Source organism: Paracoccus marinaquae (genome assembly GCF_018860165.1).
GTDB lineage: Bacteria > Pseudomonadota > Alphaproteobacteria > Rhodobacterales > Rhodobacteraceae > Paracoccus > Paracoccus marinaquae.
Genome location: NZ_JAHKNG010000001.1, coordinates 1 through 110,719, shown reverse-complemented (window position 1 = coordinate 110,719; position 110,719 = coordinate 1). Strand labels below are relative to the sequence as shown.

The 110,719-nt window shown below is 67.9% G+C and carries 111 protein-coding genes, 2 tRNA genes and 1 pseudogene (1 of these 114 cut by a window edge); 57 read left to right on the top strand and 57 right to left on the bottom strand.

The annotated features are described in order from the left end of the window. Nucleotides 1-194: the start of an Lrp/AsnC family transcriptional regulator gene (locus KNW02_RS00565; RefSeq protein WP_216031303.1), read on the bottom strand. It extends 322 nt beyond the left edge of the window; 194 of the gene's 516 nt are visible here — the first part of the coding sequence; its start codon is at nt 192-194; its stop codon lies beyond the left edge, outside the window. A gap of 99 nt (nt 195-293) precedes the next feature. On the opposite strand from KNW02_RS00565, the gene KNW02_RS00560 reads away from it, so the two are divergent. The 6 genes from KNW02_RS00560 (at nt 294) to KNW02_RS00535 (ending at nt 6,366) form a co-directional block, all read left to right on the top strand. After that, nucleotides 294-602, top strand: a complete 309-nt coding sequence (locus tag KNW02_RS00560; RefSeq protein WP_216031302.1) for a DUF2849 domain-containing protein — start codon at nt 294-296, stop codon at nt 600-602. Next, nucleotides 595-2,253: a nitrite/sulfite reductase gene (locus tag KNW02_RS00555; protein WP_216031301.1), complete on the top strand. Its 1,659-nt coding sequence runs from the start codon at nt 595-597 to the stop codon at nt 2,251-2,253. Before KNW02_RS00560 ends, KNW02_RS00555 begins: the two co-directional genes overlap by 8 nt. Beyond that, entirely contained in the window at nt 2,246-2,977 is a 732-nt protein-coding gene (locus KNW02_RS00550; protein ID WP_216031300.1) for a phosphoadenylyl-sulfate reductase, read from the top strand. Before KNW02_RS00555 ends, KNW02_RS00550 begins: the two co-directional genes overlap by 8 nt. Then, the gene (locus KNW02_RS00545) at nt 2,974-3,345 is read left to right on the top strand and encodes a DUF934 domain-containing protein (RefSeq protein WP_216031299.1); all 372 of its coding nucleotides are present in this window, start codon (nt 2,974-2,976) and stop codon (nt 3,343-3,345) included. The genes KNW02_RS00550 and KNW02_RS00545 overlap by 4 nt, the downstream gene beginning before the upstream one ends. Nucleotides 3,346-3,397: 52 nt before the next feature. Next, a complete protein-coding gene (locus KNW02_RS00540) occupies nt 3,398-4,240 on the top strand; it encodes a ferredoxin--NADP reductase (RefSeq protein WP_216031298.1) in 843 nt (280 codons plus the stop codon). 194 nt (nt 4,241-4,434) lie between these two features. Further along, nucleotides 4,435-6,366 carry an OmpA family protein gene (locus KNW02_RS00535; RefSeq protein ID WP_216031297.1) on the top strand — a complete coding sequence of 644 codons (1,932 nt, stop codon included), beginning with the start codon at nt 4,435-4,437 and terminating at the stop codon, nt 6,364-6,366. Between the two features lie 180 nt (nt 6,367-6,546). Here KNW02_RS00535 and KNW02_RS00530 read toward each other — a convergent pair. From KNW02_RS00530 to KNW02_RS00515, 4 genes are all read right to left on the bottom strand, one after another. Then, a tRNA-Thr gene (locus tag KNW02_RS00530) sits at nt 6,547-6,622 on the bottom strand. Between the two features lie 85 nt (nt 6,623-6,707). Further along, nucleotides 6,708-8,393 carry a heme biosynthesis protein HemY gene (locus KNW02_RS00525; protein WP_216031296.1) on the bottom strand — a complete coding sequence of 562 codons (1,686 nt, stop codon included), beginning with the start codon at nt 8,391-8,393 and terminating at the stop codon, nt 6,708-6,710. Nucleotides 8,394-8,404: 11 nt separating this feature from the next. After that, nucleotides 8,405-9,754 (bottom strand): COG4223 family protein, encoded by a 1,350-nt coding sequence (locus KNW02_RS00520; RefSeq protein WP_216031295.1) that lies wholly within the window; start codon nt 9,752-9,754, stop codon nt 8,405-8,407. 260 nt (nt 9,755-10,014) lie between these two features. Next, nucleotides 10,015-10,680, bottom strand: coding sequence for a uroporphyrinogen-III synthase (locus KNW02_RS00515; protein ID WP_216031294.1), 666 nt, complete (start codon nt 10,678-10,680; stop codon nt 10,015-10,017). A 64-nt stretch (nt 10,681-10,744) separates the two neighbouring features. Here KNW02_RS00515 and tsaD point away from each other — a divergent pair, with 64 nt between their 5' ends. The 9 genes from tsaD to truA all read left to right on the top strand — a co-directional run bounded on the left by tsaD (nt 10,745) and on the right by truA (nt 18,099). Next, nucleotides 10,745-11,812 carry a tRNA (adenosine(37)-N6)-threonylcarbamoyltransferase complex transferase subunit TsaD gene (gene tsaD / locus KNW02_RS00510; RefSeq protein ID WP_216031293.1) on the top strand — a complete coding sequence of 356 codons (1,068 nt, stop codon included), beginning with the start codon at nt 10,745-10,747 and terminating at the stop codon, nt 11,810-11,812. Further along, nucleotides 11,809-12,750, top strand: a complete 942-nt coding sequence (locus tag KNW02_RS00505; protein WP_216031292.1) for an NAD(P)H-dependent glycerol-3-phosphate dehydrogenase — start codon at nt 11,809-11,811, stop codon at nt 12,748-12,750. Before tsaD ends, KNW02_RS00505 begins: the two co-directional genes overlap by 4 nt. Then, a complete protein-coding gene (locus tag KNW02_RS00500; RefSeq protein WP_216031291.1) occupies nt 12,751-13,023 on the top strand; it encodes a YciI family protein in 273 nt (90 codons plus the stop codon). It begins immediately after the preceding gene. After that, on the top strand, nt 13,023-13,436 hold the full coding sequence (locus KNW02_RS00495) for an EVE domain-containing protein (protein ID WP_216031290.1): 414 nt from the start codon (nt 13,023-13,025) through the stop codon (nt 13,434-13,436). Before KNW02_RS00500 ends, KNW02_RS00495 begins: the two co-directional genes overlap by 1 nt. 269 nt (nt 13,437-13,705) lie before the next feature. Further along, nucleotides 13,706-13,951, top strand: coding sequence for a DUF4170 domain-containing protein (locus KNW02_RS00490; protein WP_216031289.1), 246 nt, complete (start codon nt 13,706-13,708; stop codon nt 13,949-13,951). After that, nucleotides 13,951-15,129, top strand: a complete 1,179-nt coding sequence (locus tag KNW02_RS00485) for a 3-deoxy-D-manno-octulosonic acid transferase (RefSeq protein WP_216031288.1) — start codon at nt 13,951-13,953, stop codon at nt 15,127-15,129. Before KNW02_RS00490 ends, KNW02_RS00485 begins: the two co-directional genes overlap by 1 nt. Then, nucleotides 15,126-16,124 carry a tetraacyldisaccharide 4'-kinase gene (gene lpxK, locus KNW02_RS00480; RefSeq protein ID WP_216031287.1) on the top strand — a complete coding sequence of 333 codons (999 nt, stop codon included), beginning with the start codon at nt 15,126-15,128 and terminating at the stop codon, nt 16,122-16,124. Before KNW02_RS00485 ends, lpxK begins: the two co-directional genes overlap by 4 nt. 268 nt (nt 16,125-16,392) lie before the next feature. Next, entirely contained in the window at nt 16,393-17,286 is an 894-nt protein-coding gene (locus KNW02_RS00475) for a 5-bromo-4-chloroindolyl phosphate hydrolysis family protein (RefSeq protein ID WP_348524657.1), read from the top strand. Between the two features lie 6 nt (nt 17,287-17,292). After that, the gene (gene truA / locus KNW02_RS00470) at nt 17,293-18,099 is read left to right on the top strand and encodes a tRNA pseudouridine(38-40) synthase TruA (RefSeq protein WP_216031285.1); all 807 of its coding nucleotides are present in this window, start codon (nt 17,293-17,295) and stop codon (nt 18,097-18,099) included. Here the strand turns inward: truA and KNW02_RS00465 are convergent. Next, complete coding sequence (locus KNW02_RS00465; RefSeq protein ID WP_348524656.1) at nt 18,045-18,833, bottom strand: sugar transferase; 789 nt, start codon at nt 18,831-18,833, stop codon at nt 18,045-18,047. The two genes, truA and KNW02_RS00465, sit on opposite strands and share 55 nt — an antisense overlap. 155 nt (nt 18,834-18,988) lie before the next feature. Between KNW02_RS00465 and KNW02_RS00460 the strand changes: the two genes are divergently transcribed. The 9 genes from KNW02_RS00460 to KNW02_RS00420 all read left to right on the top strand — a co-directional run bounded on the left by KNW02_RS00460 (nt 18,989) and on the right by KNW02_RS00420 (nt 26,659). Further along, entirely contained in the window at nt 18,989-19,444 is a 456-nt protein-coding gene (locus KNW02_RS00460) for a universal stress protein (RefSeq protein ID WP_216031284.1), read from the top strand. 66 nt (nt 19,445-19,510) lie between these two features. Then, nucleotides 19,511-20,071 carry a NifU family protein gene (locus tag KNW02_RS00455; protein ID WP_216031283.1) on the top strand — a complete coding sequence of 187 codons (561 nt, stop codon included), beginning with the start codon at nt 19,511-19,513 and terminating at the stop codon, nt 20,069-20,071. After that, entirely contained in the window at nt 20,064-20,666 is a 603-nt protein-coding gene (tsaB, locus tag KNW02_RS00450; protein ID WP_216031282.1) for a tRNA (adenosine(37)-N6)-threonylcarbamoyltransferase complex dimerization subunit type 1 TsaB, read from the top strand. The genes KNW02_RS00455 and tsaB overlap by 8 nt, the downstream gene beginning before the upstream one ends. 11 nt (nt 20,667-20,677) lie before the next feature. Further along, nucleotides 20,678-21,064, top strand: coding sequence for a GNAT family N-acetyltransferase (locus tag KNW02_RS00445; RefSeq protein ID WP_216031281.1), 387 nt, complete (start codon nt 20,678-20,680; stop codon nt 21,062-21,064). 100 nt (nt 21,065-21,164) lie between these two features. Next, entirely contained in the window at nt 21,165-22,154 is a 990-nt protein-coding gene (locus tag KNW02_RS00440; RefSeq protein WP_216031280.1) for a BMP family lipoprotein, read from the top strand. After that, nucleotides 22,155-23,804: an ABC transporter ATP-binding protein gene (locus KNW02_RS00435; protein ID WP_216031279.1), complete on the top strand. Its 1,650-nt coding sequence runs from the start codon at nt 22,155-22,157 to the stop codon at nt 23,802-23,804. After that, entirely contained in the window at nt 23,804-24,901 is a 1,098-nt protein-coding gene (locus tag KNW02_RS00430; protein ID WP_216031278.1) for an ABC transporter permease, read from the top strand. The genes KNW02_RS00435 and KNW02_RS00430 overlap by 1 nt, the downstream gene beginning before the upstream one ends. After that, entirely contained in the window at nt 24,901-25,866 is a 966-nt protein-coding gene (locus KNW02_RS00425; protein ID WP_216031277.1) for an ABC transporter permease, read from the top strand. Before KNW02_RS00430 ends, KNW02_RS00425 begins: the two co-directional genes overlap by 1 nt. Then, complete coding sequence (locus tag KNW02_RS00420; RefSeq protein WP_216031276.1) at nt 25,850-26,659, top strand: purine-nucleoside phosphorylase; 810 nt, start codon at nt 25,850-25,852, stop codon at nt 26,657-26,659. Before KNW02_RS00425 ends, KNW02_RS00420 begins: the two co-directional genes overlap by 17 nt. Here the strand turns inward: KNW02_RS00420 and yghX are convergent. Both yghX and KNW02_RS00410 read right to left on the bottom strand, forming a co-directional pair. After that, complete coding sequence (gene yghX / locus KNW02_RS00415) at nt 26,647-27,534, bottom strand: YghX family hydrolase (protein WP_216031275.1); 888 nt, start codon at nt 27,532-27,534, stop codon at nt 26,647-26,649. The genes KNW02_RS00420 and yghX overlap by 13 nt on opposite strands. A gap of 135 nt (nt 27,535-27,669) precedes the next feature. Next, nucleotides 27,670-28,233 carry a L,D-transpeptidase gene (locus KNW02_RS00410; RefSeq protein ID WP_216031274.1) on the bottom strand — a complete coding sequence of 188 codons (564 nt, stop codon included), beginning with the start codon at nt 28,231-28,233 and terminating at the stop codon, nt 27,670-27,672. 426 nt (nt 28,234-28,659) lie between these two features. Between KNW02_RS00410 and KNW02_RS00405 the strand changes: the two genes are divergently transcribed. Together KNW02_RS00405 and KNW02_RS00400 are read left to right on the top strand one after the other, a co-directional pair. Further along, entirely contained in the window at nt 28,660-31,083 is a 2,424-nt protein-coding gene (locus KNW02_RS00405) for a heavy metal translocating P-type ATPase (protein WP_216031273.1), read from the top strand. Next, nucleotides 31,080-31,763: an arylesterase gene (locus KNW02_RS00400; protein ID WP_252733314.1), complete on the top strand. Its 684-nt coding sequence runs from the start codon at nt 31,080-31,082 to the stop codon at nt 31,761-31,763. The genes KNW02_RS00405 and KNW02_RS00400 overlap by 4 nt, the downstream gene beginning before the upstream one ends. A gap of 28 nt (nt 31,764-31,791) precedes the next feature. Here KNW02_RS00400 and KNW02_RS00395 read toward each other — a convergent pair whose 3' ends face one another. From KNW02_RS00395 to meaB, 7 genes are all read right to left on the bottom strand, one after another. Beyond that, nucleotides 31,792-32,262, bottom strand: coding sequence for a copper chaperone PCu(A)C (locus KNW02_RS00395; RefSeq protein ID WP_216031272.1), 471 nt, complete (start codon nt 32,260-32,262; stop codon nt 31,792-31,794). A 47-nt stretch (nt 32,263-32,309) separates the two neighbouring features. Beyond that, on the bottom strand, nt 32,310-32,645 hold the full coding sequence (locus KNW02_RS00390) for a hypothetical protein (RefSeq protein WP_216031271.1): 336 nt from the start codon (nt 32,643-32,645) through the stop codon (nt 32,310-32,312). 19 nt (nt 32,646-32,664) lie between these two features. Continuing rightward, nucleotides 32,665-32,970 (bottom strand): divalent-cation tolerance protein CutA, encoded by a 306-nt coding sequence (gene cutA, locus KNW02_RS00385; RefSeq protein ID WP_216031270.1) that lies wholly within the window; start codon nt 32,968-32,970, stop codon nt 32,665-32,667. A gap of 114 nt (nt 32,971-33,084) precedes the next feature. Beyond that, on the bottom strand, nt 33,085-33,384 hold the full coding sequence (gene rpmB, locus KNW02_RS00380; protein WP_216031269.1) for a 50S ribosomal protein L28: 300 nt from the start codon (nt 33,382-33,384) through the stop codon (nt 33,085-33,087). A gap of 128 nt (nt 33,385-33,512) precedes the next feature. Beyond that, entirely contained in the window at nt 33,513-34,262 is a 750-nt protein-coding gene (locus KNW02_RS00375; RefSeq protein ID WP_216031268.1) for an isocitrate lyase/PEP mutase family protein, read from the bottom strand. Further along, on the bottom strand, nt 34,246-35,295 hold the full coding sequence (locus KNW02_RS00370; protein WP_216031267.1) for a bifunctional transcriptional activator/DNA repair enzyme AdaA: 1,050 nt from the start codon (nt 35,293-35,295) through the stop codon (nt 34,246-34,248). Before KNW02_RS00370 ends, KNW02_RS00375 begins: the two co-directional genes overlap by 17 nt. A gap of 80 nt (nt 35,296-35,375) precedes the next feature. Then, nucleotides 35,376-36,344: a methylmalonyl Co-A mutase-associated GTPase MeaB gene (gene meaB / locus KNW02_RS00365; RefSeq protein WP_216031266.1), complete on the bottom strand. Its 969-nt coding sequence runs from the start codon at nt 36,342-36,344 to the stop codon at nt 35,376-35,378. A 179-nt stretch (nt 36,345-36,523) separates the two neighbouring features. On the opposite strand from meaB, the gene KNW02_RS00360 reads away from it, so the two are divergent. The 5 genes from KNW02_RS00360 (at nt 36,524) to KNW02_RS00340 (ending at nt 40,515) form a co-directional block, all read left to right on the top strand. Further along, nucleotides 36,524-36,985, top strand: coding sequence for a SoxS protein (locus KNW02_RS00360; RefSeq protein WP_216031265.1), 462 nt, complete (start codon nt 36,524-36,526; stop codon nt 36,983-36,985). A 92-nt stretch (nt 36,986-37,077) separates the two neighbouring features. Then, nucleotides 37,078-37,359 (top strand): ArsR/SmtB family transcription factor, encoded by a 282-nt coding sequence (locus tag KNW02_RS00355; RefSeq protein WP_252733334.1) that lies wholly within the window; start codon nt 37,078-37,080, stop codon nt 37,357-37,359. A 147-nt stretch (nt 37,360-37,506) separates the two neighbouring features. Further along, the gene (serS, locus tag KNW02_RS00350) at nt 37,507-38,799 is read left to right on the top strand and encodes a serine--tRNA ligase (RefSeq protein WP_216031263.1); all 1,293 of its coding nucleotides are present in this window, start codon (nt 37,507-37,509) and stop codon (nt 38,797-38,799) included. A gap of 80 nt (nt 38,800-38,879) precedes the next feature. Further along, nucleotides 38,880-39,659, top strand: a complete 780-nt coding sequence (locus KNW02_RS00345) for a hypothetical protein (protein ID WP_216031262.1) — start codon at nt 38,880-38,882, stop codon at nt 39,657-39,659. Between the two features lie 151 nt (nt 39,660-39,810). Then, a complete protein-coding gene (locus KNW02_RS00340) occupies nt 39,811-40,515 on the top strand; it encodes an RNase A-like domain-containing protein (protein ID WP_216031261.1) in 705 nt (234 codons plus the stop codon). Nucleotides 40,516-40,535: 20 nt separating this feature from the next. Here the strand turns inward: KNW02_RS00340 and der are convergent, their stop codons facing one another. The 10 genes from der to KNW02_RS00290 form a co-directional block, all read right to left on the bottom strand. After that, nucleotides 40,536-42,020 carry a ribosome biogenesis GTPase Der gene (der, locus tag KNW02_RS00335; protein WP_216031260.1) on the bottom strand — a complete coding sequence of 495 codons (1,485 nt, stop codon included), beginning with the start codon at nt 42,018-42,020 and terminating at the stop codon, nt 40,536-40,538. Beyond that, on the bottom strand, nt 42,017-43,342 hold the full coding sequence (locus tag KNW02_RS00330; protein WP_216031259.1) for an outer membrane protein assembly factor BamB family protein: 1,326 nt from the start codon (nt 43,340-43,342) through the stop codon (nt 42,017-42,019). The genes der and KNW02_RS00330 overlap by 4 nt, the downstream gene beginning before the upstream one ends. Nucleotides 43,343-43,382: 40 nt before the next feature. After that, on the bottom strand, nt 43,383-44,051 hold the full coding sequence (locus KNW02_RS00325) for a hypothetical protein (protein WP_216031258.1): 669 nt from the start codon (nt 44,049-44,051) through the stop codon (nt 43,383-43,385). A 224-nt stretch (nt 44,052-44,275) separates the two neighbouring features. Further along, complete coding sequence (locus KNW02_RS00320) at nt 44,276-44,875, bottom strand: superoxide dismutase (RefSeq protein WP_216031257.1); 600 nt, start codon at nt 44,873-44,875, stop codon at nt 44,276-44,278. Nucleotides 44,876-45,160: 285 nt separating this feature from the next. Beyond that, nucleotides 45,161-45,679, bottom strand: a complete 519-nt coding sequence (locus KNW02_RS00315) for a sarcosine oxidase subunit gamma (protein WP_216031256.1) — start codon at nt 45,677-45,679, stop codon at nt 45,161-45,163. Next, nucleotides 45,672-48,602, bottom strand: a complete 2,931-nt coding sequence (locus tag KNW02_RS00310; RefSeq protein WP_216031255.1) for a sarcosine oxidase subunit alpha family protein — start codon at nt 48,600-48,602, stop codon at nt 45,672-45,674. Before KNW02_RS00310 ends, KNW02_RS00315 begins: the two co-directional genes overlap by 8 nt. Further along, nucleotides 48,599-48,934, bottom strand: coding sequence for a sarcosine oxidase subunit delta (locus KNW02_RS00305; RefSeq protein ID WP_216031254.1), 336 nt, complete (start codon nt 48,932-48,934; stop codon nt 48,599-48,601). Before KNW02_RS00305 ends, KNW02_RS00310 begins: the two co-directional genes overlap by 4 nt. Continuing rightward, a complete protein-coding gene (locus tag KNW02_RS00300) occupies nt 48,935-49,270 on the bottom strand; it encodes a TfoX/Sxy family protein (protein ID WP_216031253.1) in 336 nt (111 codons plus the stop codon). It abuts the gene before it with no gap. A 114-nt stretch (nt 49,271-49,384) separates the two neighbouring features. Beyond that, a complete protein-coding gene (locus KNW02_RS00295; protein WP_216031252.1) occupies nt 49,385-49,630 on the bottom strand; it encodes a hypothetical protein in 246 nt (81 codons plus the stop codon). 91 nt (nt 49,631-49,721) lie between these two features. Further along, nucleotides 49,722-50,987 (bottom strand): sarcosine oxidase subunit beta family protein, encoded by a 1,266-nt coding sequence (locus KNW02_RS00290; protein WP_216031251.1) that lies wholly within the window; start codon nt 50,985-50,987, stop codon nt 49,722-49,724. A 196-nt stretch (nt 50,988-51,183) separates the two neighbouring features. Between KNW02_RS00290 and deoC the strand changes: the two genes are divergently transcribed. Then, on the top strand, nt 51,184-52,149 hold the full coding sequence (deoC, locus tag KNW02_RS00285; RefSeq protein ID WP_216031250.1) for a deoxyribose-phosphate aldolase: 966 nt from the start codon (nt 51,184-51,186) through the stop codon (nt 52,147-52,149). 7 nt (nt 52,150-52,156) lie between these two features. Further along, on the top strand, nt 52,157-54,493 hold the full coding sequence (locus KNW02_RS00280) for an aldehyde dehydrogenase family protein (protein WP_216031249.1): 2,337 nt from the start codon (nt 52,157-52,159) through the stop codon (nt 54,491-54,493). Nucleotides 54,494-54,720: 227 nt separating this feature from the next. On the opposite strand, the gene KNW02_RS00275 is transcribed toward KNW02_RS00280, so the two are convergent. From KNW02_RS00275 to KNW02_RS00265, 3 genes are all read right to left on the bottom strand, one after another. Continuing rightward, on the bottom strand, nt 54,721-56,097 hold the full coding sequence (locus tag KNW02_RS00275) for a hypothetical protein (RefSeq protein ID WP_216031248.1): 1,377 nt from the start codon (nt 56,095-56,097) through the stop codon (nt 54,721-54,723). 330 nt (nt 56,098-56,427) lie between these two features. Next, the gene (locus KNW02_RS00270) at nt 56,428-57,564 is read right to left on the bottom strand and encodes an acetate/propionate family kinase (protein WP_216031247.1); all 1,137 of its coding nucleotides are present in this window, start codon (nt 57,562-57,564) and stop codon (nt 56,428-56,430) included. Next, nucleotides 57,561-58,487 (bottom strand): bifunctional enoyl-CoA hydratase/phosphate acetyltransferase, encoded by a 927-nt coding sequence (locus KNW02_RS00265; RefSeq protein ID WP_216031246.1) that lies wholly within the window; start codon nt 58,485-58,487, stop codon nt 57,561-57,563. The genes KNW02_RS00270 and KNW02_RS00265 overlap by 4 nt, the downstream gene beginning before the upstream one ends. A gap of 465 nt (nt 58,488-58,952) precedes the next feature. Here KNW02_RS00265 and KNW02_RS00260 point away from each other — a divergent pair, with 465 nt between their 5' ends. After that, a complete protein-coding gene (locus KNW02_RS00260) occupies nt 58,953-62,489 on the top strand; it encodes a Calx-beta domain-containing protein (protein WP_216031245.1) in 3,537 nt (1,178 codons plus the stop codon). 96 nt (nt 62,490-62,585) lie between these two features. Next, complete coding sequence (locus KNW02_RS00255; RefSeq protein WP_216031244.1) at nt 62,586-63,407, top strand: DUF6635 family protein; 822 nt, start codon at nt 62,586-62,588, stop codon at nt 63,405-63,407. Between the two features lie 5 nt (nt 63,408-63,412). Here the strand turns inward: KNW02_RS00255 and KNW02_RS00250 are convergent, their stop codons facing one another. The 5 genes from KNW02_RS00250 to KNW02_RS00230 all read right to left on the bottom strand — a co-directional run bounded on the left by KNW02_RS00250 (nt 63,413) and on the right by KNW02_RS00230 (nt 67,277). Next, nucleotides 63,413-63,649 carry a DUF1289 domain-containing protein gene (locus tag KNW02_RS00250; RefSeq protein ID WP_216031243.1) on the bottom strand — a complete coding sequence of 79 codons (237 nt, stop codon included), beginning with the start codon at nt 63,647-63,649 and terminating at the stop codon, nt 63,413-63,415. A 102-nt stretch (nt 63,650-63,751) separates the two neighbouring features. Next, nucleotides 63,752-64,222, bottom strand: coding sequence for a Holliday junction resolvase RuvX (gene ruvX, locus KNW02_RS00245; protein WP_216031242.1), 471 nt, complete (start codon nt 64,220-64,222; stop codon nt 63,752-63,754). Beyond that, nucleotides 64,219-65,451, bottom strand: a complete 1,233-nt coding sequence (gene ccmI / locus KNW02_RS00240; protein ID WP_216031241.1) for a c-type cytochrome biogenesis protein CcmI — start codon at nt 65,449-65,451, stop codon at nt 64,219-64,221. The genes ruvX and ccmI overlap by 4 nt, the downstream gene beginning before the upstream one ends. 165 nt (nt 65,452-65,616) lie before the next feature. Beyond that, on the bottom strand, nt 65,617-66,606 hold the full coding sequence (locus KNW02_RS00235) for an NAD(P)H-quinone oxidoreductase (RefSeq protein ID WP_216031240.1): 990 nt from the start codon (nt 66,604-66,606) through the stop codon (nt 65,617-65,619). 14 nt (nt 66,607-66,620) lie between these two features. Continuing rightward, entirely contained in the window at nt 66,621-67,277 is a 657-nt protein-coding gene (locus KNW02_RS00230) for a COQ9 family protein (protein WP_216031239.1), read from the bottom strand. Nucleotides 67,278-67,370: 93 nt separating this feature from the next. On the opposite strand from KNW02_RS00230, the gene rpsU reads away from it, so the two are divergent. Further along, nucleotides 67,371-67,577: a 30S ribosomal protein S21 gene (rpsU, locus tag KNW02_RS00225; protein WP_022705914.1), complete on the top strand. Its 207-nt coding sequence runs from the start codon at nt 67,371-67,373 to the stop codon at nt 67,575-67,577. A gap of 96 nt (nt 67,578-67,673) precedes the next feature. On the opposite strand, the gene KNW02_RS00220 is transcribed toward rpsU, so the two are convergent. Then, a complete protein-coding gene (locus KNW02_RS00220) occupies nt 67,674-68,873 on the bottom strand; it encodes an alpha/beta hydrolase (protein WP_216031238.1) in 1,200 nt (399 codons plus the stop codon). Nucleotides 68,874-69,173: 300 nt separating this feature from the next. Between KNW02_RS00220 and KNW02_RS00215 the strand changes: the two genes are divergently transcribed. Further along, entirely contained in the window at nt 69,174-69,377 is a 204-nt protein-coding gene (locus KNW02_RS00215; protein ID WP_216031237.1) for a hypothetical protein, read from the top strand. Between the two features lie 39 nt (nt 69,378-69,416). On the opposite strand, the gene KNW02_RS00210 is transcribed toward KNW02_RS00215, so the two are convergent. Beyond that, nucleotides 69,417-69,878: an Lrp/AsnC family transcriptional regulator gene (locus KNW02_RS00210; protein WP_216031236.1), complete on the bottom strand. Its 462-nt coding sequence runs from the start codon at nt 69,876-69,878 to the stop codon at nt 69,417-69,419. 135 nt (nt 69,879-70,013) lie between these two features. Between KNW02_RS00210 and ald the strand changes: the two genes are divergently transcribed. Then, nucleotides 70,014-71,135, top strand: coding sequence for an alanine dehydrogenase (gene ald, locus KNW02_RS00205; protein ID WP_216031235.1), 1,122 nt, complete (start codon nt 70,014-70,016; stop codon nt 71,133-71,135). A gap of 76 nt (nt 71,136-71,211) precedes the next feature. On the opposite strand, the gene mscL is transcribed toward ald, so the two are convergent. The 3 genes from mscL to KNW02_RS00190 form a co-directional block, all read right to left on the bottom strand. After that, nucleotides 71,212-71,646 carry a large conductance mechanosensitive channel protein MscL gene (gene mscL / locus KNW02_RS00200; RefSeq protein WP_216031234.1) on the bottom strand — a complete coding sequence of 145 codons (435 nt, stop codon included), beginning with the start codon at nt 71,644-71,646 and terminating at the stop codon, nt 71,212-71,214. Between the two features lie 157 nt (nt 71,647-71,803). Continuing rightward, complete coding sequence (locus KNW02_RS00195; protein ID WP_216031233.1) at nt 71,804-72,451, bottom strand: DsbA family protein; 648 nt, start codon at nt 72,449-72,451, stop codon at nt 71,804-71,806. After that, nucleotides 72,445-72,987, bottom strand: coding sequence for a DUF721 domain-containing protein (locus tag KNW02_RS00190; protein ID WP_216031232.1), 543 nt, complete (start codon nt 72,985-72,987; stop codon nt 72,445-72,447). The genes KNW02_RS00195 and KNW02_RS00190 overlap by 7 nt, the downstream gene beginning before the upstream one ends. Nucleotides 72,988-73,072: 85 nt before the next feature. Between KNW02_RS00190 and KNW02_RS00185 the strand changes: the two genes are divergently transcribed. Both KNW02_RS00185 and KNW02_RS00180 read left to right on the top strand, forming a co-directional pair. Beyond that, nucleotides 73,073-74,098 carry an A/G-specific adenine glycosylase gene (locus KNW02_RS00185; RefSeq protein ID WP_252733312.1) on the top strand — a complete coding sequence of 342 codons (1,026 nt, stop codon included), beginning with the start codon at nt 73,073-73,075 and terminating at the stop codon, nt 74,096-74,098. 10 nt (nt 74,099-74,108) lie between these two features. Next, nucleotides 74,109-75,245: an alkane 1-monooxygenase gene (locus KNW02_RS00180; RefSeq protein ID WP_216031231.1), complete on the top strand. Its 1,137-nt coding sequence runs from the start codon at nt 74,109-74,111 to the stop codon at nt 75,243-75,245. A gap of 7 nt (nt 75,246-75,252) precedes the next feature. Here KNW02_RS00180 and KNW02_RS00175 read toward each other — a convergent pair whose 3' ends face one another. The 6 genes from KNW02_RS00175 to KNW02_RS00150 form a co-directional block, all read right to left on the bottom strand. Continuing rightward, nucleotides 75,253-76,041, bottom strand: coding sequence for a hypothetical protein (locus tag KNW02_RS00175; protein WP_216031230.1), 789 nt, complete (start codon nt 76,039-76,041; stop codon nt 75,253-75,255). Beyond that, nucleotides 76,038-77,072 carry a GSCFA domain-containing protein gene (locus KNW02_RS00170; RefSeq protein WP_216031229.1) on the bottom strand — a complete coding sequence of 345 codons (1,035 nt, stop codon included), beginning with the start codon at nt 77,070-77,072 and terminating at the stop codon, nt 76,038-76,040. Before KNW02_RS00170 ends, KNW02_RS00175 begins: the two co-directional genes overlap by 4 nt. Nucleotides 77,073-77,191: 119 nt before the next feature. Further along, on the bottom strand, nt 77,192-78,322 hold the full coding sequence (locus KNW02_RS00165; RefSeq protein WP_216031228.1) for a site-specific DNA-methyltransferase: 1,131 nt from the start codon (nt 78,320-78,322) through the stop codon (nt 77,192-77,194). 102 nt (nt 78,323-78,424) lie between these two features. Continuing rightward, nucleotides 78,425-79,042: a ribonuclease HII gene (gene rnhB / locus KNW02_RS00160; protein ID WP_216031227.1), complete on the bottom strand. Its 618-nt coding sequence runs from the start codon at nt 79,040-79,042 to the stop codon at nt 78,425-78,427. Then, nucleotides 79,039-79,518 carry an ureidoglycolate lyase gene (locus KNW02_RS00155; protein WP_216031226.1) on the bottom strand — a complete coding sequence of 160 codons (480 nt, stop codon included), beginning with the start codon at nt 79,516-79,518 and terminating at the stop codon, nt 79,039-79,041. Before KNW02_RS00155 ends, rnhB begins: the two co-directional genes overlap by 4 nt. Nucleotides 79,519-79,625: 107 nt before the next feature. Then, nucleotides 79,626-80,861, bottom strand: a complete 1,236-nt coding sequence (locus KNW02_RS00150; protein WP_431356723.1) for an MFS transporter — start codon at nt 80,859-80,861, stop codon at nt 79,626-79,628. A gap of 287 nt (nt 80,862-81,148) precedes the next feature. Here KNW02_RS00150 and hutC point away from each other — a divergent pair, with 287 nt between their 5' ends. Together hutC and KNW02_RS00140 are read left to right on the top strand one after the other, a co-directional pair. Beyond that, entirely contained in the window at nt 81,149-81,835 is a 687-nt protein-coding gene (hutC, locus tag KNW02_RS00145; protein ID WP_216031225.1) for a histidine utilization transcriptional repressor HutC, read from the top strand. A 96-nt stretch (nt 81,836-81,931) separates the two neighbouring features. After that, on the top strand, nt 81,932-82,264 hold the full coding sequence (locus KNW02_RS00140; protein ID WP_216031460.1) for a DUF2794 domain-containing protein: 333 nt from the start codon (nt 81,932-81,934) through the stop codon (nt 82,262-82,264). Nucleotides 82,265-82,280: 16 nt separating this feature from the next. Here the strand turns inward: KNW02_RS00140 and KNW02_RS00135 are convergent, their stop codons facing one another. Both KNW02_RS00135 and hrpB read right to left on the bottom strand, forming a co-directional pair. Continuing rightward, a complete protein-coding gene (locus tag KNW02_RS00135; RefSeq protein WP_216031224.1) occupies nt 82,281-83,459 on the bottom strand; it encodes a hypothetical protein in 1,179 nt (392 codons plus the stop codon). A gap of 182 nt (nt 83,460-83,641) precedes the next feature. Continuing rightward, on the bottom strand, nt 83,642-86,125 hold the full coding sequence (hrpB, locus tag KNW02_RS00130) for an ATP-dependent helicase HrpB (protein ID WP_216031459.1): 2,484 nt from the start codon (nt 86,123-86,125) through the stop codon (nt 83,642-83,644). A gap of 108 nt (nt 86,126-86,233) precedes the next feature. On the opposite strand from hrpB, the gene KNW02_RS20790 reads away from it, so the two are divergent. Both KNW02_RS20790 and KNW02_RS00125 read left to right on the top strand, forming a co-directional pair. Further along, nucleotides 86,234-87,601 carry a YcjX family GTP-binding protein gene (locus tag KNW02_RS20790; protein WP_252733310.1) on the top strand — a complete coding sequence of 456 codons (1,368 nt, stop codon included), beginning with the start codon at nt 86,234-86,236 and terminating at the stop codon, nt 87,599-87,601. After that, nucleotides 87,598-88,689, top strand: coding sequence for a YcjF family protein (locus KNW02_RS00125; protein ID WP_348524653.1), 1,092 nt, complete (start codon nt 87,598-87,600; stop codon nt 88,687-88,689). Before KNW02_RS20790 ends, KNW02_RS00125 begins: the two co-directional genes overlap by 4 nt. Here KNW02_RS00125 and gltX (KNW02_RS00120) read toward each other — a convergent pair whose 3' ends face one another. Next, nucleotides 88,690-90,012 carry a glutamate--tRNA ligase gene (gene gltX, locus KNW02_RS00120; protein ID WP_216031222.1) on the bottom strand — a complete coding sequence of 441 codons (1,323 nt, stop codon included), beginning with the start codon at nt 90,010-90,012 and terminating at the stop codon, nt 88,690-88,692. Between the two features lie 78 nt (nt 90,013-90,090). Between gltX (KNW02_RS00120) and KNW02_RS00115 the strand changes: the two genes are divergently transcribed. The 7 genes from KNW02_RS00115 (at nt 90,091) to KNW02_RS00085 (ending at nt 95,194) form a co-directional block, all read left to right on the top strand. Continuing rightward, a complete protein-coding gene (locus KNW02_RS00115) occupies nt 90,091-90,498 on the top strand; it encodes a metallopeptidase family protein (RefSeq protein ID WP_216031221.1) in 408 nt (135 codons plus the stop codon). Continuing rightward, nucleotides 90,495-91,448 (top strand): 1-phosphofructokinase family hexose kinase, encoded by a 954-nt coding sequence (locus KNW02_RS00110; protein WP_216031220.1) that lies wholly within the window; start codon nt 90,495-90,497, stop codon nt 91,446-91,448. The genes KNW02_RS00115 and KNW02_RS00110 overlap by 4 nt, the downstream gene beginning before the upstream one ends. Before the next feature lie 220 nt (nt 91,449-91,668). Further along, nucleotides 91,669-92,304: a TetR/AcrR family transcriptional regulator gene (locus tag KNW02_RS00105; RefSeq protein WP_216031219.1), complete on the top strand. Its 636-nt coding sequence runs from the start codon at nt 91,669-91,671 to the stop codon at nt 92,302-92,304. After that, complete coding sequence (locus KNW02_RS00100) at nt 92,301-92,765, top strand: SRPBCC family protein (RefSeq protein WP_216031218.1); 465 nt, start codon at nt 92,301-92,303, stop codon at nt 92,763-92,765. The genes KNW02_RS00105 and KNW02_RS00100 overlap by 4 nt, the downstream gene beginning before the upstream one ends. An 11-nt stretch (nt 92,766-92,776) precedes the next feature. Continuing rightward, nucleotides 92,777-93,199, top strand: a complete 423-nt coding sequence (locus KNW02_RS00095; protein ID WP_216031217.1) for a VOC family protein — start codon at nt 92,777-92,779, stop codon at nt 93,197-93,199. Further along, on the top strand, nt 93,196-93,666 hold the full coding sequence (locus tag KNW02_RS00090; RefSeq protein ID WP_216031216.1) for a VOC family protein: 471 nt from the start codon (nt 93,196-93,198) through the stop codon (nt 93,664-93,666). The genes KNW02_RS00095 and KNW02_RS00090 overlap by 4 nt, the downstream gene beginning before the upstream one ends. Before the next feature lie 163 nt (nt 93,667-93,829). Further along, entirely contained in the window at nt 93,830-95,194 is a 1,365-nt protein-coding gene (locus KNW02_RS00085) for an aminotransferase (RefSeq protein ID WP_216031215.1), read from the top strand. 124 nt (nt 95,195-95,318) lie between these two features. Here the strand turns inward: KNW02_RS00085 and KNW02_RS00080 are convergent, their stop codons facing one another. After that, the gene (locus KNW02_RS00080; protein ID WP_216031214.1) at nt 95,319-97,547 is read right to left on the bottom strand and encodes a ComEC/Rec2 family competence protein; all 2,229 of its coding nucleotides are present in this window, start codon (nt 97,545-97,547) and stop codon (nt 95,319-95,321) included. 116 nt (nt 97,548-97,663) lie between these two features. On the opposite strand from KNW02_RS00080, the gene gltX (KNW02_RS00075) reads away from it, so the two are divergent. The 3 genes from gltX (KNW02_RS00075) (at nt 97,664) to KNW02_RS00065 (ending at nt 101,181) form a co-directional block, all read left to right on the top strand. Then, nucleotides 97,664-99,061: a glutamate--tRNA ligase gene (gene gltX / locus KNW02_RS00075; protein ID WP_216031213.1), complete on the top strand. Its 1,398-nt coding sequence runs from the start codon at nt 97,664-97,666 to the stop codon at nt 99,059-99,061. 77 nt (nt 99,062-99,138) lie between these two features. After that, nucleotides 99,139-100,431, top strand: a complete 1,293-nt coding sequence (gene gltA / locus KNW02_RS00070; RefSeq protein ID WP_216031212.1) for a citrate synthase — start codon at nt 99,139-99,141, stop codon at nt 100,429-100,431. Nucleotides 100,432-100,527: 96 nt separating this feature from the next. Then, nucleotides 100,528-101,181 carry an SDR family NAD(P)-dependent oxidoreductase gene (locus tag KNW02_RS00065; protein WP_216031211.1) on the top strand — a complete coding sequence of 218 codons (654 nt, stop codon included), beginning with the start codon at nt 100,528-100,530 and terminating at the stop codon, nt 101,179-101,181. A gap of 220 nt (nt 101,182-101,401) precedes the next feature. Here the strand turns inward: KNW02_RS00065 and efp are convergent, their stop codons facing one another. Then, nucleotides 101,402-101,965: an elongation factor P gene (gene efp, locus KNW02_RS00060; RefSeq protein WP_216031210.1), complete on the bottom strand. Its 564-nt coding sequence runs from the start codon at nt 101,963-101,965 to the stop codon at nt 101,402-101,404. A 361-nt stretch (nt 101,966-102,326) separates the two neighbouring features. Here efp and KNW02_RS00055 point away from each other — a divergent pair, with 361 nt between their 5' ends. Then, a complete protein-coding gene (locus KNW02_RS00055; RefSeq protein ID WP_216031209.1) occupies nt 102,327-102,650 on the top strand; it encodes a DUF6280 family protein in 324 nt (107 codons plus the stop codon). Between the two features lie 213 nt (nt 102,651-102,863). On the opposite strand, the gene KNW02_RS00050 is transcribed toward KNW02_RS00055, so the two are convergent. Next, entirely contained in the window at nt 102,864-103,718 is an 855-nt protein-coding gene (locus tag KNW02_RS00050; protein ID WP_216031208.1) for a bifunctional allantoicase/(S)-ureidoglycine aminohydrolase, read from the bottom strand. After that, nucleotides 103,715-105,121 (bottom strand): allantoinase PuuE, encoded by a 1,407-nt coding sequence (gene puuE, locus KNW02_RS00045; RefSeq protein ID WP_216031207.1) that lies wholly within the window; start codon nt 105,119-105,121, stop codon nt 103,715-103,717. The genes KNW02_RS00050 and puuE overlap by 4 nt, the downstream gene beginning before the upstream one ends. 225 nt (nt 105,122-105,346) lie before the next feature. On the opposite strand from puuE, the gene KNW02_RS00040 reads away from it, so the two are divergent. Next, complete coding sequence (locus tag KNW02_RS00040; RefSeq protein ID WP_216031206.1) at nt 105,347-106,648, top strand: NCS2 family permease; 1,302 nt, start codon at nt 105,347-105,349, stop codon at nt 106,646-106,648. A gap of 283 nt (nt 106,649-106,931) precedes the next feature. Further along, a tRNA-Leu gene (locus KNW02_RS00035) sits at nt 106,932-107,016 on the top strand. A gap of 147 nt (nt 107,017-107,163) precedes the next feature. Here the strand turns inward: KNW02_RS00035 and KNW02_RS00030 are convergent. The 6 genes and pseudogenes from KNW02_RS00030 to KNW02_RS00005 all read right to left on the bottom strand — a co-directional run. Then, nucleotides 107,164-107,928, bottom strand: a complete 765-nt coding sequence (locus tag KNW02_RS00030) for an enoyl-CoA hydratase/isomerase family protein (protein ID WP_252733308.1) — start codon at nt 107,926-107,928, stop codon at nt 107,164-107,166. A gap of 30 nt (nt 107,929-107,958) precedes the next feature. Then, nucleotides 107,959-108,612, bottom strand: a complete 654-nt coding sequence (locus tag KNW02_RS00025) for an alpha/beta fold hydrolase (RefSeq protein ID WP_216031205.1) — start codon at nt 108,610-108,612, stop codon at nt 107,959-107,961. 9 nt (nt 108,613-108,621) lie between these two features. Next, the gene (locus KNW02_RS00020; RefSeq protein WP_216031204.1) at nt 108,622-108,813 is read right to left on the bottom strand and encodes an alpha/beta fold hydrolase; all 192 of its coding nucleotides are present in this window, start codon (nt 108,811-108,813) and stop codon (nt 108,622-108,624) included. 93 nt (nt 108,814-108,906) lie between these two features. Then, nucleotides 108,907-110,229, bottom strand: a complete 1,323-nt coding sequence (locus KNW02_RS00015) for a TRAP transporter large permease (RefSeq protein ID WP_216031203.1) — start codon at nt 110,227-110,229, stop codon at nt 108,907-108,909. A 3-nt stretch (nt 110,230-110,232) separates the two neighbouring features. After that, complete coding sequence (locus tag KNW02_RS00010) at nt 110,233-110,517, bottom strand: TRAP transporter small permease subunit (RefSeq protein WP_216031202.1); 285 nt, start codon at nt 110,515-110,517, stop codon at nt 110,233-110,235. Between the two features lie 14 nt (nt 110,518-110,531). Further along, nucleotides 110,532-110,719, bottom strand: a pseudogene (locus tag KNW02_RS00005) (IS256 family transposase); the annotation flags it as partial.

Sequence of the window (110,719 nt, the reverse complement as noted above, 5' to 3'; positions counted from 1 at the left end):
CGGATGACGCCGGCCTCGCGCAGCTTGCGGATCCGGTTCCAGACCGGGGTCTTCGAGGCCCCCACCCGGTCGGCGATCTGGTCCAGCGACAAGGTGGCGTCGGCCTGCAGCAACGCAAGGATTTTCCGGTCCACATCGTCCAGACGGACGGATGTTTGTGCTGCACCTGCATCCTGCGAAACCTGTTCCGACATCGCGCCCCTCATTGCCCGTACATCCTTATTTTCCTGACCCTATCGCAAAATGCCAGAACAAAATTCTATATTAAGCGCAGAAACGAAAGGGCCGATTCCATGAGCAAAGCCTTCATCCCGACGCAAGCCAAACCCGGTGTCATCACCGCCAACGATCTGCGCGAAGGCCATAACATCTGGATGTGCGAGGACGGCTGGACCGCCGATCCGCGCAAGGCCACGCTGTTCGAGGATGAGGCCATCGCCGAACTGGCGCTGCTGCGCGCCATCGGCCAGCAGGACCGCATCGTCGGCCCCTACCTGATCGAGGCGAAGCGCGGCCCCGACGGTCCGCTGCCCACCCATTTCCGCGAAACCTTCCGCCAGCACGGCCCCACCAATTATCTCGCAGAGGCTGCCAATGTTTGACGCCCGCACCAGCCAGGACGACTATCTGCCCCACCGGGTCGCCCAGTTCCGTGCACAGGTTGCCCGCCGCCTTGACGGCAGCCTGACCGAAGAGGAATTCCGCCCGCTGCGGCTGATGAACGGCGTCTATCTGCAGCTGCATTCCTACATGCTGCGCGTGGCCATCCCCTACGGCGCGCTGACCCCCGACCAGCTGCGGATGCTGGGCCATGTCGCCGACCGCTGGGATCGCGGCTACGGCCATTTCACTACCCGCACCAATATCCAGTATCACTGGCACAAGCTGGTCGATATTCCCGATGCACTGGAGGCGCTGGCCTCGGTCGGCATCCATTCGATCCAGACCTCGGGCAACACCATCCGCAACATCACCGCCGACGCCTTTGCCGGTGCCGCGCAGGATGAACTGGAGGATCCCCGCCCCTGGGCCGAGCTGATGCGCCGCTGGTCCACCGACCACCCGGAATTCCAGTTCCTGCCGCGCAAGTTCAAGATCGCGGTGTCGGCCGGTACGCAGGACCGGGCGGTGGTCTCGGCCTATGATATCGGGCTGCGCATCGTCGAGCAGGACGGCCAGCGCGGTTTCCAGGTCTGGATCGGCGGCGGGCTTGGCCGGACGCCCTATCTGGGTCAGGTGGTGCGTGACTTCCTGCCCCAGGCCGATCTGCTGCCCTATCTGGAAGCGATCATCTCGACCTACAACCTGACCGGGCGGCGCGACAACAAGTGGAAGGCGCGGATCAAGATCACCGTGGCCGAGCGCGGCCTCGACGTGATGCGGGCCGAGATCGAGGAGGAATTCACCCGCCGCCGGGCCGAGTTCTCGGGCGTCGATCAGGAGGTGCTGCAGGAACTGCGCGCCCGCTTCGCCGCCCCCGCCTTCCGCAATGCGCCGATCGATGCCTATGACGCCGCCCGCGAGGCCAGCCCCGGCTTCCGGTCCTGGACCGACACCAACCTGCATCCGCACCGCATCGACGGCTATGCCAGCGCCATCATCACGCTGAAGGCGCCGGGCGTGACGCCGGGCGACATGACCTCGGACCAGATGCGTCTGGTGGCCGATCTGGCGGAACGTTTCGGCCATGGCGACATCCGCGTGAACCACGACCAGAACCTGGTCCTGCCGCATCTGCACAAGTCTGACCTGCCCGAGATCTATGCCATCCTGCGCGAGGCCGGGCTTGCCACCGCCAATGCCGGCAAGGTGTCGGACATCATCGCCTGCCCGGGCATGGATTACTGCACGCTGGCTACCGCCCGCTCGATCCCGATCGCCAAGGACATTGCCGCGCATTTCCGCGCCGAGGGGCTGGAAGACGCCATCGGCCAGATGAAGATCCGCATCTCGGGATGCATCAACGCCTGCGGCCATCACCATCTGGGCCATATCGGCATCCTCGGGCTGGATCGCGCGGGCGTCGAGAACTACCAGATCACGCTGGGCGGCGACGGCTACGACATCCCCACCCTTGGCCAGCGCGCCGGTGCGGGCTTCCCGGCCGAAGAGGTCGTGCCGGCCATCGACCGGCTGGTGCGCGCCTATCTGGACGTGCGCGAGGACGAGAACGAGCGCTTCATCGACGCCTATCGCCGCCTCGGCCCCGCGCCCTTCAAGGCCGCGCTCTATCCCGAGGTGGCCAATGCTTGATGGCACGCTGGACGGCCGCGCCGGACGGCTGAACGACCGCTACCGGCATCATGCGGCGATCGACGTGCTGCGCCGCGCCGTCAGCGACCCCGACCTGGGTCGGGTGGCGCTGGTGTCAAGCTTCGGCGCCGAATCGGTGGTGCTGCTGCATATGGTCAGCGTGGTGGCGCCCGGGCTGCCGGTGCTGTTCATCGACACGCAGATGCTGTTTCCCGAGACGCTGGCCTACCAGCGCGAGGTTTCGGCCAGGCTGGGACTGACCGATGTGCGGGTGATCCGCGCCGGCGCGGCCGAGGTCGCGCGGCATGATCCCGACGGCACCCTGCACCAGTTCGACACCGATGCCTGCTGCGACTTCCGCAAGACCGTGCCGCTGGAAAACGCGCTGTCCGAATTCGACGCCTGGATCACCGGCCGCAAACGGTTTCAGGGCGGCCAGCGCACCGAACTGGAATTCTTCGAGCCCGAGCCGCCGCTGCGGCTGCGCGTCAATCCGCTGGCCCATTGGCGGGCCGGGGACGTGCAGGACTACCTGGCCGAGAACAACCTGCCCCGGCATCCACTGGTGGCCAGGGGCTATCCCTCGATCGGCTGTGCGCCCTGCACCTCGCCGGTCAGGCCGGGCGAGGATCCGCGCGCCGGACGCTGGCGCGGCAGCGACAAGACCGAATGCGGCATTCACTTCATTGGCGGGCGCATGGTCCGCGGAAAGGTTCCGGCATGAGCGGCGATATCCTGGTTCGTGACGACGGCTTTCACCCGCTGGATGGCGAGGCCGAGGTCACGCTGACCGCCAACACCGCCGTCGGAGAACTGGCCGATCACCTGCAGCGCGGGCTGGTCGCCATCGAGTTTCCGGCCACCACCGACGGGCGCGGCTTCAGCCTTGCCCGGCGGCTGCGCGGGCTGGGCTATCAGGGCCGGCTGCGCGCCACCGGCAAGCTGATCGCCGATCAATATGCCATGGCCCGGCGCGTGGGCTTCGATGAGGTGCAGATCGGCCCAGAACTGGCCGCCCGCCAGCCGCAGGAGCAATGGCTGGCCCGCGCTGACTGGCGCGACTGGGACCATCGGTCGCGCCTTGCCGGCTGAGCAGGGGTTTCGCTGCACCGCCAAATCGCCTAAGACATTCAGGAATTGAGACATGACGCTGGACCTTACCGTGGCCGACGCCGCCCCGATCACCGCCAAGAAGACCCTGCCCGACGCGCAGACCGTCACCGCCGTCAAGCACTGGACGGACAAGCTGTTTTCCTTCCGCGTGACGCGGCCGGCCTCGCTGCGTTTCCGCTCGGGCGAGTTCGTGATGATCGGCCTGCTGGGTGACAACGGCAAGCCGCTGTTGCGCGCCTATTCCATCGCCTCGCCCAACTGGGACGAAGAGTTGGAATTCTATTCGATCAAGGTGCAGGACGGCCCGCTGACCTCGAAGCTGCAGCATATCCAGCCGGGCGACCAGATCATCCTGCGCCCCAAGCCCGTCGGCACGCTGGTCCTCGACGCGCTTCTGCCCGGCAAGCGGCTGTGGTTCCTGGCCACCGGCACCGGCATCGCGCCCTTCGCCAGCCTGATGCGCGACCCCGAGACCTATGAGCGCTATGAGCAGGTGGTGATGATGCATACCTGCCGCACCGCGGACGAGCTTAATTACGGCCGCGAACTGGTCGAGAACCTGAAGCATGACCCTCTGCTGGGTGAGCTTTACGGCGAGGATTTCGCCAACCGGCTGCTGTATTACCCGACCACCACGCGCGAGGACACGCCGCTGATGGGCCGGATCACCGACAACCTGACCTCGGGCAAGGTGTTCGAGGATCTGGGCCTGCCGCCGATCTCGACCGAAACCGACCGGGCGATGGTCTGTGGCAGTCTGGCCTTCAATATCGACGTGAAGGCGGTGCTGGAGGGCTTCGGCCTGAAAGAGGGCGCGAACTCCGACCCGAAGGAATTCGTGGTCGAGAAGGCCTTCGTCGGCGACGGCGTCTGACGGACGAACCGCGGAATACAAGAACTGGATAAAAGGCGCGGGATCATCTTCCGCGCCTTTTTTGATTTTCGCGCTGGCCCCCGCCATGACGCGACCTCACGAACCGCTCACAGGCTTGTTTGGGAACCCGGCGCCCCGGCGCCTGTTACTCTGGCGCAGCCGCGAATGCGGACCAGCCAGTGAAGGAAAGCCAGATGCGCGGAATCATTCGTAACACCACAGCAGTCGCCGCCTGCCTGTCGATGCTGGCGCCGCAATTCGTGCTGGCGCAGGGCCCCTTGCCCGCCGCCGGCATCGTGGCTCCGGCAGGCGGCCCGAAGCAGGCGGAAACGGGGAGCCGCATTCTGGCGCAGGCCCGGAACCAGAACGACCCGCAAGTGATCGAGGAGGAACGCCGCAAGGCCCGGCGCGCCGCCGAAACGAAGGGTGACCAGAACGGCGGCGACCGACAGCAAGGCCACCGGCCGGCGCAGAAAGCGAAACCGCCGGTCCGGCAGGGACAACCGGCGCCCAAGCAGGCGCAACCCGTCCGACAGGCGCAACCGCAGGGACGCAAGGACGGGGCGCTACAGGCGAATTCTGCCGAACCCGGCCAGCAGGCCAACACGAAGCGGCCGCAGCAACCGGCCCAGAAACCCCAGGCGCAGGGCCAGCAACGACAAGAGCCGCGGCCACATGACGCGGCGCCTCCCCGGCAGCAGCGTCAGGTCCAGAAGGCGCATGTCCCGACACCTGCCGCCGTTCAGCGGGCCAGTTCCGAAACCGCCCGCCTCCGCGCCGGGAACATGGGCGGTCTGAGCCGGATACTGGATCGGGAAATCGCCGCCGGCCTGCCGCAGGAGCGGCTGGCCTGCATTTCGGGCGGGGTCTATCCCTGCCCCCCCGGCGGCCGGCTTGTCACGCCGCGCGGCGTCGTGCTCGAGCGGAATGCCAACGGCCGCTACCTGCTGGCCCCCGCGGGCGCCCAGCTTTATCGCGTGAACGGTGAAGGGCAGATGGTGGCGCGCAACGCCGGGAACGGCGGCCAGAATGGCGGGGCCGCCCGTGACGCGGCCCGGGAAACCCGGGCGGCCAATGCCGCCGCGCTGGATCAGGCCCGCCAGAACCGCAACGTCGTCCGGCAGCAGATCACCGAGGCCAACCGCCGGTCCTCGGCCCAGGATTTTCAGGGCGACCTGCGCGATGCCCTGACCCGGCGGCAGGACCAGCCCCGCGCCGACAGAAAATCCGACGATGACGACAAGCGCGATCTGGCAAAGGCGCTTCTGCTGGGGCTTGGCGCGGTCGCCGTCGGCTCGATGCTGAACAACAACCGTCAGGTCGCGCTCAGCAGCCCCGACCGGGTGGTGGTCACGCGGCCCGATGGCGGTCAGGAGGTGGTCAAGGACGAGGTTGCGCTGCTGAGGCAGCCGGGTTCGACCATCACCACCGAGGATTTCGACGATGGCTCGTCCCGAACCGTCGTCACCCGCCCGGATGGTAGCAAGGTGGTGACGATCCGCGACGCCGATCTGCGGGTGCTGCGGCGGACCCTGATCGCGGCGGATGGGCGCACGACACGGCTGATCGACGACACCGAGGCCGTGCCGCCGGTGGACATCGCAGAACTGCCCGCGCCGGCCCCGGTCCGCGATCTCGATGGCACGATGGACGAGGCCGCGCTGCGCGCGGCGCTGCAGCGGCAACCCGATATCGACCGCCATTTCACGCTGGGCCAGATCCGCAATATCCCCGAAGTCCGGGCGCTGGTCCCGCCGGTCGATATCGACGCGATTACCTTCGACAGCGGCTCGGCGGCGATCAGCCCGCATCAGGCCCGGCAGTTGTCGGCGCTTGGTTCGGTCATCACGGAAGCCGTCACCGGCAACCCGCGGGAGATCTTTCTGATCGAAGGGCATACCGATACCGTCGGCCCCGACGCGATGAACCTGGCACTTTCGGATCGCCGGGCAGAGTCGGTGGCGCTGGCATTGACCGAATATTTCGATGTGCCACCGGAAAACCTGATCGTGCAGGGCTATGGCGAGGAGTATCCGAAAATCCGCGCCGAGGGCGACATTCGCGAAAACCGGCGGGCCTCGGTGCGGCGGATCACCGAATTGCTGCAAACAGCCGAGGCGCAATAGGCCGAACGGGCTTCGATGCCCGGATGTGATCGGGGCCGCGCCGCCGAGATCGGAAAAGCGCGGCTCGCCCCTGCCATGGTCGTTAATGTGCCGGAACCGCAGAAGGGCCGGGCGCAGACAGCCCAGGTCAAAAGCAAGACGGCCAGCCACAAGGGCTGGCCGTCTTGTTTCCGCCGATCCTGGTGCCGGTGAAGGGACTCGAACCCCCGACCCCATCATTACGAATGACGTGCTCTACCAGCTGAGCTACACCGGCATCGGATCGTGCGGCGCCGGATAGCAGGTTCGGCGCAAGAGGGAAAGAGGTCGCGTCGGTTTTTTGCGCCCCTCGCCCGAAGCCGTTACCCCTGCCCTGGTGCCTTCCCGGTCCAGCTTCCGTTCGCCGGAGGCTCGACATCCGGGCGCACCGGCACCGGCTCGGATATGTCCTCGACGGGTCTGGGCCTGGTGGCCGCCCCTGACGCAACCGCGACATAATCCTCTTCCCGCGGCACCATGCCCGGCGCCACATCCGCGATCTCGACCTTGGCGGGCTCGGGTTCTTCGACAGGCTTCGCGTCTACAACGGCATCGGGTTTGGGCGTCGTGGCATCGGCCGATGCACCGGCCACCTCGGGCGCGGCAACGACAGCCTCGGGCTTCGGCGCGCCGACCAGAAGCGGCAGCATCTCGGCCCCCGACACCCCCGACGCCGGAGCAGAGCGACGGGTATCGGGCTCACGCCAGGTCAGCGTGTCGAAGCCATTGCAACTGTCGCAGACCGGCGCCCATTCGGCCATCACGTTATGGCAGTTGTCGCAGACCCATTGCGGCCCGCGCGAGGCGGTCAGGGCCTTGGCCAGCCAGCCCCGCACGACGCTGTCATCGGCGCCCTCGCCGCGCTCGACCGCGGCCATGATCGACAGCGTACGCACCGTCGGATGGGCCTCGGCCAGATCGCCAAGCGCACGCCGGGCACCGGGAAAGTCCTCGGCGGCCAGAAGCAGTTCGGCCTTCAGCAGCCGCGATTCCTCGCTGGAGGGGTTCTTCGCGATCAGCCGCTCGAACCGGGTCAGCCGGGCCGCCGGAGTCTCGTCCGGCACGATCTCGGCATAGGCTGCGGCCACATCGGGATGCGGGCGCACCGACCAGGTCTTTTCCAGCACCCGCGTGGCATTGCGGGTATCCTGCTTCTCGAGATAGCTGCGCGCCGCCAGAACCGAGGCCGGGATCAGGTCGGGCGAGGCCTTGGCGGCCGAAATCGCCGCCTCGCGGGCACTGATCGAATTGCCCGCCGCCAGAACCTCACTGGCCTCCTTCAAGGCCAGAACCGCGTCGCGGCGCAGATGCAGGTCCTGCGGCATATCGCCCTGGCGCCGCTTGTCCTTCAGCAGCTGGCGCGCGCCCTTCCAGTCGCCCTCGCGCATCTCCAGTTGCAGCAGCGTGTCCTGGATTTCCTTGTGGCGCGGCTTCAGGGCATAGGCCTTCTGCGCCAGCAGCAGCGCGGTCGCGGTATCGCCCGACTCCAGCCTTTGCCGCATCAGCCCGCGGATCCCGACAAAGCGGGTCCGGTCATCTTCCAGCAATGTGCGATAGGCTGCCTCGGCCTTGCCGGAATCGCCCGCCGCCTCGGCGGCCTGTGCCGTCAGCACATTGGTGACATGCGGCTTGTCCAGCAATCTGGCGGCCTTGGCGGCCTTGTCGAGTGCCAGCTTGCCCTCGCCCGAGGCTACCGCCAGCATCCCCTCGCCCAGGGCCTCGAAGCCCCTGCGCTCGCGCGAGCGGTCGAAATAGCGGCTGATCGCGGTCTCGTCTCCGGCCAGAAAGCGCAGGAAGGCCAGACCCAGACCCAGCAGCTTGAAGACCACCCAGGCCAGCACCATCAGCACCGCCAGCGCGACGACGGCCTGGATCGGGGTCAGCACATATTCGACGCCGCCATATTCAAGCCGCAGCATCTGGCCGGTTTCCGACAGTTGGATCGCGCCGAGGGCGATGGCCAGAACCACCGCGAAGAAGAACAGGATTTTCAGCAATGACAGAAACATGACCGTCCCCCTCAGTTCGAACTGGCCGAAAGATCGGACAGCGCCGCCTGCGCGTCCCGATAGGCCGTGGCCCCGGCCAGCCACGCGGCCATCGCCGGGGCGTTCCGTGCAGTCTCGGGTAGCGCCGTCATCTGATCCAGCGCCGCGCCGACATTGCCGGCCGCGATCTCGGCATTGGCGCGCGACAGGATCGCGTCGGTGTCATCACCCTCCTGCGGGGTGACCGAACGCGCGCCGGTCTGCGCCTTCAGGAAATTCGTCAGCGCATTGCCGCCGCCGGCGCTGTCCTCGCTCAGCGAGACACGCAAGGCCGCGCGGGAGGCCTCGGCAAAGCCGGCCTGCAGCGCCTCAAGGCTGGGCACGTCGCGGGTCAGTGCATCGGGTGTCTCAAGCCCCGCACCCTCCAGCGTCTGACGGGCCTCATCCGGGGTCACGCCGCGATCCAGTGCCGCCTGCAGCGAGGCAATGGCAGCCACCGCCTCGGCGCGACGGGTGCTGTCCTCGGCGGCCTCCTGCAGCTTCTGCGCCTCGGCCTGCGCGGCGCTGATGCTGGACTGCGCCTGTTCGGCGGTTGCCGCGATCTGCTGTTCCAGCGCGCCGGCCTGATCCGCCAGCGTCTGCAGTTTCTGTGCCGCGCCCGGATCCAGCACCGGCCGCGCGGCCAGTTCCTCGATCCGTGCCGTCTGCTGGTCGATCAGCGCCTGCAGCGCCGCCACCTGCTGGGCTAGGGCCCCGCCATCGCCGGCCGGCGCGACGGCCTGTGGCGATGCCTCGGCCAGTTCGCTCCGCAGCGCCTCGACCTGCTGACGCGCCGCCGTCTCGGCGGCACTCACCGCATCGGCCTGGATCGCCGTGGCATCCACCCCGGACAAAGGCAGTTCGGTGCGCAACGCGTCGATCTGCTGGCGCGCCGCACTCTCGGCCGCGGCGACGGCCTCGGCGCGGAGCGCCCCGGCATCAACCTCGGCTCCGGGCGCCGCCGGCAGCCATCCGGCCGGCAGTTGCGGCAGGGCCCAGATCGTCGCCGCGGCCCCCAGACCGGCAGCAACCACCCCGCCCAGCACCACCGGCCAGAAGCCGGTCTTCTGCACGGTGACCTGCTGTGCGGGGGGTGCCACCTGCGGAACAGTCGACGAACCCTGCGATACCGCCACGGGCGCGGCGCCCGCCGGCCGATCGTCCGGCACGGCTTTCCTTGCCGCATCCTCGGCGACCTTGTCCTCGACAACCTTTCGATCTGCCGGCTTGTCATCCGCCGCCGCCGTCGTGGCGGCAGGTTTGGCGGCTGCGGCGGGGCGTCCCTGCTTGCCCTCGCCCAGCAGGGTCGATTCGACCGGCCTGATCTCGCCACCGGACGCCATGGCCCCGGATCCGTCGCCGGCAGCGATATCGGCGCTTTTCACTGTTCCCGGTCGCGCGGCAGGTTTCTTGACAGATTCGGCGGGCTTTTCTGCTGCCTTGGCTGGTTTTTCAGAAGCCGCGGCCTTGCCCTGGCTGGAGGTCTTTGTCTCGTCTGGCTTTTTCACGTTTGGTCCCCGTCCTCGCGTACCACGGTGGCAATGCCGCCGAAAGCGTCGGCCACAGCCTAATGAGGCCGGGCCTTCGGCTCAACCCGCAGCAATCAGGATAATTCACCGCCGGTCAGGCGGCCTATCGCCGCAGCAAGCCCCCGGGCATCGGGCGTGGGCGCGATCTCGCCCTGCTCGAAAGGCCCCTGCCAGGCCGCCAGCGCCGCGCCGCTGATCGCCGCCAGCCACACAGGCGCGGCCGACCCGGCCGCCTCGACCGCCAGCAGCCGCGCCGAGCGCGGCGAGAACAGCGGCAGGATCACCGGCGCCGCGCCGGCCAGAAGCTCCAGCGCCCGGGCGTTCAGCGGCAGCGGCAGCTGGTCATAGACGACCATTCCCGCAACCGGCAGTTCGCGCGCGACATGCCGGCCATGCGGATGCAGCAGCGGCAGGTCCGAGGCTTCCAGCATCGGCTGCAGCCTTTCGGCATCGCCCGGCCCCTCGATCACCGCATACCCTGCCTCGCGCGCAAGCGCCGCCGTGCGCGGCCCGACGCAGAAGGCCGTCCGCCCCCGGCCCGGCCCGGCAATGGCAATGGCGTGCTGCGAGGTGAAGACCAGCGCCTCGGCCGAAGCCAGCCGCGCCGCGTCATGGGCAACCGGCAGGATGCGCAGGATCGGCGAAATGACATGGGGCAGGTCGGGCAGCATCGCCGCGAAGCGCCGCGAATCGGCCTCCGGCCGTGTCAGCAGAAGCGTGGGCGTTGCGCGCCTTGGCATTGGCATCCCCTCCGGCCGGTGTTAGGCCACAGGGGTAAGCGCCCCATCCCCGCGCGGCAAGAGCATGAACGACCTGATCTTTCTCGGCATCGAAAGCAGTTGCGACGACACCGCCGCCGCCATCGTCACCGGCGAGGGACGGATCCTGTCCTCGGTGGTCAGCAGCCAGACCGACCTGCACGAGGATTTCGGCGGCGTCGTCCCCGAGATCGCCGCCCGCGCCCATGCCGAGCGGCTGGATCGGGCGGTCGAGCAGGCACTGACCGAGGCCGGCACGAAGCTGCGCGAGTTGTCGGGCGTGGCCGTCACCGCCGGGCCGGGACTGATCGGCGGGGTGATGGCCGGGGTGATGTGCGCCAAGGGCATCGCCGCCGGCGCCGGCCTGCCGCTGGTCGGTGTGAACCACCTCGCCGGACACGCGCTGACCCCGCGCCTGACCGACGGGGTCGATTTTCCCTATCTGATGCTGCTCGTCTCGGGCGGGCATTGCCAGTTCCTGCGGGTCGATGGCGCGCAGGATTTCACCCGTCTGGGCGGCACCATCGACGACGCGCCGGGCGAGGCCTTCGACAAGCTGGCCAAGCTTCTGGCCCTGCCCCAGCCCGGCGGCCCCTCGGTCGAGGCCGAGGCCGCCCTGGGCGATCCCGACCGTTTCGACCTGCCGCGCCCGCTGCTGGACCGGCCCGGCTGCGACATGTCCTTTTCGGGCCTGAAGACGGCGGCGCTGCGCCTGCGCGACCGGCTGATCGCCGAACAGGGCGGGCTGCATCAGCGCGACCGCCGCGATCTCTGCGCCGCCTTCCAGACCGCCATGGCCGAGATCCTGGCCGAAAAGGCCCGCCGCGCGCTGGCCGAGGCCCGGGTGCCGCTGCTGGCCGTCGCCGGCGGGGTCGCCGCCAACGGCGCCATCCGCGCCGCGCTGGAAGCCGTGGCGACCGAGGCCAGGGCGCGCTTCCTCGCCCCGCCGCTGCGGCTTTGCACCGACAATGGCGCGATGATCGCCTGGGCGGGGATCGAACGGTTCCGCCTCGGCCATAGCGACGGCATGGATCTGGCGGCGCGGCCGCGCTGGCCCTTGGACCGCCATGCCGCACCGATGCTGGGCGGCGGCAAGAAGGGGGCCAAGGCATGACCATCTCGATCCTCGGCGCGGGCGCCTTCGGCACGGCGCTGGCGGTAGCCCTGTCCGCGAACGGCCCGGTGACGCTGTGGGGGCGCAGCATCGGCTGGGGGCGCGAGAACCCGCGCCTGCCCGGCGTCACCCTGCCTGCCCCCGTCGCCGTCACCGACGACCTGGGTGCCGCGCTGGCGGCCGGCACCCTGCTGCTGGCGCTGCCGGCACAGGCGCTGCGGCCGTTTCTCGACGACCACGGCCCGGCGCTGGACGGCAGGCGGCTGGTCAACACCGCCAAGGGGATCGACCTCGACCGGCTGACCGGACCCGCGCAGCTTCTGGCCGAGGCCTGCCCCGCTGCCACCATCGCCACGCTGACCGGCCCGTCCTTCGCCGCCGATATCGCCCGCGGGTTACCGACCGCGCTGACCCTGGCCTGCGCCGATGCCGAAACCGGCCGGGCGCTGCAACATGCGCTCTCGACCCCGGTGCTGCGCCTTTACCGCACCACCGACCTGACCGGCGCGGAACTGGGTGGGGCGCTGAAGAACGTCATCGCCATCGCCGCGGGCGTGGTCATCGGCGCGGGGCTGGGCGACAGTGCCCGCGCGGCCATCATCACCCGCGGCTTCGCCGAGATGACCCGGCTGGCCACCCGCCTCGGTGCCCGGCCCGAAACCCTGACCGGCCTGTCGGGCCTGGGCGATCTGACGCTGACCTGCACCTCGCCGCAGTCGCGGAACTTCCGCTTCGGCCACGCGCTTGGCGCGGCGGCCGACTGGGACGCCACAACGACGGTCGAGGGCGCGGCGACCGCCCGCGCCGTCGCCGCGCTGGCCGCGCGCCTCGGCGAGGACATGCCGATCGCCGCCATGGTCGCCGCCCTTGCCGAAGGCCGCGTTTCGGTCGACAAGGCGGCAGACATGCTGATGACGCGACCGCTGAAGGAGGAATAGATGCCGCTTTTCGCCGTGATCTGCCGGGACAAGCCCGGCGCGCTGCAGACCCGTCTCGACACGCGCGAGGCGCATCTGGCCCATATCCGCGACAGCGGCATCGTCAGCATGGCCGGCCCGCTGATCGAAGAGGGCGAGATGCGCGGCTCGCTGGTGATCCTTGATGCAGCCGACCTCGCGGCGGCCGAGGCCTGGGCGGCGGGCGATCCCTACGGGGCGGCGGGCCTCTTCGACAGCGTGCAGGTGACCGAATGGAAGAAGGTGATCGGCTGATGGCATACTGGCTGTTCAAGTCCGAACCCGACGTGTTCGGCTGGGATCATCTGGTCGCCAGGGGCGACCGGGGCGAGGAATGGGACGGGGTGCGCAACTATCAGGCGCGCAACAACATGCGGGCGATGAAGAAGGGTGAACTGGGCCTGTTCTATCACTCGAACATCGGCAAGGAGGCCGTCGGCATCGTCGAGGTCATCGCCGAGGCCCATCCCGACAGCAAGGCTGCGGACCCGAAATGGGAATGCGTCGACGTGAAGGCGGTGAAACCCCTGCCGCGCCCGGTCTCGCTGGATCAGGCCAAGGAGGAGCCGCGGCTGAAGGACATGGTGCTGGTCAACAACAGCCGCCTCTCGGTGCAGCCGGTCAGCGATGCGGAATGGGCGGTCGTGATGGAACTGGCCGGTCTCTGACCTGGACGCCCCGAACGTGCAGGGCATTTCGGGATCTGGTATACGAAAGGTCCCGGCCCCTGCCGACCGGGACCTTTCATCCCGCGACGCGCCCCACACCAATACGCGCCCTGACGGGATTCAGCCCGGCCTTCTGACCGTGTCGAACCCTGCATATCCGCCCCGGTCGCGGCAGGCAAAGGCAAAGCCCGCCGGGTTTTAGACAAAGCCGTTTCATCTCGGGCCGCCGCCGCGCTAGGGTCCGGCCGTTCCCACAGTCAGGAGGTTCCATGAGCCAGCGACTTCACCTCGTCTTCGGCGGCGAATTGATCGATCCGCAGCGCACCGAGTTCCGCGATACCGACAATATCCATATCGTCGGCATCTACCCCAACTACCAACAGGCCTACAGCGCCTGGAAAGCCGAGGCGCAGCGCACCGTCGACAGCGCCCATACCCGCTATTTCATCGCCCATCTGCACCGGCTGCGCGACGAGGAAACCGAGGTCAGCCCGACCGAGGAACTGGGCGGCTGATGGCGGGCTCCGGGCTGGGCAGGCTGGGCTTGTGGCTGCATCTGCGCGGCCAGCCCCCTGCCGCGCCCACCCGGATCGAAGCGCCCGGGGGCGACGGCCCGCTTTTGCTGGTCCACATGTCGCCCGAGGCGCAGGCTGCGGCCGAGCAGGTCACCAAGCGCCTGCGCCGCGCCCGTTCCCAGCTTCGCATCCTGCAGATCCGGGCCGGCGACCACCCGGAACTTGCCGACCAGATGTCCGCCGCCGAAGCCCTGCTTGATACGGCGAAACCTGCGACGCTGCTGCTTCTGGGCGCCGAATTGCCGCCGGCCCTGATCGCCGCGGCAACACAGCGCGGCTTGCCGATCATTCTGGCCGAGGCACGGTTCAGCCTTGACGATACGAGCCTCAATCTGCGGGCGGCGATGCGCCGGAAACTGCTGCGCGACATGCGCGCGGTGCTGGTCACGGATTCGGCCAGCCACCGCATCGCCATCCGCATGGGCGCCGATACGGGGCGGGTGGTCCTGACCGGTCCCGTCGCCGAAATCCGCGAACCGCTGAGTTGCACCGAGGCCGAGCGCAGCAACTTTGCGCAACTGCTGAACGGCCGCCACGCCTGGTTCGCCGCGACGGTTCCGCAGGTCGAGGAAGAGGCGGTACTGAACGCCCATCGCGCGGCGATGCGCCAGTCACACCGGGCGCTGCTGTTTCTGGCGCCCCGCGATCCCGCCCGCATCGACCCGCTGGCCGAAAAGCTGGAGGCCGAGGGGTTGCTGGTCGCCCGTCGCAGCCTCGACGAGGAACCGACCGACGAGGTGCATGTGATGATCACCGACGGATCGACCGAGATGGGGCTGTGGTACCGGCTGGCGCCGGTCACCTATATGGGCGGCACCCTAACCGGGACCAACGACACCGCCCGCCATCCGTTCGAGCCCGCGGCCCTGGGGTCCGCCATCGTCCACGGTCCGGTGATCGCCCATTACCAGACCGAATGGCAACAGCTCGACGGCGCCGGTGCGGCGCGGCAGGTCGCCGATGCCGAGGGGCTGGCCATCGCCATCGCCGAGTTGAGCCAGCCCGATCTGGTCGCTGCACTTGCCAGCAGCGCCTGGACCGTCAGCACCGGTGGCGCCGATGTCGCGATCCGCATTGCGGCGCCGGTCCTCGACGCCCTGCGCGAGGCGCGGGCATGAGGCGGGCGCCCGCCTTCTGGTATCGCCGCCCGCCGGCGCTGGCCGCCCGCGCGCTGTCGCCTCTGGGCGCGCTTTACGCCCGCGCCACGGCGCGGCGGCTGGCCACGGGGGCACGGGCGCGGCTCGACGTGCCGGTGATCTGCGTCGGCAACCTGAATGCCGGCGGCACCGGCAAGACTCCGACCGTCATCTACCTTCAGCAATTGCTGCAATCGCGCGGCATCGCCGCGCATGTCGTCTCGCGCGGCTATGGCGGATCTGCGCGGGGACCGCTGCGGGTGGATGAGCGCGGCCACGAGGCTGCCCTGACCGGCGACGAGCCATTGCTGATGTCCGCTTTCGGTCCTGTCTGGGTGGCCGATGACCGGCTGGACGGCGCGAGGGCGGCGGCCCGAGCCGGCGCGCAGGCCGTCATCCTGGATGACGGATTTCAGGACCCGGCGCTGACCCATGACCTGTCGCTGATCGTCGTCGATGCCGCCAAGGGCTTCGGCAACGGGTTGTGCCTGCCTGCGGGCCCGCTGCGCGAGCCGGTTCCGGCGGGCCTTGCCCGCGCCGATCTGCTGCTGTCGATCGGCGCCGACGAGGCGCAGGCAGGCTTTGCCCCGCCATCGGGCGCCCCGCCGCATCTGCGCGGCCGGCTGGCGCCGCTGCAGACCGGGATCGACTGGCAGGATCAGCGCGTTCTGGCCTTCGCCGGCATTGGCCACCCCGAGAAGTTCTTTGCCAGCCTGCGCGGTCTTGGGGCCGATCTGGCGCGCGGCGAGGCGCTGGACGATCACCAGCCCTTCACGCCGGCGCTGCTGACCCGGCTGGAGACCGAGGCCCGGATGACCGGTGCCCAGCTTGTCACCACCGAAAAGGACGCGGTGCGTCTGCCGCGATCCTTTCGCCCGAAGGTCCTGGTTCTGCCCGTGCGACTGGAGATCGAGGCGCCCGAGGCGCTGGTGGCGGCCCTGACGCGGTTGTTTCCCGGCCGGATCGCCACGAGCTGAGCCGCGGGGCTTTGCAATTCGGCCTCGGGACACAATATAGAAACCTCGACGCCCGCCATGATCCGGGCCCAACCCGCCGAAAGGACCCGCATGTCGCGCCCTGCCATGCAAAGGCTGAGCTTTTATCTGCTGGTGCTGCTGACGCTCTATGCGTCCCTGGCCGGCGCCGGCTGAGGGCGCGGCGATGGCCTTCCGGTATGGCGGCAGATACTCACCCGACGAGGCCCGGCGGGGCACTGCGGATGGCCGCCGGGCCCCGCCGGCCCCGATGCTGCATCATCTGGCCTCGCGACCGAAATGGGTGACCGTCGCGGCGACGCCCTTCCTCCTGGGTGCCTTCTTCCAGTCGCCGCTTGGCATGGCGACCGATCTGGCTGCCTTCGGGCTGATCGCGCTGGCGATGTGGCTGACCCGCGAGGGGCTGGCCGCTGAGGCTGCCTATGACACCCGCCGCGTCGCCCGCCGGCCGGCCTTTCCGCGCAAGCTGTTCGGCGGACTGCTGGCCGGGCTGGGCCTCGGGCTGGGCGCGGCCGAACCCGGCGCGCTGGCCGGCGCCGGGGTGATCGGGCTGGCCGGGTTTGCCCTGCATCTCCTGGCCTTCGGCGCTGATCCGATGCGCGACAAGGGCATGGATGACGTCGACAGCTTCCAGCAGAACCGCGCCGCCCGCATGATCGAGGAGGGCGAGACGCATCTGTCGCAGATGCAGGAAGCGATCCAGAAGATCGGCGACCGCCGCCTCGAGGCCCGGGTTGCCGGTTTCGCAGCGACCGTGCGCGACCTCTTTGAACAGGTCCGCGACAATCCGGGCGATCTGTCCGCCGCCCGGCGTTATCTGGGCATCTATCTGATCGGCGCCCGTGACGCCGCGGTGAAATTCGCCGATCTCTACGGTCGCACCGAGGACCCCCAGACCCGCGCCGCCTTCGAGACCTTCCTCGACGATCTGGAAAAGGGGTTCGGCGCGCAGACCGACAAGCTGCTGGAGGGTGATCGCAGCGATCTGGAGATCGAGATCTCGGTCCTCCGCGACCGACTGGTGCGGGAAGGCGTGAGGCCGGCCGCAGATCCCGCGTCCCGTCCGCCGCTGGCCAGCCCCGACGCACGGGATCTGGACGGGTTGCTGTCACCCGAACGCGACAGCCTGCGAAAGCTGCCCTAGGCCCGAATGCCACGTTTCGCCCTGAAGATCGAATATGACGGCGGCCCTTTCGCCGGATGGCAGGCGCAGGCCGACCAGCCCTCGGTTCAGCAGGCGGTCGAGACGGCACTGGCACGGCTGGATGCCGGCTTCGCGGCAGGCGCCCGGATCGCCGCCGCCGGGCGCACGGATGCCGGCGTTCACGCCAGCGGTCAGGTCGCCCATGCGGATCTGCAACGCGACTGGGACCCGTTCCGGCTGGCCGAGGCGCTGAATTTCCACCTCAAGCCCGCCCCCGTCGCGATCCTGACGACCGCGCGGGTGCCGGACGATTTCCACGCCCGCTTCTCGGCCACCGAACGGCGCTATCTGTTCCGGTTGGTCGCGCGACGGGCGCCCGTGACGCATCTGAAGGGGCAGGTCTGGCAGGTCCTGAACCCGCTCGATACGGCGGCCATGCGGACCGCGGCGGGACATCTGGTGGGTTGCCACGACTTCACCACCTTCCGCTCGTCCATCTGCCAGGCGCAGAGCCCGGTCAAGACGCTGGACGAGATCCAGATTGACGAGGTCGAGATCCCGCATGGCCGGGAATACCGCTTTTCGCTTCGGGCGCGGTCATTCCTGCACAATCAGGTGCGCTCGATCGTCGGCACGCTCGAGCGGGTCGGCGCCCGATTTTGGCCGCCCGAGCGGGTGGTCGAGGCGCTGGCCGCACGAAACCGCGCCGCCTGCGGGCCGGTCTGCCCGCCCCATGGACTATATCTGATGGGCGTGGGCTACCGCGAAGACCCGTTCGCAACCTCTGCGTCGGCCGAAACCAGCGGCTTGTGACGGCGGGGCCGTTCGTCGCGGTGCGAAACCACGATCTTGAGAGTGCTCCACAACACCCACAGATCCAGCCGCATGTCGCGGCGCCGCTGATAGATCAGGTCGATCTTCAGCTTGGCCGGCAGGCAGCGGCGATAATAGGCGGATTCGGTGGCCTCCGCGCTCTGGCAATCGGCCAGGATACGGTCTTCGTGGCGGTGATAGATCAGCGTGGCGAGGCCGGTCACGCCCGGACGGCTGGTCAGGACCTGGGCGTAATCGGCGGGGAAACGCTCGACATATTCACGCAAGGGCGGGCGCGGCCCGACGAAGCTCATGTCGCCCTTCAGGATGTTGAACAGCTGCGGCAACTCGTCGATGCGGGTGCGGCGCAGGAAATGACCGATAGGGGTGATGCGCCAGTGCTTATGCGCGCCGGTCGCGCCGGAATCGGTGTCCTGACACAGCATGGTGCGGAACTTCAGCTGCGTGAACGCCCTGGTCGGAGATTTCATCCGCTGCGCCGAATAGAAGACCGGCCGTCCCTGCAGGATCAGCAGGGTCAGCGCGACAGCGCCCATGATCAGCGACAGAGGCAGCAACAGGATCAGTGCCAGAACGATGTCGGCCAGCCGCTTCGAGACAGGCATCGGATTGATCGCGTCACCCGCCGCACCGCGCAGGACCCAGCCCAGCCTGGAGGCCGGCGTCGACAGGCGCTCGGCGTAGGTCTTGTTCCAGTCGTGGTGGATCGTCACGATACTGTCCGAATGGCCCGTGGTTATGTCGCTTTTCGCGGTAACACATCAAATGCAACAAGAAAACCGCACATCAGCACTTTGCCGCAAACACTTGCGCAGGCATGGCAGTTCGGCCACTGTGTCGGCGGAAATCCACCCCGGACGGCCAAAAGATGCGCAAATTCCTGGTGCTGCTCGACGACAGCCGCGAATGCCTGAACGCGATGCGCTTCGCGGCGATGCGCGCGGCCAATACCGGCGGCGGCGTGGTGATTCTGTCGGTCATCCCGACCGCGGAAATCCAGCACGGCTTTGGCGTGGCCGATGTCATGCGCGCCGAGGCGCATGAACGGATCGAGGCGCATTTCGAAGTCTTCGCGAAATGGATGCGGACCCGACCCAAGGTCGAACCGGAACTGGTCATCCGCGAGGGCAGCCCGGCCGAGGAGGTGATCGCCCAGATCGGCGAGGATCCCGAGATCGGCGTCATCGTGATGGGGCTGAACAACGACAAGTCGGGGCAGAACCCGGTGCTGACGCGGCTGCTGCGCGAGGCCGGATCGCTGGCCTGCCCGATCACCATCGTGCCGGGCGACCTGTCGAAGGAACGGCTGGAGGCCATCACCTGAGGCAAAGGGGCGCCTTGACCCGCGCCGGCACCGTCGCCATATCAGGCCTATTAAGGAGCGCCGCGCATGTTCATCCAGACCGAGACCACCCCGAATCCCGCCACGCTGAAATTCCTGCCCGGCGAAACCGTTCTGGGCAGCGGCACGGCCGATTTCCCCACCCCCGATGCCGGCGCGAAATCGCCGCTGGCCCGGCGCATCTTTGCCATCGAGGGGGTGACCGGCGTGTTCCTGGGCCGTGATTTCGTCACTGTCACCAAGGCCGAGGACATGCCTTGGGACCATCTGAAACCCTCGGTCCTGGGCGCGATCATGGAGCATTTCCAGTCGGGCGCCCCGGCCATCGAGGGCGATGCCCCGGAAAGCGCCGGCCATGCGGCGCATGACGGGCCGGACGCCGAGATCGTCAGCCAGATCAAGGAATTGCTGGATACCCGCGTACGCCCCGCCGTGGCGCAGGATGGCGGCGACATCACCTTCCACGGCTTTGATCGCGGCGTGGTCTATCTGCATATGCAGGGCGCCTGCGCGGGCTGCCCGTCCTCGACCCTGACGCTGAAGATGGGGATCGAGAACCTGCTGCGCCACTATATCCCCGAGGTGATCGAGGTCCGCCCCGTTGCCTGAACCGGTCGCGCTTGGCTTTGACGCATCGGCCGCGCATTGCGCGGCCGCTTTGCTGTCTGGCGGGCGGGTTCTGGCCGCGCGGCAGGAGGCAATGGAGCGTGGCCAGGCCGAGCGGCTGTTTCCGCTGCTGCAGGAGCTTCTGCGCGAGGCCGGGCTGAACTGGGCCGATCTCGACGCGATCGGCGTCGGCATCGGGCCCGGCAATTTCACCGGCATCCGGGTCGCGGTCGCGGCCGCGCGCGGACTGGCGCTGTCCCTGGAGATTCCGGCGATCGGCGTCAGCGCCACCGAAGCCGCGGCCTTCGGGCTGCCGCGGCCCTGCCGGGTGGTGCTGCCGGCGCGGCGCGATCAGGTGATCTGGCAGGATTTCGGCACCGACGACGCATCGAAGGAAGGGAGCCGGCCGCAGCAGGCTGCGGCCGGCGCGCTGCCGCCCGGCCCGGCGCCGGCTGCGCCGGCGGTGCCGCTGGCAGAAGCCATCGCGCATCTGGCCATGGCCCGGCGGCAGGATCCGCAGCCACGCCCCGCGCCGATCTATCTGCGCGAAGCCGATGCGGCCCCGCCACGCGAACCCGCCCCGGTCATCCTGCCGTGACACCGGAACAGATGGCGGTGCTGCACGCGCGCTGCTTTGCCGGGGCGCCCCGCCCATGGGCGGCGGACGAATTCTCGGCCCTTCTGGCCGCTCGCGGCAGCTTCCTGCTGAGCCGGCCCGAGGGCTTCCTACTGGGCAGGACCGTGGCCGACGAAGCGGAACTGCTGACCCTCGCGGTCGCCCCGGAGGCGCGGCGGCAGGGGCTGGGTCGCGATCTGACCGCCCGCTTTGCGACCGCGGCCGCCGGGCGCGGTGCCGGAACGGCCTTTCTGGAGGTCGCCGCGGACAACCGACCCGCACGGGCGCTTTATGCCGGGCTCGGCTGGACCGAGGCGGGGCGCAGGCCGGGCTATTACGGCGCCGGGAGGGACGCGCTGGTCCTTCGGCTTGCGCTTTGAAATCACGAAGAAGACGGTTGACCCGTTCGGGGCGTTGCGCCCTAATCGAGCCATCAGGCGGGCGGCTTGAATCGTCCGCGCCAACAGGATGAGGCTCACCATGACCTTGATGAAATCGCTTCTCGCGGGCTCTGCCCTGGCGACGCTGGCCGCGGGCGCGGCGCTGGCCGATCCGGCACTGATCTATGATCTGGGCGGCAAGTTCGACAAGTCCTTCAACGAGGCGGCCTATACCGGTGCCGTCCGCTGGGTCGAGGAGACCGGCGGCAGCTACAAGGAACTGGAGATGCAGTCCGAGGCGCAGCGCGAGCAGGCCCTGCGCCGGCTGGCCGAAACCGGCGCCAACCCGATCGTGATGACGGGTTTTGCCTTCGGCGACGTTCTGAACACCGTGGCCCCCGACTATCCAGACACCAAATTCGCCATCATCGACACCATCGTCGATCAGCCCAATGTGCAGTCGGTGGTCTTTACCGAGGCCGAGGGCAGCTATCTTGCCGGGGTGATGGCGGCGACGGCGTCAAAGACCGGGACCGTGGGCTTCGTCGGCGGCATGGACGTGCCGCTGATCCACAGGTTCGAGTGCGGCTATGCGCAGGGCTTCAAGGCGGTCCGGCCGGACGGCAACGTGCTGGTGAACTATATCGGCACCACCGCCGCGGCATGGAACGACCCGGTGAAGGGCGGCGAGCTGGCCAAGGCCCAGAAGGCGCAGGGCGCAGACGTGATCTATGCGGCGGCAGGCGGATCGGGGATCGGCGTGCTGCAGGCGGCGGCGGATGAGGGCATCCTGTCGGTCGGCGTGGACAGCAACCAGAACCACCTGCATCCGGGTCAGGTGCTGACCTCGATGGTCAAGCGCGTGGACAATGCGGTTTTCGACGCCTTCAGCGCCGGCGCCGATCTGGAAACCGGGGTGAAGCTGATGAACCTGGCCGCCGCCGGCGTCGCCGTGGCCATCGACGACAACAACAAGGCGCTTGTCACGCCCGAGATGCAGGCCGCCATCGACGAGGCCGCCGCCAAGATCACCGCGGGCCAAATCAAGATCGTCGACCAGAAATCCGGCAACAGCTGCGCGGCCCAGTAGATGGCCGCGGCGGCGCAGCAGATCGGGGGGCGGCCGGATGAGGCCGCCCCTGCCGCCATCGAACTGCGCGGGATATCCAAGGCCTTCGGCCCGGTGCAGGCGAACAGGAATATCGACCTGAAGGTGCCCAAGGGCACGATCCACGGCATCATCGGCGAGAACGGTGCCGGCAAGTCGACGCTGATGTCGATCCTCTATGGCTTCTACAAGCCCGATCGCGGCCAGATACTCGTCAATGGCCAGGCACTGACCATCTCGGACAGCCAGACCGCGATCCGCGCCGGCATCGGCATGGTCTTCCAGCATTTCAAGCTGGTGCAGAACTTCACCGTGCTGGAGAACATCATCCTCGGGGCCGAGGACGGCGCCCTGCTGCGCCCCTCGCTGGCCAAGGCGCGCGGTGTGCTGAAACAGCTGGCCAAGGATTATCAGCTGAACGTGGATCCGGACGAGACCATCGAGGAACTGTCGGTCGGCCACCAGCAGCGGGTCGAGATCCTGAAGGCGCTGTACCGGCAGGCCGACATCCTGATCCTTGACGAACCCACGGGCGTCCTGACCCCGGCCGAGGCGGACCACCTGTTCCGCATCCTCGAAGGGCTGAAGGCCGAGGGCAAGACCATCATCCTGATCACCCACAAGCTGCGCGAGATCATGGAGATCACCGACAACGTGTCGGTCATGCGGCGCGGCGAGATGGTGGCATCGGTCAGGACGGCCGAGACCAGCCCCGAGGAACTGGCCGAACTGATGGTCGGCCGCAAGGTGCTGCTGGAGATCGACAAGGCCCCGGCCAATCCCGGCGCCCCGGTCCTCGAGGTGCGCGACCTGAAGCTGGTCGATGACGAGGGCGTGGAACGTCTGCGCGGCATCAGTTTCGACATCCGCGCGGGAGAAATCCTCGGCATCGCCGGGGTGTCCGGCAACGGCCAGACGCAGCTTCTGGAACTGCTGGGCGGCTATCCCGAGAAGGGCAGCAAGGTCAGCGGTACGATCCGCATGAATGGCGAGGTGCTGGACCTGACCGGCACGAAATCCGATGCCGCCACGCGGCGCAGGCGCGGCATCGGCCATGTCCCCGAGGATCGGCAGGTCGAGGGGCTGATCATGGATTTCGCGGCCTGGGAGAACGTCGCCTTCGGCTATCACGACAAGCCGGAATATCAGCGCGGGCTGTTGATGAACAACGCCGCGATCAAGGCCGATGCCGGGAAATACATGGAGGATTTCGATGTCCGGCCTCGGGATCCGAACCTCGCCGCGCGGAACTTTTCCGGCGGGAACCAGCAGAAGATCGTCGTCGCCCGCGAGATCGAGCGCAATCCCGACCTGCTGCTGGTCGGCCAGCCCACCCGCGGCGTCGATATCGGCGCCATCGAGTTCATTCACAAGCGCATCGTCGAGCTGCGCGACGCCGGCAAGGCGGTGCTGCTGGTCAGCGTGGAACTGGACGAGATCCTGTCGCTGTCGGACCGGATCGCGGTGATGTTCGACGGCCGCATCATGGGCGAACGCCTGCCCGACCAGACCACGACCGGAGAACTGGGCCTGCTGATGGCCGGCGTCACCGAGACCGGACCCGTGCCCGACGCCGCCGGCACCCCGCCCGCGCGCCAGCAGGGCACGGACCGACCGGAAGGGCGCGGCTGATGGACAAGATGCCGAAATGGGCGGATGTGATCCTGACGCCGCTGATCTCGCTGTTTCTGGCCATGGCGATTTCCGCGCTGGTGATCCTTGCCATCGGCGAAAGCCCCTGGCTTGCACTGAACACCATGGTCGAGGGCGCCCTCGGCTCCAGCTATGGCTGGGGTTTCACGCTATATTACACCACGAATTTCGTCTTTACCGGCCTTGCGGTCGCGGTCGCCTATCACGCCAGCCTGTTCAATATCGGCGGCGAGGGGCAGGCGGCGATGGGCGGGCTGGGGGTGGCGCTGGTGCTGCTCTATCTGCCGCTGCCGCATTGGTCGATCGCGCTGCCCGTGGCGATGATCGGCGCGGCGCTGTTCGGCGCGGCCTGGGCGCTGATCCCGGCCTGGCTGCAGGCGAAACGCGGCAGCCATATCGTCATCACCACGATCATGTTCAACTTCATCGCCGCGGCGACGCTGAACTATGTCCTGGTGAACATCCTGCGCCCCCCCGGCAGCATGGACCCGTCCTCGGCCCGGTTCCCCGAGGCCACGCATCTGCCCGCCCTGACCGACATGGCGGCGGCCATCGGCATCGACTGGGGCCGCAACACGCCGGTCAATATCTCGTTCTTCGTCGCCATCGCCGCCTGCCTGCTGGTCTGGCTGCTGATCTGGCGCAGCCGCCTCGGCTACGAGATCCGCGCCCTCGGCCGTTCGGAACCCGCGGCGATCTATGCCGGCATCAAGCCGGTGCGGATCATCCTCGTCACCATGCTGATCTCGGGCGGGCTGGCCGGGATGATGGCGATCAACAATGTCATGGGCGAGGCCGAGCGGCTGCTGCTGAACGCGGTCGAGGGCGCGGGCTTCATCGGCATCGCCGTGGCGCTGATGGGACGCAACCACCCTGTCGGCGTGTTTCTGGCCGCGCTTCTGTTCGGTTTCCTTTATCAGGGTGGGGGCGAACTGGCGCTGTGGACCTCGATCCCGCGCGAACTGATCATCGTGATCCAGGCGCTGGTCATCCTGTTCACCGGGGCGCTGGACAACATGGTCCGCATGCCGCTGGAGAGGCTGTTCCTGTCGCTGCGCCAACGGGGGGACAGCTGATGGATTTCGCTACCGCGATCCAGATCCTCGACAGCGCCGTGCGGCTGATGACGCCGCTGCTGCTGGCCTGTCTGGCCGGGCTTTATTCCGAACGCTCGGGCGTCTTCGATATCGGGCTGGAAGGCAAGATGCTGATGGCCGCCTTCACCTCGGCGGCGGTCGCCTTCGTCACTGGCAGCCCGTGGCTGGGCCTGCTGGCGGGGATCGCGGGGTCGATGGCGCTGTCGCTGATCCACGGCCTCGCCTCGATCACCTTCATGGGCAACCAGCTGATCTCGGGTGTGGCGATCAACTTCCTTGCCTCGGGCATGACGGTGCTGCTGGGACAGAAGATCTTCGGCCTCGGCGGGCGCACCCCGTCGCTGACCGGCGGCGGCCGCTTTGGCGAGATCACCCTGCCCTTCGCCGACAGCCTGCGGAATGTGCCCTTCATCGGGCCGATCTATGCCGACCTGATCTCGGGGCACACGATCCTCGTCTATGTCGCCTTTCTCTGCGTGCCGCTGACATGGTGGGTGCTGTTTCGCACCCGCTTCGGGCTGCGGCTGCGCGCGGTGGGCGAGAACCCCGCCTCGGTCGATACGGCCGGCGTGTCGGTCACGCGCCTGCGCTTTGCCGCCATCGCCATCTGCGGCATCCTCTGCGGGCTGGCCGGCGCCTATCTGGCAACCGGCCTGTCGGCGGGCTTCGTGAAGGAGATGACGGCGGGCCGCGGCTTCATCGCGCTGGCCGCGCTGATCTTCGCCAAGTGGCGGCCGTGGAACGCGCTGTTCGCCACCTTCCTCTTCGGCCTGCTCGAAGCGATCGCCAACCGCTATCCCAATCTCGAGATCGGCCCGATCACCATCCCGTCGATGTTCATGAACGCGCTCCCCTATATCCTGACCGTCATCATCCTTGCCGGCTTCGTCGGCCGCGCCATCCCGCCGCGCGCGGGCGGAGAACCCTATGTCAAAGAGCGCTGAGCTTGCCGCCCTGATCCGCGACCGCGCAGGCGACGCGGCGCCGGAATACGGGCTGATCCTCGGTTCGGGGCTGGGGCATCTGTCGGCCCATGTCGCGGGCGTGGCCATCCCCTATGACGATCTGCCGGGTTTTCCGCATGCCGGCGTGTCGGGCCATGTGCCGCAATTGGTCATCGGGCAGCTGGAGGGGCGCCGTGTCGCGGTCTTCGGCGGGCGGTCGCATTACTATGAATCGGGCCGCGCCGACGCCATGCGGCTGCCGCTGGAAACCCTCGCCGCGCTTGGGTGCGGGAAGCTGATCCTGACCAATGCCGCCGGCTCGCTGCGCGCCGATATTCCGCCCGGCGGGCTGATGATGCTGGACGACCACATCGCATTCGCCGGCACCAACCCGCTGATCGGCGAGAGGACCGATGCCCGCTTCGTGCCCATGACCGACGCGCATGACCCGCGGATGCGGGCGGCACTGAAATCCGCGGCCCAGGCCGAGGGGATCGAACTGGCGGAAGGCGTCTATTGCTGGTTCTCGGGGCCCAGCTTCGAGACCCCGGCCGAGATCCGCGCGGCGCGCATACTGGGCGCCGACGCCGTGGGCATGTCGACCGTGCCCGAGATCATCCTTGGCCGCTTTCTCGGGCTGCGCTGCGCGGCCATCTCGGTCATCACCAATATGGGCGCCGGGCTCAGCGACGAGGCGATCAGCCATGACCATACCAAGGCCATGGCCCCGATCGGCGCCTCGAAACTCGAGGCCGTGCTGCGCCGCTTTCTGCGCGAGGCTCAGGACAGGTAGCGCCCGAACCAGTCCAGCGTACGCTGCCAGGCCAGTTCCGCCGCCGCCTGATCATAGCGCGGCGTGGAATCGTTGTGAAAGCCGTGGTTCACGCCCGGATAGATATGCCCCTCATAGGTCACCCCGGCGGCCTGCAACGCCTGCTCATAGGCGGGCCAGCCCTCGTTGACGCGCTCGTCCAGTCCGGCATAGTGCAACAGCAGTGGCGCCTTGATCTTCGGCGCATCCTCGGCACTGGCCTGACGGCCGTAGAAGGGCACCGAGGCCGCCAGTTCCGGATAAGCCACGGCCAGCGCATTGCAGACCCCGCCGCCATAGCAGAAGCCGACACAGCCGACCTTGCCGGTCGAATCCTCGCGCGTCATCAGATGTTCGGCCGCGGCGAAGAAATCGTTCATCAGCCTCGTGCCATCCACCGTCTGCTGCAATTTTCGCCCCTCGGCATCATTGCCCGGATAGCCGCCGACCGAACTCAGCCCGTCCGGCGCCAGCGCCATGTAGCCGGTCTTGGCCAGCCGCCGCGCCACATCCTCGATATAGGGGTTCAATCCGCGATTTTCGTGGATGACCAGCACGGCCGGCAAGGGCCCCTCGGCGATGGCGGGCCGCACGAGATAGCCGCGCACCTCGCCATGACCCTGCGGCGAGGCATAGGTGACATATTCCGCCAGGATATCGGGATCGTTGAAACTGACCTGCTCGGCCAGCGCGTAATCCGGGCTCAGCATGTCCAGCAGCACCGCCGCCGTCACGCTGCCCACGGCGAATTTCGCAGCACGGTCCAGAAAGTCGCGCTTGGTGATCCTGCCATGCGCGTAATAGTCGTAAAGTTCCAACAGTTCCTGCGGAAAGTCCTTCGCGGTCATCCGGGTCATCGGCCATCCTCCTGTTGCATCCGACAACAGCCTAAACCCGGAGGCGAACCGGCAGGTTCACAATCGGGCGACCCCGCAGAAAACAACGGCCCCGCCGAAGCGGGGCCTGCAGCAGGTGCCGTCCGGCCGCCCGGATCAGTAAACGTAGACCGGTGTTCCGATCGGAACCTGGTCGAACAGGCTCATCACCGCCTCGTTGCGCATCCGGAGGCAGCCGTTCGAGACCGCACGGCCGATCGAGTTCGGCTCGGTCGTGCCATGGATGCGGATCGCCGTGTCCTGCCCCTTGGCGTTGTAGAGATACAGCGCCCGCGCGCCCAGCGGATTGGTCGGCCCGCCCGGCATGCCATTGGCGTATTTCGCGTATTGGCCCGGATTGCGCTTGATCATGTCCTGCGTCGGGGTCCAACTGGGCCATTCGACCTTGCGCCCGATGGTGGCGCGGCCCTTCCAGACCAGTTCGTCCTTGCCGACGGCAACGCCGTAGCGGACCGCCTTGCCGGGCGCGATGACGTGGTAGAGGAAGAAATCCCTGCTGACCACGACGATGCTGCCAACCTCGAAATCGTTCCGGATCGCAACCTCGGTGGGGGCATAGGGATCGCGCGCCTTGGCCGGGGCCGGCGCCGCCTGCGCAAGGGCAAGCGACGGGGCGGCGATCAGCGGCAAGGCCAGCGACATCATCTGACGACGGTTCATGCTTCGATTGTCCTGTATACTGTCCGTATCGTTCTGTGCTGCGCAAAATACCGGACAGCATGGCGGTCATGCAACTCAAGAGACCGTATGGGCGACGTTTCCACTTGAATATGGCGGCAATCGGCCACATTTCTCGGGCCATGGCTCAGGCGAACCATCCCCGAACGGGCGGCTGCCCTCGCAGAACGCCCCGCAAACCCGCCAGACGGGCAGCGCATCTGTGCCGCGCCCGTGGCGACCGCGCCTGTCGATGCCATGTTGCTGCACGGCCGGATCTGGCCCGGCCGGTGCTGCGGCCCGAACGGCTGCGCAGCAACCGGGCGCGCATGCAGCCGCAGCTTCCCAAGGCGCCGCCAGCCCGACCACAGGCGCCACCGCTCTTCCCGACCATGCAGCATCCATATGGCATGATCAGGGAGAACGGACATGACCTCAGCCACTGAACTCGACCTTACCATTCCCGGCATCAGCTGCGCCTCTTGCGCGGCCCGTGTCGAACGCGCCCTCGCCCCGCTGACCGGCGTCAGCGACATCAGCGTGAACCCCGTCACCAAGCGCGCCCATCTGCGCCTGGAGGGCGCGGCCCTGCCGCAGATCGACGCGGCGCTGAGCGAGGCGGGCTATCCGCCCGAACTGACCACGACCCGGCTTGAGATCGAGGGCATGAGTTGCTCGTCCTGCGTCGGCCGGGTCGAACGCGCGCTGAGCGCCCGCCCGGACGTGACCGAGGCGGTCGTCAACCTCGTCACGCACAGCGCCAGCATCACCCATGCCCCCGGCGTCAGCCCCGAGGCGCTGGCCGAAACCGTCAGTGCCATCGGCTATCCCGCCCGGCCCGTCATCGCCGATTCCGCCCCTGCCCCGCATGATCACGGCGACGAGGCGCGCGAATTGCGCCGTCAGTTCCTGCTGGCATTGCTGCTGACCCTGCCGCTGTTTCTGGTCGAGATGGGCAGTCACCTGGTTCCCGGCCTGCATCACTGGGTCAGCGGGCTGATCGGCACGCGGGCGTTGTGGGTCGCGGAAATGGTCCTGACGGCGGCCGTTCTGGCCGGACCGGGGCGGCGCTTCTTCACCGTCGGCCTGCCCGCCCTGCTGCGCGGCGCACCCGAGATGAACAGCCTCGTGGCCCTCGGCTCGGGTGCCGCATTCCTCTATTCGGCGGCGGTGACGATCATGCCCGGGATCGTGCCCGAAGGATCGCGCTTCGTCTATTTCGAGGCCGCGGCGGTCATCGTGACGCTGATCCTGATGGGGCGCTGGCTCGAGGCGCGCGCCAAGGGCCAGGCCGGCGAGGCGATCCGGCGGCTGATCGAACTGGCCCCGGACCATGCCACCGTCCTGCGCGATGGCGAGCCGGTCGAGGTTCCCGTCGCCGAACTGGCCAGGGGCGACCTGATCCGCCTCGCCCCGGGCGAGCGTGTGGCCGTCGATGGTGTCATCACCGAGGGCCGCGGCCATATCGACGAATCCATGCTGACCGGGGAACCGGTCCCGGCTGTCAAGCAGCCGGGCGATGCCGTCACCGGCGGCACGGTGAACGGCCAGGCCGCGCTGACCTATCAGGTCACTGCGACCGGTGGGGACACCGCGCTTTCGCGGATCGTGGCGATGGTCGAGGCAGCGCAGGCGACCAAGCTGCCGGTGCAGGCGCTGGTCGATCGCATCACCCGGGTCTTCGTGCCGGCGGTGATGGCGCTTGCCGCGCTGACCTTCCTTCTGTGGCTGGGCTTCGGGCCGGGGCTGGCCGAGGCGGTCGTCGCCGCGGTCGCGGTCCTGATCATCGCCTGTCCCTGTGCCATGGGGCTGGCGGTGCCGGTCTCGATCATGGTCGGCACCGGGCGCGGGGCCGAACTGGGCGTGCTGTTCCGGCGCGGCGACGCGCTGCAACGGCTGGCCGAGGCCGAAACCGTGGCCTTCGACAAGACCGGCACGCTGACGCTTGGCCATCCGCAACTGGTCGATCTGTGGGTCGAGGGCATAGCCGAGGATGAGGCCCTGCGTCTGGCGGCCGGCGCCGAGACACGGTCGGAACACCCGCTGGCCGCCGCCATCGTCCGGGCGGCGCAGGACCGCGGCCTGACGCCGCCCGAGGCGGCCGATGTGACCGCTGCCGCCGGGCTGGGGCTGACCGCCCGGGTCGAGGATCAGGACCTGCTGATCGGCAACCGCGCGGCGCTGGAAGGGGCCGGGCTGACCCTGAAACCGACCCTCGCCGTGCGCGCCGAAAGGGCCGCGGCCGAAGGCGCCACGCCGGTGCATCTTGCCGCCGGCGGGCGGCATGTGGCCAGCTTTGCCCTGGCCGATCCCGAACGCCCCGAAGCCGCGGGCACAATCCGCGCCCTGCATGATCTGGGCCTGTCGACCACCATGCTGTCCGGCGACATGCCAGCCACGGCGCAGGCGGTCGGTGGCCGGCTGGGCATCGACGAGGTGCAGGGCGGGCTGCGCCCCGAGGACAAGCTGGTTGCGATCCGGGCCATGGGCGAGCGGACCGTCTTCGTCGGCGACGGCATCAACGACGCTCCGGCACTGGCCGCCGCAGGCACCGGCATCGCCATCGGCAGCGGCACCGATATCGCCATCGAATCGGCGGACGCGGTGCTGATGTCGGGCGATCCCTCGGGCGTGGTCCGCGCCATCCGCCTGTCGCGGGCGGTGATGCGCAATATCCGCGAGAACCTGTTCTGGGCCTTCGCCTACAACACCGCGCTGATCCCGGTGGCGATGGGGGTGCTGGTGCCCTTCGGCGGCCCGCAGCTGTCACCGATGCTGGGCGCAGGCGCGATGGCGCTGTCCTCGGTCTTCGTGGTCGGCAACGCGCTGCGCCTGCGGCGGGCGGCATCATGATCGCGCGCCGCCGCCTGCTGGCGCTTGCCGCACTGACGCTGGCCACCCGAGGCATCACGCAGGCCATGGCAGAGGCGACGGGGGATCCTGCTCCACCGCGTCTGCTGGCACTCGGCGACAGCCTGACCGGGGGATCGGGGCTTGAGCCCCGTGACGGGCTGGTGCCGGTCCTGTCGGACTGGCTGGCCGCGCGCGGGCGCAGGGTCGAGATCCTGAATGCCGGCGAGGCGGGCGATACCACCTCGGGCGGCCGCGACCGCATCGACAGGCTGTTGGACCAGAATGTCGATGCGGTCATGGTCGAACTGGGCGGCAACGACATGCTGATGGGCCTTGGCCCCGAACAGGCCGAGGCCAATCTGGACGCGATCCTGAGCCGCGCCGGCGCGAACGGACGCCCGGTCCTGCTGGTCGGCATCCAGGCCCCGCCCGGCGACGCGGCCTGGCGGCAGGCCTGGGCCGAGCTTTGGCCGCGCCTTGCCGGGCAGCATGAGGTGGTGCTGCTGCCCGATCTCTATGCCCCGCTTGTCGCGCTGCCGGCCGATGAACTGGCGCAGATGCTGCAGCGGGACGGTCTGCATCCGTCCGCGAAAGGCGTGCGGCTGATCGTCGAGGCACTGGGCCCGAAGGTCGAGACGCTGCTGGGGCAGTTGGACGATACCGCCGCGGCCGCGGAATGATCCGTGGCCGCGGCGGGGCCGGCAGGGATCAATGCCCCTGCATCGCCCCTTCGCCCGTCCCGCCGGCAGGCTGCGGCATCCGCTGATTGTCGACCGGAACCTCGACGGTTTCGGTCCCGCAATCGCCGAAATCCAGCGTCAGCGGGATCATGTCGCCATCCTTCAGCGGCTGCTTGACGCCCATGAACATGACGTGGTCGCCGCCACGCTGCAACGCGTGGCTGGCATAGGGGGCGATCTCGATCGGCTCCTCGATCCTGATCATCTTCATCACGCCATCCACCTCGCGGGTGGTGTGCAGTTCAACCCGCTCGGCCACGTCCGAGGCGACGCCGACAAGGCTGCAATCCACGTCGCGGTGGTTGCTCAGCACCATGAAGGCGGCACCGGTTACGGGGTTGGCGCTGCGCGCATAGGCGTCCGAGACACCCACCCCGTCATGCGCCATCGCGCCCACGGGTATCAGGGCCGCCAGGGCGGCAAATATCGTCGTTTTCATGATTTGGTCACTTTGTTCGGAATTGACGGACAGTTCTCTATCGGATGTCACGCCAGTCCCGGGGGCGCGCGGGCGATGGCCCGCGGCGGATCGAAGGTCAGGACGGCCCGGTCATGCGTTCCCGCGGCAAGGCGCTGCGGCACCGGAGGCGGGGTGGACGCGGCATCCGCGGACAGCACCGCCGCCAGCAGCGACAGGGCCATGTCCGGGCAGAGATGCGCCGGGCCGGCAGGCCGGCCGTCCGCCGCCTGCGTGACGACAATGGCCTCGCCCGTGCACAGCACGATCCGGCCATCTATCTGCACGATCCCGCGCGCGGCCCCCAACCCGATGCTGGTCAGCATCAGGCAGAGGATCAGGGCAAGGCGGGCGATCGCTTTCATGAAGGGCAGCATGGCGCGATCAGCGCGTCTCTGTCTGCAACCATTCGGTCGCAGTCGCGGTCGTACCGACGGCCTCCCACCAGATGACCGGCAGGTCATAGGGATGCAGCCGGCCGATCAGATCGACCAGTGCTTCGCGGCGCGCTTCGGTGGTCTTGAAGGCAAGTTGCAGTTCCGGCTCCTCGTCGATTCGGCCCTGCCAGTGAAACAGGCTGACGATGCCGGGGGTGATATTGGCGCAGGCCGCCAGCCTCTGCTCCAGCGCCTGCCGCGCCAGCCTGCGGGCGCAATCGAGATCGGGGCAGGTGGTGGTCACATGCAGCATGGCGGGCCTTTCCTTGCCCGGTCTATAGCCGCAGGATGACGGCCGTGACAAGCCGGCGCCCGAAACGCGAAAGCCCCGCCGAAGCGGGGCATGGCGCAGGGCTGCGGCAGGCGATCAGGCCTGCAGTTCGGCCGGGCCTTCCTTCTTGGCGATCTCGCGCTTGATCTTCAGCGCGCGGTCCGACAGGTCGGAATCCTTCGCCTTGGCCAGAAACGCGTCCAGACCGCCACGGTGATCGACCGAGCGCAGGGCAGCGGCCGAGATGCGCAGCGAATAGCCGCGGCCCATCTTTTCCGAGGTCAGGGTGACATCGTTCAGGTTCGGCAGGAACCGGCGACGGGTCTTGTTGTTGGCGTGGCTGACATTGTTCCCGGTCATCGGGCCTTTGCCGGTCAGTTCGCAGACGCGCGACATGGTTCTTATCCTTCGTCTCAAGCTTCGAGGGCGTCCCCGGCGGGTGGGTGCGGCCCAATGTGAAAAGGCGCCGCGAGGCAGCGCCCGGAATACCGTTCGCGGGTGGTTACAGCGAGGACGCGGCGGCGTCAAGCCCCCGGCCGGACCTGTTCGGCCGCCGCCGCCTCGAGTGCCGCCATGGCCGCACGCCATGGAAACGGGCCAAAGCTGATGCGGGCGACCTGCAAACCCGCCAGATCGGCGATCGAGGGGGCCGCGGGCGAGGCCATGATGTTCACCGGCAAGGGACAATCGCGACACAGCGCGCCGATCAGGCCGGGATCGGTCAGCCCCGGCGCGAAAAAGCCGTCTGCCCCGGCTTCGGCATAGCGCGCGGCCCGCTGCAGCGCCTCGGGCAGCAGGGCGGCGTGATCCGGGGCGGGATTCTGCAGGAACAGGTCGGTGCGGGCATTGATGAAGAGCCCGGTCCGTTTCCGGATGGCCGCGATTCGCATGGCATGATCGGCGGCGGACCGGATGCCCCGTTCGGGCGGGATCCCGTCTTCCAGATTGATCCCGGCGACGCCCAAGCTCGCCAGCCGCAGGGCATTCGCGGCCACGCCATCCGGGCTGGTCGCATAGCCCGCCTCGAAATCGACGCTCAGCGGCAGGTCGGACGCGGCGCGGATCCGCTCCACCACGGTCAGCAGCAGATCCAGCGGCACCGCCTCGCCGTCAGGATAGCCAAGCGCCCCGGCAACCGCGGCACTGCCGGTCGCCAGCGCCACGGCACCGGCGCGCGCGACCGCCACGGCCGAACCCGCGTCCCAGATATTGTAGAGGATCAGCGGCCGGCCGGGGCGGTGCAGGGCGCGAAAGGCGTCAGGCGGCATAGGCATGTTCCACCTCGATCAGCTTTTCCTTGCGCCACAGCCCACCGGCATAGCCGGTCAGGCTGCCATCGGCGCCGATGACGCGGTGGCAGGGCACCACCAGCGCGATCCGGTTGGTGGCATTGGCACGGGCCACGGCACGGGTCGCGGTGGGCTGGCCGATCTCGGCAGCAAGCCCGGCATAGCTGCGCGTCTCGCCCGCCGGGATGGTGCGCAATCGCTGCCAGACCCGGCGCTGAAACTCGGTCCCGTGCAACGCGACGGGCACCGAGAAACGCGGCTGGCGGCCGGCGAAATAGGCCGCAAGCTCGGTCTCGACCTGGTCGGTCACGGCGCTGCGGCCCAGCCCGATGCGGCCATCGACATGGCCCGACAGCTTGTGCAGCCCCTCGGGCAGGGCCTTGCGGTCGATGAATTCCAGGAGGTGCAGCGCCGCATCATCGGCGATGGCGATCATCCCGCCCAGCGGCGTGTCGATCCAGTCGGCGCGCAGATCCGCCCCGCCCCGCATGCGGTGCGGCGGATGGCCGAAAAGCCGCGCGAAGGCGTTGCGAAAGCCCGAGGCCGAATCGAAGCCCGCATCCAGTTGCGCCTCGATCATCGCCGCCCCCTTCGTCAGTGTCTGCATTCCGCCGCGCAGACGCGCCGCCCGCGCCATCTGCAGGAAGCTCTGCCCGAAATGCCGCCGGAAGGCCCGGCGCACGGTCGAGGGGTCAAGCCCCATCGCCAGCAGGTCGCCCTCGGTCCAGCGCCGGGCCGGATCCTCGTCCAGCAGCGCCGTCAGGCGTGTCACCACCTTGTCGCCCTCGGCCGTCGGGCCAAGCGGCCAGCAGCGCCGGCAGGGCCGGAAGCCGGCGACCTGCGCGGCGCGCGGATCGCTGAACCACCGGCAATTCTCGGGGCGCGGCTTGCGGGCGGGACAGGTCAGGCGGCAAAAGATGCCGGTCGTGGTGACGCCGACATAGGCGCGCCCCTCATAGGCGGGGTCGCGCGCCAGAAGCGCGGCGTAAAGCGTCTCGGCTGCGGGCAGATCAAGCATGGCTTCGTCCTTTGTCATGCCTTCTTCTACCTGATTCGGGCGCGCTTCGGGGCGCGAAATCGGGCGTCTATTCCGCCCCTTCAGTCATGGGCATCCAGATGGTCCAGCACTTCGGCGGCGGCGGCGCCGGGGGCGATCTGGCCCGAAGCCACCGCATCCCCCAATTGCTGAAGCCAGGCCTTCACCTCGGGCCGGTCGAGCCGGGCCAGAAGACCGGCGCGCAACTCGGCCATGAACCAGTGGCGGGCCTGCGCCGCCCGGCTGGCGTCGAAATGGCCCTGTCCGCGCCGCCAGGCCATCAGCGCCTGCATCTCGGCCCAGGCCTGGTCCAGCCCCTCTCCGGTCGTGGCCGAGACCGGCAGCGCCTTGGGGAATCCCGCCGGGTCCTGCGCCCGTTTCCGCAGCAGCCGCAGCGCGCCCGCATAATCGGCCACGGTGCGCCGCGCCGTCGCCAAGAGATCGCCATCGGCCTTGTTCACCAGGATCAGGTCGGCCATTTCCATGATGCCGCGCTTGACGCCCTGCAATTCGTCGCCCCCCGCCGGCGCCAGCAGCAGCACGAACAGGTCCGACATCTCGGCCACCAGCGTCTCGGACTGGCCGACGCCGACCGTCTCGATCAGCACCACGTCATAGCCTGCCGCCTCGCACAGCCGGACAGCCTCACGCGTGCGGCGGGCGACACCGCCCAGTTCAGCGCTTGAGGGGGTGGGGCGGATGAAGGCGTTGGGGTCGCGCGACAGATGCTCCATCCGGGTCTTGTCGCCAAGGATCGAGCCGCCCGAGCGCGCCGATGAGGGATCGACGGCCAGCACTGCGACCTTCAGCCCCTGCCCGGTCAGCATCAGGCCGAAGGCCTCGATGAAGGTGGATTTGCCGACGCCGGGGGTGCCCGACAGCCCGATCCGCAGCGCCTGCCGGTCGGGCAGCCGCGACAGCAACTCGACCGCCCGGGCGCGGTGATCGGCGCGGGTCGATTCAATCAGCGTGATGGCCCGCGACAGCGCGCGTCGGTCGCCCCGGATCAGCGGTTCCAGAAGATCTGTCATGTCACCCCGCAGGAAACGAGGGCCGGCCGCCCACGGGACCCGTGGATATGTGCCCCGGGGCGGATTGCCAAGGGCAACCGGGACCGGGCCGGCGGCGCCCCCGCGCTTGTCCGTTCCGCGCGGGATAACTAGATAGCGGGAATCGTGATATGATTGCAGCCCCGGAGGGAGTTCTGCCGATGCCATCTGCCGTCCCCAGACGGTCCGTTCTGCTGACAGGCGCGGCGGCGCTGGCCGGCGGGCTTGCGGCCTTCGGGCCGGGGCCGGTTCTGGCCATCGAAGCCTCGCACATCGCGCCGGACCGGATCGACTGGCGGGTCGCGCCGATGCGGCTGCTGATGGTCGAGGCGAGGGACTGCGACGAAAGCGCCGCCTGGCGGCGCCAGATCGGCGGCGGCTACGCAGCCTCGCCCGTGGGTCGGGCAGCACCGTTGCTGCTGGTGGATTTCGGCGGCCCCTGGCCCGATGGCATCGTGCTGGGCCGCCGTCCGAATGTGACACCGACCTTCGTTCTTTTGCGCAGGGGGATGGAACTGGACCGGATTGAGGGCTATCCGGGCGAGCAGTTCTTTTATCCCCGGGTCGCGGCGATGCTGCGGAAGGCGGGGACAGGGGTCGAGGGAGGGAGGTCTGGCGGATGACGCGGCTTGAACGAGAGGCGGGTATTGCCGCCGGACCATATACCCGCGCGCAAACCTCTGACGGCGATTGCAGCACGATCCCCGCCGACGACATGATGCAACGCGCCACCGAAGCCTCTGCCTTCCTGAAGGCGCTGGCGCATGAGGGGCGGATGATGATCCTCTGCCATCTGTCGGCGGGCGAGAAGACGGTGACCGAGCTGGAAAACCTGCTTGGCCAGCGACAGGCCGCGGTCAGCCAGCAACTTGCCCGGCTGCGCGCCGAGGGGCTGGTCAGTTGCCGGCGCGACGGCAAGGCGCGGCTCTATTCGGTTGCGGATCCGCGCGCGGCCGAAGTCGTCGGGCTGATGTATCGTCTGTTCTGCGCCGGCTGAGCATGGGCCCCGGGAAACCGGTGCATGGCCGCACCGCCTGAGCCCGCCGCAGCGGGATATTTCCGCATCGAAGGCCGGCACGGGCTTTTGTCGCCCCGCGCCTTGCGCTAGTCAGTCGGCGACTGAACCTGCTGACCGGTGACTGCCATGCATGACATTCGCGCCATTCGTGAAAATCCCGAAGGCTTCGATGCCGCCCTGAAACGGCGCGGCGGCGAGGCCTTGTCGGGCCAGCTTCTGTCGCTGGACGCCGAGCGGCGCGGCAAGATCTCGGCCGCCGAGACGGCGCAGGCCGAACAGAACCGCGCCAGCAAGGAGGTCGGCGCCGCCAAGGGTCGGGGCGACGAGGCCGAATTTCAGCGCCTGCGCGCATTGGTGGCCGAGACGAAGGCGGATATCGCCCGGATGCAGGCCGAGGCGGCGATGCTGGACGGGCGGCTGCGCGAGATGCTGATGGGGATTCCCAACCTGCCGCTGGACTCGGTGCCGGACGGGGCCGACGAGGACGACAATGTCGAATTGAAACGCTGGGGCCAGCCGCGCGGCTTCGACTTTGCCCCGGTCGAGCATTTCGAGATCGCCGGCGTCAGGCCCGGCATGGATTTCGAAACCGCCGCCAAGCTGTCGGGCAGCCGCTTCGTGATGCTGAAAGGCGCGGTGGCGCGCATCCACCGCGCCCTGGCGCAGTTCATGATCGACCTGCACATCACCCGTCACGGGCTGGACGAGACCTGGAGTCCGGTCCTGGTGCTGGAGGACATGATGGTCGGGACCGGCCAGTTGCCGAAATTCGGCGAGGACAGCTATCAGACGCGCGAGGGTTACTGGCTGATCCCCACGGCCGAGGTGACGCTGACCAACACGGTCCATGGCGATCTGGTCGATCAGGCCAGCCTGCCGCGGCGCATGGTCGCGCATAGCCAGTGCTTCCGCTCGGAAGCCGGCAGCGCCGGGCGCGACACCACCGGCATGCTGCGCCAGCACCAGTTCGAGAAGGTCGAGATGGTCTCGATCACCGATGCCGAAAGCGGACTTGCCGAACACGCGCGGATGACCGGCTGCGCCGAAGCCGTGCTGGAGGCGCTGGATCTGCCCTACCGGACCATTGTGCTGTGCACCGGCGACATGGGCTTCGGGGCGCGCATCACCCATGACATCGAGGTCTGGCTGCCCGGTCAGGACAAGTATCGCGAGATCAGCAGCGTCAGCTATTGCGGCGATTTCCAGGCCCGGAGGATGAATGCCCGCTATCGCCCCGAGGGTGGCGGCAAGCCGGAATTCGTCCATACGCTGAACGGATCGGGGCTGGCGGTCGGCCGCGCCCTGATCGCCGTGCTTGAGAACGGGCAGCAGGCGGATGGCGCGGTCGATCTGCCCGCCGCATTGCATCCCTACCTGGGCGGGGCAACGCGGCTGACGGCCGAGGGCGTACTGGCCTGATTGCCGGCGCCGGGGCGGCCAGCCCGCCACCCCGCGCCCGGTGGTGGAAACCGCCGCCGCCCGGCCGGCGTTGCAGCTTCATGGCACGGTCTGGCAACCTGATCCATGTCGCCGCGACGGCGGCATTCATCGTCGGCGGCATCGCATTCGCGCTTGATCCGCAGAGCGAGGCACAGCTTGCCGCGCTGAACGGGCATGGCGGGGTGATGCTGACGCTGGACCCCAGGGCCATCCTGCCGCTGGACGAGCCGAACCTGACCTATCTGTTCCTCAATCCCGCCAACCCGGTGATGTGGGCGCTGCTGGTCGCGCTGTGGATCCTGCTGGCGCTTGATGCTGCCGGCCAGTGGCTGGACCCGTCCGATGCCGGTCTGCGGCAGTGGCTGCACGGCCCCTCTGCCGGGCAGCCGGCCTGGCCGCCGCTGGCCATGGCGCTGGCGCTGACGGCGATCTGGCCCTGGTTTCTGGCACCGGCGCCCTGGATCGCCGCCGCCGGCGCCACCGCTGCCGCCGGCGCCGCCTTCGTCGCCGCCCTGCGCGGCAGCGGCCAGAGACGGCCGACGATCGGCTTTTTCGCCGGATGGAGCCTCGCCGTCGCCGCTGCCGCCAATGCGATCCCGCTTGCCCGCGCCATTGGCCTGCCGATGACGCAGGTGGCGATCCTGACCATGCTTCCGACCGCGATCCTCGGGGTCGCTGCCCAGTTGCGGATCGGGCGGGAGATCGGCTTTTCGATCGCCGTGATCTGGGCCTTCTGCGGCGTTGCGGCAACGACGATGGGCGTCGATCCGGTGATCGCCCTTGCCGCGATCCTCGGCATCGCGGCCATGGCCGGCGTCCTCGTCAGCGTCGCCACATGAACGGCAGGCGGCATGTCGCGCCGGAGGGCCAGCCGGGCGACAAAGGCCGGGCAGATGTCCGGCCTTGCGCTCAAGACCCTTTATCGGTTGCCGAAGGTCATCTAAAAGATGTTTTGTATTCATCGTAATCAATCGAAAGGCGATCAAGCCCATGAAGCATCCTGCCGTCGCACGAAAGCCTGCGCAGCGTCGGGCCGCCACCCGTGCCCGGGGCCTCGCGGCTGCGGGTCCCGGCCATGACCGCCTGGTCACGCTGCAGCAGGCCGCGGATGCCGGCAGCCCGGTCGCCCGGCTGATGGCACTGCAGCAGGCGGCAGGGCCGTTGCAGCTTGCCCGCGGCGGCCTGGTCACCGCGCATGGCCGGACCTACAAGAAAAAGGACAAGCAGCGGCGCGAGGCGGAAAAGGTCGAGAAAACGCTGGACAAGCAGTTGCACGATTGGGTTGACGGCTACGGACATGCCGAAGAACGGCATGCGGGGCGAACCACGCAACAATTGGACGACCGCAACATTCCACTGGCCACGACCTTCGAGACCCGCGACGATCTGTTCCGTGCAGCCAAGGACGTGATCACGGTCAACGAACAAAAGATCAATCACTGGTTCGAGAACAGCGAGGAGGACCGTCTGTCCATGTGGTCCTATCGGCCGGACGAGGTCGAGGTCCGCGGCCGGCGCAAACAGAAGCGCCCGGACTGGCACCAATACGCCAACCCCATGCCGCCGCATCCCGGCCATGCGAATGTCGACCCGGACGAGTTGCCCTATATCGTTGCGATCTTCGACCGCGATTCCTGGAACGGCAACCCCATGGGGCTGATCACCTGCTTCCCCTCGGAGACGACCCCGCACTGATCCGGCGGGCAAGCCGGGGTTCAGCCGCCCTTCGGCTTCTGCCGGTTCTTGTGCTTTGACAGCGCACCCGACTGGCTGATCTTCTTCGCCTTCTCGCGATAGGGATTGTCGGCCCCCTGATCGCGGAAGAACAGCCGGATCGGCGTGCCCGGCATGTCGAAATCGCTTCGCAATCCGTTGACCAGATAGCGCTGATAGCTGTCGGGGATCTTGTCGGTATGGGTCGCCTTGACGATGAAGGCCGGCGGCCGGGTCTTCACCTGCGTCATGTAGCGCAGCCGGATCCGCCGCCCGCCCGGCGCCGGCGGCGGGTGGCTTTCGGTCATCGCCTCCAGCCAGCGGTTCAACCGCGCGGTCGAGACGCGGCGGTTCCACACCTCATGCGCCTTCAGGACCGCCGCATGCAGCCGGTCCAGCCCCTTGCCGGTGCGCGCCGAGACGGTCACCAGCGGCGCCCCCTTCAACTGCGGCAGCAGGCGCTCGAAATTCGCGCGAAGCTCGTTCAGCTTCTGTGGCTTTTCCTCTTCCAGATCCCATTTGTTGGCGGCGACGACGACCGCCCTGCCCTCGCTTTCGGCGAAATCGGCGATGCGCAGATCCTGCTGCTCGAAGGGAATGGCCACGTCCAGAAGCACCACCACCACTTCGGCGAAACGCACCGCCCGCAGGCCATCCGCGACGGACAGTTTTTCCACCTTGTCGGTGACCTTGGCGCGCTTGCGCATCCCCGCCGTGTCGAAGATCCGCATCGGCGTGCCCATGAAATCAGCCGTCACGCTGATCGAATCGCGGGTGATGCCGGCCTCGGGGCCGGTCAGCAGCCGGTCCTCGCCGATGATCTTGTTGATCAGCGTCGATTTTCCGGCATTCGGCCGGCCGATCACCGCCAGTTGCAGCGGACGGGCCGCGGAGGGGCGCCAGTCCTCGGCCCCCTCGCCGCTTTCGGCGTCCTCGTCCGAAAGGTCGACATCCGTCTCGGCCGCAATCGGTGCCGGGCGCTCGGCCTCGATCCGTCCGGCCAGCGGCGCCAGCACGGCATAGAGATCGTCCATGCCCTCGCCATGTTCGGCCGAGATGCGCAGGGGCTCGCCGAGGCCAAGTGCGAAGGCCTCCATCGCGCCGGCCTCGCCGGCACGGCCCTCGGCCTTGTTAGCGGCAAGCACGACGTGCCGGGCGCGGCGGCGCAGGATATCGGCGAAATATTCGTCCGCCGCGGTCACGCCGGCGCGGGCATCGATCACGAACAGGCAGATATCGGCCTCGTCCACGGCGCGCTCGGTCAGGCGCCGCATGCGGCCCTGAAGGCTGTCATCCTCGGCCATTTCCAGCCCGGCGCTGTCGATCACCACGAAGCGCAGATCGCCCAGCCGGCCCGCCCCTTCCCGCAGGTCGCGGGTCACGCCGGGCTGGTCATCGACCAGTGCCAGCTTCCTGCCGACGAGACGGTTGAACAGGGTCGACTTGCCCACATTGGGGCGGCCGACAATGGCGAGGGTAAAGCTCATCGGAAGGCGAGAAGCTGGCCGTCGCGCGACAGCACATAGAGGGTCCGGCCGGCCACGACCGGTGCCGAGGCAGCACCGCCCGGGATCGCCGCCTGTCCGACCAGCCCGCCCGAGGCCGGATCGAAGACCCGCAGCACCCCGTCGGACGAGGCGACGAACAGCCGTCCCCCGGCCAGAACCGGCCCGTAATGGGCATGGATGCGATCCTGCCGCTTGACCTTCTCATCGGTGTAATAGGGCAGCTCGACCCGCCAGATCACCCCGCCGGTCGCGGCATCGAGACGGATCAGTTCCGCCTGTTCGTTGACCGCGAAGACCGAGCCGCCGGCCACCGCGACCGGGCCGTTCGCGCCATCGCGCGACGACCAGGCCTCGAGGCCCGTGCCCATGTCGATGGCGTTGATGCGGCCGGCCGAGGTGCCGCCATAGACCACGCCGTTCGAGATCACCGGATCGCCGGTCATGTCGCGGACCGCGGTGATCGCGCGGCCGACGCGGCTGCCGGCGATTTCGGCCACCCATTGCGTCAGGCCGGTTTCGGTATCCGCGGCCAGCAACTGGTCCGAGGAGAAGGGGAAGACGACGGTGCTGCCCTGAACCGCCGGCACCGAGACGCCCATGACGCCCGAGGGCGAGGTCAGGCCAGAGGTCTGCCACAGCACCCGGCCATCGCTGGCGCGCACCGCCCAGCCGACATTGTTGCGCGCGGCGACATAGACCGTGCCATTGGCTGCGGCCGGGCCACCGCCGACCGGCGCCTCGACCCGTTGCCGCCAGAGGATGCGGCCCGAGGCGGCGTCCAGCGCCACCAGGTCGCCGAACCCGGTGGTGGCGAAGACCCGCCCGGCATCATAGGCCACGCCGCCGCCCGAGGCGCTGTTGGCGTTTTCAAGCGCCGGGGTCAGATCGGTCGACCATGCGCTTGCGCCCGACAGCGTGGTCGCGGTCACCCGCGCACGGCTGTCGAGGGTGAACACCAGCCCCGCGCCGACGACCGGGTCGGCCGCGATCCGGTGGCGGCGGTCGTTGCCCTCGCCGATGCGGTTCGACCAGACCAGCGTGGTGCCGGTCCCAAGCGCGACATGGCCCGGCTGATGCGCCGCGTTACCCGCGCGATGGGTCCATTCGCCGTTCACCTGCGGCGCCGGCAGGGCCAGCGCCCTCGGGCCGACCGGGGCCGGACCTTCCAGCACCGTTTCGCCGGGCGTGAGCGCCGCCAGCGGATCGAGCCTCTCGCCCGGCAGAATCACCTCGCGCTCGCCGCAGGCCGACAGGCTCAACGCGGCCGCAAGGGCCAAGGTCAGTCGCAGCGTGGCGGTCATCCTCGCCTCTCCCTCGTCTTCGTCATCAGCCGGTCTTGGATCAGCCGGCTTGAACTTCTTCGGCGGGCTCGGTCTCGAACCCGAGCGCGATCATCATCTCGGACAGGCGAAGGCGCAAGGCTTCGCTCAGCCCCTCCTTCTTCTGGATCTGGCGAATCAGCATGGCGGCATCGTCGCGGCGGCCCGCCTCGATCAGCGCCACGACCTTCTGTTCCAGCGCCAGCAGCTCGAACGGCGCGCCGGCGCGCGACAGCCGCGTCAACACCGCGTCGCGTTCGGCCGGGTCCATCGCCGGGCCGTTCAGCATCACCAGCTTCAGGTCGGCCAGTTCCTGCAGCAGCGCCCCGGCATCGCCCGCGGCGATCACGCCTTCAAGGGCATCGGCGGCGGCCTCGGTGCCGCCCTTTTCGACCCAGCCGGCCGAGGCCAGCAGGCCAGCCAGCGCCGCCCGCCCCTCGGAATCGCCGGTCTCGACCTTCAGGATCGCGGCCGGATCGCCCGTGGCCTCGGCGGTCAGCACGGCGTCGCCCCAGGCCTCGGCCTCGGCACGCTCGCGCGCCTGCGCGTATTCGCGCCAGGTCACGCCGCCGACAAGCAACAGGATCAGCGCCAGCCCGATCCAGCCATAGCGGCGGAACAGCCCGAACATCCGGTCGCGGCGCAGATCCTCGGTGACCTCGTCGATGAAGCTGTCATTTTCGTGGGCCATCGGCGCCTTCCGCAGTTTTTCCGTCGCAGGCAGTCATATACCGCGCCAACGGGGATTGCCAATGCCGCCGGTCAACGGCCGGCAATCAGCCCGGTCCGGTCTGGACCGGACAGCCGATTCCGCCTGGCGTCGTCATGGCGGCCCTCGCCGGGGGTGAGAGAAGAAAGAAAAAGCCTGCCGGAAGCTGGTTCCGGCAGGCCCGATCCCCGGTCACATCGCCGGACTTACAGCCGCGAGGCGACGTTTTCCCAGTTCACCAGCTTGTCGAGGAAGTTCGTCAGGTAAGCCGGGCGCTTGTTGCGGAAGTCGATGTAATAGGAATGTTCCCACACGTCGCAGCCCAAAAGCGCGGTCTGGCCGAAGCAGAGCGGGTTCACGCCGTTCTCGGTCTTGGTGACCTTCAGGCTGCCGTCGCCGTCCTTGACCAGCCAGCACCAGCCCGAGCCGAACTGCGCGGCACCGGCGGCGGCGAAATCTTCCTTGAACTTGTCGACCGAGCCGAAGGATTCGGTCAGCGCCTTTTCCAGCTCGCCGGGCATGGCGCCGGGATTGGGGCCCATCATTTCCCAGAACTGGGTGTGGTTCCAGTGCTGGCTGGCATTGTTGAAGATGCCGTTCTGGGCGACCGCGCCGGACTGGTAGGTGCCCTTGACGATATCCTCCAGCGACTTGCCTTCCCATTCGGTGCCGGCGACCAGCTTGTTGCCGTTGTCGACATAGGCCTTGTGGTGGAGGTCGTGGTGGAATTCCAGCGTTTCCCTGGACATGCCGCCGGCGGCCAGCGCGTCATGGGCATAGGGAAGATCGGGAAGAGTGAAAGCCATTTTCCTGTCCTTTCTGAAAGGGTGAACCTCCGCGTCGGGCGCACAGTCCCGCATTCGCCGGGCCAGCGCAAGGGGGCGAGGCTGGTTCCCGGCGCGGGGCGAGGCGACAGGCCGTCCCCGACGGGGGCAAAGCTGTTGCGGGGCGGCGGGCGTTGCGGCGCGCAACGGAAATGACGGCAGGCACGGTCCGCCCCGCAATTGCCGGGTTTTTCGCCGCACGACCCGTACACCGGGGCTGCACAGCCCGTGCACAGGCTGTACACCGCGTGCGCACGCCCTGTTGCGTCAGCGCGGGGCCAGCTGGCTGCCGGGCAGGGCCGCGTTCCTCAGGATCAGGTCCAGATACTGGGCGGTCGAGCGGAATCCGATCAGGCGGAAGCCGCCCTCGATGCGCCAGAAGGCGGCGGCAGTCTGGGCCGCGCGCGAGCGGCGCAACCCGTCCGCGGGCAGCGCGTCCAGATCGGCGGGGCTGAGCTTGGCGATCACGTCGCCGGCATGGGGGCCGGTCAGGTCGAAGACCGCGCGCGCATCCGAGACATCGACGACCAGCGCATGTTCGCCCGTCAGCGCCCCGGTCAGCGCGGCGATCGCGGCGCCGGTCTCGGCCGCAGGCAGGATCAGCAGCAACTCATCCGGCGACATCCAGCCGAGGCTGCGGCTGCCATCCGAGGTGATGCGGGTCACGCCGGGGATGGCGAGGCCCGCGGCCTCGGCGATGGCATCGCCCGAGCGGTCCAGATCGGCGCGGATGGTCACCATGCCGAACCCGTCGCGGCGGGTGATGGTGGCGAGTGCGTCAGCCATTCAACCGGCCTCCTTCCCTGTCGTAGAAGACCGGGTCGCAGATCCGGCCCTGCATCACCTCGCCCGAGGGCAGCGGAAAATCCAGCACCTGCCCCATCCGTTCCGGTCCGTGGCGGACCAGCGCCATGGCGATGGGCCGGTCCAGCGTCGGCGAATGATAGCTGGAGGTCACGCGCCCCTGCATCTTGCGCTGGCCATTGGCATTGCTGCCCGCGTCCACCGCATAGGCGCCATCGGGGATGACCCGGCCATCGAGGCTTTCCAGCCCCACAAGCTGCCAGCGGGCGCGGTCGGTCATGAAGCTGCGGGACTGGGCGCGCTTGCCGATATAATCCGCCTTCTTTTTCGAGATTGCCCAGCCAAGCCCCAGATCCTGCGGGATGATCGTACCGTCGGTTTCATCCCCGATCATGATGAAACCTTTTTCCGCGCGCATCACATGCATGGCCTCGGTGCCGTAGGGGGTGATGCCCATGTCGTGCCCGGCCTCGTGCAGCCTTTCCCACAGGTCCAGCCCGCGCCCGGCCGGCACCGCGATCTCGTAGCTGAGTTCGCCCGAGAAGCTGATCCGGTAGATCCGGGCGGGGATGCCGGCGACCTCGCCCTCGGCCCATTGCATGAAGGGCAAGGCCTGCTGCGAAAGGTCGATGCTGCCGGGCAGCCGCTCCAGCAACGCGCGCGCCTTCGGGCCGGCGACGGCGATCTGGGCATATTGCTCGGTCAGGTTGGCGGTATAGACCTGCCAGTCCCACCATTCGCATTGCAGCCAGTCCTCCATGTGGCCGTGGATCCGCTCGGCCCCGCCGGTGGTGGTGTGGCAGAGCCAGCTATCCTCGGTCAGGCGCGCGACCACGCCGTCATCCATCAGGAAACCGTTCTCGCTGCACATCAGCCCATAGCGGCATTTGCCGACCGGCAGCGTGGACATCATGTTGGTATAGAGCATGTCGAGGAAACGTCCGGCATCCGGCCCCCTGACCACGATCTTGCCGAGGGTCGAGGCGTCGAGCGTGCCCACGCCCTTGCGCACCGCGAGGATTTCGCGGTTGACAGCGGCGTGGCGATCCTCGCCCGCGCGGGGATAGCTGTAGGGGCGGCGCCACTGGCCCACTGGCTCCCACGCGGCGCCGTTGCGGGCGTGCCAGTCATGGATCGGCGTGCGGCGCAGCGGCTGGAAGGCGTCGCCGCGCGCATCCGCCGCGATGGTCGCCAGCGTCAGCGGCGTGTAGGGCGGGCGGAAGGTGGTGGTGCCGGTCTGCGGGATCGGCTGGCTCAGGGCCTCGGACAGCACCGCAAGGCCGTTGATATTGCTGAGCTTGCCCTGATCGGTGGCCATGCCCAGCGTGGTATATCGCTTGGTATGTTCGACCGAGGCATAGCCTTCGCGGGCGGCCAGCTGCACGTCCGAGACCTTCACATCGTTCTGGAAATCCAGCCACATCTTGCTGCGCAGCTTGTAGGGCGCGTTCTGCGGCATGCACCAGACCGGCATGGTCGCGTCCTCGGCCCGTTCCAGATCGCCGGCGCAGCGCAGATCGCCATTGGCGGCGCCGGTGGCGGTGACATTGCCCTGCCCGTCCGCGCCCAGCGGCGGCCGGGCGGGATCGGGGCGGAACATCGCCTCGGCCTCGTCCCAGATCAGCTTGCCGCCGCAATGGCTGTAGAGATGCACGACCGGCGACCAGCCGCCCGACATGGCGACCACATCACAGTCGATCGCGCCCGTGGGCCTGCCCTCGCCCGACTGGTCGCAATGGATGACGCCCTCGACATGGCGGCCGCCCCTGACCCGGGCAATGCCGGTTCCGGTCAGGACCGGGATGTTGGCGGCGCGGGCGGCCTGCGCCAGATCGCCCCCGGCACGCGGCCGGGCGTCGATGATGGCGGCGACCTCGAGCCCCGCCTCCTGCGCGATCAGCGCGGTGCGATAGGCGTCGTCGTTATTGGTGACGACCACGAGGCGCCGGCCCGGCGCGACGCCGTAATCGAGGATGAAGTCGCGCACCGCCGAGGCCAGCATCACCCCCGGCACATCGTTCATGGCGAAGGAGAGCGGGCGTTCCAGCGCGCCGGTCGCGGTGACGACCTGGCGCGCTCGGATCCGCCACAGCCGCTGGCGCGGGATGCCCTGATCGGGGTCGTGATCGGCCAGCGCCTCGCGCGCCAGCAGATAGCCGTGATCGTAGAGGCCGGTGGCCATGCAGTTGCGGCGCAGGGTGACATTCGGCCGGGCGCCGAGATCGGCCAGAAGCGCCTCGATCCGCGCCTGCCCGTCCCGGTGATCGACCGGCGTGCGCCCGCCCCAGACCGGCCCTTGTTCGAGGACCAGCACCCGGCCGCCCGCCCGGGCCGCCTCGCGCGCCGCCGTCAGCCCGGCGATGCCGCCGCCGACGACCACGGTCTCGGTATGGGCATAGGCCTGTTCATAGCGGTCGGGATCGGGATCGCTCGGCGCCCGGCCAAGCCCGGCGCTGTGGCGGATGACCGGCTCGAACAGGTGTTTCCAGAAGGCGCGCGGATGGATGAAGGTCTTGTAGTAGAAGCCGGCCGGGAACATCGGCGACAGCCAGCCGTTCACCGCGCCGATATCGGCATCGAGCGAGGGCCAGCAGTTCTGGCTCTGCATCACCATGCCGGACAGCAGGGCGGTGGTGGTGGCGCGCTGGTTCGGCTCGAACCGGCCGCCCTGGCCGAGACCGAAAAGCGCGTTGGGTTCCTCGGCGCCCGAGGCGAGGGGGCCGCGCGGGCGGTGATACTTGAAGGACCGGCCCATCATCATCTGGCCATTGGCCAGCAGCGCCGAGGCCAGCGTGTCGCCCTGCAGCCCGCGCAGGTGGCGGCCGTCGAAGCGGAACGGGATCTGCCGGGCGCGGTCGATCAGGCGGCCGCCGCGAGCGAGGCGAAAGGAAGGCGTGTGGGTCATTCGGCTTGCGTCCAGTGGGGTTGCCAGTCGGGGCGGGCGCGGCGGATCGCGGCGACGATCTGCGCGGGCGGGTGCGGGGTCTGGGCGCTGTAGGTGCCGAAGACCTGCAGGGTGGCGGTGTCGCGGGCGGCGAGGAACCACTTGCCGCAGCCATGGGCGTGGCGCCAGCGTTCGAAATGCACGCCGCGGGGGTTCCTGCGGGCGAAGAGATAGGCCTCGAACGCCGCGTCCGAGCCGCCGGGGCCGATGCGTTCCAGATGCGCCTCGCCGCCCGGGTGAAGCTCGGTTTCCTCGGCGGTGACGCCGCAACAGGGGCAGGTCAGGATCAGCATTCAGGCATCCTTGGGCGGGAGGGTGGAGACATGGGCCAGCGCCATCGCGGCGAGGCGTCGGCGGATGCCGTCATCGGAGAGCAGCGGGCCGGACAGCCACAGAAAGCCGGGTCTGGCGCGGCCGCCCTGCGACATCGGCTGGGTGCCGGGCAGGGTCAGGGCATCGGCCTCGGCCGCGCGGCCGACGCGGAACATCGCCCGCCCGGCGCGCGCGGCGCCCAGCATGTTGCCGTTCAGAAGAAAGCACCAGCCGCCGAACATGGCCCGGCCGGACAGGCTGCCCGGATGGCCGAAATCCTCGGCCAGCTGCGCCTCGAGACCGGGATCGCGGGTCATGGCCTGCGCCCCGCGCAGGCGAAGGCCGGGGACAGCCCGCCCCCGGTCTTCGGTGGATGGGCATGGGTGCCCCGGGACAGGGCCGCCTGCGCCACAGCCCCGGGACGGGCCGGCCTAGTTCGAGGCCGGTGCGGGTTCGCCTTCGACCGGGGCCGGCTCGGCCTCGGCAGGTGCGGGTTCTGCAGGCGCGGGTTCTGCGGGTGCGGGCTCGGCGGGCGCGCTGGTCGCATCGCCGGCCGGGGCCGCCGTGTCGGTCGCAACATCCCCGTCGCCGCCCATGAAGAAAAACAGCAGCGCGACGACGACCACGACCGCGCCGATGATGAGATAGAGTCGATTGTTACCGGTTCCGTTCGCCATGACGATTCCTTTCGCGAAGCGAGGTCACGGCAAGGCAATTCGCGCCATGTGGCGCGGGTTCCGGCATTTTCGGGCATCGGCGGAACCATGCTCAGTGGGCCACGCCGGCGGCGACGGATTCGTCGACGAAACGCCCCTCGCGGAAGCGGTTCAGCCCGAATTCGGCCGCCAGCGGGCCGGGCCGGCCATTGGCGATCAGTTCGGCCATGGCCCAGCCCGAGCCGGGGATCGCCTTGAAGCCGCCGGTGCCCCAGCCGCAATTGACGAAGATGCCGCCGACCGGCGTGGCCGACAGGATCGGCGAGCGGTCGCCGGTCATGTCCACGATCCCGCCCCATTGCCGCAGCATCTTGAGCCGCGAGATCATCGGGAAGGTTTCGACCAGCGCGCGGACGGTTTCCTCGACATGGTGCCACGATCCCCGCTGGGTGAAGTTGTTGAAGCCGTCGGTGCCGCCGCCGATCACCATCTCGCCCTTGTCGGATTGCGACAGGTAGCCATGCACGGTGTTGGCCATCACCACGACATCCATGCAGGGCTTGACCGGCTCGCTGACCAGCGCCTGCAGGGCGACGCTTTCGATCGGCAGGCGAAAGCCGGCCATGTCGGCCAGTTGCGAGGAATGGCCGGCGACGACCAGCGCCAGCCTGTCGCAGCCGATCCGGCCCTTGCCGGTATTGACGGCGCGGACCTGCCCGGCCTCGGTCTCGATACCGGTGACCTCGCAGTTCTGGATGATATGCATGCCCATGTCGGAACAGGCCCGGGCATAGCCCCAGGCCACCGCGTCATGGCGCGCCGTGCCGCCGCGCGGCTGGTAGAGCCCGCCAAGCACCGGATAGCGCGGCCCGTCCAGATTGATGATCGGCACCAGTTCCTTGACCCGGGCCGGCTCGATCCATTCGGTCGTGACACCCTGCAGGTGATTGGCATAGACGGTGCGCCGGTAGCCCCTGACCTCGTGTTCGGTCTGGGCCAGCATGATCAGCCCGCGCGGGCTGAACATGACGTTGTAGTTCAGGTCCTGCGACAGGTTCTCGTAAAGCTTCAGCGCCTTGTCGTAGATCGCCGCGGACGGGTCCTGCAGGTAGTTGCTGCGGATGATGGTGGTGTTGCGGCCGGTATTGCCGCCGCCGAGCCAGCCCTTCTCGATCACCGCGACATCGGTGATGCCGAAGTTGCGGCCCAGGTAATAGGCCGTCGCCAGCCCGTGACCGCCGGCGCCGACGATCACCACCTTGTAGCGGTCGCGCGGCTCGGGGCTGGCCCAGGCGCGCGCCCAGCCCCGATGCTGGCGCAGGGCCTCGCGCGCGATGGCGAATACGGAATAGCGGCCTGAACGCGTCGCAGTCGGCATGAGGAACCCCCGGCTCTGATCGCGGTCAGAATGGCCGGGTGTCCCGCCCCGCTCAAGGCATGATGCGGCAGATCGGGGCAAAATGCGACATGCCGCGCAGCCGGCGGCGTCGATGCCTGCCGGCGGGCGGGCCGGACGGCTTGCCGCAGGGTGCCGGCGGCGCTACCGTGAGCGGACCCGTCTGGCCGAGGTCCGCATGAGCCCCACCCCAAAAAATCCCGGCACCCGAAATCCCGGCACCGATCTGCGCCCCGACTGGTTCGCCGATATCCGGATCAACACCCCGGCGGTCGAGCGCCGCGCGGCCACCCTGCCGGTGCGGCGCAGTCTGAAAAAGGACTGGCAGGCGGCATGGCTGCTGAACGCGGTGCGCTGCATCGACCTGACCACGCTGGCCGGCGACGACACCGAGGACCGCGTCGCGCGGCTTTGCGCCAAGGCGATGCAGCCGGTGGCACCCGACCTGCTGGCGGCGATGGGGGTCGAGGGGCTGACCACGGGCGCGGTCTGCGTCTATCCGACCATGGTGGCCGCGGCCAAGCGCGCGCTTGGCAATTCCGGCGTTCCCGTGGCCTCGGTCGCCACCGGCTTTCCCGCCGGGCTGATGCCGCTGGATCTGCGGCTGGCCGAGATCCGCTTTGCCCTCGATCAGGGCGCCGATGAGATCGACATCGTGATCACGCGCGCGCATGTGCTGCGCGGCGACTGGGCGGCGCTTTACGACGAGATCCGGGCCATGCGCGAGGCCTGCGGGCCGGCGCGGATGAAGGCGATCCTTGCCACCGGCGACCTGAAATCGCTGGAGAACGTCGCCCGCGCCAGCCATGTCGCCATGCAGGCGGGCAGCGACTGGATCAAGACCTCGACCGGCAAGGAAGGGGTGAACGCCACCCTGCCGGTCAGCCTGGTCATGTGCCGGGCGATCCGCGACTATCAGGCGCAGACCGGCCACCGGGTCGGCTTCAAGCCGGCCGGCGGGCTGCGCACCGCCAAGGACGCGATCAGCTGGCAGGTGCTGATGCGCGAGGAACTGGGCCGCGACTGGCTGGCGCCCGATCTGTTCCGCATCGGCGCCAGCAGCCTTCTGGGCGATATCGAACGCCAGATCAGCCATCACGTCACCGGCCGCTATGCCGCCGCCCATCGCCAAGCCATCGCCTGAGGGGAACATGTCCAGCGTGAGCAAGATCATGGAAAGCATGGAATACGGCCCCTCGGTCGAGGACAGCGGCGCGGTCCGCGACTGGCTGGCCGGGCGCGGCAGCTTCGGCCATTTCATCGGCGGAAAATTCATCAAGCCGGGGCAGACATTCGTCACCAGCGATCCCTCGACCGGCGAGGCGCTGGCGCAGGTGACGCAGGGCACGGCCGACGACGTGGCCGCAGCCGTCAGGGCCGCGCGCAAGGCGCAGACCGGCTGGGCGAAGCTTTCGGGCGGGGAACGGGCGCGCTATCTTTATGCCATCGCCCGGCATGTGCAGAAACGCGAACGCTTTCTGTCGGTGCTGGAGACCCTGGACAACGGCAAGCCGATCCGCGAAAGCCGCGACATCGACATCCCCCTGGTGGCGCGGCATTTCTATCACCATGCCGGCTGGGCGGAACTGCGCGACAGCGAATTTCCGGGCCATGCGCCCTTGGGCGTCTGCGGCCAGATCATCCCGTGGAACTTCCCGCTGCTGATGCTGGCCTGGAAGATCGCGCCGGCGCTGGCCGCCGGCAATACGGTGGTGCTGAAGCCGGCAGAATATACGCCGCTGACGGCGCTGGCCTTCGCCGGGATCTGCCAGGAGGTCGGCCTGCCCGCCGGCGTGTTCAATATCGTCACCGGCGACGGCGCGACCGGCGCGGCGCTGGTCGGGGCGGATGTGGACAAGATCGCCTTCACCGGCTCGACCGAGGTGGGCCGCGCCATCGCCGCCACGCTGGCCGGGACCGGGCGCAGGCTGACCCTGGAACTGGGCGGCAAGTCGCCCTTCATCGTCATGGCCGATGCCGATCTGGATGCGGCGGTCGAGGGCGTGGTGGATTCGATCTGGTTCAACCAGGGCCAGGTCTGCTGCGCCGGCTCGCGCATCCTCGTGGCCGAGGCGGTGGCCGAGCGGTTCGAGGCGCTGCTGAACGCCCGCATGGCAAGGCTGCGGCTGGGCGCGCCGCTGGACAAGTCCACCGATATCGGCGCCATCGTCGATCCGGTCCAGAAGGACCGGATCACCGCCATCTGCCGCGCCGCCACCGATGCCGGGGCGGAGCTGATCGGCGGCCAGCCGGCCGACGGCTGCTTCATCGCGCCGGGCTACCTGCGCAACGTCACCCCGGCCAATCCGGGGATGGAGCAGGAGATCTTCGGCCCCATCGCCACGCTCTCGACCTTCCGCACCGCCGACGAGGCGGTGGAACTGGCCAACAACACCCGCTACGGGCTGGCCGGCTCGGTCTGGTCGGAAAGTGCCGCCGTCGCCACCGACATCGCCGCGCGCGTCAAGGCGGGCGTGCTGTGGATCAACTGCGCCAACCTGTTCGACGCCGCCGCCCCCTTCGGCGGCTATCGCGAAAGCGGCTTCGGGCGCGAGGGCGGACGGGCCGGCATGCTGGACTATCTGGCCGAACCGGCGGTGAAATCCGTCAAGGAGCCGAAGGCGCAGGCCCCGATGGCCGCGACCGGCGGCGAGGCCGGCAAGGCCGGCGGCATCGACCGCACCGCCAAGCTCTATGTCGGCGGCGCACAGAAACGCCCCGATGGCGGCGCCTCCTACGCGGTGCCGGGCGGGCTGGCACCGCTGGGCAACCGCAAGGATATCCGCAACGCCGTCGAGGCTGCGGCCAAGGCCGGCGCATGGGCGGGGATGGGCGGGCATGCGCGGGCGCAGGTGCTGTATTACATCGCCGAGAACCTTGCCGCCCGCACCGGCGACTTCGCCGATCTGACCGGCAAGGCCGAGGCCGAGGCCGCCGTGGCCCGCGCCTTCCACTATGCCGCCTGGGCCGACAAGTTCGACGGGCGCAACCTGCAGGCCCGTCCCGGCCATCTGCTGAACGTGATCCCCGAGCCCTGGGGCGTCATGGGCATCGCCTGCCCGAACACGCAGCCCCTGGCCGGGTTCATGTCGCTGGTCATGCCCGCCATCGCCATGGGCAACCGCGTGGTGGTGATCCCGGCGCAGGACGATCCGCTGGCGGTCGCCGACCTGTATCAGGTCTTCGACACCTCGGACCTGCCGGGCGGCGTGGTCAATATCGTCACCGGCGCCCGGGACGAACTTGCCCCGGTTCTGGCCGCCCATGACGAGGTCGCCGCCATGTGGTATGTCGGCCCGTCCGCGGGGCTGGAACGGGTCGAACGCGCCGCCGGCGGCAATCTCAAGCCGGTCTGGTCGCCCGTCAACCGCGACTGGACCGGAGGACAGGCGCAGGGCGAAAGATTCCTGCGCCACGCGACACAGTGGAAGACGATCTGGCTGCCCTATGGCGCCCTGCCCGCAGGCAGCGGCAGCGCAGCCTATTGAGGCGGAGCTGAACGGAAAATAACCATTTGATTTCATATAATAAAGATGAAGAATTGTTCGCCTTGATCTGCAGGGTTTCGTATGGTTCGGGTGGAAACCCTGCAATTCCGATCGTCGCTGAGTCCCATTCAGAGCTATTGCGGAAGCCAACCGCTCTGGCATGACGCAAAGCGACACGGTGAACGGTGGACCCTCAAAGGTCGCCGCTCGCCCGGCATCCGATCCTTTCAATTGGCTTTGGGATGAAAGAAGCTTGCACCCGCCTTGGCTGCGTCCTGCGTCATCGTGTCATAGGTGTTGGTATGCCAGCTGTTCACCCGCGCCGCCTGACCCGGATCGAGGTAGGACTGGTCAAAATTTTTCGCTTCGCGGAGATCGAGGAAATTGACCTTTGCGAACCCGCCGCTTGCCGTCCTGGCCTTGGCATACCACTCATGGAACAGCCGCACGAAGTCCCCGTCACGGTTACCCAAGCCGGTTGTCGCGACGTAATTGGGAGCGAATTTCAGCTTCGTCTTCGCGCGGGAGAGATTTGTTCCGGCTAGTACATCCAGATGCACCAGCCCGGCGATCAGGCCGATGCTCTCGCGTTTGTGCCCTATCTGGTCACCCTTGGTGATCGCGATTGAGCCGAATCCGGAATTCGCCAGCAGCGCGACGGCGGCACCGGACAGGCGTGTCGCGGGTTCCGGAAAGTAGATGTTGAACATGTCCGTGGCCATGCTGCTGCGGGCATTGATCTCGGCTTCGAGATACTGCTGCGTGAATTCCTGCAAGGCAGCATCCCGGCTGGCGGTATCGTCGCCGAAAAGCCCCTTCATGGATTCGTGGCCCGCCACGTCCCGCCAGTCCCATCGATAGACGCCGGCTTCGGCCAGCCAGTCGGCTGAAACAGTCTTCTTCTGCCCTTCGCCTTCGGTGCGCCCTTCGTTGGTCGCACCGGAGATGCCGGTGGTGTCGCTGTCGATCGTTTCCACCAGCGTCATGTTCGAGGTCGGGTCGGGCCAGCCGAGGGCCGCGCCCACGGCATTGCGCCAAGCGATGTAGGACTTGAACGCAGCATAGCGCCAGAACGCGAAATCCAGTTCGTTGCGATTTGTCGGCTTCTGCCGCCTCGGGATTTGGAAGGGGCCCGACTGGAAGATGCGGGCGACCACCTCGCCCCCCGATCGGTTCTCGTCCTGCATCAGCCAGGTGCCGACGTTTCCCGCATTCGCAGTGACCAGCGCGTCCGGTGTGGCCTGCTTTTGACGCGCATCAATGCCGGGAAAGGTGTCTTTATCTACAGTCTCGTTGGACAGGATCCAGACGTAGGTGTGCGCGGGCAGTGCGTTTGCTGTCACGCCAGCACTCTTGCTGGAATGAATGACTCCGATACGCAGCTTCTTGATGCCGGTGTATACCCGCTGTACCGGTTCGCGCGCCCTCGCCTGAACCGGCGCGGACCCGTCGACAGACGGCGCACGGGCGTCGGCCAACCGCTGCAGGTTCATCAGCGCTCGGGCCTGCGGCGAGGCCTCGGCCGCGCTTTGCAATTGGCGCAGTCGGTTCGCTTCCGGGCGCCGGTCTGTGGCCGCGACAGGCACCTCGGATTCAGTCGGCACCCTCCGACGCGCATTCGCTGGGATGGGGTCGGATGATGCTCTCATCTGGATACGGGTATAACTGCCATTTTCAGGACTTGATGATACCAGTGTCAGAGATCCCGATCAACGCTGAGCGCTGTTGAACCGGGCCATCGCAGCAGGCTCCGGGGTGCCGGATACCCGCTTCTGAATATCTGCCAGAGCAGCGAAGGTCTGCGGTGAGGAAGCCTTGCTGCGCGAACGCGATCCCATTTCGCTGATCTGCCACCGGTACGGGGAAGGTTTCGGTGACACTCGAGGACCGGGCTTCGGGCGAAGGGCCGCCCGGGTGGGGGCGGCCGGGGCCGGTCAGGCTGCCGGGGGGACGCCTTGCGGGGAGCCGGCCCGCAGCAGGGCGATGGCCTCCATCGCCATCATGCGTTCCTCGTTGGCGGGGATCACCAGCGTCTCGAACCGGCCCAGATGCGCCAGCCGGTTCCGGATCGCCTCGCGCACGGGGCCGGCATTCTCACCGATGCCGCCGGTGAAGACCAGCGCGTCGATCCCGCCCAGCGAGACGGTCAGGGCCGCCGCCGCCTGCGCGCAGCGCATGGCGAAATAGTCCAGCGCGAACCGCGAGGCCTCGGTGCCGTCGGCCAGAAGGGCCGCCACGTCGTTCGACCTGCCCGACAGGCCCAGAAGCCCGGCGCGGTTGTAGATCAGTTCTTCGATCTCTTCCAGCGCCATGCCGAAGGTGCGCTTCAGCAGCAGGATCGCGCCGGGATCGACGGCGCCCGAGCGGGTGCCCATCGGCACACCGTCCACCGCCGTCATCCCCATGGTCGTATCGACGCTGCGCCCGTCCCGCATGGCGCAAAGGCTGGCGCCGTTGCCCAGATGCGCGGCGATGACCCTGCCCCGGTGCAGATCGGGCCGGTCCTGCGCCAGCACATGCGACAGCCATTGATAGGACAGGCCGTGGAAGCCATAGCGGCGGATGCCCCTGTCGTAATAGTCCTTCGGCAGCGCGAAATGGGTGAACAGCGGATCGCGCCCGGCATGGAAGGCGGTGTCGAAACAGGCCACGTCCGGCACCTCTCCGACCAGCCCGCGCGAGGCGGCGATGGCGGCAAGGTTATGCGGCTGGTGCAGCGGCGCAAGCGGCACCAGCGCGGTCAGATCCTCGATCACCCGGGGCGTGATCAGGGTCGCGCGGTCATAGCCCGTGCCGCCATGGACGATGCGATGGGCGACGGCCTCGATCCGCCAGCCATCGTCATGCGCCCGCACGAAGCCCAGCAGCGCCCGCAGCGCCGCGGCGTGATCGGTGCCGGCGGCCAGCGCCTCGCGGGTCTCGGGGCCGCCGGTCAGGCTGGCCTTCAGTTCGGCATCGGCACCGATCCGGCTGACCGCGCCGCGCGCCAGCAGGGCAAGGCCATCGCGGGCGAAGAGGCGGAACTTCAGGCTGGAGGAACCGGCGTTCAGCGTCAGGATCGTCGGGATCATTTGATCTGCCCCTTGCGCCGGCCCTCGGCCATCAGCACCGCCAGCGCGCAGGACAGAAGCCGCGCCCGGACCGAATCGGCGCGGCTGGTCAGCATGATCGGCACGCGCGCGCCCAGCACCAGTCCGGCCGCATCCGCGCCGCCCATGAAGATCAGCTGCTTGGCCAGCATGTTGCCGGATTCGATGTCGGGCACCAGCATGATGTCGGCGAGGCCCGCGACCTCGGAGACGATGCCCTTCTCGCGCGCGGCCTGCTGGCTGACGGCGTTGTCGAAGGCCAGCGGGCCGTCCAGCCGGGCATCGGTGATCTGGCCGCGGTCGGCCATCTTGCACAGGGCGGCGGCATCCAGCGTCGCCTGCATCTGCGGGTTCACCGTCTCGACCGCCGCCAGGATCGCGACCCGGGGCCGCTCCGGCCCCCACAGCACCCGCCACATCGCGACGGCGTTCTGGACGATATCGACCTTGTGCGCGAGACCGGGGGCGATATTCACCGCCGCGTCGGTGATGATGAAGGGCCGCGGATAGTCCTTGCTGATCATCAGGAAGGCGTGGCTGATCCGCCGTTCGGTGCGCAGGCCGCAGGCCGGGTCGATCACCGCCTCGAGCAGTTCGTCCGAATGCAGCGAGCCCTTCATGATGGCGCCGACCTGCCCCGCGCTGGCCATCTGGGCGGCGGTCCGGGCGGCGGCATGGCTGTGTTCGGTATCGACGATCTCATAACCCCCGGGGTCGTGCCCGGCCTCGGTCAGGGCCGCCGCGATCCGCGCCGCCGGCCCGATCAGCACCGGCTCGATCAGCCCGGCCTCGACCGCCTCGGTCACCGCCTCGAAGACCGAATGGCGGACCGGGTGGACCACCGCGGTCCGCAGGGGCGGCAGTGGACCGCAACGGTCGATCAGGTCCTGGTAATGCTGGCTCATGGCCGGCCTCCTTGTCCATGGGTCGATGACGCCCGGCAGCCCTGCCCGGCGCCCGTCTGGCGGGACCATAGCCGCCCTTGCCGCCGCTGCGAAAGCCACTCCTTGCGTGTCAAAACGTCCTTGCGGGGCGGCGCGGGTCCACCGGGGCGGATCCGGGCGTTTCCGCAGCGCGATGGCCCGGCCAGCCGCGGGTGCGGTGGGCCGGCGGTTTTCGGGCGAAAACAGCATCCTGCGGGTCAACGTCATCGATTCGTTCGATAAATTCAACCATCGCAAGGAAACGATCGTTCAATTACAGCCACGGGATGTGACGCGCCCGGTGACCCCCTCCCCTTTTGGTCAGTTTCCAGCCCGGCGGTGCCAAATTCGTTGCCCGCCGGAATGACTGCCCCCCTAATGGAACGAACCGCCCGTCTCGGCCCTGCCAGCCGACAATCCTGTCCCGTTCCAAGTGGAGCCTGTCCCATGCCCTTCATCACCATCGAACCCGCCTCGGCCGTGGAATTTGAGTACATCACCTTCCAGGTAACCCTGGACGACGCGCCGCTGGACGCGGTGACGATCCAATATGAGGTCCTCTCGGGGACCGCCGAGCGGAACACGGATGTCATCGGCGGCACAAGCCCGTTGCGGGGCTCCCTGACCTTCGCCCCCGGAGAGACCACCAAGACCATTGTCCTGCGCGCCAACTGGGAGACCGCGGACGAACGGGACGAAAGCTTCTTCGTCAGACTGTTCGATCCGACTGGCGCGAGCTTCGGTGAGAATATCCACAGTCTTTCCACCGTCGGATGGGTGCTGGACAATGACGGCGTCGGGCTGAATCGCGCGATTGCCATATCGAACCCGATCGTATCGGAAGCCAATGCCGGCAAGGCGACCTTCGTTGTCAGCCTGTCCCAACCTTTTGCCACCGATACCACCTTCACCTTCCAGACCCATGACGGCACGGCGAAGGCGGGATCAGATTACGTCGCCCAAAGCGGCACGATCACCTTCCTCGCCGGCGAAACCGAACAGCCAATCGAGGTCGATCTGCTGAACGACAGCCTCGCGGAAGGGACCGAGAGTTTCAGCCTGTCGATTACCGGCGCCCATGAGGTCACCGGAACGACGGCAACCGCGCAGATCGCCGATGATGACACCAGCCGACCGGTCATCTCGATCGACGGGGTCGCGGCGACCGAGTACCAGTATCTCAATTTCACCGTGCGCCTGTCCGAGCCTGCGGCGGATGCCGTCACGGTCGATTTCAACACCCTGTCCGGAACGGCGATCCGGGGCGTCGATTTTGCAAACGGGGGCGCGGGAACGGTCACGTTCGCCCCCGGCCAGACCACACAGACGATCCAGGTGCGGGCCGATTGGGAGAGCCTGGACGAACTCGACAAGAGCTTTTTCGTGCAGTTGTCGAATCCCGTTGGTGGAACCTTCGGAGAAAACCTCCATTCGCAGAGCGCGGTCGGCTGGGTTCTGGACGATGATGGGCCCGGCCTTAACCGTGCCATCGAAGTGTCGGATATTGTCGTGAACGAGGCCGCCGGTGGCAAGGCCATCTTCACCGTCAGCCTCTCTGAAGCCTTCGACGATGTCCGCAGCTTCGACTATGCGACCTTCGACAGCAGCGCCACATCAGCCAACGACTACATTGCCAAGACCGGCACCGTGACCTTCCAGGCCGGCCAGACCGAAGCCTTCGTCGAGGTCGATCTGCGCAATGACGGCGTGGCCGAGGCCGGCGAGAATTTCGGACTGGCCATCCGCGAGGCACATCAGGTCAAGGGTGCCACCGGCAATGCCCTGATCATGGACGACGATTCCACCCAGCCAATCATCTCGATCGAAAGCATGGGCGCGCCCGAGTATCAGCATCCGCTTTTTACCGTGCGTCTGTCCAAACCCGCGGCGGATGCCGTCACGGTCAGCTACAGAACACTGTCCGGCTCGGCGATCGTGGGCACTGACTTAAATGGCTATGATCCGCTGAACGGCACCATCACCTTCGCCCCCGGCCAGACGACACAACAGATCTGGTTGCGATCCGGCTGGGAAAGTTTGGACGAACTGGACAAGAACTTCATCGTCCAGCTCTACGACCCGGTCGGGGCCGGCTTCGGCGGATCGATCCGCACCCTGTCCTCGAACGGCTGGGTTCTGGACGATGACGGGCCGGGGCTGAACCGGACCGTGGCGGTAGTCGGGACCGAGCTGCGCGAGGGGCCGGGCGGGCGCGTGGCCGTCTTTGCCGTCGAACTGTCGAGCCAGGCCGACACCGATATCACGCTGCGCTACCAGACGCTGGACGGGACCGCCAAGGCGGGGCAGGACTATGACGCGCGTTCCGGCAACGTCACCTTCCTGGCCGGGCAGACCCGCGCCGAGATCGCGGTTCCGGTCCGCTATGACCTGGCCCTGGAGGGCAGCGAGCAGTTCCGGCTGCGCGTCATCCCGCCCTTCCCGACCGAACTGGCAGCAAGCGCGGTTTCAAGCTTTGGAACCACGACCATCCTCGACGGCACCATCCGCGGCAATGACGCCGCCAACCGGCTGACCGGCACCGTCTTCGCCGACCGGATCGAGGGCTTTGGCGGCAATGACCTGATCCGCGGGCTTGGCGGCAATGACATTCTGGTGGGGGGTGTCGGCAACGACCAGATTTATGGCGGCGCGGGCAATGATGCGCTGCACGGTCAGGCCGGCAACGATCTGCTGAACGGCGAGGCCGGGCGGGACAGACTTGTCGGCGGGATCGGCAATGACCGCTATGTGATCGACACGCTGGACACCATCGTCGAAGGGGCGAATGGCGGCATCGACACGGTGGTGGCCAGTTTCACGATGACGCTTGCCACCCATCTGGAGAACCTGATCCTGCTGGGCGGGGCCAATCTGCGCGGCAATGGCAACGCGGCGGCGAACCAGCTGACCGGCAATAACGGCGCCAATATCCTTGACGGGCGCGTCGGCAACGACCGGTTGGCGGGCGGCGGCGGCAACGATTCGCTGTTTGGCGCGGCCGGCAACGATGTCCTGATCGGCGGCGCCGGCCGCGACAGGCTTGTCGGCGGGATCGGCAATGACCGCTATGTGATCGACACGCTGGACGTGATCGTCGAGGCGGCGAATGGCGGCATCGACACGGTCGAGGCGCGGCACACGATGACCCTTGCCCCGGTGCTGGAGAACCTGACCCTGCTGGGCGGGGCCAGTCTGCGCGGCTATGGCAACGCGGCGGCGAACCGGCTGACCGGCAATGCCGGCGCCAATATCCTTGACGGACGGGGCGGCAACGATGTCCTGATCGGCGGCGGCGGGCGCGACCGGCTGATCGGCGGCACCGGCAACGACCGCTATGTGATCGACAGGCTGGACACGATTGTCGAAGGGGTGAACGGCGGCATCGACACGGTCGAGGCGCGGCACACGATGACCCTCGGCGGCAATCTGGAGCATCTGACCCTGCTGGGCGGGGCCAATCTGCGCGGCAATGGCAACGGGCTGGCGAACCGGCTGACCGGCAATGCCGGCGCCAATATCCTTGACGGGCGGGGCGGAAACGACCGGCTGGACGGGGGCACCGGCAACGATCTGCTGCTGGGCGGGACTGGCAACGACGTGCTGCTGGGCGGGCGCGGAACGGACAGGCTGCAGGGGGATGCGGGGCTTGACCTGCTTTACGGCGGCCTCGACGGCACGCAGCGCGACGTGTTCATCTTCCGCTCGGAAACCGACAGCCGGGCCGGGGCGGCGCGCGACAGGATCTACGATTTCCGTCCGGGCGTGGACGATATCGACCTGCGCGGCATCGACGCCAACCGGCAGGTGGGTGGCAATCAGGCCTTCGATTTCACCGGCGGTCGGGCCGGGGATCATGCGGTCTGGGTGGTCAAGCAGGGCGCGAACATGCTTGTGCGCGGGGATAATGACAGCGATCCCTTCGTGGATTTCGAGATCCTCGTCGTCGGGGTGTCGCGCCTGTCCGCGGGCGATTTTCTGCTCTGACACCCGGTCGCGGTGCCAGCGCGCCGCGGTCGATGCTGGAAAGATGGTGCGGCCCTGCCTATCTATCTGCCGCGACGGCTGAGCGGGGCGGCGGGGATGGCAGAGACGGCTGATCTGGAAGCGGCGCGCCGGCGGGCGGTCGAGGGCTTTGTGCGCACGCGCTACGGCCTGCGCGGGACTTTGCGGCTGCACCGCGAGGCCCTGGGTTTCGATCTGCTGCGCGCGCCGGTCAATGTCGCCCTTGCCCCGGTCTTTCTGCTGTCGCGGCTGGGGGCCTGGCTCTGTGGAAAGGCCGGGCTGAGCGGCGCGGCGCGGTGGCTGTCCGCGCGGCGGATCTTTCTGACCTCGGATCTCGCGCGGCTGCTGAACGACGACCTGACCGCCTTCCTGCAGGCACTGGAAGCCGAGGGGCTGCTGTCCCGAACCCCGCCCGAGACCCTGCGCCGCGCGGTCGCGGATTATACCGAGACCCGCAATGCCGTCGCCGAACTGACCACCTCGCTGCTGGTGCTGACCTTCGGCGTGGCCATGTTCGGCGCGGCGACGCCGGGCGTGATCTCGCTGGCCGGCCCGGTCGCGGAGCTGCGCGCCCAGAGCCGCGCGATCGAGGATTTCGCGCTTGGCAGCGGGCTGGGGCGGCTGTGGAACGGCTGGTTTCCGGCCGAGCCGACCGCGCTCCAGATCCTTGTCACCGGCATCCTGCTGACGGTTGCGGCCTCGCTGGTGACGGCCTTCGCCGGCATTCTGGCCGATCCGGTGCAACGCTGGACCGGCATCCACCGGCGGCGCCTGATGCGCCTGCTGGCGCGGCTTGACCGGCAGGCGGATGCCTCGGGGCTGGCGCGCGAGCATCTGCTGGCGCGCGGCGGCGACATGGCCGATGCGGTGCTGACCCTGTGGCGCAGCCTGCGCGGCTGAGCGGATCACCCGTCGCGGCGCCCGTTCCTTCCGCCCCGGCGCTTTTTCAACAGCGGCTTGCGCCCCGGCAGTTCCGCCATGATCTGCTGTCTCGTCTCGGCGGGCAGGCTGCCCCAGGCGGCGATTTCGTCGAGGCGACGATAGCAGCCGACGCAGATCCCTTCGTAGGGATGCATGACGCAGATATTGATGCAGGGACTCTGCGGCTCGTCACGGGTCCAGATGGGGGCGGCGTCGTTCATGACGCCAACATCTAGCAGGGCGGCAAATCCCTGCAAGGCGGGAAGCGACGCTTTGGCGCGGGAACGGACAGCGGCGCGCCGCAGGGCTGTGCCGGGCGCGGATCAGCAGGCCGGATACCGCAGCCGGTCCAGCGCCCCCTGCAGGATATAGCCCGCCGCGACCTGATCGATCACCTCGGCCCGCCGGCGCCGCGAGGTATCGGCCTCCAGAAGCGCGCGTTCGGCGGCGACGGTCGACAGGCGTTCGTCCCAGAACCCGATCGGCAGTGGCGTCAGCGCCGAGAGATTGCGGGCGAAAGCGCGGGTGGACTGGGCGCGCGGCCCCTCGCTGCCATCCATGTTGCGCGGCAGCCCGAGGACCAGCCCGACCAGCCCGCGTTCGGCCACGATCTGCAACAGGTCGGCAGCATCCAGCGTGAACTTGCGCCGGCGGATCACGCTTAAGGGCGAGGCCACCTGCCGCAGCCCGTCGCTGACCGCGACGCCGATGGTCTTGGTGCCGAGGTCCAGCCCGGCCAGCCCGCCCGCGCCCGGCAGAGAGGCGGCGAAACCGGCCATGTCCTCGTGGATCATTCCACCAGCCCCGCGGCTTCTGCCGCCGCGCGCAGCTGCGCCAGCGCCTCGGGCGCGGCGGCAAAACGGGCCTGCGCCTGACCCCAGATCTCGCGCGCATGGTCGGTGTGACCCAGCACCCCGAGGGACGAGATCAGCCGCGCCCATTCCTCGGGTGTGCCACCTTCCGCGACAAGCCGCGCCTCAAGCCGTTCGACCATGCCGCCGACCATCTGCTGGCGTTCCTCGGGCGTCATGTCCCCGGCGGCCGCCAGCGCATCCGCATCCGGGCCGGGCAACGCGCCCGGGGCTTCGGGGGGGATATAGTCGGGATGGCCCGCCAGCCATGCCAGATCGCGGATATTGGGGCGGATCGACACGACCCAGGGCGCATCCGACGGGCCCTGCTCCAGCAATTCGCGCCAGATCGGAAAGGCGCGGTCGGGCCGGCCATTCTGCAGCTGCAAGAGCCCCAGAAGATAGCGCGACTGCGGCTGGCGCGGATCGGCGCTCAGCGAACGCGCCAGAACCTCCTCGGCCTCGGGCGTGATCAGCCCGCCCGCGGCTTCCATCATCAGGGCAGAAAGCTGCATCAGTTCTTCGGCGCTGGCATTGCTGCCGCGCAACTCGACCAGCCGCTGCTGCGCCTCGCGCGCCGCCGCGAGGTTGCCCAGCCGGATCTCGTTGGCGGCCAGCAGGGCCATGCCCTGCGGATCGTCGGGCTTTTCCGCGACGGCCGCGCGCAACTGTTCGACCAGGGCAAGATATTCGGGATCGGCCTCGGGCTGCGCCCGCGCCAGAGGGGGTGCCGCGGCCTCGGCCTCGGCCTGGCCGGGGCGGCTGTCATAGGCACGCTGGGCCAGCGCGAGGCGTTCGGCCATGGGCAGGTCGGGGGCGCCGGGCGCCCCTTCGCGCAGATACAGGAATACCGCCCCGGCCAGCACCGCCAGCAGCGCCACGGCGGCGACCAGCGCGGTGCCGCCGCGTGCGGCCGGCGCCGCCTCGGCCAGCCGGCGGTCGGCATCCAGCACCTTGCGCCCGATCTCGGTGCGCAGCCGCGCGGCATCCTCGCCCCCGATCACGCCGCGCTCCAGATCGCGCTCCACCTCGCGCAGCTGGTCGCGATAGACCTCAAGGTCATAGGCGGCCGCGGGCCGGGCCGCCGCGCCGGTCTGGCGCCCGCGCCAGACCGGCGCCAGAATTGCCGCGGCCACACCCAGAGCCAGCACCAAGCAGAGTATCCAGAACATCGCATTCCTCCGGTTGCCCCAGCATTAGTGCGCTTTCCGCCCGACCGAAAGCGTCGCGGTGCCGCAGCCACCGCGCATCGCAGGCCGGATTTTCCTGCCCCCACCCCGATTTACGGCCCGCAGGCCCGCCGGCTGACGAAAAAGTCATCACCCGGGCAGGCCGGATCAGTCGTCCGCCAGTTTCAGGACGATCTTGCCGATATGGTCGCTGCTTTCCATGCGCCGATGGGCCTCGGCGGCGTCCTTCAGATCGAACTCGCTGTCGATCGTGACCTTCACCGCACCGGCCGAAACCAGCGGCCACAGCTTCTTGCGCACCTCGTCGGCGATCTCGGCCTTGGCCGTGTCCGATTGCGGGCGCAGGGTCGAGCCGGTCACGGTCAGCCGCTTGACCATGATCTGGGCGAAGTTCAGTTCAACCTTCGGACCTTCCAGAAAGGCGATCATCACCAGCCGGCCGTCGGGTGCCAGGGTCCTGACATTGCGGGGGATATAGCTGCCGCCCACCATGTCGAGGATCAGATCCGCGCCCCCCTCGGGCGCGAGGCGCTTCACGAAATCCTCGGCCCGGTAGTTGATCGCGGTGGCGCCAAGCGCGGTGATGGCGGCGCATTTCTCATCGCTGCCGGCGGTGGCGAAGACCCGCGCGCCCAGGGCCTTGGCCACCTGGATCGCCATCATGCCGATGCCCGAGGTGCCGCCATGGACCAGAAACCGCTCGCCGCCCTGCAGCCCGCCCCGCGTGACCACGTTCGACCAGACGGTAAAGGCCGTCTCGGGCAGGCAGGCCCCCTCGCGCAGCGACAGCCCGCGCGGGATGCGCAGCGCGTGATCGGCATGGCAGGCGACATATTCGGCATAGCCGCCGCCGGGCAGCAGCGCGCAGACCTGCTGCCCCTTGCGCCAGCGGGTGACGCCCGCACCGAGGCCGACGATCTCGCCCGACGCCTCGAGGCCCGGCAGGTCCGAGGCATCGGCCGGCGGCGCGTACAGGCCCTGCCGCTGCAGCACGTCCGGGCGGTTGACCCCGGCATAGGCGACCTTGATCAGGATCTCGTCATGGCGCGGCACCGGCACCGGGCGGCGGGTCATCTGCAGTTGATCGGCCTCGCCGGGGGCGGCGATCTCGATGGCGTTCATCGCGTCGGGGAACATGGTCTCTCCTTGCTTCAGGTCGTCGTCTTGCCGGGCAGGTCGCGGGCCTGCGGCGCCCGGACCCAGCCAAAGGCGGCGCGGCCCAGAAGGCCGGCACCGGGCAGCTTGTTCAGGCGGGCCTTCACGCCCTCGAAGCGCATCACCCCGTCGATGCGGCGGTCGAGGAAGGCGCGGCTCTCCGCGCGGCCCTCGGAATCGTCGCCCAGCCAGAACAGCACGGTCGCGCCGATCACCGCCGACAGGGTCGCGCGCTTGGAATACCAGTTCGCGTCCTCGGACCGATCCCCAAGCCCGGTCCAGATGATATCCGCCGTCTCCCAGACCAGCCGCGCGGCAAGCCCGGCATTCTGCGGCAGCGCGAGGGTCGCCGCGCCGGCCCGCACCAGTTCCGGTTCGACCAGCGACAGCCTGTGCCAGACCGCCGCCGCGACCCGGTCGCGGAACCTGCCCTCGGGCGGCGCGGCGCGCAGCCAGTCGCGCAGCTGCGCGTCGGCGCGGCGGTGATAGGCGGCGGCCAGCCCGGCCCCGCCCTGCGGAAACTGAACCCGCGCCATCGCCTCCGGAATGCCCAGATCGCGGGCGCCGGCCAGCAGCGCGCGGTCGTTCATCCCGTCGAAGGGCACATGGATCAGCGCCGCCTCCAGCAGGTTTTCACGTTGATTCTTGCTCATCTCGACCTCTTCTGGACAAACACGCCCGGCGCTGCTATTGGGGCGCTTCCTGCAATCTTTGCAACTCTAACCTAGGAAGGTGGTGACAACCACATGCAGGTCAATGTTCGCGACAACAACGTCGAACAGGCGCTTCGTGCCCTGAAGAAAAAACTTCAGCGCGAAGGTGTCTTCCGCGAGATGAAGCTTCGGCAACATTTCGAGAAGCCGTCGGTCAAGAAAGCCCGTGAAAAGGCCGAGGCCGTCCGCCGCGCCCGCAAGCTGGCCCGTAAAAAGGCCCAGCGCGAAGGCGCGCTGTAAGACGACGCGATCAAGCGTTATCAGGAAGCCCCCTGCCGATCTTTCGGCGGGGGGTTTTCGTTTGGTCCGGGGCCGGTCTGCCGTGGGCGGCCCGGGTCAGTTCAGGACCGCCGGCCCGATCCGATGCAGAAACCGGTCGATGGCGCGGGTGGCCTGATCGAAGCCCGCCGTGCCGGGCAGGAAGATGTGATTGTCGTCGTCAAGCAGGACGAATTCGGCATTCGGCATCAGGGCGGCCAGTCGCCGTCCCTCCTCGGCGGCGACCGAACGATCGCCCCGCGAGTGCAGCAGAAGCGCGGGCGTCGCGACCGTTCCCGCCAGATCCTCGATATCGATGCCGACCATGAGTTCCAGATTGGCGAGGATCGCGGCCGCGTCGCAAGCCCGACGCTGCATCTCGTCGAATTCGCGCGCAGCCGCCGCGCCGCAGTCGGGAATGAGGCGGGCGGTGAAAAACCGCCGGTATTCGGGATTGGGGTCGTTCCAGCCGGCAAGGATCAACGCCTTGCTGCCTTCGTATTTCCGGACCTCGGCCTCGTCGCCGCTGACCAGCCATCCACGGCCGAAACCGCCCCGTCCGACGATGCCGATGACGCGCTCGGGGTATTTGCGCGCGAAGGCGATGGCGAAGGCCGCGCCCTGCGACGGGCCAAACAGGAAGAACCGCTCGACGCCCGCCGCATCGGCCACCGCACGCATGTCCTCGACCATGTCGTCGATACTCAGGACGCCCTCGACGCGGTCCGACATGCTGGTGCCGCGCTGGTCGAAACGGATCAGGCGGACCCGCTCGCCCAGCCAGCGGTAGAACCGGCTGAAGATCAGGCTCTGCGCCTCCATCTCGATATTCGAGATCCAGCTTGGCGCCTTGAGCATGGGTGGGCCTGACCCCGACGCCGTCCATGCCAGCCTCACGCCATCCGCCGAGGTGGCAAAGCGGATCGGCTCATCGTCAAGCGGTTCGACCGGTGCCGCCTCATGCGCGGCCGCGATCCCGCCGGGCACGACCAGCCGATAGCCGGATTTCGGATGCGTCTGCAGGATCCGGCGGTCGTCATCGCCAAGCGCGCGGCGAATATCGGCCACGCATTGCGTCAGGCTGCTTTCGGTGACGGCGATATCGCCCCAGATCGCGTCCATCAGGTCACGCTTGGACACAACCTTTCCCGATGATCTGGCCAGTTCGACCAGGACCTGAGCGGCCTGCGGTCTCAGCGTGTGCTCTTCCCCCGACAGACGCCTCAGCACGCGGCTGTCGCTGTCGAACCGCGCCTCGCCGACATCGATCATTCCCATGTGAAACCCTCCCCGGCGGCCAAGCGGCTTTCACGAAACTTCAGATGGCTTTCACGAAATTTCAGTTTCGTTTCAAGACGCCGCTCTCGCCCGAATTGTAGCCTGTTGACCCGAATACCCACAAGTCTCGCAAGACCAGCCAGACAAGACCAGCCAATCGGAGAGGATGATGACCCAGCTTTTACGCGCCCGTGCAGCGCCGGGCAACGCTGCCGCCGCCAGCCGGCGACGGCGCGGCCGGAAACCCACCGGAACGGAAGGCCTCTGGCCCGTCCATGTCGCGTCGGACAGGAGGCCATCATGATCGAGTTCGTGTTGATCGCATGTCTGGCCGGAGACCCCGGCGATTGCAGAACCGAAGAACGGCTGTTGACCGATCTTTCGCTGCTCCAGTGCATGACCAGCGCACAGTTCCTGGTGGCGGACTGGGCAAATACCCATCCCGACTGGATCGTTCAGCGGCATTTCTGCCGGGTCTTCGATCCCAAGCGCGCGGATGCCTGACCGGGCAACTTGAAAGCAGCCGTCCCCGACCACAGCCGATCACACCGGGATCGCCGTGGTCCGGAACACGGTGCGCAGCGCGAAACTGGAATGCATCTGCGCCACGCCGGGCAGGCGGGCCAGATGCTGGCGGTGGATGCGCGCGAAATCGTCGGTATCCTCGACCACGATCTTCAGCAGGTAATCCGCCGTGCCGGCCATCAGGTGACATTCCAGCACGTCCGGGATCGCGCGCACGCCGCGCTCGAAAGCCTCCAGCAACTCATCGGCCTGCCCCGACAGGGTGATCTCGACGAAGACCGTGGTCTGGCGCCGCAGCGCCCGCGCGTTCAGCAGCGCGACATAGCCCGAGATCACCCCGGCCTCTTCCAGCCGCTGCACCCGCCGGTGACAGGCCGAGGGCGACAGATGCACTCTGACCGCCAGTTCGGCATTGCTGATTCGCCCCTCCTTCTGAAGCAGGGCAAGGATCCGGCGGTCTATTGCGTCAAGTTCGGCCATGGCGGGATGATCTTCGATCGCAGGCACCCGCACCAGAAATTTCTTCGATCCCGGGGTTGCGCCAACCGGCAGCTTCGCAACACATTGCGGCATTTGGCTGGCACACTGATATCATAAGGAAAAGGGAGGGGAAAAATGACAAGGATCGGTTGCCCGAAAGAGATCAAGCCGCAGGAATTCCGGGTCGGGCTGACGCCCGCCGCCGCCGCCGAGGCGCTCCTGCGCGGCCATGAGGTTCTGGTCGAAACCGGCGCGGGCCTTGGATCCGGCTTCACGGACGAGGATTATCAGGCCGCCGGCGCCGGGATCGCGCCCGACGCTGCCACGGTTTTCGGGACGTCGGACCTGATCGTCAAGGTCAAGGAACCGCAGGCGCCCGAGCGCCAGATGCTGCGCCAAGGCCAGGTGCTGTTCACCTATCTGCATCTGGCGCCGGATCCCGACCAGACCCGCGACCTGCTGGCCTCGGGCGTCACCGCCATCGCCTATGAAACCGTCACCGACGCCCGTGGCGGCCTGCCGCTGCTGGCACCCATGTCCGAAGTCGCGGGGCGGCTGGCGCCGCAGGTCGGTTCATGGGCGCTGCAGAAGGCCAATGGCGGGCGCGGCGTGCTCTTGGGCGGGGTGCCGGGCGTGCGGCCGGCCAATGTCGTCATCATCGGCGGCGGGGTTGTGGGAACCGCGGCGGCACGGGTGGCGGTGGGCATGGGCGCGAATGTCACCGTCATGGACCGTTCGGTGCCGCGCCTGTCCTATCTGGACGATGTGTTCATGGGCCGGCTGACCACCCAGTTTTCCAGCGCCTCGGCCACGGCCGAGCGGATCCAGACCGCCGACATGGTCATCGGCGCCGTGCTGATCCCGGGCGCCGCCGCGCCGAAACTGGTGTCGCGCGATCAGTTGTCCACCATGCCGCAGGGCGCGGTTCTGGTCGATGTCGCCATCGATCAGGGCGGCTGCTTCGAGACCTCGCGTCCGACCACCCATCAGGATCCGGTCTACGAGGTCGATGGCGTGGTGCATTACTGTGTGGCCAACATGCCCGGCGCGGTGGCGCGCACCTCGACCCAGGCTCTGGGGAACGCCACCCTGCCCTTCCTGCTGGCGCTGGCCGACAAGGGCTGGCGGCGGGCGGTCAGCGACGATCCGCATCTGCGCGCCGGCCTGTCCACGCATGAGGGCCGGCTGACCTCGTTGCCGGTGGGCGAGGCACTGGCGATCGAGGCAATCTCGCCCGATCAGCTGCTGGCCGGCTGAAATCCCTTTCCCACAGGTGAAACGAAAACGGCGCGCCCTGCCGGGCGCGCCGCATGTTTCGTGCTGACGCAGGCGCTCAGGCGCGGGCGGCCAGAAGGTCGCGGATCTGGGACAGCAGTTCCTCCTGGCTGGGGCCGGCGGGGGCAGCTTCAACCACCTCTTCCTTCCCGATCGCCGCTTCCTTCATCCGGTTGACGGACTTGACCAGAATGAACACCACCCAGGCCACGATCAGGAAGTTCAGCACCGCCATGAGGAACGAGCCATAGGCGAAGATGGCCGCCCCCGAATCGCGCGCCACCTGCAGGCCGGCGCCGTCGGGCACCGTGCCGGACATGACGACATATTTGTTCGAAAAATCGATCCCGCCGGTGATGAGACCGATGATCGGGTTGATCAGGTCGTCCACCAGCGAGGTGACGATGGCCGTGAAAGCGGCCCCGATAATGATCCCGACGGCCATGTCCATGACATTGCCGCGGGCAATGAACTCTCGAAATTCCTTAAGCATGATACTTTTTTGCCCCTGTGGTTAAGGCGCGGGTTCGCGCAACGGGGCAAATCTAGTCGGCTTGACCGAAAGCGCCAACACCAACATTTGGGTAGGATCGAGGATCACCGGGGCAAGGCGCACGCGCCCCGCCCCGGTGCCGGTTCCCACCGGGGCCTTACTGGCCCGCCGGCGCCGCGGCCAGCTTGGCCTCGATGATGGCCTTCATGTCGTCCCAGGGCTGGTTCATCACCTTCTCGCCGCCAATGATGAAGGTCGGCGTGGCCTCGATCTGATCGGTGGTCGCGTTCTTCTGGAAGGTCGCGATCAGCTGTTCGGCCTTGGCGCTGTCGTCCCAGCAGGCGGTCATCTGCTCTTCGGTCATGCCGGCCTTGAGGCCGATCTTGCGCAGCCCGGCGGCGATCTCGTCGCCCGAACCACCGCCCAGCCATTTCTTCTGCTCGCCCAGAAGCATGTCCGAGACGGCGAAATACTTGTCGTCGCCACCACAGCGCGCAAGGATCCCCGCCCACAGCCCGACCTGATCAAAATAGACATCGCGCTGGATGAACCGGACCTTTCCGGTATCGACATATTCGGCCTTCAGCTTGGGCCAGTTCTGTTCATAGAAATTCGCGCAATGCCCGCAGGTAAAGCTGGCATATTCGATCAGCGTCAGCGGCGCGTCCTCGGCCCCCATCGCGATATCGGGCAGGATCTGGACCTCGGTGGCCTCGGTCGCAGCATCAGCCGCCGGGGCATCCTGAGCGAGGGCGGGCGCGGCCAGCCCGAGGGTCAGGGCGATGGCGGCAGAGCGGATCAGCATGGATTGTCCTTTCGGTTCCTTCGGGATGAGAGATTGAGCGCCAGCCGGGCCATGGCCTCGGCCAGCGCGCCGTCGTCGAACTGCGCCGCCACCGCGCGCGCCTCGGCCTCGGCCTGCGGGTCGGCTGCGGGCGCCCGGCGCGGAGCCGGGGCAAACTGCGCCTGACCCTCGGCAAAGCCGCTGGCGGCGGTCTGGGTCAGCGTGATCTTCTGGATGGCGTTATAGCCATAGCAGGCATTCACCCGCTCGCGCAGCTGCGGCAGCTGCATCTCGACCATCGGCGCCATCGGCCCGGTGGTCAGCAGGGTCAGCGTCGCGCCGAAACTGCCGCGGCTGTGGCTGACGCGGACCGGGCGGGTCACGCGGGCCAGATCCTCGCCGGCGATCTCGGGCCAATGGGTCAAGAGCCGCGAGACCGCGAAGCCGCGCCCTTCGGCGGCCTTCTGCACCCGCTCGCCCAACAGCGAGGCCGCTGCCTCGAAGCCGCGCCGGCGGCGGCGGGGCGGGCTGGTCGTCCTGTCGGGCCTCTGTGCCATCTTTGCCTGATCGGTTATCACCCTCATATCCTTAATCAGCCCGGTGGCCGGATGAAAGCGCGCTGCGGGCAACGGAGGCTGAAAATTGCGTGACGACAAGGTGATCGCGCCCGTGATTCTGGCCTGGTATGACCGCCATGCGCGGGTGCTGCCCTGGCGGCTGCCGCCCGGCACGGGCCGGGCCGATCCCTATCGCGTCTGGCTGTCCGAGGTGATGCTGCAACAGACCACCGTGGCAGCGGTGAAAGACTATTTCATCCGCTTCACCACGCTATGGCCGCGGATCGAGGATCTGGCCGCGGCCGAGGATGCGCGGGTCATGGCCGAATGGGCGGGCCTTGGCTATTACGCCCGCGCCCGCAACCTGCTGGCCTGCGCCCGCAAGGTGGCCGAGACGGGCGGCTTTCCCGACACGCGCACCGGGCTGCGCGCCCTGCCCGGCATCGGTCCCTATACCTCGGCGGCCATCGCCGCGATCGCCCATGACCAGCCCGAAACCGTGGTCGATGGCAATGTCGAGCGGGTCGTGGCGCGGCTCTTTGCGGTCGAGACTGCCCTTCCGGCCGCGAAAGCCGAACTGACGGCGCTGGCCGAGACCCTGACCCCGCGCAAGAGGCCCGGCGATTACGCGCAGGCGATGATGGATCTGGGCGCGACCATCTGCACCCCGCGCAGCCCGGCCTGCGGCATCTGCCCGCTGATCGCCGATTGCGACGCCCGCGCGCGCGGCATCGCCGCCGATCTGCCGCGCAAGGCTCCGAAAGCCCCGCGGCCCGAACGCCGTGGCATCGCCTGGGTCGCCCGCCACGGCCAGTCGCTGCTGCTGGAACAGCGCCCGGCCAAAGGGTTGCTGGGCGGCACGCTGGCCTTCCCCTCGACCGGGTGGGACGGGCGCGAACTGCCGCCACCGGGCGCGGCCCAGTGGCGCGAACTGGGCGAGGTGCGCCATGTCTTCACCCATTTCAACCTGTCCCTGCGGGTGATGCTGGGCGATCTGACCGGCAATCCCGAACGCGGCGCGCTGGTGCCGCTGCGGCAAATCGACCGTGACGCCCTGCCGGGGCTGATGCGCAAGGTCTGGGATATGGCGCGCCCCGAGATCGCGGCGTAACATCGCGGCCATGAGCGACCGTTTCAGCAGATTGCCGCCCGCCGCCCCCTTCTGGATGTCGGTCCTGATGCTGCCGCTGGTGGCACTGGCGGCCATGCGGGGCGGTCTCTGGTGGCTGCTGCTGCCCGGTTACGCCTGGTATCTGACCATGGCGCTGGACGGCGTTCTGGGGCTGAACGAACAAAACCCCGCCCCCGACATCGCCACCGGGCGGCTGTTCTGGCACCGGGCCGTCACCATCATCTGGTTCCCGCTGCAATTCGCCGCGATCTTCGGCACGATCTGGTATGTCACCCAGTCCGGGCACCTGTCGGGTCTGGAAAAGCTGGGGCTGTTCTTCGGCATCGGCGTGCTGTCGGGCACCATCGGCATCGTCTATGCGCATGAGTTGCTGCACCAGAAATCGCCGCTGGAACGCTGGCTGGGTGATCTCCTGCTGGCATCGGTCCTCTATTCGCATTTCCGCAGCGAACATCTGCTGGTCCATCATGCCTGGGTCGGGACACCGCGCGATGCGGTCTCGGCCCGCTATAACGAGGGTTTCTATCGCTTCTTCCGCCGGGTCATGCGGGATTGTCCGCGCAGCGCCTGGCGGGCCGAGACGCGGATGCTGGCGCGGGCCGGGCGCGGGCCGTGGGACCGGCGCAACCCGTTCTGGCGCTACGCCGGGCTGCAACTGGGGATGCTGGCGCTGGCGCTGATCCTCGGCGGGACGCAGGGGCTGCTGCTGTTCGTCTTTCAGGCTTTCGGCGCCATCTGGCAGCTGGAACTGACCAACTATGTCGAACATTACGGCCTGACGCGCCGCCATCTGGGCGATGGCCGCTATGAGCATATCATGCCCCGGCACAGCTGGAACGCCGGCCATACCGCCTCGAACTGGCTGCTGATCAACCTGCAGCGCCATTCCGACCACCATTACAAGCCCGACCGCCGCTTTCCGCTGCTGCAGACCTATGGCGCGGACGAGGCGCCGCAACTGCCGATGGGCTATCCGGCGATGACCTTCGTGGCGATGGTGCCGCCCCTGTGGCGACGGCGGATGAACCCGCGCGTGCGGGCGTGGCGGCGGCGGTTCTATCCCGGCATCAGCGACTGGTCGGCCTATGACAAGGGCGACCTGCCGCTGCCGCGCAACGCGCCATAACGCCGCTTCAGCGCGGCAGCGCCGCCATGATCTGATCCATCATCATTGCCCCGTATCCGGCGTTCCCATGGGCGAAATCGGTCTCGGGCTGCGGCTGGTCGCGGTGCGGCGTCAGCCGCATCGCCCCGCGCATCAGTTCGGGCCGGGTATAGGCCCCGGCGATCGCGGCCGCCTCGGGCCAGAACAGCACCTGCGCGGCGCGACCCAGTTCGGCCTCGGCGCAGCGCCGGAACCAGTCGCGCCAGAACTGCGCATCGCCGCGCTCGACCATATCGACATAGGCTGCGTATCTCGCCCGCGCCGCCGTGCATTCCGCCGATGGCATCGGCTCGGGCAGGATCAGCACCGGCTTGCCGAGGCTGTCCAGCCGTTGCCGCAGCCGCCCGGCCGCCGATTTCCGAAAGCGTTCGCGCAGCGCCGCGTCAAGAAACTGCCGCCCGACCAACTGAACCCCGGTCGCGCCGGCCATGACCGAGGGAAAACCAAGGCTGCGATGCGCCGCACAGAGCGCCGCCATCCCGGTCCAGCCCAGGCCACCGACAATGGCGAATGCGTCATAGCCCCCGACCTCCAGCCGGCGCACCATGTTGTAATACTGCATCTCGGCCGCCAGTTTCTCGTTCGTCGGCACCAGCGCGCCGCCGACCAGGTCGAGCCGGGCGAAATTCCCGCCCAGCATGCCCAGAAAGTCGATCTCCCAATCCGGCCAGCGCAGGGGATCGGCGGCATAGGCCAGCCGCGGCGCGCCGATATGCGAATTGCCGATGAATAGCAGGCGGAGGCGGGCGGCACTCATCGCTGGAACGCCTCCAGCAGCGCCTCTTCGCAGATCAGTTCCTCGGCATCCTCTGCCGCCACCTCGGCGGCCTTCCGGCCCTTCAACCCGTGGGCTGCGAGGAAGACCCGCATGACCGCCGCCACACCCGCGGGCGTCACCTGCCGCAGATCCCCGGCGAAGAATCCGCCCCGCGCCGCGGGGTTGGTCACGATCTCGTAGGACGGGAAATAGTCCACATCCGCATAGGCCGAGGCGAAATCGCCGGCAGCCGCGCGCAGCGTCGCCTTGGAATATTGCGTCGCGGGCAGGACATGCCCGCCCGTCGCACTGGCCGCCAGCGGCACCGGCGAGACGGTCAGCAGAAGCCGCATCGCCGGGTTGAAGCCATGCAGCACGCGGCGCAGCCGGTGCAGATCCTCGGTCACCTCCGGATAGGTGAAGTTCACGAATTCATGCCGCCCGGGATCAAAGCTGCCGGCGATGACCCCCGGACAGGTCGGATAGACCCGCCCGCTGCGGCGGCAGCGCCAGGCCTCGGTCAGGCCCAGCGTGAAGACCAGCACATCGGCGCTGGCCAGCATCGGCGCCAGCCGCTGCAGATGCCCCAGCCGGATCGCCAGCACCTCCTCGGCGCTGTCCAGCCCCCCGGGATCCACGCCGGGGCGCAGCGCATCGTACCAGCGCCCGTCCCGTTCCCAGACCTGCGCCGGGTCGGGCCGGCCGAGCACCACCTCCTCCAGCAGCTGCAGCATCTGCCGCGCGGTGTAGATATTCCCGTAACGCCCGGAATAGAGATTGAAGCCATGCCCCTGCAGGAAATCGGCCCCCAGACCCGGCGGCGCCGGCTCGGCATCCAGCACCGCCAGACCGGCGCGGCGCAGGGCGCGGCCCAGATGCTGAGCGAAACAGCTGCCGGCGGTCGCGACAGCGCTGTTGACCGTCAGCCGGAACTTGGGGTCGTAAAGCCGTTCCAGCCTGTCGGCGCGCATCCGCGCCACTGCCGGGCGCCAGAAGGCGGAAGGGGGAAGGTCTGAATAGGGATGTGACATGGTGACAGACATATGCACGCGCACCCGGTCATGAAAAGGCCCCGCCATGCGGACATGGCGGGGCAAGGCGGTCCCGGCCGCGCGGCTGGCGGCAGGACTACGGCGAAACCGGTGTCGGATCAGTTGGGACGGGAAACCTCGCCCTCCATCTCGGCGCGGATCTGCTGGCGCAGGATGTCGATGGGGATCATCTTGCCCTCGCGCCGGAAATGCCAATAGGTCCAGCCATTGCACGAGGGCGCGCCCTCCAGCGCCGCGCCGACCTGGTGGATCGAGCCCTTGACGTCATTGCCGATCAGGCTGCCATCGGCTCGGACCTTGGCCTTGTGGCGGCTGCCGATCGAATACAGTTCCTCGCCCGGGCGCAGCATGCCGCGTTCGATCACCTGACCGAAGGGCACGCGCGGCTCGGCCCGCTTGGCCTTGGTGGTGGCGATGGCCTCGGCGTCAAAGCGGCGGATGCGCGACAGGCGTTTCTCGGCCACCTCGCGATAGGCGGCCTCGCGCTCGATGCCGATGAAGTCGCGGCCCAGCATCTTGGCGACCGCGCCGGTCGTGCCGGTGCCGAAGAACGGATCCAGCACCACATCGCCCGGATTGGTGGTGCCGACGATGACGCGATGCAGCAGCGCCTCGGGCTTCTGGGTCGGATGCGCCTTCTCGCCCTGCGCGTCTTTCAGCCGCTCGCCGCCATTGCAGATCGGGATCACCCAGTCCGAGCGCATCTGCACGCCCTCGTTCAGCGATTTCAGCGCCTCGTAGTTGAAAGTATATTTCGAGCTTTCGGATTTCGACGCCCAGATCATCGTCTCATGCGCATTGGTCAGCCGCTTGCCTCGGAAATTCGGCATCGGGTTCGACTTGCGCCAGATCACGTCGTTCATGATCCAGAAGCCTTGGTTCTGCAGCTCGGCGCCGACGCGGAAGATGTTGTGATAGCTGCCGATCACCCAGATCGCCCCGTCGGGTTTCAGCAACCGGCGCGCGGCGGCCAGCCAGTCGCGCGTGAACCGGTCATAGGCGGCGAAGCCCGAGAACTGGTCCCAGTGATCGTCCACCGCATCGACCTTGGAATTGTCGGGGCGGTGCAGATCGCCCTTTAGTTGCAGGTTATAGGGCGGATCGGCAAAGATCAGATCGACGCTGCCTTCGGGCAGCGCAAGCATGGTCTCGATACAGTCGCCGGCCAGAATCTGGTTCAGCGGAAGGGGCCGCGCGGTGGCCGCGCGCTGGTCTTTGATCTTCGTCATCTCTGCCTCTGGAACTGCCGGCTTCGGGCCGATCTGCTGTGCCCAAGGATGAGTCAGAGGCGATTCGCCGTCAATTTCTTTTTTGAATCAACGGCTTGTAGATCAGTCTTTACACAAGATATTGTGGATGGGCCGGAACGAACGCCTATGATGAGGGGTCACACCCAGATCTAGCAGCGCCTGTTTATGGACCGCAGTCGGATAGCCGGCATTCGCCTCCCAGCCATAGCCGGGATGCTGTTGCGCCAAATCCACCATGATGCGATCGCGCAACACCTTGGCGACGATCGAGGCGGCGGCGATGCTGAGACAGCGGGCGTCGCCCTTGACCACCGCCTCGGCGGACAGGTTCAGGTCGCGCGGAAGGCGATTGCCGTCAACCAGCACATGGCCGGGCGGCTGGCGCAGCCCGGCGATGGCGCGGCACATGGCCAGATGGGCGGCGTGATGGATGTTCAGGGCGTCGATCTCGGCCACGCCGACATGGGCCACCGCCCAGTCGCAATGCGCCATGATCCACCCGGCCAGCGCCTCGCGGCGCGGCGCGCTCAGCTTCTTGGAATCGTTCAGGCCCTCGGGGATGTCGCCGGGCACCAGAACCACCGCCGCCGCCGTCACCGGCCCGGCCAGCGGCCCGCGCCCGACCTCATCGACCCCGGCGACGCGCCGGGCGCCACGCGCCAGCGCGGCGCTCTCGAAACTGAAATCCGGTCCGCTCACGCGGTGATGGTTACAGCGGAAATGCGAACCTCTTCAAGGTTCGCGCCCTCGCCCGCGCGGTCGACGACCAGGAAATCGGCCGGCCGGTCCAGCGGCGTCAGCACCCCGTGCCAGACCCCGGCGCGCAGGTTCACGCCGGTGCCCGCCGGCACCAGAAAGGCGCGCGGCTCACCGGGCTTGCCGCCCTCGTCGGGGGCCACCACCGACAGCCATTGATCCGGGCCCATCGGCATGAAGGCCTGCGAGCCCAGCGGATGACGCTCCAGCAATGTGCAGGCATAGGGCAGGCTGACCGGTTCCGAGCGGAAGATCGAGATGATCGCCTCGCCGCCATGCCGCTCGACCGTGGCCAGGGCATGGTGCCGCTCGCAGCGGCCCTCGTTGATCATCTTGTCAGCGGCGGCCTTGGGGGCCAGCACCTCGCCATAGGGGGCGAAAGCCTCGGCGGTGATCGGTTCGACGCGGATCGTGGTCATGGGGGCTCCTCCTGCCTGCCATCCAGCCATCTAGCGCGGGACGGCGCCCGCGTCGACAGGTCAATGCGGCGGCCGCGGTTAAGACAGTTTCAACGCCGGCGCCACGATCACATCCCCCGCAACCTGTTCGGCCGCGGCAGGAAGATCGTCAGGATCCCCAGCACCGGCAGGAACGAGCAGAGCAGGAACACCGTCTCGATCCCCTTGGCATCGGCCAGCACGCCCAGGGCGGCGGCGGAGATTCCACCCATGCCGAAGGCGAAGCCGAAGAACAGCCCGGCGATCATGCCGGTCCGGCCCGGCACCAGTTCCTGCGCAAAGACGACGATGGCCGGGAAGGCCGAGGCGAGGATCAGCCCGATCACCACCGCCAGCGCCCCGGTCGCCACCAGCCCAACATGCGGCAGAAGCAGCGTGAAGGGCAGCACGCCGAGGATCGAGAACCAGATCACCCGCAACGGCCCGATCCGGTCGCCGACGATCCCGCCCAGCATCACCCCCCCGGCCATGCCGGCGAGGAACAGGAACAGCATGATCTGCGCCCCCTGCGGCCCCAGACCGAACTTCTCGATGGTGAAGAAGGTGAAATAGCTGTTCATCGCGGCGTTGTAGATGTTCTTGGTAAAGGTCAGCAGCGCCAGCACCACGATGGCGCGGATCACCACCCCGCGCGGCAGCGAAGGGCCGGTCTCGCGCCGGGCGGCATGGGCGCGGCGGCGGCCCTCGGCCCAAGTGCCCACCTGCCACAGCGTCGCCACGCCAAGCGCCGCGGCTACCGCGAACCAGGCCACCGCCGGCCGGCCCAGCGGCACGACGATGAAGGCCGCCAGCAGCGGCCCCAGCGACTGCCCGAAATTGCCGCCCATCTGGAACAGCGACTGCGCCGTGCCGAAACGCCCGCCCGAGGCCAGCCGGGCCACGCGCGAACTTTCGGGATGGAACACCGCCGAGCCGATGCCGATCATCATCGCCCCGGCCAGCAGCAGCCCGTATTGCGGCGCGAAGGCCAGCAGCAGCACCCCGCAGAAGGTCGAGGCCATGCCCAGCGACAGCGAGCGCGGCTGCGGATGGCGGTCGGTCGCGGCACCGATCAGCGGCTGCAACAGCGAGGCCGTCACCTGGAAGGCGAAGGTCATGATCCCGATCTGGGCATAACTCAGCGCGAATTCGGCCCTGAGCAGCGGATAGATCGCCGCCAGCATCGACTGCATCACGTCATTGACCATGTGGCACATGCTGATGGCGATCAGCACCGGCCAGGCGGTCGTCGCGGCCCGCATCGTTCCGGCCGTGCCCATATCCGCCGCGATATCCGAAGTGACGCCCTGCCGATCCACCGCCATCGACCTTCCGCCCTGAAATCGTTTCCTTGCTCATCGTGCAATTAGCACTGTGCAGACAAATTGAGAATGCTCAATCGACACAACCAGAACGATACAAGAATTGTCTTTAAGAACAGGTCTCTGCCGAAATACCCCATTTTGCCTATTTCGACAGGTTCCCAGATCCGGGGCGCCGCCCGATACTTGGAGAAGGTAAAAGATTCCGAGTTTGAGTAACCATGACGAAACTGCCAAGCAAGGTCGCCCGCTCGTTGCGGCCTGCCACTCCCGAGCGGACGAGCCGGCGCATGAACACCTGGCAATCGGTCCGCGCCGAGGTGATGGAGCGTATCCGGTCACGCGAATGGCCCCCCGGTGAACTGATCCCGACCGAACAGCAGCTTGCGGTTCAGCTGGGCTGCGCGCGCGCGACCGTGAACCGGGCGCTGCGCGAACTGGCCGACAGCGGCATCATCGAACGCCGGCGGAAGGTCGGCACCCGCGTGACCACGACGCCGTCACGCCGGACCACGCTGGAAATGCCGGTGATCCGCGACGAGATCGAGGCCCTCGGCGCCGGCTATGGCTATCGCCTGACCGGCTATGAACAGTCCCTGCCGACCGACGCGGCGATGCACGCCCTTCAGGTCGGCCCGAACGACGAACTGATCCTGATCAAGGCGCAATATCTGGCCAATGGCCTGCCGCATTGCTGCGAGGCGATCTGGCTCAACCCCAGGTCCCTGCCGCCGCTGTCGCGCGAGGCCGTCGAAGCCCAGCCCGCGCATGAGTGGCTGGCGCGCAACGTGCCGCTGACCCATGGCCGGTTCTCGATCCTGGCCGAAGGCGCGACCGGCGACTGCGCCCGCAACCTGCAGGTTCCGAACGGCACCCCGGTGCTGACGATCGAGCGCACCAACTGGAGCGATGCCACCCCGGTGTCCTTCGCGCGGCAGTTCTATCCGCCGCGGCACCGGTTGATTTCCGAGGACTGAGGGCGATGCGCCCCGCGACGGATGGCCGGCCGCGGGACCGCCGCGGGCGGTTTTCAGATTGATTTGGCATCGGCGCGATGTCACCATCCCGTCATGATGAACGCCGCCCCGCCCTTTCACGCCGATCCCGACCGCGTGGTCTTCGACCGGAAGGAACTGGCGGCGATCCTTTCGGTCTATGGCCGTTTCGTGGCCGCGGGCGAATGGCGGGACTATGCCATGTCGTTCCTGCGCGATGCCGCCATCTTCAGCGTTTTCCGCCGCGCCACCGAACACCCGCTCTACCGGATCGAGAAACGCCCGAGGCTGCGCACGGTTCAGGGCGCCTATGCGGTGATCGGCATGGACGGCCGCATCCTCAAGCGCGGCCACGATCTGCCGCAGGTGCTGAAGGTCCTGGACAAGAAGCTGATCCGCAGCATCGACTGACGGATCCGGGCGCCTGTCAATCGGTGTGATCCGGCACCGGCAAAGGCATCAGCGGCGCCCCCTCGACGGTCAGCGCGTTCCAGTGTTCGGCCGCCGCGGCGAAGGCCGCGCTCGGGTCCCCCATCGACACCAGGCTCAGCGGCAGCAGCTTCGCCTCGCGGCCGCCCACCGCGCGCGTCCAGCCCCAACTGACCGAGCCCAGATACTTGTCGTTCATCGCCCCGCCGGTCGCCAGGGCGGTCACCTCGAACTCCATGCCCAGAAGGTTCGAGGCGATCGGCGCCGCCGGCTGATCCCGCAGCACCGCCGCCGGCGGCACCCATTTCAGCAGGGGGGCGCCATGGGCATCCTGCAGCTTGACCTTCTCGAAGCCCTTCGCGGTCTGCTTCGTCACCACCGTCTCGCCGCCCGCGCGAACCGCCGCATAGCCCGTATGCCCGGTGGTGGGCGGGCTTGACGGCGCATAGGCGGGCGTCGCGGCCGACAGTCTTTGCTGCGCATAGCGCGGATCGCGGCTGGTCAGCGGAACCGCCGGCTGGTCGCTGCGGCGCTTGTGATAGAGATCATCGACCAGCTTGTCATAGGCTTCCGGATGGCCCTTCCGCGCCTCTCCGATGCGAAAGAGGCCAAGCGATGCGGGCGCGTGGGTTTCGGCATCGATTCCCCAGCCCGCATGGTCACCCTTCGGCACCTGCCGTTCGCCGAAACCCAGATTGCCCTGCCGCTCGCCCGGATCGACGGGTGCCGCACCCCGCCTCTCGCGGACGATCTGGACAAGATGCACCTCCTGCGCGTCCAGGTCCGGCGACGGGGTGAAGGACAGCTTGCCCATCGAGGCCCCGACCGAGGTGGCGGCTGCGGCCGCTCCGCCCAGACCGACCGTCGTGCTGCCGTCCTTGTAGGGCTCGTACTGATCGTCCTTGAAGACCCCGCCCGAAACCTTGACGGGCGCGCGCTGCACCACGCCCTTGCCCGGAAGGGCACGGGCCGACTGGTCGGCCAGCCGCTGCAGAAGCTGCACCCTGGCGACCGCGGGACTGCGCGCCGCGAGCCCCTTCAGCCGGTCCAGCGCGGCAGATGGCACCCCCGTGCCGCTCGCGTCCGGGTCATGCCAAACCCCGCCACGGCGGCTGCGCGCCACCGCGCCAGTCGGCCGGGCGGACCCCGGCATGCGGGACAGAAACGATGTGGTCATGGCCCAAGATTACGCCTCGCCCCCGGCAACGGTCAACTGACTTCCAGGCCCAGGCCGGTGCCCCCGCCACGCGCAGCGGTGTACAGCCTGTGTCTCCCCGGTGCAGGTCCGGAACAGCCGGATTTTCCGCCGCCCGAAGCCGCAGAGCCGGGGGAAAACACGACGCGCGAGAAACGCCCGCCTCAACTGCCCCGCGGCTTCGCCCGCATCGTCGGATCGGCTTCGCCCGGATCCTCCGGCCATGGATGGCGGGGATAGCGGCCGCGCATCTCCTTCCTGACCTCGGCATAGGAAGTGCGCCAGAAACCGGGCAGATCGGTGGTCACCTGCACCGGCTTCCCGCCCGGCGACAGCAGGCTGATCCGCAGGGGCCGCCCGCCCACGACGGGATGGCTGGTGACCCCGAACAGCTCCTGCAGGCGCAGCTCGATCGACGGCGTCTCGTGATCGTAGTCGATCGGCACCCTGCGCCCCAGCGGCGTGGTGAAATGCGCCGGCACCTCGGCGGCCAGCCGCTGCTGCCCGTCCCAGCCGATCCGCGCCTTCAGCGGCTCGACCAGATCCAGCCCGCGCAGATCGGCAAGCGCCCGCACCCGCCCCAGCCAGGGCAGCAACCAGTCGCCATCGGCCAGAAGGCGCGCGTCATCCACCGGGCCCAACCCCTCGACCAGCGCGATCCGGGCCCGCAGGCGCGCGGCAGCCGGCGTCCAGGGCAGGCCGTCCTGCCGCAACCCCTCCAGCGCCGCCCGGGCGACGGCCTCTTCCGGCACCTCCGCCCAGGCCCTGTCCGACAGGATCACGGCCCCGAACCGCTCCTGCCGCCGGGCCAGCACCCGCCCCTCGCGCCGTGACCATTCGCAGATGGCCAGCCTCCGGATCCGCCCGCCATGAAGCGCCCGCAGATCCGCCTCATCCAGTGCCGCCGCCATCCGCACCCGCGCCTCGCGGCTGTCGCCATCCAGATCCACCGCCACGATCAGCCGCTGCCCGGCCAGCGGATCGCTGGCCTCCAGCACCGCCCCCTTGCCGCCCGAGAGGACAAAGCGCGCCTCATCGCCCGGGCGCCGCAACCCGATCCTGTCGGGATAGGCCAGCGACACCATCGCCCCCACCGACAGGTCGATATCCCGTTCTTCTTCAGGAAAATATCCTCGGGGGGGCACGGGGGGGCAGACAGCCCCCCCGCCGTCGCGGGACGCAACCAGGCGGCGCAACCTGCGGCTTTCATCGCGCAGCCTCTGGATCGCCGCGCGGTCGATCTCGACCCCGTGCAGGGCGGCAAACCCCTTCGGATCGCGCAGCGCCGCCACCCGCAACGCCAGATCGGCGGGTGCGCCGCGCATGGGGTCGCGCTCGGACAGCAGCGCGGCGATCGGGGCGGCGGCGGGGCCGGCGGACAGCAGCATATGCCCCAGCCGGGGATGCATGGGTAGCCGGGCCAGTGCCCTGCCGTGGTCGGTGGTCCGTCCCGCATCATCCAGCGCACCCAGATCCGACAGCAGCGCCCGGGCCTCGCTCAGCCCGGCCTCGGGCGGCGGCGTCAGGAAGGCCAGATCCGCGGGCGACGCCCCCCAGGCCGCCAGCTCCAGCGCCAGGCCGGCCAGATCGGCCACCATGATCTCGGGCGGCGCGAATCCGGGCAGGGCCCCCTCCTCGGCCCGCGCCCACATCCGATAGCATATCCCCGGCGCCACCCGCCCGGCGCGGCCACGCCGCTGATCGGCCTCGGCGCGGCTGACCCGCTCGGTCACCAGTCGCGACATGCCGCTGCCGGGGTCGAACCGCGCCCGCCGCGCGCGCCCGGCATCGACCACCACCCGCACCCCGGGGATGGTCAGCGAGGTCTCGGCGATCGAGGTGGCCAGCACGATCCGCCGCCGCGCCCCCGGCGGCGCCAGCGCCGCCCGCTGCGCCTTCGCGTCCAGCGCGCCGTAAAGCGGCAGCACCTCGCAATCGCTGGCCGCAAGCCGCGCCATCGCCCGCCGGATCTCGCCCTCGCCGGGCAGAAACGCCAGCAGCGTGCCGCCGGTGTCACGGGTGTCCGCCTCGGCCTCCAGGATCAGCCGCACGGCCTCATCGACCAGCCGCGCGCCTGCCGGCAGGGGCCGGTCCAGCCAGCGGGTCTCGACCGGATAGGCCCGCCCCTCGGAGCGCACCACCGGCGCGCCGTCCAGCAGCACCGCCACCGGCTCGGCCTCCAGCGTCGCCGACATCACCAGCACCGCCAGATCCTCGCGCAGCGCGCCACGCGCCTCCCAGACCAGCGCCAGCCCCAGATCGGCATTCAGGCTGCGCTCGTGAAATTCATCGAAGATCACGCAACCGATGCCCTCCAGCGAGGGGTCGGACTGGATCATCCGCGTCAGGATGCCTTCGGTCACGACCTCGATCCGGCTGCCCGGCACCGCCTCGCCGCGGATGCGATAGCCGACGCGGGCGCCGACCTTCTCGCCCAGCCCCTCGGCCAGCCGCTCGGCTGCGGCCCGCGCCGCCAGCCGGCGGGGCTCCAGCATCACGATCCGGCCGGCGACCCGATCCATCAGCGCCAGCGGCACCCGCGTCGTCTTGCCCGCCCCCGGCGGTGCCACCAGAACCGCGCGGCCATGCGCGGCCAGCGCCTCGCGCAGCGCCGGCAGGGCATCGTCAATGGGCAGGCGATCCGACATCGCCGCGGTTATGGCAGAGCCGGCGGACCCGCGAAAGCCTTTGCCCATCTATGAAATCCCCTGCGCGCGCCCTATCTTCAGGGCCACAAGAACAGGACGGCAGGCAGAATGGGTATTGGCAGCGATCTGATGGCGGGTTTGGGCCTTGGCGATCCGGTGATCCGGCTGGGGGTCACCGGTCTCAGCCGGGCGGGCAAGACCGTCTTCATCACCTCGCTGGTCGCCAACCTGATGGATCGCGGCCGCATGCACGCGCTGCGCGCCGCCGCCGATGGCAGTCTCAAGGCCGCCTGGCTGCAGCCGCAGCCCGACGATACCGTGCCTCGCTTCGATTTCGAGCGTCATCTGGCCGCGCTGACCGGCCCCGAGCCGCGCTGGCCCGACGGCACCCGCCATGTCAGCCAGTTGCGCCTGTCGCTGCGGCTTGAGCCGAAGGGGCTGTTTTCCGGCCTTTCCGGGCCGCGCACGCTGCATCTGGATATCGTCGACTATCCCGGCGAATGGCTGCTGGACCTGCGGCTGATGGAAAAGGATTTCGGCGAATGGTCGACCGAAGTGCTGGACCGGATGCAGGGCCGCCCCGGCGCTGCCGACTATCTGGCCGCGCTGCAGGGGCTTGACGGCAGCCGTCTTAACGAACCTCTGGCCCAGTCGCTGGCCGAGACCTATACCGCGCATCTGCTGGCGGCGCGCGAGGCGGGGTTTTCGGACTGCACCCCGGGCCGGTTCCTGATCCCGGGCGAGATGGCCGGATCGCCGGCTCTGACCTTCGCACCCCTGCCCGAGGCCCTGCGCGACAGCCGGCTGTGGCGCGAGTTCCGCCGCCGCTTCGACGCCTACAAGTCGCGCGTCGTGAAGCCCTTCTTCCGCAACCATTTCGCCCGCATCGATCGGCAGGTGGTGCTGGTCGATGTGCTGGGCGCGATCCATCAGGGCCCGCGGGCGGTCGAGGACATGCGCCGCGCCATGGCCGATATCCTGACCGCCTTCCGCCCCGGCCGCGCCGGCTGGCTGGGGCAGCTTCTGGGCACCAGGCGGGTCGAGCGCATCCTGTTTGCCGCCACCAAGGCCGACCACCTGCACCATGTCCAGCACAACCGCCTGACCGCGATCCTCTCGGCCATGCTGCGCGAGGCCCGCGACCGGGCCGATTTCTCGGGCGCGCGGACCGAGGCCATGGCCATCGCCGCCCTGCGTGCCACGACCGAGGATGTGATCCGCCAGAAGGACGACGAGCTGCCCGCCGTGCGCGGACGGCTGCTGGACGGGCGGCAGGCGGCCTTCTATCCGGGCGAACTGCCCGCCGATCCCGCAGAATTGCTGCACCCGGCCCGCGAGGGCGCCGGGCAATGGCTGGACGGCGATTACGCGATCATGAATTTCGCCCCCGCCCCGATGACCGCCCGCCCCGGCGACGGCCCGCCCCATATCCGGCTGGACCGCGCCGCAGAATTCCTGATCGGAGACCGGCTGTGAGTGACGAGACCGAACGCAGGCGTGGCCCCGTGCTGGTCGAACTGGAACCCGAGGCCCGGGCCGAGACCGCCGGCCCCCGGCAGGAATCCCGCGAGGATGCGGCCCCCAGCCCCGCCGATGCCCCGCCCATCGGCGAGGCCGGGCTGCAACTGCCCCGCCCCCGCACCATGGAGATGGTGACGCGGCTGGTCGGGCGGCCGCCGTCGCGGCTGACCCGGTTCTTCATCAATTCCGGGGTGGCGCTGTTCACCTTTCTGCTGTCGATCGCGGCGCTGGATTTCATCAACCGGCTGATGGACAGCTATCCGGTCCTCGGCTGGCTCGGGGTGACGCTGTTCGCGCTGTTCACGCTGGCCGCCCTTGGCATGGCCTGGCGCGAATACCGGGCCTGGGCGCGCTTTGCCCGCATCGACGCGATCCAGCGGCAGGCGGGCACGGCGCTGACCGAGGACAGCATGGACAAGGCCCGCCAGGTCACCGACCAGCTTCTGGCCCTTTACCGCCGGCGCCCGGAACTGGAATGGAACCACAGGCGGCTGTCGGATGCGCGCGGCGAGGCCTTCGACGCCCGCACCCTGCTGACCATGGCCGAAACCGAATTGCTGGCCGGCCTGGATCAGGAGGCACGGCGCGAGATCGAGGCCGCCGCCCGCACCGTCGCCGCTGCCACGGCGCTGATCCCGCTGGCGCTGGCCGATGTGGCGGCGGCGCTGGCGGCTAACCTGCGGATGATCCGGCGCATGGCCGAAATCTATGGCGGCCGCGCCGGCGCCGTCGGCGGCTGGCGGCTGGCGCGCACGGTGATGACGCATCTGGTGGCGACTGGCGCGGTGGCGGCGGGCGACGACCTCATTCACACCGTCGCCGGCGGCGGCGTGCTGGCGAAACTGTCGCGCCGCTTTGGCGAGGGCGTGGTCAATGGCGCGCTGACCGCGCGCGTCGGCATCGCCGCGATGGAGGTCTGTCGCCCCCTGCCCTTCCTCGCCCAGCCGCGGCCCAAGGTCGGCAACCTCGTCGCGCGCGGATTGCGCGGGCTGTTCGGCAGCGACGACCAGACGCCCGCGGCGAAGCCCGCCCCGGACGCCTGATCAGCCCCGCGCCTTCACCACCTGCAGAAGCGGCATGACATCGGACATGTCCGGCCCGTGCGCCTGCCCGGTCACGGCCTTGCGCAGCGGCATGAACAGGCCCTTGCCCTTGCGGCCGGTGGCCTCCCTGACCCGCGCGGTCCATTCGCCCCAGGTCGCATCCGTATAGGGCGGCGGCGGCAGCATCTGCATCGCCTGCGCGATGAAATCGGTGTCCTCGGCGTCGATCTGCGGCTCGGCCCCTTGGCTGAAGATCGTCCACCAGCCGGCCAGATCCTCTAGCACGGTGATGTTCTGGCTGGCCACCCGCCAGAAGCGTTCGGCCAGCCCCGCGGGCACGCCAAGCGCCGCGATCCGGTCGCTGACCTCGGCAAAGGGCAGCGACTGGTTCCGCTCGCGCGTCAGCGGCCACAGATCCTCGGCATCGAACTTGGTCGGCGAGGCGCCGAATTGCGACAGGTCGAACTGTTCGGCCAGGTCGTCAAGGCTGGACAGCACCACCGGCTGGCCCGAACCCAGCCGCGCCATCAGCGAGATCAGCGCCTCGGGCGCCACGCCAGCCTCGCGCAGATCCTTCAGCGACAGCGCGCCGATGCGCTTGGACAGTTCCTCGCCCTTCGCGCCCGTCAAAAGGCTGTGATGGGCAAAGGCCGGGGGGGTGCCGCCAATCGCCTTGATGATCTGGATCTGGGTCGCGGTATTGGTCACATGGTCCGAGCCGCGCACGATATGCGTGACCGCCATGTCGGTGTCATCGACGCTGCTGGCGAAGGTGTAAAGCACCTGCCCGTCGGCGCGGATCAGTACCGGATCGCTGACCGAGGCGGCATCGATGGAGATATCGCCCAGGATGCCATCGGGCCATTCGATCCGTTCCTGATCCAGCAGGAAGCGCCAGTACCCCTCGCGCCCCTCGGCCCGCAGCCGGTCCCTGTCGGCCTCCGACAGGCCCAGCCCGGTGCGGTCATAGACCGGCGGACGGCCCATGTTCAGCTGCTTCTTGCGCTTCAGATCCAGTTCGGTCGGGGTCTCGAACACCTCGTACAGCCGGCCCGCGCCGCGCAGCTGATCGGCCGCCTCGGCATAGCGGTCCAGCCGCAGCGACTGGCGTTCCTCGCGGTCCCAGTGCAGGCCCAGCCAGTCGAGGTCGCGCTTGATGCCATCGACATATTCCTGCTTGGACCGTTCCTGGTCGGTATCGTCCAGCCGCAGGATGAAGGTGCCCCCGGCCTTGCGCGCGATCAGATAGTTGAACAGCGCGGTCCGCAGGTTGCCGACATGGATATGGCCGGTGGGCGACGGGGCGAAGCGGGTGATGGTCATGGGCGTCTCCTGTTGCCCGCTGCTCTTTCACAGCCGGCGTTTTTTGTCCATATCAGGGACGAGTCGCAGGAGGTGCGGATGACGGACTGGGAAGGACTGCGCGCGCCCGACGCGGCCGCGATCGAGGCATTGGCCCGCGCAGCACTGGCCAGCCTGCCGGTCGAATTCGCCGGCCATGCGCAGGACGTGGCGATCCGGGTGGCGGAATTCGCGCCCGACGATGTGCTGGACGAGTTGCAGATCGATGACCCGTTCGACCTGACCGGCCTCTATGACGGCATTCCGCTGACGGAAAAATCGGTCAGCGACCAGCCGGGCGGCCCGGATATCGTCTGGCTGTTCCGCCGCCCGTTGCTGGACGAATGGGCCGCGCGCGGGAATGTGACGCTGGCGGAACTGGTCGGCCATGTCGTCACGCATGAACTGGCGCATCATTTCGGCTGGTCGGACGACGATATCGCCAGCATCGACCGGTGGTGGGAATGACCTCTCAGGCGCCGATCCTGACCGTCACCCTGAACCCGGCGCTGGATCTGTCGACGGCCGCCGATGAGGTGCGCCCGGATCTGAAGCTGCGCTGCGACAAGCCGGTGGTCGATCCCGGCGGCGGCGGCATCAATGTCAGCCGGGCGATCAAGATCATGGGCGGGCAATCGACGGCGATGGTCGCGCTTGGCGGCGCCACCGGCGCCCGTATCGCCGAGATGCTGAAATCCGACGGGCTGTCCCTCATGCGCCTGACCGCGCCGGGCGAGACCCGCCAGTCGCTGGCCGTCACCGACCGATCGACCGGCGGGCAATACCGCTTTGTCCTGCCCGGCCCGGAATGGCACATGGCGCAGGTGGCGGACATGATGTCGGCCATCGCCGAGGCCGCGCGGGCCGGTGGCTGGGTGGTCGTCTCCGGCTCGAACCCGCCCGGCGTCGCCCCGGGATTCGAGCAGATGCTGACGGTGCGCCTGAAGGACGGGCGCGCCAAGCTGGTCGTGGACACCTCGGGCGAGGCCTTGCGGGCCATGGCCGGGTCCTCGATCGCGGTCGATGTACTGCGCATGGACAGCCACGAGGCCGAGGGGCTGGCCGGCCGGCCCCTGCCCCTGCGCGGCGACAGCGCCGCTTTCGCCGCCGGGCTGGTCAAGGACGGGGCGGCGAAGGCCGTGATCGTGGCGCGCGGCGCGGATGGCTCGGTCATCGCCGGGCCGGATGGAGCCTGGCATGCCGAGGCGGCGAAGGTTCCGGTGGTGAGCGCGGTCGGCGCGGGCGACAGTTTCGTCGCGGGCTTTGTCCTGGCGATGGCGCAGTCCCGCCCGGTCGAAGACGCGCTTGCGCTTGGCGCCGCCGCGGCATCGGCGGCGGTGATGACCCCGGCGACCGAGCTGTGCCACCGCGACGAGGTGGACCGTCTTTACGCCGAACGGGTGGTCACCCGCCTCTGATCCGCCTTTCGCGGCGCATTCGCGGATGCCTGCCGCCGGGTCGGGTCTGAACTCCCTTGATGGATCGGACACCGGGCCTTGGCGGGCGCGTGGCATCGTGCCCCAGAACCTTCCCCTCACCGGCTCCGTCCATCGTGGCGAGGCAAGCCTTGTGACTGTCGCTCGGTGGGTGCAGCAGATTCTTCTTGATTTACATACCAACCAGTTGGTATGTTTTTATATGGGAAGACGAATCAAATCGAACCCCGAGGGCGGTGATGCGCGCACAAGGCTGCTGGAGGCCGCGCGCGACATGGTCCGCGCTCGGGGTTTTGCGGCCACCAGCGTCGATCAGCTGTGCCGCGCGGCGGGGGTGACGAAGGGGGCATTCTTCCATCACTTCGCCAGCAAGGAGGATCTGGGCGTGGCGGCCGCGCAATACTGGGCCGAGACGACCGGGGCACTGTTTGCCACCGCGCCCTATCACCACCATGACGACCCGCTGGCACGCGTGCTGGCCTATGTCGATTTCCGCCGCCAGATCATCGCCGGCGAGATCGAGGAATTCACCTGCCTCGTCGGCACGATGACGCAGGAAGTCTATCACGCGCATCCGGCGATCCGGCGGGCCTGTGCCGAATCGATCTTCGGCCACGCCGCCACGATCGAACCCGACATCGCCGCGGCCATGCAGGCGCATGGGGTCACGGGCTTCAGCGCCGCCAGCCTCGCCGCCCATACTCAGGCGGTGCTGCAGGGGGCCTTCATTCTTGCCAAGGCCGCGGACGACCCGTCCGTCGCCATCGACAGCGTCGATCACCTGAAACGCTATCTGACGCTGCTGTTTCCAACCCCGTCCAATGGGAGGACGACATGAAGGATGTGACAAACGATCTGGTCCTGGACCGCATTCTGAATGCTGAACGCAACCGGCTGTGGCGCTGCTGGACCGAACCGAAACTGCTGGAGCAGTGGTTCTGCCCCAAGCCGTGGCATGTGACCGACGCGGTGCTGGATCTGCGGCCCGGTGGCGAATTCTCGACCGTGATGCATGGTCCCGAGGGCGAGGAATTCCCGAATACCGGTGTCTGCCTCGAGGTGGTCGCGGGCCGCAAGCTGGTCTTTACCGACGCCTTCACTCCGGGCTGGCGCCCCTCGGGGCGGCCCTTCATGGTGGCCGACGTCAGCTTCGAGGACGCCGGCGAGGGCCGGACGCATTACGTCGCGCGCGCCATGCACTGGACCGAAGAGGCCCGCAAGGAACACGAGGCCATGGGCTTCCACGAGGGCTGGGGCAAGGCCGCCGACCAGCTGGAAGACCTGGCGAAATCGCTGTGAGGGAAAATGACATGCAACCGATGATCTATCTGTTCTTCAAGGGCAACTGCCTTGAGGCGATGACCCACTATGCCGATACGCTGGGCGGTCAGATCGATGGCGTGTTCCGCAATGGCGACGCCGCCCCCGAGGACCGGATGCCAGGCGGCGACGAGATGGTGATGAACATGTCGATGCGGCTGGGCGACACCAGCATCATGGCCTCGGACAATTCCGATGACATGTATGACAAGCCGCAGGGCTTCTATGTCGTCATCGACCCGACCTCGCTGGCCGAGTTCGAGCGTATCTTCGCAGCGCTGTCCAAGGATGCCGAGGCGATCACCATGCCGCCCGCCGAAACCTTCTGGGCAGAGCGCTTCAGCATGTTCCGCGACCGGTTCGGCACACCATGGATGCTGAGCTTCGGCGGATCGAAGGCGCCGGGACAATGAGTGCCGCGCCCAAGGTCAAGACCTGCCTGTGGTTCGACGATCAGGCGCGGGAGGCGGCCGAATTCTATGTCTCGCTGCTGCCTGACAGCCATATCGGCCAGGTCAGCCGCTATCCCGAGGGGCAGGACATGGCTCAGCCGGGCAAGGTGCTGGTGGTCGAGTTCACGCTGGCCGGAACACCCTATCAGGCGCTGAATGGCGGGCCGCATTTCCAGTTGTCCGAGGCGGCCTCGATCAGCGTGCAGACCGAGGATCAGGCCGAAACCGACCGGCTGTGGCGGGCCCTGACCGCCGATGGCGGGGCCGAGTCGCAATGCGGCTGGCTGAAGGATCGTTTCGGCCTGTCCTGGCAGATCGTGCCGCGCCGCGCGACCGAGCTGCTGGGCGGGCCGGATGCGGCGAAGGTCTGGCCGGTGCTGATGACGATGCACAAGATCGACATCGCGGCACTGGAGGCCGCCGCCTAAATCGGCTGCCTGAAGGCAGGGCGCATCTCGCGCGCCCTGTGCGGCAGAACCGGATGCGCCAGGCGCGGGCGGTACGCAGATCGCCCGCGCCCTGCCCTTGCCATTGCGGCGCTTTCGGCACGCGGATAGCCTCGGGACGGGAACCGTTTCGGGAGGAGTGGAGATGGACAGGCCGCAAAGCTGGGAAGCCCGCGCCGAGGAATATTCGCTTTATGGTTTCACCGATCTGCCAAGCGTGCACCGACGCGGCACCGTCGTCTTGACCCATGGCGAGGGGCCCTATGTCGTCGATGTGAATGGCAGACGTTACCTGGACGCGAATTCCGGGCTGTGGAACATGGTCGCGGGGTTCGACCACAAGGGTCTGGCCGAGGCCGCGAAGGCGCAATACGACCGCTTCCCCGGCTATCACGCCTTTTTCGGACGGATGTCGGACCAGACGGTGATGCTGTCGGAAAAGCTGGTCGAGATCTCGCCCTTCGCGCGCGGCAAGGTGTTCTACACCAATTCCGGCTCCGAGGCGAACGACACCATGGTCAAGATGCTGTGGTTCCTTCACGCCAGCGAGGGCGACCCCGCGAGACGCAAGATCCTGACCCGCTGGAACGCCTATCACGGCGTCACCGCGGTCTCGGCCAGCATGACCGGCAAGCCCTATAACGAGGTCTTCGGACTGCCCCTGCCCGGCTTCATCCACCTGACCTGCCCGCATTACTGGCGCCATGGCGAGGCGGGCGAGAGCGAAGAGCAGTTCACCGCCCGGCTGGCGCGGGAGCTGGAGGAAACCATCCGGCGCGAGGGCGCCGACACCATCGCCGGCTTCTTCGCCGAACCGGTCATGGGCGCGGGTGGGGTCATTCCACCGTCGAGGGGCTATTTTCAGGCCGTGCTGCCGATCCTGCGCAGGCACGGCATCCCGATGATCTCGGACGAGGTGATCTGCGGCTTCGGGCGCACCGGCCAGACCTGGGGCTGCGAGACCTATGATTTCATGCCCGACGCGATCATCTCGTCCAAGAACCTGACCGCCGGGCTGTTTCCGATGGGGGCGGTCATCCTCGGGCCGGATCTGGCCGACCGGCTGCAGGCGGCAATCGAGGAGATCGAGGAGTTTCCGCATGGCTTCACCGCCTCGGGTCACCCGGTCGGCTGCGCCATCGCGCTGAAGGCCATCGACGTGGTGATGAACGAGGGGCTGGCCGACAATGTCCGCCGCCTCGCGCCGCGCATGGAGGCCGGGCTGCGCGCGATCATGGAGCGCAGCGACCATATCGGCGAGCTGCGCGGCATCGGCTTCATGTGGGCGCTGGAGGCGGTGAAGGACAAGCCGACGAAGACGCCGTTCGATGGGTCGCTGTCGGTCAGCGAGCGGATCGCCAATACCTGCACCGATCTGGGGCTGATCTGCCGGCCGCTGGGGCAATCAATCGTGCTGTGCCCGCCCTTCATCCTGACCGAGGCACAGATGGAGGAGATGCTGGAAAAGCTGGAACTGGCGCTGAACAGGGTCTTTGCCGAGGTCGCCTGAGCCGAATGGGGCAGAGGGGCGCCGCCCCTCTTGGCCTGCGGCCAATTCACCCCGAGGTATTTGGAAAGAGCGCGAGAGGCGGGACGTCCAACCGGTCCAGGGGCGCCACCTAGGTTGTCCCGGGTCACGGCCCCCGACCGGGCGTTGGGTGAGTATCCGCGACAGTGCGGAGTTGCGGGCCGAAGGCGGTCATGTCGATGGCGATCGCGCCGGTCCGGCGCAACTTGGGCGGATCGAGGATCAGGCAGGTTCCGCCGCCCGACGGAGAAATAACCGGTTCAGTGGCGACGACGATACGTCGCGCCCGGCAGACCCTTGCGGCGCGCAGGCCCGCGCCCTTGCCGGTGACGTGCCAGATCTGCCAGCCGTAAGGCAGATCGGCCCGCCGGTCGCGGCGATCACCGGACCAGCCGGGACGGGCGGCGGCGGCAGACTGACTCGCGCCATCGCCATCCTCAAGCAGCCATGTCCTGACGCTGAAGGCGCCGCCCTTGGCTTTCGACAAGGCGCGTCCCTCGGGCGTCATCAGGCCGACGGCATCGCCTTCGGATGCAATCAGCAGCAGCGGCCTTTCGACCGTCAACCACAGGGCAGAGGCCGCGGCCAGCATGGCCAATCCGGCGGCAATACCGGCAGTCAGGGGCGTCGGCCCGCGCATGGCGGATCGCCGCCAGCACAGTACCATCAGGACCGCCCCGAAACCCATCAGCGGCAGCACGGCCGCCGGCGGCAGGGGAATGGCGGTCGTGGCCCCGTCGAGGCCGGCGACAAACTCGGCCACGCGCAGCATCCAGCCGGTGCCCAGCCCCATCACCCAGAGCGCGGGGCCGGCCAGCCCGACCGGCGCCAGAAGCGCGCCGATCACGCCCGCCGGCATGACCAACAGGCCCATCGCCGGCACCGCCAGCAGGTTGGCCAGCAAGCCGTACTGGGCCATCCGGTTGAAATGAACCGCCGCGATCGGCGCGGTGGCCAGCGCGGCAACCAGGGACGACAGCAGCAGGATCGCCAGCGGCCGCAGCCATGGCGGAAGATGCGGCGAGATGCGCGACCAGGGCCCGTGGACCAGGATCAGCGCGACGGTGGCGGCAAAGCTCATCTGGAAGCCGGGCGAGGTCAGCGCCTCGGGGCTGTAGACAAGGATGATCGTGGCCGCCAGCGCGACGCTGCGCAGCGAGATGGCGCGGCGGTCAGCCAGGATCGCGCCCAGCATCACCGCGACCATGACGAAGGCGCGCTCGGTCGCCACCCCGCCGCCGGACAGCCACAGATAGCCGGCGGCGGCCAGCAGGGCGACGAGGGCGGCGAACTTGTGGATTTGCAGCGCGGGGGCGATACCCAGCCCCTGCATTCCGGCCGCCGACAGTCGCAGCGCCGTGTAGACGAAGCCTGCCAGCAGGCTCATGTGCAGGCCCGAAATCGAGATGATGTGGTAGAGATTTGCCGCCCGCATCACCTCGTTCGTGGCTTCCTCGACCCCCGAGCGATCGCCGGTCATCAGTGCGGCGGCGACCGCGCCTTCCTGGCCTCCGATGCGCTGCCGGATGGCGGCGCTGATCGCCATCCGGACGCGGGGCATCAACTGCCATACGCCCCTGGCGGGCTCGACGGTCATCAATGGCGTTCGCACATAGCCGACCGCGCCAAGCCCTTCGAACCAGGCGTGCCAGCGGAAATCGAAGCTTCCGGGCGAGGCCGGGCCGGGCGGCGGGCCAAGATGGCCGGTCAGCATCACCCGCGCGCCCGGTTCGGGCAGATCCTCGGCGGCCTGATCCATCAGCGACAGCCGGACCCGTCCGGGGGTGCGATCCGGGGGCAGATCGCGCAGCACGACATCGTCCAGTGTCAGCCGGATCCGGTCGCGGGCCGAACGGTCGATGCCAACCAGGCGGCCTTCGACCGGGCCGTAATAGCGCCATTCCAGCACAGGTGCAGCAACGCTGGCCGAACGCCAGCCCGCCAGCCCGATCCCTGCCGCGATCAGGGCCAGGGCCAGCCCGCCCATCCGCAAGGCGTCAGCCGCCCCCCAACTGATGCGCCCCCCCTGGGCAATCCGAGGGGCCGCGTACGATATGGCGAGGCCGGCGCAGGAGATGACGGCGAGAAGCAGCCATTGGCCCATGGTCGGTTGCGCCGGCAGCACGAACCACAGCGCGATGCCGGCCGACAGGCAGACCGGAACCCAGGCGAATAGCCCCGCCCGTCCGGCAGCGGCCGGGCGGGCGGGGGCGGCGGACCGGGGCCGGGGCGCACGAAGCCGGGACGGAGCAAATCCCGGCAGTGCGACCGGCACCGGCACCGCAGCGGCCGCCGGGACTTGACCCGACGGCGTGGTCCCGGCCGGGGCAGTCATTCTTGTCCTTTCTGACGCGCTTCTCTATGTCTTCCTCACGAAGATGGCATGGGCTGCTTACCAAAGCGTTAACGCGACCCGGCCTGCCCCCGAGAAGCCCGTCCGAGAAGGCCCCGATGTCCGACCCTGCCCAGATCGTCACCCGTTTTGCCCCCTCGCCGACCGGCTATCTGCATATCGGCGGTGCGCGGACGGCGCTGTTCAACTGGCTTTTCGCACGCGGACGGGGCGGGAAATTCCTGCTTCGGATCGAGGATACCGATCGCGCCCGTTCGACCCCCGAGGCGACAGCGGCGATCCTGAAGGGGCTGGAATGGCTGGGGCTGGACTGGGATGGTGAGCCGATCAGCCAGTTCGCCCGCAAGGATCGCCATGCCGAGGTCGCGCGCGAGATGCTGGCCCGGGGCGCGGCATATAGATGCTTCTCGACGCCCGAGGAGATCGCGGAATGGCGCGAGGCGCATCCGCGCCAGCCGTTCCAGAGCCCATGGCGCGATGCCTCGGACCTGCCCGATGCCCCTTACGCGATTCGCCTCAGGGCGCCGCGCGAGGGTGAGACGGTCATCGCGGACGCGGTGCAGGGCGAGGTGCGGGTGGCCAATGACCAGCTTGACGACATGGTCCTTTTGCGCAGCGACGGCACGCCGACCTATATGCTGGCGGTGGTGGTGGACGATCACGACATGGGCGTGACCCATGTGATCCGGGGCGACGATCACCTGACCAACACCGCCCGCCAGATCCAGATCTATGACGCGATGGGCTGGCCGCGCCCGGTCTTCGCCCATATCCCGCTGATCCATGGCGAGGACGGCAAGAAGCTGTCCAAGCGGCATGGCGCGGTCGGCCTGCACGAATTCGCGGCGCTTGGCTATCCGCCGGCGGCCATGCGCAACTATCTGGCGCGGCTGGGCTGGAGCCATGGCGATGACGAGTTGTTCGACGACGCGCAGGCCCGCGACTGGTTCGATCTGCCGGGAATCGGCCGGGCGCCGGCGCGGCTGGACTTCAAGAAGCTGGAACATGTCAGCGGCCATCACATCGGCTCGATGGATGACGCGGCGCTGTTGGCGACGCTGGAGCATTATCTTGCCGAAACCGGCGCCCGGCCACTGACCGAAAGCCAGAAGCAACGCCTTCTGCCGGCCCTGCCGGCGCTGAAGGAAAAGGCCAGAACCCTGCCGCAACTGCTGGAACAGGCACGCTTTGCCCTGATCGACCGGCCCGTGGACGTGGATGAGAAAGCCGCCAAGGCGCTGGATTCGGTATCCCTTGGTATGCTGAAATCGTTGACTGCCGCGATGCAGCATGCTAGCTGGGCGCGAGACGAGCTGGAACAGGCGGCCAAGCGGATTGCCGAAGAAAACGGCGTCGGGTTGGGCAAGATTGCGGGGCCCCTGCGCGCCGCTCTGGCCGGCCGCACCGCCACCCCCAGCGTGTTCGACATGATGACGGCGCTAGGCCGCGAGGAATCGCTGGCCCGGCTTCAGGACCAGACGGAATTGGCAGGTTAACGCCTGCCCTCACTTGCCAGGGTTGCCCCGAGCCGCAAACGACGGTTGACCCGGCCCAGCCTGAAAGGACGTTTTGGATGGCCGATCCGAAGACCGCCAAACTGCTTCTCGACAACTCCTCCTATGATTTGCCGATCCTGAGCCCCACCAAGGGACCGGATGTCCTGGATATCCGCAAGCTCTACGGCCAGGCGGATGTCTTCACCTATGATCCCGGCTTCACCTCGACGGCAAGCTGCGATTCGACCATCACCTTCATCGACGGCGACAAGGGCGAGCTGTGGTATCGCGGCTATCCGATCGAGCAGCTTGCCGCCAAGTCGCACTATCTGGAAGTCTGCTTCCTGTTGCTCTACGGCGAGTTGCCGACGAATGAGCAACTGGTCGATTTCGAGGGTCGCGTCACCCGCCACACCATGGTGCATGAGCAGATGCACTATTTCTTCCGCGGTTTCCGCCGCGACAGCCACCCGATGGCGACGATGGTCGGCGTGGTCGGCGCGATGTCGGCCTTCTATCACGATTCGACCGATATCGGCGATCCCTGGCAGCGCGAAGTCGCCGCCATCCGGCTGATCGCAAAACTGCCGACCATCGCGGCCATGGCCTATAAATATTCGATCGGTCAGCCCTTCGTCTATCCGCAGAACGATCTCGATTACGCCTCGAACTTCCTGCACATGTGTTTTTCGGTCCCGGCCGAGAAATACAACGTCAATCCGGCGCTGGCGCGCGCCATGGACCGCATCTTCACGCTGCATGCCGATCACGAGCAGAACGCCTCGACCTCGACCGTGCGGCTGGCGGGATCCTCGGGCGCCAACCCCTTCGCCTGCATCGCAGCGGGCATCGCCTGCCTGTGGGGGCCCGCGCATGGCGGCGCCAACCAGGCCTGTCTGGAAATGCTGCGCGAGATCGGCAGCGTGGACCGCATCCCGGAATATATCCGGCGCGCCAAGGACAAGGACGATCCGTTCCGGCTGATGGGCTTCGGCCACCGGGTCTACAAGAACTTCGACCCGCGCGCGAAGGTGATGAAGGAATCGGCCGACGAGGTTCTGGATCTGCTGGGCATCCACGACAACCCGACCCTGCAGGTCGCCAAGGAACTGGAAAAGATCGCGCTCGAGGACGAGTATTTCGTCGAGAAGAAGCTCTATCCCAACGTCGATTTCTATTCCGGCATCATCCTCGAGGCGATGGGCTTCCCGACCTCGATGTTCACCCCGATCTTCGCGCTGTCGCGCACGGTGGGCTGGATCGCGCAGTGGAAGGAAATGATCGACGATCCGCAGAACAAGATCGGCCGCCCGCGCCAGCTTTATGTCGGCGCCGACAAGCGCGACTATGTCGATCTGGACCGGCGCTGATCCGAACGGATTGTGGTATCGGTTCCGGGGCCTCTTCGGAGGCCCCTTTTGCTTGCGCCCCTTGCGCCGGGGCGGGGCTGGTGGCAAGGGACGGGCATGAGCGAGACAGAACAGAAACTGGCGCTGGTCACCGGCGCATCGCGGGGCCTCGGCGCGGCCTTGGCGGAAGGACTGGCCGCCCGCGGCTATCACGTTCTGGCCGTGGCCCGGACGGTGGGCGGGCTGGAGGATCTGGATGATCGCATCCGGGCCGCAGGTGGCGCGGCCACGCTGGCGCCGATGGATGTGACCGAGGCGCCGGCCATGCAGCAACTGGCCGAAGCCATCGCCGGTCGCTGGGGCGGGCTGGATTTCTGGGCGCATACGGCGATCCACGCCGCGCCCCTCTCGCCCGCGCCGCATATCGACGGCAAGGACTGGGCGAAATCGCTGCTGCTGAACGTCGAGGTGGTGCGCGGGCTGATGGCGCTTCTCGAGCCGTTGCTGCGCGCGCGCGGCGGCACGGCGCTGTTCTTCGATGACCCGCGCGGCGGCGCGAAGTTCTTTGGCGCCTATGGCGCGACCAAGGCGGCGCAGATCGCCCTGGCCCGCAGCTGGCAGGCCGAGACGGCCAGCCTCGGCCCGCGCGTGGTGATCGCCGAGCCCTCCGGGATGCCGACCGCCCTGCGCGCCCGGTTCTTCCCGGGCGAGGATCGCGCTCCGCTGACCCCCTGCAAGGCCGAAGCCGAGCGCATTCTGGCGGCACTCTGAACTTATCGGGCCGCGTTGCCCGATACGGGCGACCCATGGCCGATGCGCGGACCCAAGCGGACTTGGCCACCACGCGGACCCGGGTGCGGATGAAGGGCCCCGGAGCAACTGTTCCTGAGTGATCCCGTGCCTTTCCGCGCCCGCAACCGGCCGCTGGAGATGAAAACGCCCCGGAGGACCTTCGGGGCGTTGACTGGCAGCACAGAAGCGCCTGACGCCGTCAGGCGCGTTCGCTGTATTCGAACAGTTCGGTATTGACGATGATATCCTCGCCCTCGCCGACGAAGGGCGGGATCATGATGCGCACGCCGTTGTCGAGGATCGCCGGCTTGTAGCTGTTGGCGGCGGTCTGGCCCTTCACCACCGGCTCGGTCTCGGCGATCTTGCAGGTGACTTTCTGCGGGATCTGCACCGACAGCGCCTCTTCGCCGTAATATTCGATGGTCGCGGTCATGCCGTCCTGCAGGAACGGGCGGCGGTCGCCCAGCAGTTCGGCGTCCAGTTCGGTCTGCTCGAAGGTCTCGCTGTCCATGAAGACCAGTTTGCCGTCGCTTTCATAGAGGAACTGCTGGTCCTTCTGGTCCAGACGGACCCGCTCGACCTTGTCCTCGCTGCGAAAGCGCTCGTTCAGCTTGCGGCCGTCGCGCAGGTTCTTCAATTCGACCTGGGCAAAGGCGCCGCCCTTGCCGGGCTTTACATGGTTGACCTTCACGGCGGCCCAGAGGCCGCCGTCATGCTCCAGCACATTGCCGGGGCGGATTTCGTTGCCGTTGATCTTGGGCATGGATGAACTCTTCGGGTTTGCGGAATTTTTCGACCGTCCGGGCGTTGAACGGCGTTGCCGCGTCCCTATATCGGGGCGTGCGATCTTAGGCAACCGTAACGGGTTTGCGGGCTTGTCAAGTCGCGAGCCGCGGCAGAAGGCCGCTCAAAATCCGGCAGTGGTGAAGATTTTACCTGATTTTCACATGAAATGCAGATAATGCATGGCAGCCATGCGGTTAGGGGAATATCGAATCGGCGCCGACATGGTCTAAGGCATACGGCACCGTCAGAGAAACGGAAATTAAAACGCGGGGTTGAAGTCGTTTCTTCCCGCAAAGGCCCCTGCTGACCTTCGGGGGCAGATGAGATGGACGAATAAGATGCGCGATTTTGTTGACGGCTCGGCTTTCAATTTCGAACAGGGGCAGCGGGCCCGCAAGCTGTTTGCAGCAGTCGTTCTGGCCGCACTGGACGACGCTATTGCCGATGACAAGAAATATGGCAACGGCCCCGAGCAGATCGCCCGCTGGGCGCGTTCGCGCGATGGGCGCGAAGTGCTGAGCTGCGCCGGCATCGACCCCAACGAGCGGGTGGTGAAGGGGCTGATGGAATTCGTCTCGAAAGGGGTGCGCACCTCGGTCGCGCTGTCGCGCGAGGAAAGCGAACGCCGCATGGCCGCAGAGGCGGAATCCGAAGCCGCCTGACGGGACAATCCGCGCCGCTTCCCTAGGCCGCCCATCCGGGCGGCCTTTCGCGTTCCCGCGCCGCCGCTTCAGCGAAGACTGTCCACCAGATTGCCCGCCCGCCCGATGCCCGCAGACGGTGCGCCTGCCCTCCGACAGCAGGAAGGGGGCGATGCGGATCGCCCCCTTCCTGGTCTCGTATCATGTCCGGTGGGCATGGCCCGGTGCCTCGTGTTACCGGTTCGGCCAAAGGGGGGCGTGGCGGTTCACATCCTTGTAGAGCAGATAGCGGAACGGGCCGGGGCCGCCCGCATAGCAGGCCTGCGGGCAGAAGGCCCGAAGCCACATGAAATCGCCGGGGCCGACCTCGACCCAGTCGCGGTTCAGGCGGTAGACCGCCTTGCCCTCGATCACGAAGAGGCCATGTTCCATGACATGGGTTTCGGCAAAGGGGATCGAGCCACCGGGCTGCAGGGTCACGATGGTGACATGCATGTCGTGGCGCAGGTCGGCCGGATCGACGAAGCGGGTCGTGGCCCAGGCGCCGTTGGTGTCGGGCATGGAGGCAGGGGTGATGTCCTGCTCCTGCAGGACGAGGGGATCGGGGCGGCTCAGCCCCTCGACCGGCTGCCAGCGCTTGCGCCACCAGTGGAACCCGGTCTTGCCCGACGCCAGATTGCGCAGCGACCATTCGGTTCCCGGCGGAACATAGGCGTATCCGCCCGAGGTCAGCCGGTGGTCGGTGCCGTCGATGGTCACCCGCAATTCGCCATCGGTGACGAAGATCACATGCTGGATCTCGGGGTCGTCGTCGGGGGCACTGCTGCCGCCGCCCTCGGACAGCTCGACGATATACTGGCTGAAGGTCTCGGCGAAACCCGTCAGCGGGCGGGCGATGACCCACATCCGCATCCCGTCCCAGCCCGGCAGGAAGCTGGTCACGATGTCGCGCATGGTGCTGCGCGGGATCACCGCATAGGCCTCGGTGAAGACGGCCGTGTCGGTGGTCAGGTCGGTCTGCGGCGGCAGGCCGGCGATCGGCCCGGCATAGGAACCGGCAGCCGAGGTTTTGGGGGCGATCTTGTTCATTTCAGGACGTCCTTCAGACGAAGTTCGGCAATGCGCATGACCTGTTTCTCGGCCTCGCTGCGCTCGGTCAGGGTGTCGTTGTCCACGCGCGCCTGCATGGCGCGCTGGATGCCCGGCTTGTCATAATCGCGCACCGCGATGATGAAGGGAAAGCCGTGCTTCGCGGTATAGGCATCGTTCAGCCGCGTGAACTCGGCCTTCTCGGCATCGGTCAGCGCGTCAAGCCCGGCGCTGGACTGTTCCGAGGTGCTTTCGGCCGTCAACTGCTTGGCCTCGGCCAGCTTGCCGGCCAGGTCGGGGTGGGCGATCAGCACGCCCAGCCGTTCCTCGTTGCTGGCAGCACGGAAAATCTGCGCCATCCGTCCGGCCAGACCCGCGGCGCTGTCATGGATGGCGCCCATCTCGGCGTCCCAGACACGCTCGGCGATCCAGGGGGAATGCTCGTAGATGCCACCGAACTTGGTGACGAACGCGTCCCGCTCCATCTGGCTGGGGCGCGGGCGCGGCTGGTAGGGATGGGTCTCGGCCCAGTGGCGGGCGATGTCCAGCCGGGTGGCGAACCAGACGCCCTCATGGGCGCGGGCATGCTCGAGGAAGCGCTTGATCGCCATCGCCCGGCCCGGCCGGCCGGCAAGGCGGCAATGCAGCCCGATCGACATCATCTTCGGCGCACCGGCCGCACCTTCTTCGTAGAGAACGTCGAAGCTGTCGCGCAGATAGTCGAAGAACTCGACCCCGGTGCCGAAGCCCTGCCCCGACGAGAACCGCATGTCATTGGCGTCCATCGTGTAGGGCACCATCAACTGCGGGCGGCCCTGATGCACATGCCAATAGGGCAGTTCGTCGGCGATGGTGTCTGCGAGATAGGCAAAGCCGCCCTCCTCGCAGCCCAGTTCGACCGTGTTCATCGAGGTGCGGCCCTGGTAGAAGCCATAGGGACGCTCACCCGTCACACGGCGATGCAACTCGACCGCCTGGGCGATGTGATCGGCCTCGATCTCGCGCGGCACGTCGCGGTAGTCGATCCATTTCAGCCCGTGGGTGGCGATCTCCCAACCGGCGGCCTGCATGGCACTGACCTGTTCGGGGGCGCGTTCCAGTGCGGTGGCGACGCCATAGACGGTGATCGGGATATCCTTCAGCAGCCGGTGCAGCCGCCAGAACCCCGAGCGGGCGCCGTAGTCATAGATCGATTCCATGTTCCAGTGACGCTGGCCGGGCCAGGGCTGGCAGCCGATGATCTCGGACAGGAACGCCTCGGAGGCGGCGTCGCCATGTTCGATGCTGTTCTCGCCGCCTTCCTCGTAATTCATCACGATCTGCACGGCGATCCGGGCCCCGCCGGGCCATTGCGGATCCGGGGTGGTTTCGCCATATCCTCGCATGTCGCGGCTGTAGCGCATCTTGCCTCTCCTCCGGCCTGGCTTGGGTTCCGCCTAGAAAACAGCGTCAGCGCCCAATGAACAAGCCGTCGAGATTGAAATTCTGTATATACAAATCGACGAAACTCGCCGCGGGTTTCAATGACATATTGAAAGACTTCCGGGTTAGCAGTTATTGCTAAGTTGTTCGGTGGCTACGTAAAGTTCCGCAATGAGCGGCTGAGGAGCGCCGCGCGGAGGATATTTATGGAACGCTACTTCAAGCTTGCCGAGCATGGCAGCAATGTCCGCACCGAGATCATCGCAGGTGTCACGACATTCCTGACCATGGCTTACATCATCTTTGTCAACCCAGACATCCTGTCCACAACGGGCATGGACCGCGATGCGGTCTTCATCGCCACCTGCCTCGCGGCCGCCATCGGTTCGGCCGTCATGGGGCTGTGGGCAAACTGGCCCATCGGCATGGCGCCGGGCATGGGCCTGAACGCCTTCTTCGCCTTCACCGTTGTCGCCGGCATGGGATTCACCTGGCAGCAGGCCCTTGGCGCCGTCTTCATCAGCGGCATGATCTTCCTGTTCCTGTCGATCACCGGCCTCCGGCGCTGGCTGATCTCGGGGATCCCGCATTCGATGCGCAGCGCGATCGCGGCCGGCATCGGGATGTTCCTCGGGATCATCGCCATGAAGAATGCAGGCATCGTGGTGGACAACCCGGCGACCCTCGTCGGTGTCGGCGACCTGACCGCGACCACCACCCTGCTGGCCATCGTCGGCTTCTTCATCATCGCCGCCCTCGACGCGCTGAAAGTCCCCGGCGCAATCCTGATCGGGATCGTGGCCGTGACCGTGGCCTCGATCGCCCTGGGCGCCAGCCAGTTCGGCGGAATCGTCTCGATGCCGCCCTCGATCGCGCCGACCTTCATGCAGCTTGACCTTGCCGGCGCCCTGGGTTTCGGCATCATCCAGGTGGTTCTGGTCATGGTCCTGGTCGAGGTCTTCGACGCCACCGGCACGCTGATCGGCGTGGCCAAGCGCGCCGGCCTGCTGACCGAGGGACCCGCGCATACCAACAAGGGCCTGAGCCGGGCGCTGATGGCGGATTCCACCGCGATCACCGTCGGCTCGTTCCTGGGCACCTCCTCGACCACCGCCTATGTCGAAAGCGCGGCGGGCGTGCAGGCCGGTGGCCGCACCGGGCTGACCGCACTGGTCGTGGCGGGGCTGTTCCTGGCGGCGACCTTCCTCGCCCCGCTGGCCGGATCGGTTCCGGCCTATGCAACGGCGCCGGCGCTGCTCTATGTCGCCACGCTGATGGTGCGCGAACTGTCCGAGATCGAATGGGACGACGTGACCGAGGCCGCGCCTGCCGTTCTGGCCGCCTTGGCCATGCCCTTCACCTATTCCATCGCCAACGGCCTGGCTTTCGGCTTCATCAGCTATGCGGTGATCAAACTGTTCACCGGGCGCGCCCGCGAGGTGCATCTGGCGACCTGGATCATCGCGGCGATGTTCATCGCGAAATACGCGCTCTTCGGATCGGAATAAGGCGCAGTGTCAAGATAGCTGCCGCCCCGCGGGGCGACCCGGAAGACCGACAAACCCCGCCGCTTCGGCGGGGTTTGCATTTGCGGCAACGCTCCCGGCAAAGTGCCCGGATCCATACCGGAACCGGGTCGGGCGATCCTTGGCGCCGGATGAACGCTGACCCGTTGACCGGCTCACACAAGAGAGCTATCTACCCGACGGTGTCGCTTGTGCTTGCGGCGGTCCCCGCCGCAACCGCGACCGTCAAGAGTAGGGCCCGGTTCCGTGCGCCCGAAATGACCATGCGGGTGTGGCGAAACTGGTAGACGCACCAGATTTAGGTTCTGGCGCCGCAAGGCGTGGGGGTTCAAGTCCCTCCACCCGCACCACATTGTTTTATAGGTATCTTTCACTGGAATGCCCCTCCCGCCATGTGAGGATCGGGCAAAGTTCCGCAATCCGTTTCGCATATTCATGGGCGTTGTCACGGGACTCGGTTCAGGAAGGATCCACGCTGCCACATATCGACGCCGCGATCAGGGCTTGAAAACGGGCGGGCGCTTCTCACGGAAGGCGGCCATTGCCTCGGCGGAATCCTTGGTCGTGGACAGGGCCTTGGTATTGCCCTGCTCGTAGCGGTAGCCTTCGTAGAGCGACAGGTTCTCGGTCAGTTGAAACGCCAATTTGGCCGCGCGTATCGCCGAGGGACTGGCTTTGGCGATGTCGCGGGCGATCTCGGTCGCGGTATCCATCAAGGCCTCGGGCGCGACACATGCCGAAGCGACGCCCTTTTGCAGCAGGTCGGGGCCATAGATGCGGCGCCCGGTCAACAGCATGAGGCGGGCATCGGATTCGCCCAGATGGCGGCGAACATGGGCGACGCCACCGGCAAGCCCGACATTCACCTCGGTCATCTGCAGATAGCCTTTGTCTGAAAAAATCAGGATGTCGCAGCACAGCGCAGACACGCAGCCGGCACCGATGGCCGCGCCATTCACGGCGGCGATCACCGGCTTGGGGCATTCGAGGATGCAGTCGAAACTGGCCCTGACGCGACGGTTATGGGCCGTATAGTTGCCGGGGTCCTGGGTCGGGCGCTCTGACAGGTCGGCGCCTGCTGAAAACGCCTTTCCTTCGCCGGTCAGGATGATGGCCCGCACATCCGCACGGTCGCCAAGACTGTCCATCACGACCTGAATCTCTTCCCGCAGCCTGTTATTCTGCGCATTGACCGGAGGTCGGGCGATGGTGACGGTGGCAAAGTAGTCGTTAACCGAAACCTTGAGCGTTTCGAGTTCCATAATCTGCTCTCCTTCTGTTTGGGTGCGGCCTCAGACCTGATCCCCGGAAATTCGACGTGACACGGTTGGTTGCCCGTCCGGCTTGCCCAACCGGCGATCGATCCAGTCCAGCATCAGCTGCGCGACCTCCTCCGGTTTCTCGTCGGGCAGGGCATGGCTTGCACCGTCAACCAGCTTCAATTCCAGCCGGGGAGCGAATTCGCGCAGATAGAAGTCGCGATCCTGCTCGGCCCGGAAAGGGTCTTGTAACCCGACAATGTCCAGCATCGGCGCGCGGCCACTGGACCACCAGCTGTCCCGGTCTGTCCGGGTCCGGGCCGCGCGCTGTGCGTGCACGACCTTGCCGCTCCATCCCTCCAGCCACGGGCGGGGATCGTGGTCCCCGGTGAAAAATGCCGTGCGCAGGGCCGCCAGGCGGTCATATTCGGGCGCTTCGGTGTTCATCGCGGTATTGATCGCTTCGGTCAGTGTGTCCGGCCATTTGCCCGCACCGGCCGCAAGCAGGATCAGACCATCGATCATGCTGGGAAAATTCTGCGCCATGGTGCGTGCGATCCAGCAGCCATATGCGTGACCGGCGACCACGGCCCCGCCCTCGCCCGTTTCCGCGCGAAGTGCGGCGGCAGCATCTGCGGCGAGATCGTGGAAATCGATCCCTTCCAGCGGCCCCTCGCTGCCGCCCATGCCGCGCGGCTAGGGCATCACGACCCGCATGCCTCCAGCGGCGAGATGCTCGGCCAGATGAAAGAAATCCTCGGCCCCCCGGCCCGTGGATGCGATAAGGCAGATGGTGCGCGACGCCGGATCCGCCGGACCGGTGACCGCATAGGCGATCACGGCATCGCCATTCTGGACGCTGCGGATTTCAGGAAGCTTATGGGTCATCGGATGGTCCCTGGATCTCGGGCAATGCCCTTGACGATTTGGCAAGCCTGCCTGTGTGCAGGTCAGGGTGGGCCGAAGCCCACCGCAACATGGTCAACTCGGCCACCAGTCGACAAGTCCGAAGCTGAGGATCGGCAGCATGAGAAGCAGGATGATCCGCACAAACTCCGCCATGATGAAAGGCACGGTGCCGCGGAAGATCTGAGCGACCGGGATATCCCTGGCAATCGCTGAGATGACGAACAGATTCATCCCCACCGGCGGCGTGATCATCCCCACCTCGACCACGACAAGGGTCAGGATGCCGAACCACAATGCCTGCTGCTGCGGCAAAAGCCCGAAATCGAAGCTCATGATCGTCGGGAAGAACACCGGAACGGTCAGAACGATCATCGACAGGCTGTCCATGACGCAACCCATGATCAGGTAGAACAGGACCATCAGCAGCAATACCGTCATCGGCGCAACATTCGCGGCCATGAACCAGTCCGCCAATGCCGTGGGCATCCGCGAAAGCGCAATCGCCACGTTGAAGATATCCGCCCCGAAAATGATCACGAAGATCATCGCGCTGGCCGACGCGGTATCCACGAGGCTGTCGACCAGGCTTTCGAGGGTCAGCGTGCGTCCCAGAAGACCGGCTGCCGCCGTCAGAACCACCCCGACCGACGCGCCCTCGGCCGGTGTGAAGAACCCGCCATAGATGCCGCCCAGCACGATCACGAAGATGCCGACAATATGCCAGATATTACGCAGGCTGTGCATCCTGTCCCGCCAGCCGGCACGTTCCTGCAGAGGGGCCGAGTTCGGGAAAAGCCGGACATAGATGGCGATTGCGATAATGAAGCCCAGCACCGCCAAAGCTCCGGGCACCATGGCGGCGAGGAACAGCTTGACGATATTCTGCTCGGTCAGCAGCGCATAGATGATCAGCACGACCGAAGGCGGGATGAGGATGCCCAGCGTGCCGCCTGCCGCAAGTGAGCCGGAGGACAACGCGCCGCTGTAACGGTGCTTCTGCATTTCGGGCAGGGCGACCTTGGCCATCGTCGAGGCAGTTGCGATTGAAGAGCCGGAAATCGAGCCGAACATCGCACAACCTGCGACAGAGGCCATGGCAAGCCCGCCGCGCCAGTGACCGATCCACGCATTGGATGCGGCGAACAGGGCGGCAGAGATGCCCGTACGCGTCGCCAGATGCCCCATCAGGATGAAAAGCGGAATGATCGCAAGGTCATAGGACATGAAGCGATCGGGCCAGGCGGATTGCAGATAAGCCGTCAGCGCGGCGGGGCTGGACAGCAGCATATAGCCTGCGGACCCGACAACGGCCATGGACAGGCCTATGGGCGCCCGCAGGATGATGGCAATCAGCAGAACGACGATAAGGATGATTGCAAGTGTGGTGGGTTCCATGGCTCAGCCTTCCACTGCCGTGAATGTCGATGGGACCAGAACTTGTGCAAATGCGATAAGGCTTGCTCCGGCCGATCCCAGCACTGCAGGGGCATAGGCCCACCACAACGGCAGAGACATCAGTGTGGTGCGATCGCCATATTCGTGGATTTCGATCATCCCCTGCACCATGAAGTAGCACAGGATCGCCCACCCGGACGCGAAAGCGAAAAGCCAGAACCAGTCGATCGCGGCGGTGACATGGCGCGGCGGGAGTGTCAGGAACTCTGTGTATCTGATCCGGCCCATGCAGTTTCAGATACTCAAGCGGCGAAGCGCTCGCCGAACATTATGGCGAACTGGTTGCGGGCCGCAAACCCTTCCCGGACGTTTCGGCCGTCTTTCTCGAAGCTGCGGATCGCCAGATAGATCAGCTTGGTCGCGGCATCGTCCGTCGGAAACGATCCGCGCGTCTTGATGGATTTCCGGATCACGCGGTTCAGGCTCTCGA

Bases quoted from the DNA above. Each gene is read 5' to 3' on its own strand.
- KNW02_RS00560 (WP_216031302.1), top strand. From the start codon at position 294: ATGAGCAAAGCCTTCATCCCGACGCAAGCCAAACCCGGTGTCATCACC.
- KNW02_RS00555 (WP_216031301.1), top strand. From the start codon at position 595: ATGTTTGACGCCCGCACCAGCCAGGACGACTATCTGCCCCACCGGGTC.
- KNW02_RS00550 (WP_216031300.1), top strand. From the start codon at position 2,246: ATGCTTGATGGCACGCTGGACGGCCGCGCCGGACGGCTGAACGACCGC.
- KNW02_RS00545 (WP_216031299.1), top strand. From the start codon at position 2,974: ATGAGCGGCGATATCCTGGTTCGTGACGACGGCTTTCACCCGCTGGAT.
- KNW02_RS00540 (WP_216031298.1), top strand. From the start codon at position 3,398: ATGACGCTGGACCTTACCGTGGCCGACGCCGCCCCGATCACCGCCAAG.
- KNW02_RS00535 (WP_216031297.1), top strand. From the start codon at position 4,435: ATGCGCGGAATCATTCGTAACACCACAGCAGTCGCCGCCTGCCTGTCG.
- KNW02_RS00525 (WP_216031296.1), bottom strand. From the start codon at position 8,393: ATGTTTCTGTCATTGCTGAAAATCCTGTTCTTCTTCGCGGTGGTTCTG.
- KNW02_RS00520 (WP_216031295.1), bottom strand. From the start codon at position 9,754: ATGGCGTCCGGTGGCGAGATCAGGCCGGTCGAATCGACCCTGCTGGGC.
- KNW02_RS00515 (WP_216031294.1), bottom strand. From the start codon at position 10,680: ATGCCAAGGCGCGCAACGCCCACGCTTCTGCTGACACGGCCGGAGGCC.
- tsaD (WP_216031293.1), top strand. From the start codon at position 10,745: ATGAACGACCTGATCTTTCTCGGCATCGAAAGCAGTTGCGACGACACC.
- KNW02_RS00505 (WP_216031292.1), top strand. From the start codon at position 11,809: ATGACCATCTCGATCCTCGGCGCGGGCGCCTTCGGCACGGCGCTGGCG.
- KNW02_RS00500 (WP_216031291.1), top strand. From the start codon at position 12,751: ATGCCGCTTTTCGCCGTGATCTGCCGGGACAAGCCCGGCGCGCTGCAG.
- KNW02_RS00495 (WP_216031290.1), top strand. From the start codon at position 13,023: ATGGCATACTGGCTGTTCAAGTCCGAACCCGACGTGTTCGGCTGGGAT.
- KNW02_RS00490 (WP_216031289.1), top strand. From the start codon at position 13,706: ATGAGCCAGCGACTTCACCTCGTCTTCGGCGGCGAATTGATCGATCCG.
- KNW02_RS00485 (WP_216031288.1), top strand. From the start codon at position 13,951: ATGGCGGGCTCCGGGCTGGGCAGGCTGGGCTTGTGGCTGCATCTGCGC.
- lpxK (WP_216031287.1), top strand. From the start codon at position 15,126: ATGAGGCGGGCGCCCGCCTTCTGGTATCGCCGCCCGCCGGCGCTGGCC.
- KNW02_RS00475 (WP_348524657.1), top strand. From the start codon at position 16,393: ATGCTGCATCATCTGGCCTCGCGACCGAAATGGGTGACCGTCGCGGCG.
- truA (WP_216031285.1), top strand. From the start codon at position 17,293: ATGCCACGTTTCGCCCTGAAGATCGAATATGACGGCGGCCCTTTCGCC.
- KNW02_RS00460 (WP_216031284.1), top strand. From the start codon at position 18,989: ATGCGCAAATTCCTGGTGCTGCTCGACGACAGCCGCGAATGCCTGAAC.
- KNW02_RS00455 (WP_216031283.1), top strand. From the start codon at position 19,511: ATGTTCATCCAGACCGAGACCACCCCGAATCCCGCCACGCTGAAATTC.
- KNW02_RS00445 (WP_216031281.1), top strand. From the start codon at position 20,678: ATGGCGGTGCTGCACGCGCGCTGCTTTGCCGGGGCGCCCCGCCCATGG.
- KNW02_RS00440 (WP_216031280.1), top strand. From the start codon at position 21,165: ATGACCTTGATGAAATCGCTTCTCGCGGGCTCTGCCCTGGCGACGCTG.
- KNW02_RS00435 (WP_216031279.1), top strand. From the start codon at position 22,155: ATGGCCGCGGCGGCGCAGCAGATCGGGGGGCGGCCGGATGAGGCCGCC.
- KNW02_RS00430 (WP_216031278.1), top strand. From the start codon at position 23,804: ATGGACAAGATGCCGAAATGGGCGGATGTGATCCTGACGCCGCTGATC.
- KNW02_RS00425 (WP_216031277.1), top strand. From the start codon at position 24,901: ATGGATTTCGCTACCGCGATCCAGATCCTCGACAGCGCCGTGCGGCTG.
- KNW02_RS00420 (WP_216031276.1), top strand. From the start codon at position 25,850: ATGTCAAAGAGCGCTGAGCTTGCCGCCCTGATCCGCGACCGCGCAGGC.
- yghX (WP_216031275.1), bottom strand. From the start codon at position 27,534: ATGACCCGGATGACCGCGAAGGACTTTCCGCAGGAACTGTTGGAACTT.
- KNW02_RS00410 (WP_216031274.1), bottom strand. From the start codon at position 28,233: ATGAACCGTCGTCAGATGATGTCGCTGGCCTTGCCGCTGATCGCCGCC.
- KNW02_RS00405 (WP_216031273.1), top strand. From the start codon at position 28,660: ATGACCTCAGCCACTGAACTCGACCTTACCATTCCCGGCATCAGCTGC.
- KNW02_RS00400 (WP_252733314.1), top strand. From the start codon at position 31,080: ATGATCGCGCGCCGCCGCCTGCTGGCGCTTGCCGCACTGACGCTGGCC.
- KNW02_RS00395 (WP_216031272.1), bottom strand. From the start codon at position 32,262: ATGAAAACGACGATATTTGCCGCCCTGGCGGCCCTGATACCCGTGGGC.
- KNW02_RS00390 (WP_216031271.1), bottom strand. From the start codon at position 32,645: ATGAAAGCGATCGCCCGCCTTGCCCTGATCCTCTGCCTGATGCTGACC.
- cutA (WP_216031270.1), bottom strand. From the start codon at position 32,970: ATGCTGCATGTGACCACCACCTGCCCCGATCTCGATTGCGCCCGCAGG.
- rpmB (WP_216031269.1), bottom strand. From the start codon at position 33,384: ATGTCGCGCGTCTGCGAACTGACCGGCAAAGGCCCGATGACCGGGAAC.
- KNW02_RS00375 (WP_216031268.1), bottom strand. From the start codon at position 34,262: ATGCCTATGCCGCCTGACGCCTTTCGCGCCCTGCACCGCCCCGGCCGG.
- KNW02_RS00370 (WP_216031267.1), bottom strand. From the start codon at position 35,295: ATGCTTGATCTGCCCGCAGCCGAGACGCTTTACGCCGCGCTTCTGGCG.
- meaB (WP_216031266.1), bottom strand. From the start codon at position 36,344: ATGACAGATCTTCTGGAACCGCTGATCCGGGGCGACCGACGCGCGCTG.
- KNW02_RS00360 (WP_216031265.1), top strand. From the start codon at position 36,524: ATGCCATCTGCCGTCCCCAGACGGTCCGTTCTGCTGACAGGCGCGGCG.
- KNW02_RS00355 (WP_252733334.1), top strand. From the start codon at position 37,078: ATGATGCAACGCGCCACCGAAGCCTCTGCCTTCCTGAAGGCGCTGGCG.
- serS (WP_216031263.1), top strand. From the start codon at position 37,507: ATGCATGACATTCGCGCCATTCGTGAAAATCCCGAAGGCTTCGATGCC.
- KNW02_RS00345 (WP_216031262.1), top strand. From the start codon at position 38,880: ATGGCACGGTCTGGCAACCTGATCCATGTCGCCGCGACGGCGGCATTC.
- KNW02_RS00340 (WP_216031261.1), top strand. From the start codon at position 39,811: ATGAAGCATCCTGCCGTCGCACGAAAGCCTGCGCAGCGTCGGGCCGCC.
- der (WP_216031260.1), bottom strand. From the start codon at position 42,020: ATGAGCTTTACCCTCGCCATTGTCGGCCGCCCCAATGTGGGCAAGTCG.
- KNW02_RS00330 (WP_216031259.1), bottom strand. From the start codon at position 43,342: ATGACCGCCACGCTGCGACTGACCTTGGCCCTTGCGGCCGCGTTGAGC.
- KNW02_RS00325 (WP_216031258.1), bottom strand. From the start codon at position 44,051: ATGGCCCACGAAAATGACAGCTTCATCGACGAGGTCACCGAGGATCTG.
- KNW02_RS00320 (WP_216031257.1), bottom strand. From the start codon at position 44,875: ATGGCTTTCACTCTTCCCGATCTTCCCTATGCCCATGACGCGCTGGCC.
- KNW02_RS00315 (WP_216031256.1), bottom strand. From the start codon at position 45,679: ATGGCTGACGCACTCGCCACCATCACCCGCCGCGACGGGTTCGGCATG.
- KNW02_RS00310 (WP_216031255.1), bottom strand. From the start codon at position 48,602: ATGACCCACACGCCTTCCTTTCGCCTCGCTCGCGGCGGCCGCCTGATC.
- KNW02_RS00305 (WP_216031254.1), bottom strand. From the start codon at position 48,934: ATGCTGATCCTGACCTGCCCCTGTTGCGGCGTCACCGCCGAGGAAACC.
- KNW02_RS00300 (WP_216031253.1), bottom strand. From the start codon at position 49,270: ATGACCCGCGATCCCGGTCTCGAGGCGCAGCTGGCCGAGGATTTCGGC.
- KNW02_RS00295 (WP_216031252.1), bottom strand. From the start codon at position 49,630: ATGGCGAACGGAACCGGTAACAATCGACTCTATCTCATCATCGGCGCG.
- KNW02_RS00290 (WP_216031251.1), bottom strand. From the start codon at position 50,987: ATGCCGACTGCGACGCGTTCAGGCCGCTATTCCGTATTCGCCATCGCG.
- deoC (WP_216031250.1), top strand. From the start codon at position 51,184: ATGAGCCCCACCCCAAAAAATCCCGGCACCCGAAATCCCGGCACCGAT.
- KNW02_RS00280 (WP_216031249.1), top strand. From the start codon at position 52,157: ATGTCCAGCGTGAGCAAGATCATGGAAAGCATGGAATACGGCCCCTCG.
- KNW02_RS00270 (WP_216031247.1), bottom strand. From the start codon at position 57,564: ATGATCCCGACGATCCTGACGCTGAACGCCGGTTCCTCCAGCCTGAAG.
- KNW02_RS00265 (WP_216031246.1), bottom strand. From the start codon at position 58,487: ATGAGCCAGCATTACCAGGACCTGATCGACCGTTGCGGTCCACTGCCG.
- KNW02_RS00260 (WP_216031245.1), top strand. From the start codon at position 58,953: ATGCCCTTCATCACCATCGAACCCGCCTCGGCCGTGGAATTTGAGTAC.
- KNW02_RS00255 (WP_216031244.1), top strand. From the start codon at position 62,586: ATGGCAGAGACGGCTGATCTGGAAGCGGCGCGCCGGCGGGCGGTCGAG.
- KNW02_RS00250 (WP_216031243.1), bottom strand. From the start codon at position 63,649: ATGAACGACGCCGCCCCCATCTGGACCCGTGACGAGCCGCAGAGTCCC.
- ruvX (WP_216031242.1), bottom strand. From the start codon at position 64,222: ATGATCCACGAGGACATGGCCGGTTTCGCCGCCTCTCTGCCGGGCGCG.
- ccmI (WP_216031241.1), bottom strand. From the start codon at position 65,451: ATGTTCTGGATACTCTGCTTGGTGCTGGCTCTGGGTGTGGCCGCGGCA.
- KNW02_RS00235 (WP_216031240.1), bottom strand. From the start codon at position 66,606: ATGTTCCCCGACGCGATGAACGCCATCGAGATCGCCGCCCCCGGCGAG.
- KNW02_RS00230 (WP_216031239.1), bottom strand. From the start codon at position 67,277: ATGAGCAAGAATCAACGTGAAAACCTGCTGGAGGCGGCGCTGATCCAT.
- rpsU (WP_022705914.1), top strand. From the start codon at position 67,371: ATGCAGGTCAATGTTCGCGACAACAACGTCGAACAGGCGCTTCGTGCC.
- KNW02_RS00220 (WP_216031238.1), bottom strand. From the start codon at position 68,873: ATGGGAATGATCGATGTCGGCGAGGCGCGGTTCGACAGCGACAGCCGC.
- KNW02_RS00215 (WP_216031237.1), top strand. From the start codon at position 69,174: ATGATCGAGTTCGTGTTGATCGCATGTCTGGCCGGAGACCCCGGCGAT.
- KNW02_RS00210 (WP_216031236.1), bottom strand. From the start codon at position 69,878: ATGGCCGAACTTGACGCAATAGACCGCCGGATCCTTGCCCTGCTTCAG.
- ald (WP_216031235.1), top strand. From the start codon at position 70,014: ATGACAAGGATCGGTTGCCCGAAAGAGATCAAGCCGCAGGAATTCCGG.
- mscL (WP_216031234.1), bottom strand. From the start codon at position 71,646: ATGCTTAAGGAATTTCGAGAGTTCATTGCCCGCGGCAATGTCATGGAC.
- KNW02_RS00195 (WP_216031233.1), bottom strand. From the start codon at position 72,451: ATGCTGATCCGCTCTGCCGCCATCGCCCTGACCCTCGGGCTGGCCGCG.
- KNW02_RS00190 (WP_216031232.1), bottom strand. From the start codon at position 72,987: ATGGCACAGAGGCCCGACAGGACGACCAGCCCGCCCCGCCGCCGCCGG.
- KNW02_RS00180 (WP_216031231.1), top strand. From the start codon at position 74,109: ATGAGCGACCGTTTCAGCAGATTGCCGCCCGCCGCCCCCTTCTGGATG.
- KNW02_RS00175 (WP_216031230.1), bottom strand. From the start codon at position 76,041: ATGAGTGCCGCCCGCCTCCGCCTGCTATTCATCGGCAATTCGCATATC.
- KNW02_RS00170 (WP_216031229.1), bottom strand. From the start codon at position 77,072: ATGTCACATCCCTATTCAGACCTTCCCCCTTCCGCCTTCTGGCGCCCG.
- KNW02_RS00165 (WP_216031228.1), bottom strand. From the start codon at position 78,322: ATGACGAAGATCAAAGACCAGCGCGCGGCCACCGCGCGGCCCCTTCCG.
- KNW02_RS00155 (WP_216031226.1), bottom strand. From the start codon at position 79,518: ATGACCACGATCCGCGTCGAACCGATCACCGCCGAGGCTTTCGCCCCC.
- KNW02_RS00150 (WP_431356723.1), bottom strand. From the start codon at position 80,861: ATGGCGGTGGATCGGCAGGGCGTCACTTCGGATATCGCGGCGGATATG.
- hutC (WP_216031225.1), top strand. From the start codon at position 81,149: ATGAACACCTGGCAATCGGTCCGCGCCGAGGTGATGGAGCGTATCCGG.
- KNW02_RS00140 (WP_216031460.1), top strand. From the start codon at position 81,932: ATGAACGCCGCCCCGCCCTTTCACGCCGATCCCGACCGCGTGGTCTTC.
- KNW02_RS00135 (WP_216031224.1), bottom strand. From the start codon at position 83,459: ATGACCACATCGTTTCTGTCCCGCATGCCGGGGTCCGCCCGGCCGACT.
- hrpB (WP_216031459.1), bottom strand. From the start codon at position 86,125: ATGTCGGATCGCCTGCCCATTGACGATGCCCTGCCGGCGCTGCGCGAG.
- KNW02_RS20790 (WP_252733310.1), top strand. From the start codon at position 86,234: ATGGGTATTGGCAGCGATCTGATGGCGGGTTTGGGCCTTGGCGATCCG.
- gltX (WP_216031222.1), bottom strand. From the start codon at position 90,012: ATGACCATCACCCGCTTCGCCCCGTCGCCCACCGGCCATATCCATGTC.
- KNW02_RS00115 (WP_216031221.1), top strand. From the start codon at position 90,091: ATGACGGACTGGGAAGGACTGCGCGCGCCCGACGCGGCCGCGATCGAG.
- KNW02_RS00110 (WP_216031220.1), top strand. From the start codon at position 90,495: ATGACCTCTCAGGCGCCGATCCTGACCGTCACCCTGAACCCGGCGCTG.
- KNW02_RS00105 (WP_216031219.1), top strand. From the start codon at position 91,669: ATGGGAAGACGAATCAAATCGAACCCCGAGGGCGGTGATGCGCGCACA.
- KNW02_RS00100 (WP_216031218.1), top strand. From the start codon at position 92,301: ATGAAGGATGTGACAAACGATCTGGTCCTGGACCGCATTCTGAATGCT.
- KNW02_RS00095 (WP_216031217.1), top strand. From the start codon at position 92,777: ATGCAACCGATGATCTATCTGTTCTTCAAGGGCAACTGCCTTGAGGCG.
- KNW02_RS00090 (WP_216031216.1), top strand. From the start codon at position 93,196: ATGAGTGCCGCGCCCAAGGTCAAGACCTGCCTGTGGTTCGACGATCAG.
- KNW02_RS00085 (WP_216031215.1), top strand. From the start codon at position 93,830: ATGGACAGGCCGCAAAGCTGGGAAGCCCGCGCCGAGGAATATTCGCTT.
- KNW02_RS00080 (WP_216031214.1), bottom strand. From the start codon at position 97,547: ATGACTGCCCCGGCCGGGACCACGCCGTCGGGTCAAGTCCCGGCGGCC.
- gltX (WP_216031213.1), top strand. From the start codon at position 97,664: ATGTCCGACCCTGCCCAGATCGTCACCCGTTTTGCCCCCTCGCCGACC.
- gltA (WP_216031212.1), top strand. From the start codon at position 99,139: ATGGCCGATCCGAAGACCGCCAAACTGCTTCTCGACAACTCCTCCTAT.
- KNW02_RS00065 (WP_216031211.1), top strand. From the start codon at position 100,528: ATGAGCGAGACAGAACAGAAACTGGCGCTGGTCACCGGCGCATCGCGG.
- efp (WP_216031210.1), bottom strand. From the start codon at position 101,965: ATGCCCAAGATCAACGGCAACGAAATCCGCCCCGGCAATGTGCTGGAG.
- KNW02_RS00055 (WP_216031209.1), top strand. From the start codon at position 102,327: ATGCGCGATTTTGTTGACGGCTCGGCTTTCAATTTCGAACAGGGGCAG.
- KNW02_RS00050 (WP_216031208.1), bottom strand. From the start codon at position 103,718: ATGAACAAGATCGCCCCCAAAACCTCGGCTGCCGGTTCCTATGCCGGG.
- puuE (WP_216031207.1), bottom strand. From the start codon at position 105,121: ATGCGCTACAGCCGCGACATGCGAGGATATGGCGAAACCACCCCGGAT.
- KNW02_RS00040 (WP_216031206.1), top strand. From the start codon at position 105,347: ATGGAACGCTACTTCAAGCTTGCCGAGCATGGCAGCAATGTCCGCACC.
- KNW02_RS00030 (WP_252733308.1), bottom strand. From the start codon at position 107,928: ATGGAACTCGAAACGCTCAAGGTTTCGGTTAACGACTACTTTGCCACC.
- KNW02_RS00025 (WP_216031205.1), bottom strand. From the start codon at position 108,612: ATGGGCGGCAGCGAGGGGCCGCTGGAAGGGATCGATTTCCACGATCTC.
- KNW02_RS00020 (WP_216031204.1), bottom strand. From the start codon at position 108,813: ATGACCCATAAGCTTCCTGAAATCCGCAGCGTCCAGAATGGCGATGCC.
- KNW02_RS00015 (WP_216031203.1), bottom strand. From the start codon at position 110,229: ATGGAACCCACCACACTTGCAATCATCCTTATCGTCGTTCTGCTGATT.
- KNW02_RS00010 (WP_216031202.1), bottom strand. From the start codon at position 110,517: ATGGGCCGGATCAGATACACAGAGTTCCTGACACTCCCGCCGCGCCAT.